The following is a 112,151-nucleotide window of genomic DNA, read 5'->3' as shown; positions in this document are numbered from 1 at the left end:
GTGACGCCGCCCGTCACCAGTCCGATGACTGCTACTGCCAGTCCACCGCAGGCCGCGAAACGCACCGGAAAACGTGAACGCCAGCGGTTGAGGCGCCCCGGCGCACCGGTGAGCGAGGCGGTCAGCAGCCGCGCGAACAGCCCGCCGGCCGCGCCGCTCAGCAGGGTGACCAGCAGGCCCGGCCCGAGTGCGTCCCAGCCCAGCCGGGGCACGCGGATCACGCCGAAGTAACTGGTATTGCCGAAGGCCGACACCGCCACCAGGCCCGCCAGCACGATGGCCGTGATGATCAGGCCGCTGGAGCGCGCCTCGAGCCGGCCCGACAGCTCCTCGATGGCGAACACCACGCCCGCCAGCGGCGCATTGAAGGCCGCCGCGATGCCGGCCGCGCCCCCTGCCACCAGCAGCGCGCGTCCGTCGATGGCCGTGTTGGGCGACAGCCAGCGGCGCGCATGCTGCATCACCCCGGCCGCCACCTGCACGGAAGGCCCCTCGCGCCCGATCGACAGCCCGGCCGCGAAGCCTGCCGCGCCCAGCCCGATCTTGGCGAGCGTGAGCCGCAGCGAGGCGAAGGCGAAGCGCCGCTCTTCGGGCAGGGCCGGATGCAGCGCCGCCTTGATCTGCGGAATGCCCGAGCCACCCGCGCCGGGGAAGAAGCGCAACGTGAACCAGACGATGCCGGCCGTGAGCAGCGGCGTCGTCAGCAGCACCGCCCAGGGCCAGCCGCGGTAGAAGCGGTGGAATTGGCCGAAGACCCAGTCGCTCGCCATGGTGAAGCCCACCACGAAGAGACCGGCCGCAATGGCGTAGCCGAGCACGATCGCCCGGTCGAGCCAGATACGGCCACCGCGCAATTCGGCGCGCAGATGCTCGAAAAAGTCAGGTTCTCTGTTCATGGGGAAGGCCCATTCTGGCATCCGCCGGGCATGCTGCCGACAGCCTTGGGGCACAATCGAGGGTTCCTCTCAACCTCCTCCTCCATCTACTTATCAGGGGCAGTGCATATGGCATCGGTCAATAAAGTCATCGTCGTCGGCAACCTGGGGCGCGACCCCGAAATGCGTACCTTCCCGAGCGGCGACCAGGTCGCGAACGTCACCGTGGCCACCACCGATCGCTGGAAAGACAAGCAAAGCGGCGAAATGCGCGAAGCCACCGAGTGGCACCGCATCGTCTTCAACGGACGCCTGGCCGAAATCGCCGGCCAGTACCTGCGCAAGGGCTCGCAGGTGTACGTCGAAGGCAGCCTGCGCACGCGCAAGTGGACCGACAAGGACGGCATCGAGAAGTACACCACCGAAATCCGCGCTGACCAGATGCAGATGCTCGGCAGCCGCCAGGGCCAGGGCGGCCCGTCGGGTGGTCCCGGCGATGACGACGGCGGCTACTCGCAAGGCGGAGGCGGCGGTGGTTATTCGCAGGGCGGTGGTGGCGGCGGCGGGTACGCCCCGCGTGCGCCTGCGGCGGCACCGCGCGCTCCGGCGCCGGCGCCGCGCCAGGCACCGGCCAAGTCGTCTTCGGGCTTCGACGACATGGATGACGACATTCCGTTCTAGGACCGGACTTTTTTACTTTGTGAACAAGAGCCAGGCGTTGCGAGACGCCTGGCTCTTTTTAATTATGGGGATTAGTGCTTTGGAATTAATACTTTAGTGTTCAAAACACAGCACAAATCATCCGTAGCACTCTCGCATCCCCCATATATTGTTCCAAGATGCAACCGCTGCGTTCTCTGTCGTGCCACACTTGTGTCCACGGAGCTACCCGGCTTGTACAAGCGACAGGATCTAACCCATGTCTTTGTCCGTCTGGGCCAGGATTCGCCTGCCGTTGGTAATTTTCATCCTCGGCACGGCGCTATCGATCGCCCTCAGCATCTCGGCCCGCCAGGAAATCGGGCGCAGCGCTCAGGCGCGCTTCGACGCAACCGCGCTCGATCTGGCACGCAAGGTCGAGGCTCGCTTCGACGACTACATTGCCGTCCTGATCGGCCTGCGCGCGCGATTCAACACCTCCGAGACCGTGACGCGAAGCGATTTCAGGGACTACGTCGCGGGGCTGAACCTGGCGACCGCGTACCCCGGCTTCCAGGCCGTCACCTATGCGCCCCGCGTTGCGGCTGGCGACAAGCAGTTCTTCGAGGCACAGGTCCGCGGCGATGCCAGCCTCGACGCCGGCGTCGCCTCCAGCTTCGCCATCAAGCCGCCCGGTGAGCGCGACACCTACTACCCGCTGATCTTCGTCGAGCCGCAGGCCGGCAACGAGAGGCTGCTCGGCAACGACCTGGGCGCGATGCCCGACAGGGGGAACGCGCTTGAGCAGGGGCGCGACACCGGCGGGCTCGTCACGTCCGGGCGCAAGGTCCGCATCCCGGGCCGCGAGGCCGACATCGGATTGGCGATGCGGCTGCCGGTCTATCGCCCGCAGCAACTGCTCGAGACGCTTGAGCAGCGGCGCAGCGCCTATATGGGGTCGGTCGGCGCCGGCTTCAGCATCGCAGGCATGTTGCGCGACATGGTGGGCGACGATGTCGCGAGGACGCTCCGGCTGCGCCTGATCGATGCCGGACCGGGCCAGGGTGCGATCGGCACGCGCGTCGAGACCAGGTTCGTGGCGCCGACTCCCTTCGGCGAGCGGCAACTGCTGTTCGACAGCGCGGCCTTGGCGAAGTCGGCCGCCGCACCGGCGCGCAGCCTCGAGCGCGTGCTCGGCTTCGAGCTGGGCGGCCACTCCTGGCTGGTCGAGGTCGGCCAGGACGAGAGCCAGGTCTTCGGTCCGCTCGACAAGGCCATTCCCTGGTTCATCGTCCTCGGCGGCCTGGCCACCAGCATGCTGCTTGCCGGCATCGTCTTTTCGCTGACCACCGCACGCAGCCGAGCCCAGGTCCTGGCGACCGCGATGACCAGCCACCTGCGCACCAGCGAACGCCAGTTGGAAGATGCCCAGCACCTGGCGAGCCTGGGCAGCTGGATCCTCGATCCCGAAACCGGAACCCTGCAGTGCTCCGAGGAAGCCCGGCGCATCCTGGGCTTCGAGGCTGGGCCCTTGCAGCCAGACCTGCCGGCGCTGCTTTCGCGAGTTCCGGACGCAGAACGCTCCGAGGTCGAACGACAGATCGCGCAGGCCTCCCGGTCCATGGAGCGCAGCGAATTCGAGCACCGCCTGTGCCTGCCCGATGGCACCGAACGCTGGCTCCACGTCATCGCGCAGTCGGCCGAGGAAGACGGAAAGACGCTGGTGCGTGGCACCGTGCGCGACGCCACGCGGCGCCGCAAGGATGCGTTGCGCCAGAAGCTCGAGTACGAGATCGCCCGGCTGCTTGCTGGCGACGGCGCGGCCGAGACGGTGATCACGCAGGCGCTGGAGGCGGTATGCACCGAGTTGCGCTGGGACTGCGGCATGTTGTGGCGCGTCGGCGACGACGGCCTTGTTCGCTGCGCCGCCGCCTGGCATGCCGACAGCGGCCCGGCGGTGCGGCAATTCGTCAGCGACAGCCGCTCGCTCGAATACCGGCCTGGCGAAGGCTCGCTGGGCCGCGCCTGGGGGACCGGTGGCGTCGTGCAAATCGACACGCTGGCAGCCCCGGGCGACTTTGCGCGCGATGCGATGGCGGGGCGGGCCGGCCTGGCTGGCGGCCTCGTCGTGCCGATGGTCACCACCGGTGTGACCACCGCGCTGGAGCTTTTTGCCTGCAATCCGTACGTGGACGACGCCGAGACGCTGGAGTCGCTGCGAGTGATCGCCTTGCAGATTGCCCAGTACGAGCAACGCAAGCTGGCCGAGCGAAATCTTCGTTTCATGGCCAGTCACGACGAACTGACCGGGTTGTTCAACCGCGCCGCGCTGCAACACGAGCTTGCTCGGGCCATCAAGCGCAGCAACCGCCATCAGAAGCAGTTCGCGGTGATGTTCGTCGACCTCGATCGCTTCAAGCACATCAACGACACGCTCGGCCACGGCGTGGGCGACGAGATGATCAAGATCTGCGGCGAGCGCCTCACGGCGCTGCTGCGCGAGGATGACGTCGTGGCGCGTTTCGGTGGCGATGAGTTCGTGCTGCTGCTGGAGAACCTGTCCAGCGCGAACGATGCCGCGGTGCTCGCCGAAAAGGTGCTGGCCTGCTGCGCCGAGCCTTTCGTCATCGAGGGGCGCGAACTGCATGTCAGCGCCAGCGTCGGCGTGAGCGTGTACCCGGACAACGGCGGCGACGCCGAAGCGCTCCTGAAGAACGCCGACACCGCGATGTACCGGGCCAAGGAAAGAGGCCGCAACACCTTCCGGTTCTACGCGGCGAAGATGAATGCACAGAGTACCGAGCGGCTGATCCTGGAGAGCGCACTGCGCCACGCCGTGGAACGCGGCGAACTGGAGATGCACTATCAGCCGAAGATGAATCTGAAGACCCAGCGCATCGTCGGTGTCGAAGCACTGATGCGCTGGCACCACCCGGTTCTGGGCATGATCCCGCCCGTGCAGTTCATTCCGATCGCCGAAGAGATCGGCTTGATCGTGTCCATGGGCCGGTGGGCGCTGGAAAGGGCCTGCGCCGATGCGCGCTCGTGGCGGAACTACGGTCTGCCCGACGTGTTGATGAGCGTCAACCTGTCGCCGCGCCAGTTCGAAAGCCAGACGCTTGTCGCCGACATACGGGCCATCCTGGAAGCCTCGGGCCTGGAGCCGGCGCTGCTCGAGCTGGAAATTACCGAAGGTGCGGTGATGGAGAACCCTGAATATGCGGCCAATTTGCTCCGGACGATTCGAGACATGGGCGTCGGCCTCGCCATCGACGATTTCGGAACGGGCTATTCCTCGCTCTCCTATTTGAAGCATTTCCCGCTGTCGACGGTCAAGATCGATCGTTCCTTCATCAACGATCTCTCGCAGGACGCCGACGCTCGGGCGCTCATCGACGGCATCATCACTCTGGCCCACGGGCTGCGAATGAAGGTGGTGGCCGAGGGCGTGGAGACCGAGGCACAACTCGACTACCTGCGCATCCGCGGATGCGACGAGGTTCAAGGCTATTGGCTGTGCAAGCCCGTGCCCGCCGACGAGGCACGCAATTTCATGGCGCGTCACCTGCGCAACCAGTTTGCTCCGTCGGTAGCGGCCTGACGGCCGGACCTTCGGGCAATCGTCACCGGGCACGTTGCTCGGACCTACTTGCAAACCTCACAGGAGCATTCATGATCGATTCCACCCAAGGCAAAACACTCGAGCAGACGATCGCCGCCATCCAGGCGCTCGACCTCACCCTGATCAAGTTCAAGGCCAGCCGCAAAGAGGACGGCTACGGCTGGTCGGCCGGCTACGCGGACCAGATGGAGGTGGCCTACAAGCGCTACCTGATACTGCACGCCAAGCACCCCGACCTGACGCTCGCTCCCGAGCAGGACGTCGACCGCTTCTGGCACATGCACATCCTCGACACGAGAAAGTACGCAGCCGATTGCGACGCCACCTTCGGCCATTTCCTGCACCACTTCCCGTACCTCGGCCTGCGCGGCGAGGATGACGCCAAGGCGCTGCAGGAAGCCTTCCTGGAGATGCAGCGCTTGTCTGCCGAGGAGTTCGGCGAGCCGGCGCCTCGTCGCGAGCCGGGCAAGGATTCAGCCGCATGGTGTTCGCTCGAAGCGGGCAAGCCTTCGGCGGCATGGTGTTCGCTGGAGGCGGGCAAGCCTTCGGCCGCATGGTGTTCGCTGGAGGCTGGCAAGCCTTCGGCCGCGTGGTGTTCGCTCGAGGCGGGCAAGCCTTCGGCCGCGTGGTGTTCGCTCGAGGCGGGCAAACCTTCGGCCGCGTGGTGTTCGCTCGAGGCGGGCAAGCCTTCGGCCGCATGGTGTTCGCTCGAGGCAGGCAAGCCTTCAGCCGCATGGTGCTCACTCGAGGCGGGCGCCACGGCAGGAGCTTCGGTGACGGCCGCTGCGTATGAGTCGGCAGCTTCGCGTGCGGGTTCGAATCTGCGCGAATAAATGAAGGAATAGCGGCGCCACCGCGGAGGCGGTGCTGGCGCCGCGCCCCCGGCTTGCTGACATTCCTGGCCTCGCCGCCGGCCTCGCGTGACAACGAATGTCATCCGGAACGCGCACATCGCCGATGCAGCGGCGCCCATGTACCCATCGGTGCTACCGGTGGCGCCGGTTCGCCCCGGAGCATCGAGTGGCACGCATGTTGCTGAATCATTTTTTTACAAAATATTTGGCAATGACGCATTCGTTGGATGACGGGAACTGCGCTTCCTTGGATCGCCGTGTCTTCTTTCTCGGCGCGGCAAGCGCTCTCGCGCTGGGAACGACGGCCTGCGGGGGGGGTGGTGGAGGCGGTGGCGCGGGGTGGCTCGCCGGCGCTTCGGGTGCCGTGCCGCAACAGGCTGCTGCCGCTTCGGGCGATGCAGTGGTTGCCGACACCGACGCGGTCGTCCCCGGGGCGACTGACCCGGTGCCCGCGTCGCAAGCGCGCAAGTTCGTCCACCCCGGCCTGCTGCACACCGAGGCCGATTTCGAACGCATGCGCCAGAAGGTCGAGGCCCGGGCGCAGCCCTGGCTCGACGGCTGGAACGCGTTGACTTCCAACGGCCGGGCCCAGTTGGGCGCCGCGCCCAGGCCATTGGCCACGGTGATCCGCGGCGGAGACGGCCAGAACTTCGCACAGATGTACATCGACATCGCACGCGCCTATCAGCTGGCGCTGCGCTGGAAGGTCTCGCAGGACAAACGCTACGCCGATCTGGCAGTGGTCTTCCTGAATGAATGGTCGTCCACGCTGACCACGCTCACCGGCAACGCCGACCGCTTCCTGGCGGCAGGCATCTATGGCTACCAGTTCGCCAACGCGGCCGAGATTATGCGCACCTACGAGGGCTGGGCGGCGAGCGACTTCGCGCGTTTCCAGAACATGATGCTCACCGTGTTCTATCCGCTCAACCACAGCTTCCTGATCAACCACAACGGCTCCGAGATCACCAACTACTGGGCCAACTGGGACCAGTGCACGCTGGCCGCGATGCTGGCCATCGGCGTGCTGTGCGACCGGCAGGACATCTACGACGAGGCCATGAGCTACTACAAGACCGGCCAGGGCAACGGCGCGGGCCTGCAGGCGGTCTATCACGTGCATCCCGGCTACCTCGGCCAGTGGCAGGAAAGCGGCCGCGATCAGGGCCACAGCACGCTGGGCATCGGCCTGGCGGGCGCGTTCCACGAGATGGCGTGGAACCAGGGCGACGACACGTACAGCTACGAGAACAACCGCTTTCTCGCGGGCGCCGAGTACGTCGCCAAGTCCAACCTGATCGACAGCAGCACCGGCACCTTCTACACCGTGCCCTTCTTCACCAACATCAACAGGCAGGGCACGCAGTCGGTGCTTTCGTCGGGAAGCCAGGGGAGTCGGCGCGTCGTCTGGGAAAGCGTCTACAACCACTACGCGCATCGCCTCGGCATCGCCACGCCCTGGACCTCGCTGCAGGCGACACAGATGCGGCCGGAGTTCGACGGCGGCAACGGCGACCAGCTGGGCTTCGGCACGCTGACCTTCACGCGCGATCCGCTCGCGGCGCAGGGCAGGCCGAGCGGGCTCACGGCGCGGGTGCGCGCCACGCAGGTGGTGCTGTCGTGGTGGGGCTGTCCCGACGCGCAGAGCTACACCGTCAAGCGCGCGAGCACCGCGGGCGGGCCCTACACCGACATCGCCTCGGGCATCACCGACGTGCTCACCTTCACCGACAGCGGCGTCGCGGCCGGCGATGTCTGGTACTACGTGGTCGTCGCCGTGAGCGCATCGGGCGAGAGTGCTGCCTCCAACGAGGAAAGGGCAGCACTCGAGGCCGAGCTGCTGCTGCAGCTCAAGTTCGACGAATCCACCGGCACCCAGGCCGCCGACGCCACCGGCCGGTTCGCGGCCAGCGAACTGCAGGGCGCCGCGACCTGGACGGCCGGACGCGAGGGCAACGCCGTCGCCCTCGCGGGCACGAACGGCCATGTCGCGCTGCCGGCGGGCGTGGCGAAGACCCTCGCCGACTTCAGCATCACCGCCTGGCTGTACATCGACACCCTCGCGACATGGTCGCGGGTCTTCGACTTCGGTTCCGGCACGCGCCGCTACATGATGCTGGCGGCCCGCAACAGCAGCGGCGTGCCGCGCTTCTCTATCAGCACCGAGCACGGCTACAACGAGCAGGTGATCGACGGTTCGGTGGCGCTGCCTACCGGCCGCTGGGTGCACGTCGCGGTGACCGTGTCCGGCGCGCTCGGCGCCCTGTATGTGGACGGCATCGAAGCCGGCTCCAACACGCAGATGAGCCTTGCGCCCATCGACCTCGGCACGACGACGCAGAACTGGCTGGGCCGCTCGCAGTATTCCAGCGACCCGTACCTGAAGGGCCGCATCGACGACTTCCGGATCTACGGCGGCGCGCTGGGCAGCGCGGAGGTGGCGGCACTGGCTGCAGCGTAGCGGGTTTCTTCTAGACCGGCCCCGCCAGCTGGCCCTGGCAGACGTACTTGGTGTGCATGTAGTCGTCCAGGCCATGCACCGAGCCTTCGCGGCCATAGCCCGATTCCTTCACGCCGCCGAAGGGCGCCGCTTCGGCCGCCAGCGCGCCTTCGTTGATGCCGACGATGCCCGACTCCAGCGCGTCGGCCACGCGCCAGATGCGCCGCACGTCGCTCGAGTAGAAGTACGCCGCGAGCCCGAAGGGCGTGTCGTTGGCGGCGGCGATCACCTCGGCCTCGCTCTCGAAGCGCGTGACCGGCACCACGGGCCCGAAGGTTTCCTCGCAGCTGCATTCCATGGTCGCATCGGCATTCACCAGCACGGTGGGCGCGTAGTAGTTGGGGCCGTCGCAGCGCGCGGAGCGCAGCCGTTCGCCGCCGACGACGATGCGCGCGCCCCGGGTGACGGCGTCGCGCACGTGGCGCTCGATCTTCTCGACAGCGCGTGCGTTGATCATCGGGCCGATCTGCGAGCCGGGCTCGGTGGCGGGGCCGACTTCGAGTGCACCGACCCGCGCAGCCAGCTTGTCGACGAATGCATCGTGCACGCGGGCCTGCACGAAGACCCGGTTCGGGCACACGCAGGTCTGGCCGCCATTGCGGAACTTGGCGGCCATCAGGCCCTCCACCGCGGCATCGATGTCGGCGTCGTCGAACACGATGAAGGGCGCATTGCCGCCGAGCTCCAGCGACAGCTTCTTCAGCGTGTCGGCCGAACGGCGCGCGAGGTGCTTGCCCACGGGCGTCGAGCCGGTGAAGGTGATCTTGCGTACGCGCGCGTCGTCGAGCCAGGCGTCGACCACCTCGGGCGTGCGCTCGCGCGAGGCCGTGACGATGTTGAGCACGCCCGGCGGCACGCCGGCTTCCTCGGCCAGCGCCACCAGGGCCAGCGAGGTCAGCGGCGTGTCCTCGGCGGGCTTGCACACCACCGTGCAGCCTGCGGCGAGGGCCGGCGCGATCTTGCGCGCGATCATGGCCGCCGGAAAATTCCACGGCGTGATCGCCGCGACCACACCCACGGGTTCCTTCAGTGCGAACATGCGCCGGCCTGGCACGGGCGCCGGGATGACGTCGCCATTGGCGCGCGTGGCTTCCTCTGCAAACCACTCGATGTAGCTGGCCGCATAGGCGACTTCGCCGCGGCCCTCGGCCAGCGGCTTGCCCTGTTCGCGCGAGATGAGGCAGCCCAGGTCTTCCTGGTGCGCGATCACGAGGTCGTTCCAACGCTTGAGGATCTGTGCGCGCTGCTTGGCGGGCACCGCGCGCCAGGCGGGAAACGCGGCGTGCGCGGCATCGACGGCGGTGCGCGCGTCGGCGGCCGTGCCGTCGGGCACGCTCGCGAAGACGGCGTCGGTGGCGGGGTCGGTCACGTCGAGGCGGCGCGAATCGCTCGCGTCGCGCCATTCGCCGCCGATGAGATGCCGGCCCGGCATCAGGTTCTTGTTTTCGAGTTCCAGTGTCATGGGATAAAAGTCTTTCTTCAGGATGCCGTCACGCGCTCGGCGATCGCGATGCCTATTTCGGTGGTGCTGGCCGAGCCGCCGAGGTCGCGCGTGCGCGGACCGTCGCGCAGCACTGCCTCGATGGCGGCCAGGATCGCGTCGTGCGCTGCACGGCCCGCGCCCTGGCCCTGCGTGAGGAAGTCCAGCATCAGCGCGCCGGACCAGATCATGGCGATGGGGTTGGCGATGTTCTGGCCGTAGATGTCGGGCGCCGAGCCGTGCACCGGCTCAAACAGCGACGGGAACTTGCGCTCGGGGTTGAGGTTGGCCGACGGCGCGAGGCCGATGGTGCCGGTGGTCGCTGGCCCGAGGTCGGAGAGGATGTCGCCGAACAGGTTGCTCGCCACCACCACGTCGAAGCGCGTGGGCTGCAGCACGAAGCGCGCCGACAGGATGTCGATGTGCTGCTTGTCGACCGTCACCTCGGGGAAGTCGCGGCCGACCGCGTCGGCGCGGCCGTCCCACCAGGGCATGCTGATCGCGATGCCGTTGCTCTTGGTGGCCACCGTCAGGTGCTTGCGCTTGCGTGCACGCGCGGTCTCGTAGGCGTAGCGCAGCACGCGGTCGGCGCCATGGCGCGAGAAGACCGATTCCTGGATCACGATCTCGCGCTCCGTGCCCTCGTACATCACGCCGCCGAGCGAGGTGTACTCGCCCTCGGTGTTCTCGCGCACCACGAGGTAGTCGATGTCGCCGGGCTTGCGGCCGGCCAGCGGGCAGGGCACGCCCTCGAACAGGCGCACCGGGCGCAGGTTGATGTACTGGTCGAACTCGCGGCGGAACTTCAGCAGCGAACCCCAGAGCGACACGTGGTCGGGCACGGTCGCGGGCCAGCCGACGGCGCCGAAGTACAGCGCGTCGACGCCCTTGAGCTGCTCCTTCCAGTCGTCCGGCATCATCTGGCCGTGCTGCGCGTAGTAGTCGCAGCTGGCCCAGTCGATGGTGCGGCAGTCGAGCTCGAAGCCGAAGCGCGCCGCGGCGGCCTGCACCACGCGCAGGCCCTCGGGCATCACTTCCTTGCCGATGCCGTCGCCGGCGATCAGCGCGATGCGGAAGGTGGGTGTCATTTCGGTCTTTCTCATGATGCGTGGACGGCCGCGCGGTCCATCTCGTCGAGCCAGCCGCGGCGCAGCTCGGGCACCGAGCGCGCCAGCAGTTCGTAGTAGGGGTGGTGCGGGCCGCGGTCGTAGTCGACGCGCGCCACCTGCGCGAGCTTGCGGCCGTGCTGCATGACGACGATCTCGTCGCACACGGCGCGCACCGTGTGCAGGTCGTGGCTGATGAAGAGATACGACACGCCCAGTTCGCGCCGCAGCTCCGCGATCAGGTCGAGCACCGCCGCGCCGACCACGGTGTCCAGCGCCGACGTGACTTCGTCGCACAGGATCAGGTCCGGGTCGGCCGCCAGCGCGCGCGCCAGGTTGACGCGCTGCTTCTGCCCGCCCGAGAGGCCACCCGGCAGGCGCCCGGCCACGGTCTGCGGCAGCTTCACCAGGTCGAGCAGCTCGCGGATGCGCCGCTGCAGCGGCTCGCCGCGCAGGCCCTTGTAGAACTGCAGCGGCCGCGCCAGGATGCGCTCGATGGTCTGCGACGGGTTCAGCGCCGTGTCGGCCATCTGGAACACGATCTGGATCTGGCGCAGCTCTTCCCGCTCGCGCTGCGCCAGCGTCGGCTTCAACGCGCGGCCGTTGAACAGCACGCTGCCTTGGCAGGGCTTCAGCAGGCCGGCGACGGCGCGTGCCAGCGTGGTCTTGCCCGAACCCGACTCGCCGATCACGCCGATCGCCTGGCCCCGGTAGAGCTTGAGATCGATGTTCTCGAGGATCAGCTTGGCCGGCCGGCCCTGCGCGTCGACAGGGCCATAGCCGGCAGAAAGCTCGCGCACCTCGAGCAGCAGTTCGGCACCGCCCGCTGTCGTGCCGGATTCGCGCGGCGCCGGGCGGGCAGCCGCCAACAGGCACTTCGTGTACTCATGGGCCGGCGTCGCAAGGATCCGCTCGGTCGCATTCACCTCCTGCATCTGGCCGTTGCGCAGCACCAGGATGTGGTCGGCCATCTGCGCCACCACCGCGAGGTCGTGGCTCACGTACACCGCCGTGGCGCGGCGCTCGCGCACCACGCGACGGAAGGCGCGCAGCACCTCGATCTGCGTCGTCACGTCGAGCGCGGTGGTCGGCTCGTCGAGGATCACGAGGTCGGGGTCGGCGATCAGCGCCATGGCCGCCATCAGCCGCTGCAGCTGGCCGCCCGACACCTGGTGCGGGTAGCGCGCGCCGATGGTCTCCGGCTCGGGCAGCGCGAGCTCGCGGAACAGCTGGATCGCCTTCGCCTCGGCCTCGGCGCGCGTGCACAGACCGTGGATGCGGCACGGCTCGACCACCTGGTCCATGATCGTGCGCGATGGATTGAAGGAAGCCGCCGCGCTCTGCGCGATGTAGGTGACCGTGCGTCCGCGCAGCGCGCGCTGCCGCGATGCATCGAGCGCCAGCACGTCGATGTCGCCGACATGCACGCTGCCCGCCGAGATGCGGCAGCCCTGGCGCGCGAAGCCCATCAGCGCGAGCGCGGTGGTGGTCTTGCCGGAGCCCGATTCGCCGATCAGCGCCAGCACCTCGCCGGGCTGCACGGAGAAGCTCAGCTTGTCGACCAGCGTGCTCGCGCCGGCCGTGATGCAGAGGTCCTGGACCTTGAGTGGGGCGCCCATCAGCGTGTTCCTCGTTCCCGGGCGGCGCGGCCCGGCAGGTTGTCGATGACGAGGTTGACCGAGATGGTCAGGCTCGCGATGGCCAGCGCCGGCACGATCACCGAGGCGCCGCCCATGGCCAGTGCGCCGATGTTCTCTCGCACCAGTGAGCCCCAGTCGGCCGCCGGCGGCTGGATGCCGAGGCCGAGGAAGCTCAGGCTCGCCAGCAGCAGCACGGTGTAGACGAAGCGCAGGCCGAGGTCGGCCAGCATCGGCCCGAGGATGTTGGGCAGGATCTCGCGCAGCATGACGTAGAGCGTGCCCTCGCCGCGCGTGCGCGCCACGGTCACGTAGTCGAGCGCGTTGATGTTGACGGCCAGCGAGCGTGCGATGCGATAGGCGCCCGGCACGTAGATGATGGCCGCCGTCACGACCAGCATCGGCACCGAGGAGCCGAAGCCCGCCACCATGATGAGCGCGAACATCTTGCTCGGTATCGCGGTCAGCGTGTCGAGGCAGCGGCTCAGCAGCGTGTCGGTCCAGCGCCCGCTGGCCGCGGCCAGCAGCGCCAGCGTGGTGCCGGTGCCGCTGGCCAGCAGCGTGGCGAGCAGCGCGACGCCGACCGTGTAGCGTGCGCCTTCGACGATCAGCGCCAGCATGTCGCGCCCGAGGTAGTCGGTGCCCAGCCAGTGCGCCGCGCTCATGGGCGCGAAGACGCTGTTGCCGCCCATGGCGCCCGAGGAGTGCGACAGCAGCCAGGGCCCGAGCGCGGCCGCGACCAGCCAGAACAGCAGCACCGCGAGGCCCAGCAGGCCGGAGACGCCGAAGCCGCGAAGCCAGCGCAGCGGATGCCGACCGCGTTGCTCGCTCGGCGCTGCGACGGCAGCGGCCGTGGCGCCGAGGGCCGATGAGGAGGTGGATGTTTCCATAGGGCTCGCCTCAGCGGTGGCGCAGTCGGGGGTTGGCGACGATGCCGCAGATGTCGGCTGCCGTCACGAGGATCAGGTAGCCGGCGCAGAAGATCATGGCGCAGGTCTGCACCAGCGGCATGTCGCGCTGCGAGACGCCGTCGACCATCAGCTTGGCGATGCCGGGATAGTTGAAGATCGTCTCGACGATGATCACGCCGCCCAGGAGGTACGACAGGCTCAGCGCCACCGCATTCGCGATCGGGCCGACCGCGTTGGGCAGCGCATGCGCCAGCACCATGCGCATCGGCGATGCACCCTTGAGCCGCACCATCTCGATGTAGGGCGCCTCGAGCTGGTCGATCACCGCGGCGCGCGTCATGCGCATCATCTGCGCGACGATCACGCAGCACAGCACCAGCACCGGCATCGCGAAGGCGCGCAGCAGCTGGCCGACCGACTCGATCTCGTTCACGAAGGAGAGCGCCGGCAGCCAGCGCAGCTTGACCGCGAACACCAGCACCGCGAGCGTCGCGACCAGGAACTCCGGCACCGACACCACCGCCACCGCCGACGTGGACGCCGCGCGGTCGAACCAGGAGCCGCGCCACACGGCCGAGGCGATGCCCAGCGCCAGCGCGATCGGCACCGAGAACAGGGCCGTCACGGCGGCAAGCAGCAGCGAGTTGGGCAGGCGGCTTGCCACCAGTTCCGACACCGGCATCTGCGTGGTGGCCGAGCGGCCGAGGTCGCCCTTGGCCATGCCGAGCAGCCATTGCGCGTAGCGCCGCGGCGCCGGCACGTCCAGCCCCATCTGCGTGCGCAGCGCGGCCAGCGCCTCGGGCGTGGCTTCCTGGCCGAGCTGCTCCTGGGCTGCATCGCCCGGCAGCACGGCGGTGATCGAGAACACGATCACCGACACCGCCAGCAGCGACAGCAGCGCCAGCGCGATGCGCTGGACGAGGAGCTTGAGGATCACGTGGTTCATGAAGAATGTTCCGGCGCGCGGATCAGGCTTCCAGCCACACGTTCTCGGCGAAGTTGTAGCCCATCAGGCCGCCGAGCGGAATCGGCGACAGGCCCTTGAGCTTGGCGCTGTGGCCGTCGATGCTGGCAAGGAACAGCGGGATGCCGATGCCGGCGTCCTGGTGGATCATGGTCTGCATGTCGGCGTACATCTGCTTGCGCTTGGCCAGGTCGGTCTCGGCGCGCGAGGCCAGCAGCAGCTGGTCGAACTTCTCGCTCTTCCAGCGCGACTCGTTCCACGCCGCACCCGACTGGAAGAACTGCGTCAGCAGCACGTCGGCGCTCGGGCGCGGGTTGACGTTGCCGAAGCCCACCGGGCTGTTGAGCCAGTGGTTCGACCAGTAGCCGTCGGCCGGCATGCGCTTGATGTCGATCTCCAGGCCCGCGCGCTGCGCGGTCTGCTGCAGCATCAGCGCCATCTCCACCGAGTAGAGCGCCGCCGGCGAAGCCACCATCGGCACCTTGCCGGTGACGCCGGACTTCTGCAGGTGGAACTTGGCCTTGTCGAGGTCGAACGGGCGCTGCGGCAGGCCCGCGAAGTGGAAGCGGTTGGTCGGGTCGATCGGCTGGTCGTTGCCGATCACCGCGTAGTCGAGCGCGATGGTCTTCTTCATCTGCTCGCGGTCGAACATGTGCTTCATCGCGAGCACGAAATCCGGGTTGGCGCCGGGGCCCGTGTCCTTGCGCATGATGAGGTCGGAGTACTGGCCCGACTGGGTGAGGAAGATGCCGTACCCGGGCGTGCCCTTCACGCGCTCCACCGAGCGGGGGTTGACCGAGCCCACGAGGTCCATGCCGCCGGACAGCAGCGCGTTGACGCGCGCGCTCTCGTCGCCGATGCCCACGAACTCGATCTCGTCGAGGTAGGGCTTGCCGGGCTTCCAGTAGGCGTCGTTGCGCACCATCAGCGAGCGCACGCCGGGCTTGAATTCCTTGAGCTTGTACGGGCCGGTGCCGATGCCGGCGTTGAAGTCGGTGGTGCCTTCCTTGACGATCTGGAAGTGGAAGGTGCCCAGGATCACCGGCAGGTCGGCGTTCGGCGCGCTGAGCACCATCGTCACCTCGTTCGGGCCGCTGGCCTTGACGCTCTCGATCTGGTCGGCGAGCACCTTGGCCTTGGAGGCGGTGGCGGGGTCCTTGTGGCGCATGACCGAGAACACGACGTCGGCGGGCGAAAGGGCCTTGCCGTCGTGGAAGCTCACGCCCTTGCGCAGCGTGAAGACCCAGGTCTTCGCGTCCTTGGTGGTGAACGATTCGGCCAGCGCGGGCTGCGGCGCGAGGCTGCCGTCGAGCGAGGTGAGGCCGTTGTAGACCATGTTGCAGCGCGAGTAGTCGGTCTGGTTCGACTGCTTGGCCGGGTCGAGCGTGTCGGTCGCCGCGGCGGTGGCGCCGGCCACCCGGAGGCGGCCGCCCTTCCTGGGCGTCTGCGCATGGGCGGACATCGCCGCGCCCGCGATGCCGCCGGCCAGCGTGGCCTGCATGCCGCCGGCCATCAGCATCGAAAGGATGTCGCGCCGCGTGGCGCCGCGCTTGAGCGACTCCATCATGCGCAGGCTTTCGCCGGGACCGACGAGTCTGTCGAAACGCTTGTTGCTGCTGTCGCTCATGATGAAATGCTCCTGGGGCCGTGGGTTGGAAAAAAATCGAACGCGTGTCGCGGGACTGCGGGCCCTCAGGCCAGCCTGTCCTTGAGCCGGTAATAAAAGCCCACCGCCGGCAAGAACCACGGCGGGCCGAAGTGGCCGGGAATGGCGGGCCAGTCGCGGCCCTGCCAGGGGTTGGCGGCCGCGTCGCCGTTCATCACGGCGGCCATGCGTTCGCCCATGTGGACCGACATCTGCGTGCCGTGTCCGCTGTAGCCCATCGCGTAGTAGAGGCCGTCGCGCTCGCCGGCGTGCGGCAGTCGGTCCTGCGTCATGTCGACCAGTCCGCCCCAGCAATAGTCGAGCCGCACCGCGCCGAGCTGCGGAAAGGTCTCGGCCAGCCCCGCGCGCAGGATGTCGCCGCTCGCCGCATCCGACTGCGGGCTGGAAATCGCGAAGCGCGCGCGTCCGCCGAACACCAGCCGGTGGTCGGCCGTGAGCCTGAAGTAGTGATGGATGTTCGCGATGGTCGTATAGGTGCGCCGGGCCGCGAGCAGCGCCTGCGCGCGCTCCGCGCCGAGCGGTTCGGTGACCACGATGAAGCTGCCGATCGGCACGATGCGCCGGCGCAGCCAGCCGAAGCTGCCGTAGCCGCCATGGCGCGTCGCGCCCGTGGCCAGCAGCACCTGCTGCGCCGTGACCACGCCGCGCGCGGTGTGCAGCCGATGCGCATGGCCCTGGCCCAGGCGTTCGATGCGCCGCACTTCCGTGCCGGTGTGGATCGCGGCGCCGTTGCGCTGCGCGGCCGCCGCCAGCCCGTGCGCGAAGCGGCCCATGTGCATCTGGGCGCTGCGCTTGTAGAGCAGGCCGCCGTGGAAGCGCTCGCTCTGCACCTCGGCGCGCACGCGCGATGCATCGAGGATCTCGACGTCGCTGTCCACGCCGTCGTCGACCAGGCGTTGCGCGCTGCGTTCGAGCGCGGCCATCTGGTTGGCCCGCGTGGCGAGCTTGAGCTTGCCGTGGCGCATGAAGTCGCAGTCGATGGCCTCGTCGCGCACCAGCCGCGCCACCGTGTCGACCGCGTCGTCGTAGGCGTTGTACCAGCCGCGTGCCCGCTCGACGCCGACCTTGGCCGCCACATCGGCATAGTCGACGGCCAGCCCGTTGTTGACGTGCCCGCCGTTGCGCCCCGAGGCTTCGGCCGCCACGCGCGGGCCGGCTTCCAGCACCGCGACCCGGGCACCGCGTTTGGCCATCGTCAGCGCGGCCGAAAGGCCGGTGAAGCCGCCGCCCACGATCGCGACGTCGACCTGCGCTGGCAGCTCCTGCGGCGCGGCCAGAAACGCGGGGGCCGAATCGGTCCAGTAGGAGTCGAGCTTCATGGCATCCGGCCCACGCAGGAGCGAGCCGGCATGCCGTGGCGATCGGGGGCGATTTGCCTGGGGCGGGGGCTCATGGTTTCAAGTTCCTTGGACGACAAATGCGACAAGCTCATGACGAAGTGATTGCAGCACGCAGCCGTGCCGCAGGTATTGGGAAATACGGCATCTGGCGCATGAAAGCTGCGGTTTGGAGGGGGTGTGGCGGCATGCCATGCGGTCTGCCCCTGGCGCGTGCGGCCATGCACCTCGGTGCGTCGCGGCGAAGTCGATCGGCACGCTTTTGAAGCGCAGGCCTGCATCGGGGACGAGGCGTCCGCCGATGAACTGCCCCGAGGGCACCTGGATCTTGAGCGGGTCGAAGACTTGCATGCGAGGAATGGAGAGAGGCCGCGATGGCACCGGAGGAAGGACGGACGATGCTAGGCAGGTTGGCACGGCATTTGTGTGCGTAAGCGAACCCGTGGCGGCAGCGAATTGCAAAACCCGGGCCCCTGGCAGGCGAAGCTTGCGAGTTGCGCCGGCACGCGATTTCGGTCTGGCATCGGGTGCCGATGTCGTCCAAGATGCAAGGGACATCCCCTTCGCCACAGAGACTTTCCAATGCCCGATCAGACCCCGAATGCACCCGACGACGGCGTGGTGCTCCGACCGATGACGTCCGCCGACCTGCCGTCCACGCATGCGCTGTCGGCCCAGTTGCGCTGGCCGCACCGGCTGGCCGACTGGGCGCAGGTGTTCGCGCATGCCGAGGGCGTCGTGGCCGAGCGCGACGGCGAGATCGTCGCCACTGCCCAGCGCTGGCACTGGGGCGAGCGCCACGCCACCATCGGCCTCGTGATCGTGACGCCGGCCTGCCAGGGCCGGCGCATCGGGCACAGGCTGATGAGCGCGATGCTCGAAGGCCTGGAGGAGCACACGGTGCTGCTCCAGGCCACCGCCGAAGGGCGCGGCCTGTACGAGCGGCTGGGTTTCGTGCGCACGGGCGAACTGAGGCAGCACCAGGGCATCGCGCAGCCGGCGCCGCTGGTTGCGCTGCAGCCGGGCTGGCGCCTGCGGCCCGCCGGCCAGAACGAGGCGGCCACCCTGCAGGCGCTCGACGCTGCGGCGCGCGGCATGCCGCGCGATGCGCTGATCGCCGATCTGCTGGCCAACGCCGATGCCTGCGTGGTGCTCGACCACGACAACGAAGCGCGCGGCTTCGCGATGCTGCGGCGCTTCGGGCGCGGGCATGTCATCGGGCCTGTGGTTGCGCCCGACCTCGACGGCGCGAAGGCGCTGATCGCACATCTCGCCAGCGTCAACGCGGGGCACTTCACGCGCATCGACATCGACTTCGACAGTGGGCTGGCCGAATGTCTGGAGAGCATCGGGCTGCTGCGCGTTGATGCGCCTACGACGATGGTGCGTGGTGTGCCGCTGGTTACGCCGGCTGGCGGGCCTTCGCTCTTTGCTGTTGTTACCCAGGCTGTTGGGTGAAGGCTTGCTTGTTGGCGGGGCGATCACGCCGACGGGGTACCTTGCTCCGCGAATGTCCCCCGGCCTGCGGCCTCCTCCTTTATTTCGCTGCGCAAGGCACCCCATCACAGGGCGTCGGGTGCTCCCCGCAGCGAAATAAAGGAGGAGCGAAGCGGGGGACATTCGCGGAGGGGAGTACCCGGCGGCCTGTGCACGCACCCCGAACAACAGCGCCCCAGAACGCACCCACAAACAAAACCCATGACCACCACCACCTTCCTCTACAAATCCGACCCCGTGCGAGGCCGCCTGTGGGCCGAAGTGTTCCGCCGCCGCGCACCCGACATCGACTTCCGCATCTGGCCCGACATCGGCGATCCCGCGCAGGTACGCTTTCTCGCCGCCTGGGAGCCGCCGGACGATCTGGCGGCGCGCTTTCCGAATCTCGAAGTGCTGTTCTCCTCGGGCGCGGGCGTCGACCAGTTCGACTTCGCCGCGCTGCCGCCCGCGCTGCCCGTGGTGCGCATGGTGGAGCCCGGCATCGTGGGCGGCATGGTCGAGTACGTGACGCATGCGGTGCTCGGCCTGCATCGCGACATGCCGCAATACAGGCGCCAGCAGCAGGAGGGACAGTGGAAGCCGCTGCCGGTGCGGCCCGCGGGTGAACGGCGCGTCGGCGTGCTCGGGCTCGGCTCGCTCGGGCAGGCCGTGCTGGCGCAACTCGTCGGCATGGGTTTCGATTGCGCGGGATGGAGCCGCTCGCGGCACACGGTCGACGGCGTGCAATGCCATGCCGGTGCCGACGAGCTGCCGGCCTTTCTTGCACGCACCGACATCCTCGTGTGCCTGCTGCCGCTGACCGATTCGACGCGCGGCTTCCTCGACGCGCGGCTGTTCTCGATGTTGCCCGTGGGTGCTGGGCTGGTGCACGTGGGCCGCGGCCCGCAGCTCGTCGATACCGACCTGCTCGCCGCGCTCGCCAGCGGCCAGGTCGGCGATGCCGTGCTCGACGTGACCGACCCCGAACCGCTGCCGCCGGCGCATGCGTTCTGGCGCCATCCGCATGTGCAGCTCACACCGCACATCGCGAGCATGACGCAGCCGCTCAGTGCCGCCGAAGCGGTGCTCGACAACGTGCAGCGCTTCGCCGCGGGCGAGCCCATGGTCGGCCTCGTCGATCGCCTGAAGGGGTACTGAGCGCGAGTTGCCGGAGGCAGGCCGCATGACCCGCCGCACGATCTGCTGTCGCGGCACCCACAACGGCAGCGTGCTTCGTGCAGAGGCCTCAAAGCAGCACCAAGCCGAGGGTTGCGCATCCTAAGCTGAGGCCATCGAAAGCTTCCTTCGCCACCAGCTTCCTCCGGACACAGCCCATGACGCATCCCACCGCATTGCCTCACCAAGCCGCGCTCGACGCGATCGACCGCGCGCACTTGATCCACCCCGTCTCGCCCTGGCGCGTGCACGAGCAGCGCGGCCCCACCGTGCTGGCCTCGGGCCGCGGCGCCTGGCTGACCGACAGCAACGGCCACGAGCTGCTCGACGCCTTCGCCGGCCTGTGGTGCGTGAACGTGGGCTACGGGCAGGAGAGCGTGGTGCAGGCCGCGGCCGAACAGATGCGCCGGCTGCCCTACGCGACCGGCTATTTCCACTTCAGCAGCGAGCCGGCCATCCGCCTTGCCGAAAAGCTGGTGCAGATCACGCCCGCATCGCTGACCCGCGTGTACCTCACGCTGGGTGGCTCGGAGGCGGTCGATGCCGCCGTGCGCTTCATCGTGCAGCACTACAACGCGACCGGCCGGCCGTCGAAGAAGCACTTCATCGCGCTGGAGCGCGGCTACCACGGCTCGTCGTCCACCGGCGCGGGCCTGACCGCGCTGCCGGCCTTCCACCGCGGCTTCGACCTGCCGCTGCCAACGCAGCACTACATTCCTTCGCCGAATCCGTACCGCCAGCCGGACGGGACCGACGCGCAAACACTGATCGCCGCATCGGTCGCGTCGCTGCGCGCCAAGGTGGCCGAGCTGGGCGCGGACAACGTGGCCGCATTCTTCTGCGAGCCGATCCAGGGCTCGGGCGGCGTCATCGTGCCGCCCAAGGGCTGGCTCAAGGCCATGCGCGAGGCTGCGCGCGAGCTCGACATCCTCTTCGTGGTGGACGAGGTCATCACCGGCTTCGGCCGCACCGGCCCGATGTTCGCCTGCGAGGCCGAAGGCGTGGAACCCGACCTCATGACCATGGCCAAGGGCCTGACCGCCGGCTACGTGCCGATGGGCGCCACGATGATGTCGGAGAAGGTCTATGCCGGCATCGCCGACGGCGTGCCCGAAGGCGCCCTCGTCGGACACGGCGCGACGTATTCGGCGCACCCGGTCAGTGCGGCGGTCGCGCTCGAGGTGCTGCGGCTCTACGAAGAGGGCGGCGTGCTCGCCAACGGCCAGCGCGGTGCGGCGCACTTTGCGGCCGGGCTCGACGCGCTGCGTGCCCATCCGCTGGTGGGCGACGCCCGCCACCGCGGCCTGCTGGGCGCGCTGGATCTGGTGAGCGACAAGGCGAGCAAGCGCGGCTTCGACGCATCGCTTGGACTGCCCGAGCGCATCTTCGCCGCCGCCTACCGCAACGGCCTGGTATTCCGCGCCTTCGGCGACCACGTCCTCGGCTTTGCGCCCGCGCTCACCTTCACCGAGGACGAGTTCGCGCAGCTGTTCGCACGGCTGAAGAAGACGCTCGACGAAGTGCTCGACGCGCCCGACGTTCGCGCCGCGCTGGCGGCCTGAACAAGCCGGCGCACAAAAGCTCCGCAAGACCCGGCGGCGACGCAGAATCGGACCTTCCTTCTCTCCAGGCACCGCGATGTCAGAAGCTTTCAAGATCGACCGACTCGACCTGCGCATCCTCGCCCAACTGCAGAAGAACGGGCGCATGACCAACGTCGACCTGGCGGATGCGGTCGGGTTGTCGCCCAGCCCCTGCCTGATCCGCGTGAAGCGGCTGGAGCAGGCCGGCTATATCGCGGGCTATGGCGCGCACCTGCGGCTCGAAAAGCTCGGCGACACGCTGACCGTGTTCACCGAGGTCACGCTGTCGGACCACCACCGCGAGGACTTCGTGCGCTTCGAGGCCGCGATCCGCGAGGTCGACGAGGTGCTCGAATGCCACCTCGTCAGCGGCGGCTACGACTACCTGCTGCGCTTCCTCACGCGCGGCGTGAACCACTACCAGGAAGTGATCGAGGGGCTGCTCGAACGCAACATCGGCATCGCGAAGTACTTCAGCTACATCGTCATCAAGTCGCCGTTCATCAAGACGCACTGTCCGATCGAACGGCTTTTTCCTCACGAGCGCTGACCGGCGCCTTCATCCGTCCATGCCCGAAACCCGCCCTCCCTCTCCTTTGCCCACCCGCTTCGTGCGGCTCGCGGAGACCGACCGGCCCGCGTTGACCCTGTACATCGACGGCGAAGCCCGCACCGCGCTGGCCGGCGACACCCTGCTGGTGGCGCTGCTGAGCAGCGGACGGCGCGTGCGCGACAGCGAGTTCGGCGACGGGCCGCGCGCCGGCTTCTGCCTGATGGGCGCCTGCCAGGATTGCTGGGTGTGGACGCCGGCGGGCGAGCGGCTGCGCGCCTGCTCGACGCCCGTCGAGGCGGGGATGTCGGTGCTCACGCGGCCGCCCGCGGCCCATTGGGCCGCCACGCCCGACCTGCAGCAGCTGCTGGCGCGCGGCGCCGCGGCGGCCGTGCGGTGAGCGCGATGCCTCCGACTTCGCCTTCGCCGCGCATCGTCGTGGTCGGCACCGGCCCCGCGGGCGTGCGCGCCGCGCAGGCGCTGGTGCGCGCCGGCGTGCGGCCCGTGGTGGTGGACGAAGGCCGGCGCGACGGCGGACAGATCTACCGCCGCCAGCCCGAAGGCTTCAAGCGGCCCTATGCCAAGCTCTACGGCACCGAAGCCGCGAAGGCACAGGCGCTGCACCACGACTTCGACGCGCTGCGCGCCCACATCGACTACCGCGGCGAGACGCTGGCCTGGAATGTGAGCGAGGGCGCGCTGCACGTCGTGCATGCCGGCGAGCCGCACGAACTGCCATTCGATGCCTTGCTGGTCTGCAGCGGCGCGACCGACCGCCTGATGCCAGTGGCGGGCTGGCACCGCGCCGGCTGCTACAGCCTGGGCGCCTCGCAGATCGCGCTGAAGGCGCAGGCCTGCGCCATCGGTTCGCGCGTGGTCTTCATGGGCAGCGGTCCGCTGCTGTATCTCGTGGCCTCGCAGTACGTGCAGGCCGGCGCGCAGGTGGCGGCGGTGCTCGACACCGCGCCGGCCACCAAGTCCTGGAGTGCCGTGCGCGGGCTGCTCGCGCGGCCACGGCTGGCGCTGCGCGGACTCGCGCTGATCCGCGGGCTGCGCAGTGCGGGCGTGCCGGTGCTGCAAGGCGTGGTGCCGCTCGCCATCGATGGCGACGACAGCCTCGGCGTGCAGGCCGTCGCCGTGCGCGATGCCCAGGGGCGCGAGCAGCGCTTCGCGTGCGATGCCGTCGGCCTTGGCTGGCACCTGCGCGCCGAGACGCAGTTGGCCGATCTCGCGCGCTGCGAGTTCGACTTCGAACCCGTGAGCCGACAGTGGCTGCCGCGCATCGATGCCGACGGCCGCAGCAGCACGCGCGACGTGTACCTGGCCGGCGATGGCGTCCGCATCCTCGGTGCCGACGGCGCCGAGGCCGCCGGCCGGCTGGCCGCGCTCGCGGCGCTGGCCGACCTCGGCCATGCGCAGGGCCGCGCGCTCTACGACGCGGAGTCCGCCGCGCTGCGCCGCACGCTGGCGCAGATGAACCGCTTCCGCGAAGGCCTCGCGCGCGCCTTTCCGTGGCCGTATGCACAGGCCGCGGCACTGCCCGACGAGGCGGTCGTGTGCCGCTGCGAAGCCGTGACGGCGGGCGAACTGCGCCGCTGCGTCAACGAGATGGACAGCCACGAAGTCAATCGCGCCAAGGCCTTCAGCCGCGTCGGCATGGGGCGCTGCCAGGGCCGTTTCTGCGGCCATGCGTCGGCGGAGATCGTGGCGCAGGCCAGCGGCGTGCCGGTGCAACTGGTGGGGCGCCTGCGTTCGCAGGCGCCGGTCAAGCCACTGATGATGAATACGCGTGAGGTGAGTCCATGAGCGAAACCACCGACACCGACGTGCTGGTGCTCGGCGGGGGCCTGATGGGCACCACCGCCGCCTTCTTCCTGCGCCGCCAGCACGGCCTGTCGGTCACGCTGCTCGAGCGCGAACTGGTGGGCCGCCAGGCCAGCGGCACCAACTTCGGCAACGTGCGCCGCCAGGGCCGGGTGCTCGCGCAGATGCCGCTGGCCAACCGCGCGCGCGCCGTCTGGGGCCGCGTGAACGAACTGCTCGGCGAAGACCTGGAGTTCGTGCCCTATGGCCACCTGCGCGTCTGCTACACCGAGCAGCAGGCCGCGGTGCTCGAGCAGCACGCGAGAGACGTGAAGCCGCTCGGCCTCGACCTGGAGCTCTTCAGCGCCGCGCAGCTGCGCGAGCGCTGGGGCATCTTCGCGCCCGAGGTGGTGAGCGGTTCGCTGTCGCCGAACGACGGCCATGCCAACCCGCGCCTGGCCGGACCAGCCTTCGCACGGGCGGCGCGGCGCGCGGGCGCGAACATCGTCGAGCATGCCGAGGTGATGAAGGTGGAGCGTGACGGCGGGGGCTTCGCGGCGCACACCGCGGACGGCCGGCGCTTTCGCGCGCCGCAGCTGCTGGTGGCCTGCGGCGCCTGGTCGAATCGCATGGCCGAGCAGTTCGGCGAGCCCGTGCCGATGGAGGCGCGCGGACCGCAGATGGGCGTGACCGAACCTCTGCCCTATGCGATAGGTCCGTCGATCGGTGTCTCCTCGCCGATCGAGCAGGAGGGGCTGTACTTCCGCCAGATCTCGCGCGGCAACATCGTCTTCGGCGGCGGCTTCAAGGGGCCGGCGCACGCGGACCGTATCCGCGCCTACGTCAAGCCCGACAACGTGCTGCGCCAGATGCGCGAGCTGCGCCGCGTGGTGCCGGCGTTCGAACACGTGCAGCTGATCCGCGTGTGGAGCGGCATCGAAGGCTACATCGCCGACTGGCAGCCGGTGATGGGACCCAGCGCCCGTGTGCCCGGCCTGCACTACGCCTTCGGCTTCTGCGGCGAGGGCTTCGCGATCAGCCCCGGCGTGGGCGAGACCATGGCCGAGCTGATTGCCACCGGCCGCACGTCGACGCCGATCGAGAGCTTCTCCATCGGGCGCTTCGCGGCGGCTTCGCAGAAGCGGGCAGCTTGAAAGAAGCGATCGCCGGCATGACCGGCGATCGCGCCCGACTCAGAGGCCGACCAGCGCCGGCAGGCCGCCGATGTCGGAGATCTCGGTCGTGCCGTAGTCTGGAACGCCGGGCTCGTGCTTGCGATTGACGAAGGCCTTGTCCTTGATGCCCACGTCGCGCGCCGACATGTGGTCATAGCGCATCGACGAGGACACATGCAGGAAGTCTTCCGGCTTCGCGTTCAAGGAATCGATCATGTATTCGAAGGCGCGCAGGCGGGGCTTGTAGGCCTTGGCCTGCTGCGCCGTATAGACCCGGTGGAAGGGCACGCCGAGCAGCTTCACGTTGTGCACCAGCTGCGCGTCCATGGCGTTCGAGATGATGACCAGTGGGATCTTGCCGGCGATCTTGGCCAGGCCCGCCGTCACGTCGGGGTGCGGGCCCCAGGTGGGCACGGCGTTGTAGATTTCCGAGACGTCGGCCTCGCGGAACGGCACGCCCCAGCGGTTGCAGGTGCGCAGGACCGAGTTGTAGACGACGTCGTAGTAGGGCTGCCAGTCGCCCAGCACTTCGTCGAGCCGGTAAGCGGCGAAGTCCTGGCAGAACTGCTCGATGTTTTCCGGGCTGACGCGGTCGGCGAAGAGCCTGCGCGCCATCGGTGCCATCTGGAAGTTGGTGAGAGTGCCGTAGCAATCGAAGCTGATGTACTTGGGCCGGAAGACAGTGGTCATGGAAGCTCCTTGTGAATATTCGAATCGCGATATGGGAATGGATCGATGGCAGGCAGGGCGCCCCTGGGCGGCCATCGCGACGAAGGCGTTGCGATGGCGATGCCCGCCGTGCTCAGCGCCCCGCCTCTACGGCGTCGGCCAGTTCGGCCAGCGTATGGAAGTGATGGTCGGGCACGGTGTGCTTCGACTCGATGGTGCCGCCGGAGCCCTTCTGCGCATGGCGGCGCTCGATCCAGCACGTGGCGATGCCGAGCTGCTTCGCGATGCCGATGTCGTGGTACTGGCTTTGCGCCACGTGCAGGTTGTCGGCCTGCTTGAACCCCCACGCGCCTTCGAAGCGGCCGCGGGCGTAGGCGAAGTAGCGCGCGTCGGGCTTCTCGCACAGTGCGTCGTCGCAGCTCAGCAGCATGTCGAAGGGCGAGCCCAGGGTCTTGTCGAAATGCGCCAGCGCCCAGGCCTGCGCGTTGGTCATCGTCACCAGCTTGAAGTGCTTGCCGAGCCGCTTCAGCGCTTCCACCGAATCGGGGAACGCCGGCCATTGCGTCACCGAGTCGCGCAGGCCTTGAGCGATGGCCTCCGTGTCGGGCAGGCCCAGCGCGGGGGCGACGGCGTGCCAGCAGCGCTCGAGGTCGTCGGGGTACCAGCCCGCGTTGCCGTCGGCGCGGGCTCGCCGGTAGGCGGCGAGGAAGTCGTCATCGCTCACGTCGGCATCGGGCGCCGCGCTGCGCAGGTAGGCGAGCATGCCGCCCTCGAAGTCGATCAGCGTGCCGACGACATCGAAGGTGAGGACCTTGAAATCTTGCAGGGACATGGAAAAGCTCCGGGGATGAAGGGGGTTCATCGAGCATAGGAGCGCTCCCTGCTTGCGCAGGCCCGAACTGGGGCTGCGCTACGGCACAGGATGTCGTTGTCGGCGCCGGGCCGGCATCTTCTTGCGCGGAGCGCCTCGGTTCTCGCCGGCGCGCTCCTCGCGATTCAGCTGAAGAAGCTGCCTCAACCCGCCAAGCCCACGAACACGTTCTGCACGTCGTCGTTCGCATCGATGGCCGCCAGGAAGGTTTCGACTTCTTCCAGGTCTTCCGCGCTCAGGCTCGCCGGATCGACCGGGTTCTTCGGCTTGTAGCCCAGCTTGGCCGACAGCACGGTGAAGCCCTGGGCTGGCAATGCGCGGCTCACGAGGTCGAGGTCGGTGGGGTCGGTCAGGAAGACCGCCGCATGGCCTTCGCCGGCCGGCTCGAAGTCTTGTGCGCCGGCTTCGATGGCGGCCACTTCGGGGTCGGCGTCGGGCTTGGCGGGTTCGGCTTCGATCATGCCGACGTGGTCGAAGTCCCACGAAACGGAGCCCGAGGTGCCCAGCTGGCCCTTGCGGAACAGCACGCGCATTTCAGGCGCGGTGCGGTTCACGTTGTCGGTCAGGCACTCGACCATCACCGGCACGCGGTGCGGCGCAAAGCCTTCGTAGATCACGTGCTCGAAATGCACCGCCTCGCCCGTGAGCCCCGCGCCTTTCTTGATGGCGCGGTCGAGCGTTTCCTTGGGCATCGAGACCTTGCGGGCCTGCTCCACCACCAGCCGCAGGCGCGCGTTGGAGGTCGGGTCGGCGCCGCTGCGCGCGGCCACCAAGATTTCCTTGACGAGCTTGCTGAACAGCCGGCCCTTGGCATTGGCCGCCAGGTCCTTGTGTTTTGCTTTCCATTGGGCGCCCATGTCTGATTCCTCGAATGTGTGTTGCGGCCTTGTCTGGCTCTTTCGTAGAAAGAAGGGCTGGACGACCGGATTGGGGCGACTACTGTAGCCTTCTTCCCATGACCGCTCCACGAGCCACACCGTACTCCACGCCGTTCGAGTCAGGCAACGGCAACCAGACCACCACCTGGGCCGAATGCACCGCCTTCTACCAGCGGCTGGCCGAACACTTTCCGGGCGTTCTGCACTGGGGCGAGATCGGCGTGTCGGACACCGGCGTTCCCCTTCACGCCGGCGTGGTCACTGCGGACGGCGTGTTCGACCGCGAGACGCTCAAGCAGCAGCGCCGCCCGGTGTTCTTCAACAACAATGGCATCCACCCCGGCGAGCCCGAGGGCATCGACGCCTGCATGGCGCTGGTGCGCGATTTCTGCACGCAGCCGGCCCGGCTGGCGGCACTGGGCGATACGGTGTTCCTGTTCATCCCGGTCTACAACGTGGACGGCTGCATCGACCGCCAGGACACCTCGCGCGTGAACCAGCTCGGCCCCGAGTCGTTCGGTTTCCGTGGCAACGGCCGGCACCTCGACCTGAACCGCGACTTCATCAAGTGCGACAGCCTCGCCGCGCAGGTGTTCAACAAGTTCTTCACCGCGTGGGACCCGTACGTGATGGTCGACACCCACACTTCCAACGGCGCGGACTACAGCTACACCATGACGCTGATCCCGACCCAGCCCGACAAGCTGGGCGGTGGGCTGGGAGAGTTCCTGCGCGAGAGCATGCTGCCGGCGATCTACGGCGGCATGGACCGGCGCGGCTGGCCCACCTGCCCGTACGTGAACCTGCTGGCCGAGACGCCGGACGAGGGCATCGAAGATTTCCTCGACCTGCCGCGCTTTTCCACCGGCTATGCCGCGCTGCACCACTCCATCGGCTTCATGCCCGAGACCCACATGCTCAAGCCCTTTGCCGACCGCGTGGCTGCCATGCGGACGCTGGTCGAGGTGGTGCTGGAGTTCACCGTGGCGCATGCGGCGCGCATCCAGGAACTGCGCAGCGAAGCCAGGGCCGCTGCCGCGCGGCAGGCACGCTGGCCGCTGACATGGCGCAACGACCGCAACCGGCCGGCGAGCCTGCGCTTCAAGGGCTACCGCGCGGTTCGCACGCCCAGCCGGCTGGGTACTTATGAGCGCCTGGCCTACGACCGCGGCCAGCCTTGGGAGAAGGATATCGTGCACTTCGACCGCTGCGTCGAAGCCGCGTCCGTCGCCGCGCCCAAGGCCTATCTCGTGCCCCAGGCTTGGCGCGAAGTGATCGAGCGGTTGGCGTGGAATGGCGTCGAACTGCAGCGTCTCGAGGCGGACCGGCTGTTCGATGCGGCGCGCGTGTATCGCATCCGGAGCGTCGCCTCCCGCGCGAACGCCTACGAAGGGCACATGTTCCATGACGAGGTGGTGCTCGCCGTGCACACCGAGCCCTTTCAGGCGCGCGCGGGCGACGTGTGGGTGCCGCTGGACCAGGCCAATGCCCGCTACATGGTCGAGACACTGGAGCCCGAAGCCCACGACAGCTTCTTCCGCTGGGGCTTCTTCAACAGCGTGCTGGAGAAGAGGGAGGCGTTCTCGGCCTACGTCTTCGAGGACACCGCGCTTCGGATGCTGGAGGACGAACCCGAGTTGAAGCGCCAGTTCGAGCAATGGAAGGCGGACAACCCCGAACGGCTGTCCGATCCGCAGGCGGTGCTCGGCTTCATCTACGCCCACGGCCAGCGTCATGCCGAGCCGCAGTGGCGGCGCTATCCGGTGGTTGCGCTGATGTAGCTCGCGACGCGAACGGCAGTTTTTCTCGAGCGTTCGGGTACCGTGGGCGCCCCTTGCCGCAGCCGACCCCGCCCGAGCCCGATTCCCCGCACGGCATCCGCCTCGAAGCGGTGACGCTGGTGCGCGGCAGCCAGCATGTCTTCGAGGGGCTGACGCTTCACCTGCAGGAAACGCGCATCGGCCTGGTCGGCGACAACGGGGCGGGCAAGAGCAGCCTGTTCCGCCTGATCAGCGGGCTCGACCAGCCGCAGCAGGGCCGCGTGGTCGTGCATGGCTGCGACACCCAGGCCGAGCGCAGGCAGCTGTCGAAGCATGTGGCTGATGTTCCAGAACCCCGACGACCAGATCATCTTTCCGACCGTGGCCGAGGAGCTGGCCTTCAGCCTCACCGCGCGCGGTGAAACGCGGCAGGCCGCGCGGCAGCAGGCGCGCGACCTTCTCGCGCAGCGCGGGCCCTTCGCCAGCCTCGACCTGCTGAGCCAGGCGCGGCTGGCCGCGCAGCTCGACGCCACCGATCAAGCTCGCGCTGCTGTCGGTGTGCGGCACGCTGCTGGTGCTGGTCGAACAGCCGGTGCACCTGGCCGTCGCCTGTGCGGTGGTGCTGCTGATCTTCGCCTCGCTCGGGCCCCCGGCGTGGCGCCGCGTGCGCATGCTGCTCGGCGTGGCGATCGCCGGCGGGTTGATCGTCGGCTTCCACTGGGCGATGGGCACGACCCCGCTCGGCGTGGCCAGCGCGCTGCGCCTTGCCAGTGCGGCCACGCTCGCGCTGACCACGCGCTTCGAAGACCTGCTCGCGGTGCTCGAAGCGGTGCTGCATCCGTTGCAGCGCCTCGACGACGCCTACCGCGCGTCTGCGGCAAGCCGCGATCTCCTCCCGAAACGGGAGATTGTTTCCAACGTGTGAACACCGTGGTTCCGTTTGCTAAGGGTTTTTACTTAGATGACGGCGCACAATTCATCTCACAGACCGGCCCCCAAGCCGATCTGGGTGAACAGGGCCCCGAGCGAGGTGGCCGCCCCCCGACGGGACGGTGACCCACCCAAGACCGGTTCGAAATCATCCAAGTGCAAAAGAACTGAAACGAATTGAAGGACATCCAAATGACCGCCTCGAAGCTCCTCTCCGCTATCTCCATCGCCCTGCTGGCCGCTGCCGGCGCCGCCCACGCTGAAACATACGAAGGCGTGCACCAGCTGACCTCGGCCGCCAGCCGCGCCGACGTCGCCGGCCAGGCCGTGGTTGCTGCCCACAGCGCCAACCCTTACGCCACCGGCGCCGATGCCGGCCCGGCCCGCGTGATCGTCTCGACCGTCAGCCGCGCCGCCGTCCGCGCCGATGCCGTGGCCGCTGCGCACAGTGCCGATCCGTATGCCGAAGGCGCTTCCGCCGTTGCGGCACCGGTCTTGGCCAGCACGGTGGATCGCGCCGCGGTGCGTGCCGCCGCCCGCGCTGCAGCCCGCGGCGACAGCCTGCCGCTGTAATCCGCCGCGACAGCCTTCCGCCAGGTAAAAGACAGAAAACGGGCCATGCGTTTGCATGGCCCGTTTTTTTTGGCCGGCTCAGCCCGAAGGCAGTTCCCGCAGCGCCGCCACAAGAAAGGGCGGGCCGCCGGGCAGCGCCGCGTCGTGCAGCGTGATGAACCATTGCGTCGCGCCTTCGTGCGCCGGGCCCGCGCGCAGCGTCCACGCATAGACCCGCCGGCTGCCGTGCGCATCGTCGGTGGCTTCGCAATGCGCCACCGTTTCGTCGCGGCATTCGTCCACCAGCACGGCGTGGCCGTCGGGGTCGTGGCGGATCGCGCGCTGCATCAGGCGCACGCCGATGCGCTCCGGCGCCGCGGTGCGTTCGCCGTCCCGCGCGGGCGGCACCGTCGCGCGCAGGCGCTGGTCCAGCGGCATGTCCGCGCGGAAGCCTTCGCCGCGTTCAAGCGACATGTTTTCGAGTGCCACGCGCACGCGGCGGCGCTCGCGCAGGGTGGTCACGAGGAACATCACCGTCGACACCGAGAAGATGCCGAAGAACGGCAGTCCCACCAGCAGCCAGAGCCATTGCCAGCCGCCGCGCAGGGACCACGTGATGGCCTGGAAGCCGAACGCCGCCATGAAGGCCAGCACCGCCAGCGCGACCAGCCATGCGATCCAGTCGGAGAACGGCTTCTGCATGCGCTCGGTGGCCTGCGGCGCGTCGGAGCACCATTCGGTGGGCACGTGCTCGTCGAAAGGCGGCAGTCCGGCCACGCGAGGGTGGGCGATCGGGTCGATGGAAGGATGGCGCTGCGGCATGAAGAGCCGCCGAGCATAGCCAGCCGCAGGGGGCCGCGTTGCATTGCCTTGTCCTGGCGCATCCTTCATGATGGCGCGGCGCGGAAGGGGTGGCCGCAGGGGCTCATGCTTTCGCATTACTGCGCCGTCCTGGTGCGGTGGGCGAAAATAAACCGGCTCCCGCCAGCAGACAAACAAGAAAGCACGATTCGTCGCCGCCGATGCGGCAACCCAACACGCATGGCCCTCACTCTCGATCCTGAAGACACACGCGGACGCATCCACGATCTCGTGTGGAGCGGCTTCCATCCCGATGCCGACGTCGAATGGATGATCACCGACGAGTACCTCGATCCGGACGAGCTCTCCGCCGAGGACCGTGCCTGGGTGAAGGCCGAGGCCGCACGCGCCTGCGCCGCCAAGCGCGCGGCCGAATCCGGGTGGCCCGCGCAGACCGAATACGACTGGCTCGAAGCGGTTTTCGCGCAGCTGCGCGGCGAGAAGATCATTGCGCTGCATCGCGCGGGCAACACGCTGGCCGACGGCCACGACGACGTGCGCGAGCAGTGGCGCGCCGCGGGGCGGCTGGCCTCGGGCATTCGCGGCTGCTGCTTCTATCACTCGCAGGACCTCGACACCGCGGTGCGCACCGGCCGCCTGCGCCTGGCCTTCAGCGGCGGCATGATCCCCGAGATCGAACAGCGCGAAGCCAACACCGTGGTGGTGGGCCACCGCATCGTGGAGCTGCTGCGCGCGGCCGGCTTTGGCGCGCATTGGAGCGGCAACGTCGACGAGCGCATCGAAGCCGACCTCGGCCAATGGCGCAAGCGGAGCCCCCGCGCGTGAGCGTGATGACGCCATACCCAACCGAATAGCCCCTCGCGCGACGGCTTTGGCGGTTCGCGCCATGATCGCGCCATGATTCCGTTATCGATCCTCGACCTTTCCCCGATCACCGAAGGCAGCGACGCCGCGCAGTCGTTCCGCAACTCGCTCTCGCTGGCGCAGCATGGCGAGAAGCTGGGCTACACGCGCTACTGGCTGGCCGAGCACCACGGCATGCCGGGCATCGCGAGTGCGGCCACGGCGGTGCTGCTGTCGTACGTGGGGGCGGGCACGTCGACCATCCGCATCGGCGCCGGCGGCGTGATGCTGCCGAACCATTCGCCGCTCGTGATCGCCGAGCAGTTCGGCACGCTGGAGTCGCTGTACCCGGGGCGCATCGACCTCGGCCTCGGGCGCGCACCGGGCTCCGACCAGCGCACCGCGCGGGCCTTGCGCCGCAACCTCGAATCGGACGCGGACCAGTTTCCGCAGGACGTGATGGAACTGATGGACTTCATGTCGAAGGCGCCGCAGCAGCCGGTGCGTGCGGTGCCCGGCGCGGGGCTCGAAGTGCCGGTGTGGATCCTCGGTTCGAGCACCTTCGGCGCGCAGCTCGCGGCGCACCTGGGCCTGCCCTATGCCTTTGCCTCGCACTTCGCGCCGCAGCAGATCATGCAGGCCATCCAGATCTACCGCGAGACCTTCAAGCCGTCGGCGCAGCTGCAGAAGCCGTACGTGATGCTGGGCTTCAACGTGTTCGCGGCGGACACCGATGCCGAAGCCGAGTTCCGCGCCACCTCGTGGCAGCAGGCTTTCGTGAACCTGCGCAGCGGCCGGCCGGGGCGCCTGCCGCCGCCGGTGGAAAACTACCGCCAGAAGGTCGGGCCGGCGGAGAACGCGCTGCTCGACTCCGTGCTGTCGTGCTCCGCGGTGGGTTCGGTCGAGACGGTGAAGAAGGGCGTCGAGGCATTCGTGGCGCGCACCGGTGCCGACGAACTCATGATCACCTCGCAGGTGTTCGACCACGCAGCCCGGCTGCGCTCCTACGAGCTGCTGGCCGAAGCCTTCAGGCAGAAGAAGCGGTAAGCGGCCGCGGCTGCTAGACCGCCCGCTTGCGGGCTTCCTCGTCGACGAGGTCCTTCTTCGAGAGCTTGCCCACGGGCGTCTTGGGCAACTCGGCGCGGATCTCCAGCGCGCCGATCATCTCGTGCTTGCCGAGGCGGTCCTTCAGGAATGCCTTGAGCGCATCGAGCGTCAGTTCGGGCGCGCCTTCCTTCAGCTTCACGAAGGCCTTGGGCGACTGGCCGCGGTACTCGTCGGGGATGCCGATCACGCAGACCTCGGCCACCGAGGGGTGCTCGTACACCGCCTCTTCCAGCACGCGCGGATAGACGTTGTAGCCGCCGCACAGCAGCATGTCCTTGGTGCGGTCGACGATGTAGAGGTAGCCGTCGGAGTCCATCTTCGCCACATCGCCGCTGCGGAAGTAGCCGTCGGCCGTCATCGACTCGGCCGTGGCCTTGGGGTTGTTCCAATAGCCCTTCATCACGTTCGGGCCCTTGATGCAGAGCTCGCCCGCCTCACCGAAGGCGCTGATGTCCTTCGAGGGATCGTCCAGGCTCACGAGCTTGATGCGCACCCGCGGCAGCGGCATGCCGCACGAGCCCGCCTTGCGCAGGCCGCGCGCGGGCGTGAAGGTGCCCACGGGCGAGGTCTCGGTCATGCCCCAGCCCTCGTTGAGGTGGCAGCCGGTGAGCTCGAAGAAGCGCTGCTCCACTTCCACCGGCAGGGGCGCGCCGCCGGAGCCGCAGAACTTGAGCGAGCGCAGGTCCATCTCCTTCGCCTTGGGGTGCGAGAGGATGGCGGTGTACATCGTCGGCACGCCGGGGAACACGCTGATGCGGCTGGCGGCGAGCTCGTTCATCACCGCGTCCACGTCGAAGCGCGTGTGCAGCACCAGCGCCGCGCCCAGGCGCACGCCGAGCAGCATCGCGGCGCTGAGCGCGAAGATATGGAAGAGCGGCAGCACCACCAGGAAGCGCTCGGTGCCCTCGGCCAGGATGGGCGGATCACCCTTGGTCGACTCGTAGTACTGCGCCGAGGCCGACGTGAGGTTGGCGTGCGTGAGCATCGCCCCTTTGGGCAGGCCGGTGGTGCCGCCGGTGTACTGGAGCACCACGATTTCTTCCGCGAGGTCGCCCAGCGGATAGGTCTTGTGCGCGCCCTCGCTTTTCAGCAGCTCGGTGAAGCGCACGTGGCGGTCGTCCGCGGGCACGGGGGCGATCTGGCCGGCGCCCTGCAGCTGGGCCTGCACCCTGTCGCCCATGGCGCCGTAGTCGCCGAGGCTCCCGACCACCAGCGTCTTCAGGCGCGAGTTGTCGAGCAGGCGCGCCATCTGCGGGTAGAGGTTGACGAGGTCGAGCGTGACGAGGATGTCGGTGCGGCTGTCCTCGATCTTGTGGGCCAGCACGCGCTCGGCGTCGAGCGGTGAATAGTTCACCACCGTGCCGCCGGCTTTCAGCACGGCGAAGAAGGCGATCGGGTAGTGCGGCGTGTTCGGCAGGTAGAGGCCGACGTGCATGCCGGGCTTCACGCCCAGGTCCTGCAGGCCCTTGGCCGCGCGCTCGACGGCGGCGCCGAGTTCGCGGTAGGTAATGACCTGACCCATGAACTCGACGGCGGAGCGCTCGGGCCAGCGCTCGACGGCCTCGTCGAGCATCTGCTGCACCGGCTTCACGGGCAGTTCGGCGTCCCAGCGCATGCCCTCGGGGTAGGCGCGTGTCCACGGGGTGTTGTCGCCGGAAATCGCGGCGGTGGAAGGTGTGGCCATGCGTCTTGTCTCCGCTTGCTGTTGTCGTGAATGGCGTGGCGGGTCTTGCTGCCGCCTTCGTCCGGAATCACTTTAGCGCCGGCCCTCCCGTCGATGGCCCGCGGGCTGACAAACCGGCGACACGGGTTTTCCCGATTTCCCACACGCCGGAAGCCCCTTCGACGGGGCTGGGACAATAGGGAGCTTATGGCAAAGCATCGGATCGTTGTGGGACTGAGCGGCGGAGTGGACTCCGCGGTGACGGCGCACCTGCTCAAGCAGCAGGGGCACGAGGTGGTCGGCATCTTCATGAAGAACTGGGAAGACGACGACGACAGCGAATACTGCTCGTCGAACATCGATTTCGTGGACGCCGCCAGCGTGGCCGACGTGCTGGGCATCGAGATCGAGCACGTCAACTTCGCAGCCGACTACAAGGACCGCGTGTTCGCCGAGTTCCTGCGCGAATACAAGGCCGGCCGCACGCCGAACCCCGACGTGCTGTGCAACGCCGAGATCAAGTTCAAGGCCTTCCTCGACCATGCCATGCGGCTCGGCGCCGGGAAGATCGCGACCGGGCACTATGCGCGCGTGCGCCTGAACGAGGGCACCGGCAAGCACGAACTGCTCAAGGGGCTCGATCCGTCGAAGGACCAGAGCTACTTCCTGCACCGCCTGAACCAGGCGCAGCTGTCGAAGACGCTGTTCCCGGTCGGCGAACTGCACAAGACCGAGGTGCGCCGCATCGCGGAAGAGATCGGCCTGCCCAACGCGAAGAAGAAGGACTCGACCGGCATCTGCTTCATCGGCGAGCGGCCGTTCCGCGAGTTCCTCAACCGCTACATCTCCAAGGAGCCCGGCCCGATCAAGGACGACCGCGGCCGCAAGCTGGGCGAGCACCAGGGGCTGAGCTTCTACACGCTGGGGCAGCGGCAGGGGCTTGGCATCGGTGGCGTGAAGGAGAGGGGCGCACAGCGCGGCTCGGGCGACCATTCGCCGTGGTTCGTGGCGCGCAAGGATGTCGAGAAGAACACGCTATGGGTGGTGCAGGGGCACGACCATCCGTGGCTGCTGTCGTCGGCGCTGAAGGCGGACGATGCAAGCTGGGTCTCCGGCGAGGCGCCGGCGCCGGGCGGCTACGGCTCGAAGGCGCGCTACCGGCAGGCCGATGCGGCCTGCGAGATGGATGCCGGGGAAGATTCCGGCGCCGCGTTCGCCTTGCGCTTCGGTGAGCCGCAATGGGCCGTCACGCCGGGGCAGTCGGCCGTGCTCTACGACGGCGAACGCTGCCTTGGCGGCGGCGTCATCGTCTGACTCAGGGCGCCGAGCGCACCGATTCGTCGACGTGGACCAAGTCCAGCGGGTGGCGCTGGCCCGCCAGATGGTCTTCGATGCACTGCAGCAGCAGCGGGCTGCGGTGCCGTGCCGCGCTGGCGCGGATTTCGTTCGCCGTCATCCAGACGGTGCGCACGATGCCTTCGTCGAGCGGGCGGCCTTCTTCGAACGCGCCCAGGGTGCCTGCGAAGGCGAAGCGCATGTAGGTGGTGTCTTCGCCGCGCTCGGCTGCCGGCCGGGAGCGCGCCATATAGATGCCGATGAGTGCCGTCGGCGTGAAATGATGGGCGGTTTCTTCGAGGGTCTCGCGCGCGCAGCCCTCGGCCGGGGATTCGCCGGGGTCGAGGTGCCCCGCGGGCGTGTTGAGCCGCAGGCCATCGGCAGTCTGCTCCTCGACCAGCAGGAAGCGCCCGTCGCGCTCGATCACCGCGGCCACGGTGACGTTGGGTTTCCAGCGCGGGCCTGCTGCCATGTTTTCGGCCTTCTTATTTCAGCGCATAGCCGCTGAAGCGCCAGACACGATCGCTGTCGAGGTGAAAGCTCACGAGTTCGCGCAAGGTGCCGTCGGGCTTGTTCGCGAAGCGGGTCTCGTATTCGACGCTGACGTACTGGCCGGCCGTATCACCGTCGGCGTCGGCCACGATCTGGCGGTTGACCGACACCCAGATGCGCATCTGCGGTGCGCCGATCGGGGCGCGGCTCCTGGCGATCTGGGTGGTGAAGTCGGTGCGCGTCACGCGCTTGCGGGCGGCGGGGGTGGCGCCGTCCCACAGTTCGCCGGCCTTGCCCTGGTCGATCATCTGGATCACCTGCATGCCGCCTCGCACCATGTCGCTGGCTTCGACCTCCTGTGCGGCGGCCGGACCGAACCCGCTCCAGAGCAAGGTGGCTGCGAGCAGCAATCGGATCATCGGGTTCATTCGTCTCAATCCTTCGGGTGGGGCGCACAGCCAGTCCTGCAAGGCTGGGTCCGCAACGGTGGAAACCGTTCGAGACTGTAGCGCGCCGGAGATTCCCGGTTCAGCGCACGCCGATCCCGGGCAGCGCGTCGGCCTCGATCGTTTCCAGCCTGTACCCCAGGCCGTAGATGGCCAGCAGCAGGAAGCCGTTTGCGGGGCGCAGGTCGAGCTTGGTCCGCAGGCGCGAGATGTGGGTGTCGAGCGATCGCGACAGCGCTTCTGCGCCAAGGCCCCAGACGGCCTCGTGCAGGTGCTCGCGCGAGAGCAGCCGCCCAAGGTTCTGGAACAGGAACAGCGCGAGTTCGTACTCCCGGTTCTTCAACTCGACCTGCACCCCGCGAACCTTCAGGAGGCGCGAGGGCGGATAGAAGTGGTAGGGGCCGAAAACCAGTTCGGCCTCGTGCTGGGCCGGGTAAGAGCGGCGCAGCAGCGCGTTCACGCGGGCTTCGAGCTCACCGGCTCGGGCGGGTTTGACCATGAAGTCGTCCGCGCCCGCATTGAGCCCCTCGACCAGGTCGCCCTCGTCATGCCTGTCGGTCACGAAAAGAATGGGAAGCCGGTTGTGGAGCTCGCGACGGATGGACTTCACGACGTCGGGGCCCTTCATGTCGGGCAGGTTCCAGTCGAGTATCAGCAGGTCGAAGGTCTGCCGGCGCATCGCCTGCAGCAGCGCTTTTCCTTCCGTGTAGGAATGGCACTCGTGCTCGAGTGCCGTCATGGTTTGATTGATCCGCTTGGGTTGATCTATACCGTCGTCGAGTACTGCAATTCGCATTCCATCCCCTTCTTCCTCCCTTCGCCAGTCTCGTTGAGCTGATGATTTGAGTCGAAGTGTATCTATCTGCGACTAACGTAAAGTTTAAAAGTTGCAACTAATGCACGCAAATCGCATTTTCTAAGGAATTTCTTAATAAATTTGGCGACAATTGGATGCAAATAACGGATTTGATTGTGAATTTCATTAAGGGTTGTTAACAATTTTTTTCTGGACAAGCAATCTGAAGTTTGTTCGTCGGGCGACGGAAAGGCGCGTGTCGCTCCTTCCAGGGCGCTATCGAATACCCGAATTTGCTATTGAATAAATAGCAGCAACGGCAACATTCATCGGCACTTTGGGGCGAAAACCACAGAGTGTTTTTGCGGCAGCGAACGCTTGTAATCTTGCTGTAAGCTCTGCCCGCGTTCCGTGTGCCCCTTGCTTTGAGGAGATCTCTATGCTGATAGGCGTGCCTGCCGAGACACTGGCTGGCGAAACCCGCGTGGCTGTTACACCCGAGACGGTGAAGAAACTGGTGGCCTCAGGGCATACCGTACGGGTGCAGTCGGGGGCTGGCGTTGCGGCCAGCGTCACCGATGCCGCCTACCAGGCCTCAGGCGCCGAGATCGTCAACATGAACGCCGCGTTCGCCGCCGACATGGTGCTCAAGGTGCGCACCCCCACCGATGCCGAGACCGCGCTGCTGAAGTCCGGCGCCGTCGTCATCGGCATGCTCAACCCCTTCGACGCGCCCGGTTTGCAACGCCTGGCGGGCGCCGGCGTCACCGCCTTCGCGCTCGAAGCCGCGCCGCGCACCACCCGCGCCCAGAGCATGGACGTGCTCTCGTCGCAGGCCAACATCGCCGGCTACAAGGCCGTGATGATCGCGGCCGACAAATACCAGCGCTTCTTCCCGATGCTCATGACAGCGGCCGGCACCGTGAAGGCCGCGCGCGTCGTCATCCTGGGCGTCGGCGTGGCCGGCCTGCAGGCCATCGCCACCGCCAAGCGCCTGGGCGCCGTCATCGAAGCCTCCGACGTGCGTCCCAGCGTCAAGGAGCAGATCGAGTCGCTGGGCGGCAAGTTCATCGAAGTCTCCTACGACACCGATGAAGAAAAGGAAGCCGCCGTCGGCGTCGGCGGCTACGCCAAGCCCATGCCCGCGAGCTGGCTTGCGCGCCAGCAGGTCGAAGTCGCCAAGCGCGTGGCGCTGGCCGACATCGTCATCAGCACCGCACTCATTCCCGGGCGTGCCGCGCCCACGCTCATCACCGAGGACATGGTCAAGGCCATGAAGCCCGGTTCGGTGATCGTCGACATCGCCGCCGGCAAGGGCCCTGTCAATCCCGATGGTGGCGTGGGCGGCAACTGCCCACTGTCGGAGGCCGACAAGACCGTGGTCAAGCATGGCGTGACCCTCGTCGGCGAAACCAACCTCGCGGCGCTGGTGGCGGCCGATGCCTCGGCGCTCTACGCGCGCAACGTGCTCGACTTCCTCAAGCTCATCGTCACCAAGGAGGGCGCGCTGAAGATCGACCTCGAGGACGACATCGTCGCCGCCTGCCGCGTCACGCAGGACGGCCAGGTCACGAAGAAGTAAGCGAACACGCGAGGAGAAGAACCCATGGATCCCGTTTCCCATACCGTCATCAACCTGATCATCTTCGTGCTGGCCATCTACGTGGGCTACCACGTCGTGTGGACCGTCACGCCCGCGCTGCACACGCCGCTGATGGCCGTGACCAACGCCATCTCGGCCATCGTGATCGTGGGCGCCATGCTGGCGGCCGCGCTCACCGAAACCACGCTCGGCAAGACCATGGGCGTGCTCGCGGTCGCCTTGGCGGCAGTGAACATCTTCGGCGGCTTCCTCGTCACGCGGCGCATGCTCGAGATGTTCAAGAAGAAGGAAAAGAAGGCGCCCGCGCCCAAGGCAGAGGGAGCCGCCCAATGAGCATGAACCTCGTCACGCTGCTGTACCTCGTTGCCAGCGTCTGCTTCATCCAGGCCCTGAAGGGCCTGAGCCATCCCACCACCTCGATCCGCGGCAACCTCTTCGGCATGGCCGGCATGGCCATCGCCGTGCTCACCACCGGCGCGCTGATCTACAACATCGCCGGCGGCCACCTCATGGGCCTGGCCTGGGTGCTGCTGGGGCTGGTGGTCGGCGGCGGCTACGGCGCCTGGCGGGCCAAGACGGTCGAGATGACCAAGATGCCCGAGCTGGTGGCCTTCTTCCACAGCATGATCGGCCTGGCGGCGGTGTTCATCGCGGTCGCGGCCGTGGTCGAACCCGCGGCCATGCTCGAAGGCATCGCCAAGGGCGCGCCCATTCCCACCGGCAACCGGCTGGAGCTGTTCCTGGGTGCGGCCATCGGCGCCATCACCTTCAGCGGCTCGGTCATCGCCTTCGGCAAGCTCTCGGGCACCTACAAGTTCCGCCTGTTCCAGGGCGCGCCGGTGCAGTTCGCGGGCCAGCACATGCTGAACCTCGTGCTCGGGCTGGCCATGATCGGGCTGGGGCTGGTGTTCATGGCCACCGAAAGCTGGCCGGCCTTCTTCGCGATGCTGGCGCTGGCCTTCGTGATGGGCGTGCTCATCATCATCCCGATCGGCGGGGCCGACATGCCGGTGGTGGTGTCGATGCTCAACAGCTACTCGGGCTGGGCGGCCGCGGGCATCGGCTTCAGCCTGAACAACGCGATGCTGATCGTGGCGGGCAGCCTCGTGGGCTCTTCGGGTGCGATCCTGAGCTACATCATGTGCAAGGCGATGAACCGCTCGTTCTTCAACGTGATCCTGGGCGGCTTCGGCGGCGAGGCGGTCAGCGCGGGCGGCGGTGCCAAGGAGCAGCGTCCGGTCAAGAGCGGCAGCGCCGACGACGCGGCCTACATGCTGTCCAACGCCGAGACCGTGATCATCGTGCCGGGCTACGGCCTGGCGGTGGCACGCGCCCAGCATGCGGTCAACGAGCTGGCGGAGAAGCTCACGCACAAGGGTGTGACGGTGAAGTACGCGATCCACCCGGTGGCCGGGCGCATGCCGGGGCACATGAACGTGCTGCTGGCCGAGGCCGAGGTGCCGTACGACCAGGTGTTCGAGATGGAGGACATCAACGGCGAGTTCGCGCAGGCCGACGTGGCGATCATCCTGGGCGCCAACGACGTGGTGAACCCGGCCGCGCTCACCAAGGGCACGCCGATCTACGGCATGCCGATCCTGGAAGCCTACAAGGCCAAGACCGTCATCGTGAACAAGCGCTCCATGGCCGCGGGCTATGCGGGCCTGGACAACGAGCTGTTCTACATGGACAAGACGATGATGGTCTTTGGGGATGCAAAAAAAGTAGTGGAAGATATGGGCAAGGCCATCGAATAGGCCGAAGGTCCACGCCCGCGCAGCGGGCGAGCTCTTCGCGGCGCCATCTCGTGCGCCGTTTTCGTTTTCAACAGTCCGACTCCCGGAGGAGACAAATCCAATGACCGATCGTCCCTGGCTCAGCAGCTATCCGCAGGGTGTGCCCGCCGATATCGATGCCTCGCAGTACACCTCGCTGGTCGCACTCATGGAAGAGAGCTTCGCGAAGTACGCCGACCGCACGGCCTACAGCTTCATGGGCAGGGACATCAGCTACGGCGAGACCGACAGGCAGAGCAAGGCCTTCGCGGGCTACCTGCAGGGCCTGGGCCTCGCCAAGGGCGACCGCGTGGCGGTCATGATGCCCAACTGCCCGCAGTACCCGATCGCGGTGGCGGGCATCCTGCGCGCCGGCCTGATCCTGGTCAACGTGAACCCGCTGTACACGCCGCGCGAACTCGAGCACCAGCTCAAGGACTCGGGCGCGAAGGCGATCGTCATCATGGAGAACTTCGGCACCACGCTGCAGCAATGCATCGCGGCCACGCCGATCAGGCACATGGTGCTGGCCTCCATGGGCGACCGCCTCGGCTTCCTGAAAGGCGCGCTCGTCAACTACATGGTGCGCAACGTCAAGAAGCTGGTGCCCCCGTACAGCTTGCCGGGTGCGGTGCGCTTCAACGAAGCGCTCGACAAGGGCGCGAGCGCTTCGGTGAAGCCCGTGGCCATCGGCCCGGACGACGTGGCCGTGCTGCAGTACACCGGCGGCACCACCGGCGTGTCGAAGGGCGCGGTGCTGCTGCATCGCAACGTGATCGCGAACGTGCTGCAGTCCGAAGCCTGGAACGGCCCGGCCATGGACAAGGTGCCCGCCAACGAGCAGCCCACCAGCGTATGCGCGCTGCCGCTGTATCACATCTTCGCGTTCACGGTCGGCATGATGCTGAACATGCGCACGGGCGGCAAGCTGATCCTGATCCCGAATCCGCGCGACATCGCCGGCGTGCTCAAGGAGCTGTCGAAGCACACCATCCACAGCCTGCCGGCCGTCAACACGCTGTTCAACGGGCTGGCGAACCACCCCGACTTCAACACCGTCAACTGGAAGAACCTGAAGATCTCGGTCGGCGGCGGCATGGCCGTGCAGGCCGCGGTGGCCAAGCTCTGGCTCGAGAAGACCGGCTGCCCGATCTGCGAAGGCTACGGCCTGTCGGAGACCTCGCCGTCGACCACCTGCAACCCGACCAACAGCACCGCCTACACCGGCACCATCGGCCTGCCGCTGCCGAGCACCTGGCTCAAGCTGCTCGACGACGACGGCAACGAAGTGCCGACCGGCGAGCGCGGCGAGATCGCCATCAAGGGCCCGCAGGTGATGGCCGGCTACTGGCAGCGCCCCGACGAGACCGCCAAGGTCATGACGCCCGACGGCTACTTCAAGAGTGGCGACATCGGCGTGGTCGACGAACGCGGCTACTTCAAGGTGGTCGACCGCAAGAAGGACATGATTCTGGTGTCGGGCTTCAACGTGTATCCGAACGAGGTCGAGGACGTGGTTGCGCTGGTTCCGGGCGTGCTCGAATGCGCGGCGGTCGGCGTGCCCGACGAGAAGACCGGCGAAGCGGTGAAGCTCGTGATCGTCAAGAAAGATCCTTCGCTCACCGAAGCACAGGTGCGCGAATACTGCCGGGCAAACCTTACGGGTTACAAGCAGCCGCGAATCGTGGAGTTTCGTAGCGACATGCCGAAAACGCCGGTCGGAAAGATCCTTCGCCGCGAGTTGCGCGACGCCAAGAAGTAAGGGTTCGGCCCGGTGAGGGCCGCGGCATCGATCTTGCATATTCGCGGTCGATGTTTCGATTCCTCCTGACCCGCGTGAGCCTGCTGGTGCCGACCTTCATCGGCATGACGCTGCTCGCCTTCTTCCTCATCCGGCTGGTGCCGGGTGACCCCATCGAAACGATGGCGGGCGAGCGCGGGATCGATCCCGTGCGGCACGCCCAGCTGCGCACCGCCTACGGCTTCGACAAGCCGGTGATCGTGCAGTACGGTATCTACATCGGCCGCGTGCTGCACGGCGACCTCGGCAAGTCGCTGATCACGCAGGACACGGTGATGAGCGAGTTCCTCGCGCTCTTCCCGGCCACCGTCGAGCTCGCGGCCTGCGCCATTCTTTTCGCGCTGCTGCTCGGGCTGCCGGCCGGCATCCTCGCGGCGGTGCGGCGCAATTCCATCTTCGACCACGGCGTGATGGCCACCTCGCTCACCGGCTACTCGATGCCGATCTTCTGGTGGGGGCTGCTGCTGATCCTGTTCTTCTCGGTGCAGCTCGGGTGGACGCCCGTGTCGGGGCGCATCGCGGTGCAGTACTACATCGAGCCCGAAACCGGCTTCCTACTGATCGACTCCCTGCGCGCCGGTGACATCGGCGCCTTCTGGTCGGCATTGCATCACTTGATCCTGCCGGCCATCGTGCTCGGCACGGTGCCGCTTGCGGTCATCGCGCGCATGACGCGCTCGGCCATGCTCGAGGTGCTGGGCGAGGACTACATCCGCACCGCGCGCGCAAAGGGGCTGTCGCGCTTTCGCGTGGTGGGTCTGCATGCGTTGCGCAATGCGCTGATCCCGGTCGTCACCGTCATCGGGCTGCAGGTGGGCGTGCTCTTCACGGGCGCCATCCTTACCGAGACCATCTTCTCGTGGCCCGGCGTGGGCAAGTGGCTCATCGAGGCCATCGGCCGGCGCGACTATCCGGTGCTGCAGGGCGGCATGCTACTGCTTGGAGGAATCGTGATGCTGGTCAACCTGCTGGTCGATGTGGCTTATGGCGTCATCAACCCGCGCATCAGGCACTGAAGCCATGGCGACGACACAACAAGCAGTACCGGCCGGCGCAAGAAGCGCGGCGCCCCCTGGGCCCTGGCGCGAGTTCTGGGCGGCCTTCTCTGCCAACCGCGGCGCGGTCATCGGGCTCGCCACCATCGTCGTGCTGCTGCTGGTCGCGTTGTTCGCGCCGTGGATCGCACCGCACGCGCCCAACGAGACCAACAGCGCCGTCTTTCTGCTGCCGCCGGCGTGGCAGCAAGGCGGCTCCGCGAGCTACCTGCTCGGCACCGACGCGATCGGGCGCGACATTCTTTCGCGCCTGATGCACGGCGCACGGCTGTCGCTGTCGATCGGCGTCGCGGTGGTGGCGATCTCGGTGGCCGTGGGCGTGGTGCTCGGGCTGATCGCGGGCTTCTTCCGCGGCGTGCTCGAGATCGCGATCATGCGGCTGATGGACATCGTCCTCACGATGCCGAGCCTGCTGATGGCGATCGTGATCGTCGCGATCCTCGGGCCGGGGCTGATCAACGCGATGATCGCCGTGGCCATCGTCGTGCTGCCGCACTATGTGCGCATCACGCGCGCGGCCGTCATCACCGAAATTTCGCGCGACTACGTGACCGCCGCGCGCGTGAGCGGCGCCGGCACGCTGCGGCTGATGTTCCGCGAGGTGCTGCCCAATTGCGCCGCACCGCTGATCGTGCAGGCCTCGCTCGGCATCTCGACCGCCATCCTCGATGCGGCCGCGCTCGGCTTCATCGGCCTGGGGGCGCAGCCGCCATCGCCCGAATGGGGGACCATGCTGGCCGACGCGCGCGAGTTCGTGCTGCGCGCCTGGTGGGTCGTGACCTTCCCGGGCCTGGCGATCCTTGCGGCCGTGCTGGCCTTCAACCTGCTGGGCGACGGGCTGCGCGATGCACTCGACCCGAAGCTCAAGCGCTGAAGCAAAGGAGAAATAGAAATGCCTTTGCTCGAAGTAAAAGATCTGCACGTTGAATTTCCCACGCAAGGCGGCGTGCTGCATGCGGTCGACGGCGTAAGCCTCACGCTCGAGGAGGGCGAGGTGCTCGGCATCGTCGGAGAATCGGGCTCGGGCAAGAGCGTCACGATGATGGCGCTCATGGGCCTCGTCGGCTTTCCGGGCCGGGTGCGCGCGGACCACATGCGCTTCGCGGGCAAGGAGCTGCTCGGCATCTCCGACAAGGCGCGCCGCGCGCTGGTCGGCAAGGAGGTCGCGATGATCTTCCAGGAGCCGACCACCAGCCTCAACCCCTGTTTCACCATCGGCTTCCAGCTGATGGAAACATTGCGGCTGCACCTGAAGCTCGACAAGCGTGATGCGAAGCGGCGCGCGACCGAGTTGCTCGAGCAGGTGGGCATTCCCGCCGCATCGTCGCGTCTGGGCAGCTATCCGCATCAGCTCTCGGGTGGCATGAACCAGCGCGTGATGATCGCCATGGCCATCGCCTGCAACCCGCGCCTCTTGATCGCCGACGAGCCGACCACCGCGCTCGACGTGACCATCCAGGCGCAGATCCTCGATCTGCTGCGCGACCTGCAGAAGGAGCGCGGCATGGCGCTGGTGCTCATCACGCACAACATGGGTGTGGTCAGCGAGATGGCGCAGCGCATCGCCGTGATGTACGCGGGGCAGGTGATGGAGCACCAGCGCGTCGACCGGCTCTTCGCGTCGCCGCAGCATCCGTACACCGAAGCCCTGCTGGCGGCGCTGCCCGAGCGCGCCGCGCCAGAGGGGCGGCTCGCCACCATCGCGGGCGTGGTGCCGGGCGTGCACGACCGGCCCGCGGGTTGCCTGTTCGCGCCGCGCTGCGGCTACGTCACCGAGCGCGCCTGCCAGGTGCGCCCGGCGCTGCGCGAATCGCACGGCGCCGAGGTGCGCTGCCACTTTCCGCTCGACGAGCCGGGGCGCATGGCGGCCATCGCGCAAGACCCACCGCGGCAACAAGCGATCGAGGTGCTGCCATGAGCGAGGCATCGAACGGCGCTTCGAGCGAAGTGGTGGTGGAGGCGAATAATCTCCAGCGCACCTACGACATCCGCCGCGGGCTGTTCCGCGCGGCCGCGCACCTGCGGGCTGTGGGCGGCATTTCCTTTCGCATCGAGCGCGGGCGCACGCTGGCCGTGGTCGGCGAGTCGGGCTGCGGCAAGTCGACGCTGGCGCGTATGGTCGCGCTGATCGAGAAGCCGACCGCGGGCCAGCTCACGCTGGTCGGCGCCGACGCGGTGAACCCGCCATCCGAGCGCAAGCGCGAGTTGCGCCAGGCCGTGCAGCTGGTGTTCCAGAACCCGTACGGTTCGCTCAATCCGCGCAAGAAGATCTCGACGGTGCTCGAGGATCCGCTCGCCATCAACACCACCATGGGCAAGTCGGAGCGTGCCGCCCACGCGCGCGACATGCTCGCGCGCGTGGGCTTGCGGCCCGAGTACGCCAACCGCTATCCGCACATGTTCTCGGGCGGCCAGCGCCAGCGCATCGCCATCGCGCGCGCGCTGATGCTGAACCCGCGGCTGCTGGTGGCCGACGAGCCGGTGTCGGCGCTCGACGTGTCGATCCAGGCGCAGGTGCTCAATTTGCTGGCCGACCTGCAGGCCGAGCTGGGCCTGGCGTACCTCTTCATCTCGCACGACCTCGGCGTGGTGCGCCACATCGCGCACGACGTCCTCGTGATGTATCTGGGCCATGCGGTGGAGCAGGGCCCCAAGTCGCGCATCTTCGCGCGGCCGCTGCACCCGTACACGCAGGCGCTGCTGGCCTCGACGCCGGGCCTGAGCAGCCAGCGCATCGTGCTCAAGGGCGAGCTGCCGTCGCCGCTGAACCCGCCCACAGGCTGCGTCTTCAGCACGCGATGCTCGCACGTGCAGCCGCGCTGCCGCGAGGAGCGGCCGCTGCTGCGCGCGTTGGACGAGCGGCTGGTGGCCTGCCACTATGCCGAGCAGTTTCTCGATGGCGCGGCCCCCGTGCGCGCCGATGGTCCCGTGCTCGCCGCGCCGTAGGCGGCGACTTTTCTCAACCCTGTCTCGAGGAGTCCCCATGAAGACCCAGCCCACCGTTTCGCGCCGCTCACGAAGCCTGGCGCTCCTGGCACCGACAGCGCTTGCAGCCCTTACCCTGGCTTGCGGCACGGTGTCTGCCAAGACGCTGGTGTATTGCTCCGAAGGAAGCCCGGAGAACTTCTACCCCGGGATGAACACCACCGGCACCTCGTTCGATGTGACCACGCAGGTCTACAACACCATCGTCGAATTCGAGCGCGGCGGCACCAAGGTCGTGCCGGGCCTGGCCGAAAAGTGGGACATCTCCGCCGACGGCACGCAGTACACCTTCCACCTGCGCAAGGGCGTGAAGTGGCACAACACCAGCAAGAGCTTCAAGCCCACGCGCGACTTCAACGCCGACGACTTCATCTTCATGCTCGAGCGCCAGTGGAAGGAGAGCGACCCCTTCTTCAAGGTCACCAGCCAGAACCACTCGTACTTCAACGACATGGGCATGCCAAAGCTCCTGAAGACGGTGGACCGCATCGACGACTACACGGTGAAGATCGTGCTCAACCAGCCCGAGGCGCCGTTCCTGGCCAACCTGGCGATGCAGTACGCGGGCATCCAGTCGAAGGAATACGCGATTGCCATGCTGAAGGCCGGCACGCCCGAGAAGGTCGACCAGGACCCGATCGGCACCGGGCCGTTCTACCTCGTGCAGTACCAGAAGGACGCGATCATCCGCTTCAAGGCCTTCCCGCAGTACTGGGCCGGCAAGGCGAAGATCGACGACCTCGTGTTCGCGATCACGCCCGATGCGTCGGTGCGCTGGGCCAAGCTGCAGAAGGGCGAATGCCACGTGATGCCGTACCCGAACCCGGCCGACCTCGACGCGATACGTAAAGACCCGAACGTGCAGGTGCTGGAGCAGCCTGGCCTGAATGTCGGCTACCTCTCGTACAACACCACGAAGAAGCCCTTCGACGACGTGCGCGTGCGCAAGGCCATCAACATGGCGATCAACAAGAAGGCCATCATCGACGGCGTGTACCTCACGACCGGCGTGGCCGCGAAGAACCCGATTCCGCCGACCATGTGGTCCTACAACGATGCGGTGAAGGACGATCCGTATGACCCCGATGCCGCGAAGAAACTGCTGGCGCAGGCCGGCTTCCCCGATGGCTTCAGCACCGACCTGTGGGCCATGCCGGTGCAGCGTCCGTACAACCCGAATGCCAAGCGCATCGCCGAGCTGATGCAGGCCGACCTCGCCAAGATCAACGTCAAGGCCGAGATCAAGAGCTTCGAATGGGGCGAGTACCGCAAGCGCCTGCAGGCCGGCGAGCACCAGATGGGCATGCTGGGCTGGACCGGCGACAACGGCGACCCCGACAACTTCCTCTACACGCTGCTGGGCTGCGCCTCGGCCAAGTCGGCCAGCGGCAGCAACATCTCGAAGTTCTGCTACCAGCCCTATGAAGACCTCGTGGTGAAGGCCAAGAGCACGACGAAGCAGGCCGACCGAGATGCGCTCTACAAGAAGGCGCAGGTGATCTTCAAGGAGCAGGCGCCGTGGTTCACGATTGCACATGCGGTGCAGCTGAAGCCCGTGCGCAAGGAAGTCGTCGATTTCAAATTGAGCCCATTCGGTCGCCATACCTTCTACGGCGTGGATATCAAGTAAGCCGTGGCTGCACCCATCGCCATCGTGGCGGCCATGCACGAGGAGTTGAGTGCGCTGCTCGCGCAGATGCCCGACGAACAGCGCGTGCGCGTCGCCGGCCGCGACTTCTGGGTCGGGCATCTGCAGGGTCAGCCCGTGGTCGCGGTGCTGTCGCGCATCGGCAAGGTCGCGGCGGCGGTAACGGCCACGGTGCTGCTGGAGCGCTTCGGCGTTCGGGCCATCGTCTTCGCCGGTGTCGCGGGCGGGCTCGCGCCGGGCGTGAACATGGGCGACGTGGTGGTGGCGACTGACCTGCTGCAGCACGACATGGACGCTTCGCCGATCTTTCCGAAGTACGAGGTGCCGTTGATGGGCCTGTCGCGCTTCGCGGCAGATGCGGCGATCGGCGATGCGCTGGCGGCAGTGGCCGAAGGGACGCTGCGCGATCCGGCGGCCCTGGTGGGGCCGCAGGCTGTCGACGAGTTCGGCCTTCGCGCGCCGAAGGTGCATCGCGGCCTGCTGATCAGCGGCGACAGGTTCGTCTCGACCACCGCTGAGAGCATGGCGCTGCAGCGGGCACTGCCCGATGCGCTCGCGGTCGAGATGGAAGGCGCGTCGATGGCGCAGGTGTGCCACGACTACGGCGTGCCGTTCGCGGCCATGCGGACGATCTCCGATCGCGCCGACGATGCCGCGCATGGCGACTTCTCGCGCTTCGTCATTGCGGTGGCGAGCCGCTACAGTCTCGCGCTGATCGGCGCGTGGCTGTCTACCTTGCCGGCGGAACTCGGCTGAGCGAGGCCGTACGGCGGCGCGGAATGTCGCGCAGCAGCGGCGGGACCGAGAGCGCCAGCAGCAGCGCCGCCAATGGCACCACACAGACGAAGCCGACGTACTTGAAGCCCAGGGCGCCCATCGCGCCGCCCAGCACGAACATGCCGACCAACCCGCCGGCGCGGCGCATGCGGCTGCGGTCGTGCCGCACAACCAGCGCTGGTGCCGACTTGGAGCGGCGATTCCAGTAGAGCATCTTGCCGATCTCGATGCCCATGTCGGTGATGTTGCCGGTCATGTGAGTGGTGCGGATGCTGCCGCCCGAAGTCTTGGACGCCACCGCGTTCTGCAGGCCCATGATGAAGGACAGCAGCAGCACGGTGAGGGGCACCGCGAACGGCGTCGCCCAGGTCAGCGTGATGGCGCCCATGAGCCCGAACGGAAACATCAGCGCCGCCTCGAGCATCAGCGGAAGGGCGTAGACGCCGTGCATCCGGTGCTGCCGGCCCCAGTTCACGAGCATGGCGCAGACGGCGGCCCCGGTCAGGAAAGCCAGCATCGCGCCGAGCGCGTTCAGCAGCAGCTTGAGGTTGCCCAGCACCATGCCGTCGGCCAGTTGCGAGGCGAAGCCGGTCATGTGCGAGGTGTACATGTGCAGCACGAGGAAGCCGCCCGCGTTGACGGCGCCGGCATTGAAGGCCAGCAGCAGGCCCAGCGCGGTGTTGGTCGAGGGCGCGCGGTGGCGGTTGGTGAGGAAGCGGATTCTGCGCACTGTGGCTCTCCGGGTCAGCGCTTGCTGCCAGCCACTCTAGCACCCGCCGTGCGGCGTCTACTTGAGCCAGCCGCGCCGGCGGAAGTACCACATCGGCACCAGCGCGCTCGCCGCCATCAGCACGATGGCATACGGATAGCCCAGTGACCAGTCGAGCTCGGGCATGAACTTGAAGTTCATGCCGTAGATGCTCGCGATCAGCGTAGGCGGCAGTAGCGCCACGCTGGCCACCGAGAAGATCTTGATGGTCTTGTTCTGGTTGATGTTGATGAAACCGACGGTCGCATCCATCAGGAAGTTGATCTTGTCGAACAGGAAGGCCGTGTGGTTGTCCAGCGATTCGATGTCGCGCAGGATCTGGCGCGCTTCCTCGAACTGCTCGGCGTTGAGCATGCGGCTGCGCATCATGAAGCTGACCGCGCGGCGCGTGTCCATCACGTTGCGGCGGATGCGGCCGTTCAAGTCTTCCTGGCGCGCGATGGCACCCAGCACCTCGCCGGCCAACTCGTCGCTGACGTTGCCCTCGAGCACTTTCTTGCCCGCGATCTCGAGTTCGTCGTAGATGTTCTCGAGCGTGTCGGCCGAGTACTCGGCGTCGGCGTCGAAGAGCTTGAGCAGCACTTCCTTCGCGTCCTCGATGAGCCCCGGCGCGCGGCGCGCGCGCATGCGCAGCAGCCGGAACACGGGCACGTCCTCGTCATGGATCGAGAACAGCACGCCGCGGCTGCGAAGCTCGGTGTTGTGCTGGTTCAGGATGAACGCCACGCGCACCGACCGCGGGTCTTCGTCGTCGTCGATCAGGAAGTCGGAGCGGATGTGCAACTCGCCGTTGTCTTCCTCGTAGAAGCGGGCCGACTCCTCGATGTCCTCGTCCATCGCGTCTTCGGGAATCGAGAGGCCGTAGTACTGCTTGATCCAGCGCTTCTCTTCGAGCGTGGGCGACTCGAGGTCTACCCAGATCGGCTGGAACTTGGAGAGCTCCTCGAGCGACTCGATCTCTTCCTGGACGAGGCGGCCGTTGGCAAGCGTGAAGATGTTGAGCATGGGCTCACTCCCGTATATGACTGAAACGTTGGGCGAGGGAGGGGCGCTTTCAATTCCCGGGCCCGACGTGCGCGAAAAACGTGTCAGTGAAAGGGAGTTGAAAGCTGCCGAGACGGGGCGGTTTCCATGGGAAGAATCTCCGGTTGCAGCGAGGCGCGATTATGTCACCGGCCACATGACTGCCCAATGGATGGACTGGACGGGCATACAGTAAAGTCGCTCTCCATGCAGACCGCTGCGCTTCCTGTTTTTCCCGTCACGCCGAAGACCCAGGCCGAGCGCCTGGCTGCTGCGCTTGCGACGCTCAACGACGCGCAGCGCGCTGCGGTCGAGCATGGCGTGGGGGCGGCGATTGCCGAGCGCGACGAGCGGCCGCTGCTCGTCATTGCCGGCGCCGGTTCGGGCAAGACCAGCACGCTGGCGCACCGCGTGGCCCACCTGATCGCAGGCGGTGTCGATCCGCAGCGGCTGCTGCTTCTGACCTTTTCGCGCCGTGCCGCGCAGGAGATGGAGCGCCGCGCCGGACAGGTGCTGGCGCGGGTGCTCGGCCTGAAATCGGAGGCGCCACCTGCGCTGCCGTGGGCCGGCACCTTCCACGGCATCGGCGCGCGGCTGCTGCGCGAGTACGCGCCGCAGATTGGGCTCGGCGAGAACTTCACGATCCACGATCGCGGCGATGCCGAGGACCTGATGGGGCTGGTGCGCCATGAGCAGGGCCTGTCTTCCACCGTGAACCGTTTTCCGCGCAAAGGCACCTGCCTGTCGATCTACTCGCGCTGCGTCAACACGCGCGCGCCGCTGGCCGAGGTACTGAAGGAAGCCTTTCCCTGGTGCGGAGAATGGGAGGCCGAGCTCAAGAAGCTGTTCGGTGCCTACGTCGAGGCCAAGCAGCAGCAGAACGTGCTCGACTACGACGACCTGCTGCTCTACTGGGCCGAGATGGCCGCCGAGCCCGCGCTGGCCGCGCACATCGGCGCGCGCTTCGACCATGTGCTGGTCGACGAGTACCAGGACACCAACCTGTTGCAGGCCTCGATCCTGCTGGCGCTCAAGCCCGATGGACGAGGCGTGACGGTGGTGGGAGACGACGCGCAGTCGATCTATTCGTTTCGCGGCGCGACGGTGCGCAACATCCTCGACTTTCCGTCGCAGTTCACGCAGCAGGCCCGGGTGGTCACGCTGGAGCGCAACTACCGCTCGACGCAGCCGATCCTCGACGTGTCGAACCGCGTGATCGCGCAGGCGCCCGAGCGGCACGCCAAGACGCTGTGGACCGACAAGCCCTCGGCCGGCAAGCCGCTGCTGGTGCTGGTGCCCGACGAGGCCGGGCAGGCGCGCTGGGTGGCCGACAAGGTGCTGGCGCACCGCGAAGGCGGGCTGGCGCTGAAGTCGCAGGCGGTGCTGTTCCGCACCTCGACGCACAGTGCGGCGCTCGAGCTCGAACTGGCGCGGCGCAACATTCCGTTCGTAAAGTTCGGCGGGCTCAAATTTCTCGAGGCCTCGCATGTGAAGGACCTGCTCGCGGTGCTGCGTTTCGCCCAGAACCCGCGCGGGCGCATGGCGGGGTTTCGCGTGACGCAGCTGATACCGGGCATAGGCCCCGTCACCGGCACCCGGCTGCTCGATGCGATGGACCAGGCGGCCGATCCGGCCGCGGCAGTGCGCGACTTCGTGCCGCCGGCCGCTGCTCGCGCGCAATGGGCCGACTTCGCCGCAGCCTATGCCGCCTTGCGCGCGCCGGCGCTGAAGTGGCCGGCCGATGTCGAACTGGCGATGGCCTGGTACCTGCCGCACCTGGAGCGCCTGTACGAAGACACCTCCGGCGTGCGGCGCGCCGACGTCGAGCAATTGGCCCGCCTTGCCGCCGGGTATGCCTCGCGCGAACGCTTCCTCGCCGAACTCACGCTCGACCCGCCCGAGGCCACCAGCGATCGCCCGGGCCCGCCGCTGCTCGACGAGGACTACCTGATCCTCTCGACCATCCACTCGGCCAAGGGGCAGGAATGGAACTCCGTGCACGTGCTCAACGTGGTCGACGGCTGCCTGCCGGCCGACGTGGCGCAGGGCGCGCACGAGCTGGAAGAAGAGCGCCGGCTGCTCTACGTGGCGATGACCCGGGCGCGCGACCACCTGCACCTGCTGGTGCCGCAGCGCTTCTACATCACGCAGCAGGCGGCGCGCGGCGACCGGCACCTGTATGCCAACCGCACGCGCTTCATTGCCGAAGCCGATCTGGCCGGCTTCGAGCAGCAGACCTGGCCTCCTCCACCGGAGCGGCCGCCGGCCGTGCCGCCGCCGAGCGCGGTGATCGACCTGCGCAACCGGATGCGCGCGGCCTGGCGCTGACCGGATCGCTGCCGGCCCTTCCGGCGGCAGGGTCACGCGCTGGCAGAAGATGGAACACTTGTTCCGGATAAATCGCCGCATCGCCTGCCCTGCGCGTGGCAGATGCTATCGATTCGCTAGCGTGTGAAATGCCGCACACAAAGCGCAGAAACCCCGGGCAACTCAGGTATTGCAATACCGTGACAGCTTGGGCATAGTGAATCGAACTTGCCCTCTGTCTTCTTCTTTTTCTTCCCCGTCCCTCTCACAACTCCCGTTTCTCGCCGGCCAAGCTGCATTCCGCAGTGCGGTCATTTCCCCAACCGTCAATTCCAGGAGGTCATTCATGAATTTGACGATCAGCGGTCATCACCTCGACGTCACACCTGCCTTGCGCACCTACGTCACGAGCAAGCTGGACCGGATCACCCGACATTTCGACCAGGTCGTCGATGTGAAGGTGATCCTCACGGTGGAAAAGCAAAAGGAAAAGGAACGCCGCCAAAGGGCGGAATGCAACATCCACGTCAAGGGCAATGACATGTTCGCGGAATCGAGCCACGCTGATCTCTACGCTGCGGTCGATGAACTGGTCGACAAGCTCGACCGCCAGGTGGTGCGCCACAAGGACCGCCTGCAGGACCATCATCACGCGGCGCCCAAGCGCGTGATGTAAGGAGCCCCCGGCTCGGTCACAGGCCGCCTTCGGGCGGCTTTTTGTTTTCCGACTGCCGCGGTAGGGCTTTGGCAAGCCCCCAGAGGGAGCACGAGGCCTCTGGGCAACATGTAGACAGAAAGTAAATAGGGGGACTGGGGGTTTTTACCAAGCGGGTGCATAATCGCCCCCGCTCTGCACCCACCATGAATCGCCTCGCGTCCATCCTGCCGCCCGCCCAAGTGCTTGTGAGCGTTGACGCTACCAGCAAGAAACGTGCTTTCGAAGAAGCCGGCCTGCTGTTCGAAAGCCTTCACGGTCTGGGCCGTGCCCTCATCACCGACAGCCTGTTTGCGCGCGAGCGCCTCGGTTCCACCGGCCTGGGCCATGGCGTGGCCATTCCGCATGGCCGCATCAAGGGGCTCAAGGCGCCGATGGCCGCCGTGTTCCAGCTGGCCAATCCCATCGGCTTCGATGCACCCGACGAGCAGCCGGTCGCGCTGCTGATCTTCCTGCTGGTGCCCGAAGCGGCCACGCAGAAGCACCTCGAAATCCTCTCTGAAATCGCCGAGCTGCTGAGCGACGCCAGCCTGCGCGAACAGATCAAGTCCAGCACCGACGCGTCTGAATTGCACGGCCTTATCGCCGGCTGGCAGTCCACGCAAGTCGCTTGACCTTGGCTCGCCCCCAGGCTGCGCGCACTTCGTGTCGCTTCGCCTCCCCCCTGCCGGGGGCAATACCGGCGGCCCGGCAAAGCCGGTTCCACGGTATTCTGCGCAACACAAAAACTCGGGCGCCATGCGCCTGCCACTGAACGCATGAAGCCGACCGTCATCAGCGCCGACGCCATGTTCGAGGAGTTCCGCGGGTCGCTCCGCTGGGAATGGCTCGCAGGGCTCGGCGCTTCAGAACGCCAGTTCGACTCCGAAGTCATCAGCCGGGCCCAATCGGCGGCCGACCTCGTCGGCTACCTCAACTACATCCACCCGTACCGCGTGCAGATCCTCGGCGCCCGCGAGGTGGCCTACCTGACGCGCGGCAGCGAGGAAGACTGCGCCCGGCGCATCGCCCGCATCGTCACGCTGGAGCCCCCGATGCTGGTGCTGGCCGACGGCCAGGCCGCGCCGGACGAACTGCTGTCGATCTGCGAACGCGCCCAGCTGCCGCTGTTCGCCACGCGCGAGTCGTCGGCCTTCGTGATCGACCTGCTGCGCGCCTACCTGTCCAAGCACTTCGCCGAGCGCACCTCGATGCACGGCGTGTTCATGGACATCCTGGGCATGGGCGTGATGATCACGGGCGAGTCGGGCCTGGGCAAGAGCGAGCTCGGGCTGGAGCTGATCTCGCGCGGCAACGGCCTCGTGGCCGACGATGCGGTCGACCTCTTCCGCATCAACCAGAACACCATCGAAGGGCGCTGCCCCGACCTGCTGCTGAACCTGCTGGAAGTGCGCGGCATCGGCCTGCTGGACATCCGTGCGATCTTCGGCGAGACGGCGGTGCGCCGGAAAATGCGGCTGAAGCTCATCGTGCACCTCGTGCGGCGCGACAGCTTCGAGCGCGACTACGAGCGCATGCCCTCGGCGCCGCTCACGCAGGACGTGCTGGGCATCCCGGTGCGCAAGGTCATCATCCAGGTGGTGGCGGGGCGCAACATCGCGGTGCTGGTGGAGGCCGCGGTGCGCAATTCGATCCTGCAGCTGCGCGGCATCGACACCTATGCCGACTTCGTGGCGCGCCACCACAAGGCGATGGAAAACGGCCGCGACGGGGACTGACGGATCGGCGGGATGCGGCCGCCGCCGGTCCGCCCCAAGGCGGGCCGCGCCTCCCCCTCGGGGGGTGGAGTTACACGAAGTGAAGCGAAGTGAAAAGCCGGGGGGTCAACGCTTCTTTGCGCAGTCTCCGCACAAGCCGTACAGCGACATGGCATGGTCCTGCAGGATCCAGTCCTTGTCCTTGGCGATCATCTGCTGGCGGCGTTCGATCTCGGCGTCGTAGAACTCCTCGACCTTGCCGCACGAGGTGCAGATCAGGTGGTCGTGGTGCGTGCCCTCGTTCAGTTCGTAGACCGCCTTGCCGCTTTCGAAATGGCTGCGCTCGAGGATGCCGGCCTGCTCGAACTGGGTGAGCACGCGGTAGACGGTGGCCAGGCCGATGTCGGAGTGTTCGTTGAGCAGCACGCGGAACACGTCTTCCGCCGTCATGTGCCGTTGGCTGCCGGTCTGGAAGATCTCGAGGATCTTCAGGCGTGGCAAAGTGGCCTTGAGGCCGGTATTCTTGAGTTCGTCGATGTTGGCCATGTGATTCCTGCGCCCTGGGCTGCGGCAAAGGCCCTGAAAAGGGCCAGCCGCTACAATGGGCGATCATATCGCTACCCCCTTTTTCCTCCCATGCCTGCCATTCTCCAACGCCGTCCCTGGCTGCTGGTTGCTGCCGTTGCCGCAACGCTCTGCCTTGGTGCCTGCAGCGGTTTCAGCGATCGCACGCGTGGCGCGCTGGCCGCTGTCACTCCGTACAAAGTCGAAGTGGTGCAGGGCAATTTCGTGTCGAAGGAACAGGTCGCGGCGCTCAAGCCGGGCATGTCGCGCCAGCAGGTGCGTGAAATCCTCGGCACCTCGCTGCTGAACGACGTGTTCCACGCCAATCGCTGGGACTACGTGTTCACCATCCGCCGCCAGGGCGTAGACCCGCAGGAGCGCCACCTGACCGTGTTCTTCAACGGCGAGTTGATGGACCGCTTCGAAGGCGACGAAATGCCCAGCGAGGAAGAGTTCGTCGCCACGCTCGACACCCGCAAGAAATCCGGCAAGGTGCCCACGCTCGAGGCCTCGGAAGACGAGCTCAAGAAATTCGCACCCTCCAAGGACGAGAAGAAAGCCGACTCCGCCGCGGGCGCATCGGCTTCGCTGCCGCCGCTGCCGGCTGCCTATCCTCCGCTCGAAGCCGCGCGCTGAGCGCGGCACGAGCAGCATCAGCAGCGGGCGGCGCCCGCCGAGCCAGGCGGCGTCCGTCCCGTGTGCATGCATGCCATTGGCCGTTTCGAAATCCTCGAAGATTGAATCCGCGTGACTGAATCCACCTCCACTCCTGCCAATTCCACCCCGGCGCCACGCCGCATCGCCGTCGCGGGGGCTTCCGGCCGCATGGGCCACATGCTGATCGAGGCGGTGCGCAATGCGCCCGACCTGCGCCTGGCCGGCGCGCTCGACATCGCCGGCAGCCCGGCACTCGGCACCGATGCCGGCGCCTTCCTGGGCTTCGAGAGCGGCGTGTCCATCGTGTCCGACCTGCGCGCAGGCCTGAAGGACGCGCAGGTGCTCATCGACTTCACCCGCCCCGAAGGCACGCTCGCGCACCTCGCGGCATGCCGCGAGCTCGGCGTGCAGGCAGTCATCGGCACCACCGGCTTCAGCGACGCGCAGAAGGCCGAGATCGCCGAGATCGCGAAAGACATCGCGATCATGATGGCGCCCAACATGAGCGTGGGCGTCAACGTCACCTTCAAGCTGCTCGAAATGGCGGCCAAGGCCATGTCGACCGGCTACGACATCGAGATCATCGAGGCGCACCACCGCCACAAGGTCGATGCGCCCTCGGGCACCGCGCTCAAGATGGGCGAAGTCATCGCCGATGCACTGGGCCGCGACCTCAAGGACTGCGCCGTGTACGCCCGCGAGGGCATCACCGGCGAGCGCGACCCCTCCACCATCGGCTTCTCTGCCATCCGCGGCGGCGACATCGTGGGCGACCACACCGTGCTGTTCGCGGGCACCGGCGAGCGCATCGAGATCACCCACAAGTCGTCGAGCCGCGTCACCTACGCGCAGGGCAGCCTGCGCGCGGTGCGCTTCCTGGCCGGTCAGCGCGCCGGCCTGTTCGACATGTACGACGTGCTGGGCCTGCGCTAACTCAAGGGACCATCGATGAGCGTGCTCGAACTGCTGACCCATGGCGACGGCGTCAGCCGTTCGGTGGCGGCGCTGCTGCTGGCGATGTCGGTCGCGAGCTGGGTCATCATCCTCTGGAAGGCATGGCTGCTGCGCGGCGGCACGCGCGACGTGCTGCGCAGCATCGCGGCGTTCTGGCAGTCGTCCACGCTGGCCGACGCCGAACAGAAGCTCCGGGCGTTCGACCGCGCGACGCTCGTGTCGCCCGCGGTGTCGGCCATCAAGAGCATCGCAGCCGGCGCGCCGGCCGGCACGCTGGGTGCCTCGGTCGACCGCAACCAGCGGCTCACGCGCGTGCTGCGCGGCGCCTTGCACGGTGCGCTGCGCCGGCTGCAGGCGGGGCAGATCCTGCTCGCCACGGTGGGCGCCACGGCGCCTTTCGTCGGATTGCTGGGCACGGTCTGGGGCATCTACGGCGCGCTGTCGGGCATTGCCGGCCAGACCGGCGGCTTCACCATCGACAAGGTCGCCGGCCCGGTCGGCGAGGCGCTCATCATGACGGCCTTCGGCCTCGCCGTGGCCATTCCGGCCGTGCTGGCCTACAACGTCTTCGGCCGCGTCATCGGCCGCATCGAAGCGGAGCTCGAAGGCTTCGCGCACGACCTGCTGGGCAGCTTCGGCGAGGCGCCGGCACCCGCAGCACCGCCGCCGGCGCGGCCGATGCCGGTCTAGGGAGCGCACCCCGCCATGGCCTTCGGTCGCACTTCACTGGGCAGCAGCGCCGCAGGCGGTGGGCGTGCCATGGGCGCCGGTGCGCAGCGGCCGCTGTCCGACATCAACGTGACGCCGCTGGTCGACGTGATGCTGGTGCTGCTGGTGATCTTCATCATCACCGCGCCGCTGATGGCCAGCTCGATCAAGCTCGACCTGCCGCAGACCGACGCCGGCCAGCCCAACGACACGCCCAAGTTCGTGAGCCTCTCGGTCGATGCCTCGGGCAAGGTCTTCTTCAACGACCAGGCCGTGACCAACGAGGAACTGGCCGCGCGCCTTGAAAAGGCCGCTGCCGACAGCAAGGACACCGAGGTGCAGCTGCGCGCCGACCAGGCCGTGCCTTACGGCAAGGTGGTGGGGCTGATGGGCATCGCGAACAAGGCGGGGCTGAGCCGCATCGGGTTCGTGACCGAGGCGGAGGCGGCAGGCGAAAAGAAGTCGCGCTGACTTTGCCTTGTCTTGCTCCTTCCCCTTCCGGGGGAAGGTTGGGATGGGGGCACGGCGGCATCGGAGGCTGCGCGGCGGTGGAGGCCGTCAGCCCCCACCCCAACCCTCCCCCAGCGGGGGAGGGCGCGAATACCGGATGCTCAGCTCAACACCACAGGCTTGGTGCGCCAGATCTCGTGCGCGTACTGCGCAATGGTGCGGTCCGACGAGAACGCCCCCATCCCCGCCACATTGAGAATCGCCATCCGCGTCCACGCATCCGAATCGCGGTACAGCGCATCGACCTCGGCCTGCTTGGCCACGTAGCTCGCGTAGTCGGCCAGCAGCAGGTAGTGGTCGCCCCAGTTCACCAGCGCGTCGTAGATGCCCTGGTAGCGCGCGGGTTCGCCGGGTGAGAACGCGCCGTCGCGGATCGCGTCGAGCACGCGCTTGAGTTCGCCGTTCCCTTCGTAGATTTCGCGCGGCTGGTAGCCCCGCGCGCGGATGTCGGCCACTTCGGGCGTGGTATTGCCGAAGATGAAGATGTTCTCCGGCCCCACGTTCTCGCGCATTTCCACGTTGGCGCCGTCCAGCGTGCCGATGGTCAGCGCACCGTTGAGCGCGAACTTCATGTTGCCGGTGCCCGAGGCCTCGGTGCCGGCCGTCGAGATCTGCTCCGACAGGTCGGCCGCCGGCATGATGACTTCGGCCAGGCTCACGCTGTAGTTCGGCAAAAACACCACCTTCAGCAGCTTGCCTACGCGCGCGTCGGCGTTGATGGTGCCCGCCACGTCGTTGATGAGCCGGATGACGAGCTTGGCCATCGCGTAGGCCGAGGCCGCCTTGCCCGCGAACACCACCACGCGCGGCACGATGTCCAGCGGCGTGCCGGCCGCCTGCGCGTCGAGGATGCGGTGATAGCGCGCCACCACGTGCAGCACGTTGAGCAGCTGCCGCTTGTATTCGTGGATGCGCTTGACCTGCACGTCGAACAGCGCGTCCGTGTCGATGTCGATCTTCAGGTGCTGCTCGACCCAGTTGGCCAGCCGCAGCTTGTTCTCGCGCTTGGCATGTCGGAAGGCGCGCGCGAAGGCCGGTTGCTCAGCCATGGGCTTGAGCGCCTCGAGTTGCGACAGGTCGCGTCGCCAGCCCTTGCCGATGCGCTGGTCGAGCAGCGCCGCCAGCGGCGGGTTGGCCTGCGCCAGCCAGCGGCGCGGCGTGACGCCGTTGGTCTTGTTGTTGAAGCGCTCGGGAAAGATCTTCGCGAAGTCCGAGAAGATCGACTGCTTCATCAGCTCCGAGTGCAGCCCCGACACGCCGTTGATCGAGTGGCTGGCCAGCACCGCGACGTAGGCCATTCGCACGCGCCGCTCGCCGGCCTCGTCGACCAGCGACAGCCGGCGCATCAACTCCACGTCGTTGCCGACTTTCTGCGTCACGGCGGCCAGTAACTTGGCGTTGATGTCGTAGATGATCTGCAGATGCCGCGGCAGGATGCGGCCCAGCATCTCGACCGGCCAGGTCTCCAGCGCTTCGTGCATCAGCGTGTGGTTGGTGTAGCTGAACACCTTCTGCGTGTGCGCCCAGGCCACGTCCCACGCGAGGCCGTACTCGTCGAGCAGCAGGCGCATCAGCTCCGGCACGGCGAGCACGGGGTGCGTGTCGTTCAGGTGGATGCTGACCTTCTCCGAGAGCTGGTCGAAGGTCTTGTGGTTGCGCAGGTAGCGCCGCAGCAGGTCCTGCACGCTCGCGCTGCAGAAAAAATACTCCTGGTGCAGCCGCAGCTCGCGGCCCGAGGGCGTGGAGTCGTCGGGGTAGAGCACGCGCGAGACGTTCTCCGAGTGGTTCTTGCTTTCCACCGCCTGCATGTAGTTGCCGCGGTTGAAGGCCGAGAGGTCGATCTCCTCGGTGGCGCGCGCCGACCACAGCCGCAATGTGTTGGTGGCCTGCGTGCCGTAGCCCGGGATGATGGTGTCGTAGGCCACGGCGAGCACGTCGTGCGTGTCGACCCAGTCGGCCGCGCCGTAAGGGGCGTTGGTGCCTTCCCGCTTCTGCACGTGGCCGCCGAAGCGCACGCGGTAGTTCACCTCGGGCCGCTGGAACTCCCACGGGTTGCCGCGCGTGAGCCAGTAGTCGGGCGTCTCGACCTGCTGGCCGTCGACGATGCGCTGGCGGAACATGCCGTATTCGTAGCGGATGCCGTAGCCCATGCCCGGCACACCGAGCGTGGCCATCGAGTCGAGAAAGCAGGCCGCGAGCCGGCCCAGGCCGCCGTTGCCCAGGGCCGCATCGGGCTCGCGTTCGGCCAGTGCGTCCATGTCGACGCCGAAGTCGGCCAGCGCCTCGCGCACGGTGTCGTAGAGGTCGACCGCCAGCAGCGCATTGGTGAAGGTGCGCCCGATCAGGAACTCCATCGACAGGTAATAGACGCGCTTGAGGTCCTGCGCGTAGTTGGCGCGCGTGGTCATCATCCAGCGCTCGACCAGCTGGTCGCGCACGGCCTGCGAGGTGGCGTTGAGCCAGTCGTCCTGGCTGGCGGCGACCGGGTCCTTGCCGACCGCGTAGATCAGCTTGTTGGCCACCGCGCGCTTGAAGGCCGCGACGTCGCGATCGGGGTGGTCGTAGGCGAAGTCCTTGATCGTCATGAGCGTTCTCGGGTGGGTTTTGGTTTGCTGTCAGGGGCGTTCGGGTGCGTTCGGGACGCGTGCACAGGCCACCGGGTGCTCCCCTCCGCGAATGTCCCCCGCTTCGCTCCTCCTTTATTTCGCTGCGGGGAGCACCCGGTGCCCTGCGCACGATTGGCGCTGCGGTTGTTCCGCTCGATCAATGACTGCTCTGAACGATCACGTCGGCGGTGGGCTTCTTTTCGCGAAATAAAGGAGGAGCCCGAAGGGCGGGGGACATTCGAGAAAAGAAGCACGCCGTCGGCGTGATCGCGCCCCGAACAGCACGCGACGAGGCAAGGGGCAAAGCAGGCACTCATCCCAGTGCCTGCCGGTAAACGTCGATGTACTGCGCGGCCGCAGTGGCCCAGTCGGCGGGCCGGCGCATCGCATGGCCGCGCACGCGGCGCCAGTCAGGCGCGCGTTGGTACAAGGCAAAGGCGCGGCGCAACGCGCGCTCGTAGTCGGCCACCTCGAAGCCGTCGAACACGAAACCCGTGGCCTCGCCGCTGGCCATGTCTTCGAGCGAGCTGTCGACCACCGTGTCGGCCAGCCCGCCGACGCGGCGCACCAGCGGCAGGCTGCCGTACTTGAGGCCGTACATCTGCGTGAGGCCGCAGGGCTCGAAGAGCGAGGGCACCAGCGTCACGTCGCCCGCGCCGAACAGCTGATGGGCCAGCGTCTCGTTGTAGCCGATGGTGGCGCTCACCGACTGCGGCGCGGCCGCCGCACGCTGGCGGAAAGCTTCTTCGAGCCAGGTCTCGCCGCTGCCCAGCAGCGCGAGCTGGCCGCCCTGGGCGAGCAGCGCATCGAGCCCGCCGAGCACGAGATGCAGCCCCTTCTGCTCGGTGAGCCGGCTCACGAGGATGAAGAGCGGCGCGTCCGGGCGCTCGGCCAGTCCCAACTGGTGCTGCAGCACCGACTTGCAGCGCGCCTTGCCGGCCATGTGGCGGCCTTCGGGCGTGTGGTAGCCCTGCACCAGCGCGGCGTCGGTCGCCGGGTTCCAGACCTGGTCGTCGACCGCGTTGAGGATGCCGCTGAGCGCGCTGCTGCGCAGCCGCAGCAGGCCATCGAGCCCGCAGCCCTGCTCGGGCGTCTGGATCTCGAGCGCATAGGTCGGGCTGACCGTGGTGAGCCGGTCGGCGAAATACAGGCCGCCCTTCATGAACGAGACCTGGCCGTGGTATTCGAGGCCGTTCATCTGGAACGCGGGGCCGGGCAGGCCGAGTTCCGCGAAGTTCGATGGTGCAAAGAGGCCCTGGTAGGCGAGGTTGTGCACCGTGAAGACGCTGCCCACGCGCGGGCCGCCGGCCTGTTGCCGCGCGAAGTGCAGGTAGGCCGGCGCGAGCGCGGCATGCCAGTCGTGCGCATGCACGACTTCGGGCTGCCACAGCGGATCGAGCCCTTGCGCCAATTGCGCCGCGGCCCAGCCGAGCAGGGCGAACCGGCGGTGGTTGTCGCCGTAGGGCTGGCGCGAGGTGTCCTCGTAGGGATTGCCGGGCCGGTCGTAGAGCGCCGGCGCATCGATCACGTAGGCGGGGATGCCGGGCGCCCCGTCGATGTCGACGTGCCCGAGGCGCAGCCCGAAGCGTTCGCCCCACGGCGCGTCGAAACCGGCCACGGGCACCAGGTCGCGCACGCCCGCCACGATGGCCGGAAAGCCCGGCAGCAGCACGCGCGCGTCCTGCCCTTCGGCCATGAGCGCCAGGGGCAGGGCACCGGCGACGTCCGCCAGGCCGCCGGTCTTGAGGAGGGGGAAGAGTTCGGCGCTGACCTGAAGGATTCGCATCGTCAGTGCTGCCTCCATGCAAGATGGGATGGCACAAAGACCTGGTTTCTTCCAGGAATACCGCGGAACCGGCTTTGCCGGGCCGCTGGTATTGCCCCCGGCGAGGGGGTTGGCGAAGCGACACGAAGTGCGCGAAGACTGGGGGCGAATCTCATGCAGCCAGTCGTTTGAGCATCTCGCGCGTGACCAGCACCACGCCGTTCTCGGTGCGCTCGAAGCGCGCGGCGTCGACTTCGGCGTCCTCGCCGATCACCATGTCGTCGGGGATCACGCAGCCACGGTCGATCACCACGCGGTTGAGCCGGGCACCGCGTCCGACTTCCACGTCGGGCAGCAGCACCGCCTCGTTGATCTCGCAGAAGGAGTGGATGCGCACGCCCGAGAACAGCACCGAGCTGCTGACCTTGGAGCCCGAGACGATGCAGCCGCCCGACACGATGGTGTTGACCGTCATGCCGTGCTTGCCCTCGCGGTCGAGCACGAACTTGGCCGGCGGCAACTGCCGCTGGTAGGTCCAGATGGGCCAGTCGGTGTCATAGATGTCCAGCTCGGGGGTGATGGAGGCCAGGTCGAGGTTGGCCGCCCAGAATGCATCAATCGTGCCCACGTCGCGCCAGTAGGCCTTGGCGTCCGGCCCGCGCGAGGCCCGCGTGACGCACGACAGGCCGAAAGGATGGGCCAGCGCGCGGCCCTGGGCCACGGCGCGGGGAATGATGTCCTTGCCGAAATCGTGGCTCGAATCGGGGTTGACGCTGTCTTCTTCCAGCAGTTGGTAAAGGTACTCGGAATCGAACACGTAGATGCCCATGCTCGCCAGCGCCACGTCGGGGTGGCCGGGCATGGCGGGCGGGTCGGCGGGCTTTTCGAGGAAGTCGGTGATCCGGCGGCTCTCGTCGATGGCCATCACGCCGAAGGCCGTGGCTTCCATGCGCGGCACCTCGATGCAGCCGACCGTGCAGCCCAGGCCGTGCTCGGCGTGGTCCTTCACCATGATCGAGTAGTCCATCTTGTAGATGTGGTCGCCGGCCAGCACCACCACGTAGTCGTGCTTGGTGGAGCGGGTCTGGATGATGTCGAGGTTCTGGAACACCGCGTCGGCCGTGCCGCGGTACCAGTGCTCGTCGCCCACGCGTTGCTGTGCGGGCAGCACGTCGACCATTTCGTTGAGCTCGGCGCGCAGGAAGCTCCAGCCGCGCTGCAGGTGGCGCATGAGCGAGTGCGACTTGTACTGCGTGACCACCGCCATGCGCCGGATGCCGGAGTTCAGGCAGTTGGACAGCGCGAAGTCGATGATGCGGAACTTGCCGCCGAAGTACACGGCCGGCTTGGCGCGCCGGTCGGTCAGCTGCTTGAGGCGGGAGCCGCGTCCGCCGGCCAGCACCAGGGCGATGGTGCGGCGGACCAGTTGATGGGCCTGCAGCTCCTGCGAGGGCTGCGCTTTCGGTGTGAGGTTGTCCATCCTGAGTCTCCGTTCGTTCGCTTGTTGGAATTCATTCGCCGTCAGGGTCTCTGCGTCGAGACTAGCACCGCGCCGTGCGCCTGGCTCCTACGTTCTTGCGATCCCGATGCTTGAAAAAGGCACTTGCGCCGTGCCGCCGAGCGCCCGGCCCATCTCACCCGGATCGTCCTCGGGATCGGTGGACAGGCGCAGGCGCCATGCGCCCGCGGGCAGCGTGAAGGACACGGCCTGCGGGCCTGCGTTCACCAGCACCAGCCAGCCATCGCCAAAAAGGATTGCAAGTGCCGTGCCCGTGCGCCAGTCGTCGGCCGTCATCGGTTCGCCGTCGGGGCGCAGCCAGCGGATGCCCGCTGTCGCGCCCTGCGGCGCCTCGGCCGGCCACCAGCGGGTGCTGCGCAGGGCCGGGGCTTCGCGGCGCAGGGCGGCGAGGCGCGCCACGAAGGCGCTCGTGCGGGCCGCGTCGCTGTCGGGGGCGCCGATCCACGCGAGCCAGGTGGTCTCGTTGTCCTGGCAGTAGGCGTTGTTGTTGCCCTGCTGGCTGTGGCCGAGCTCGTCGCCGGCCAGCAGCATGGGCGTGCCCTGGGACAGCATCAGCGCGGCGAGCAGCGCGCGCTGCAGGCGGCTGCGCAGGGCCAGCACGGCGGGGTCGCCGCTCGGGCCCTCGACGCCGCAGTTGTTGCTCATGTTGTGGCCATGGCCGTCGCGGTTGTCCTCGCCGTTGGCGAGGTTGTGGCGCTCGTTGTAGCTCACGAGGTCGCGCAGCGTGAAGCCGTCGTGCGCGGTGACGAAGTTGACGCTCGCGGCCGGCGAGCGGCCGTGATGGGCGAACTGCGTGCTGGAAGCGGTGAAGCGATGGGCGAAGTCGCCGAGGCTGGCCCTGTCGTCGTGCGCCTGCCGCAGCCAGAAGCCACGCTGCGTGTCGCGGTAGCGGTCGTTCCATTCGAGCCAGCCCGGCGGGAACTCGCCAAGGCGGTAGCCGCCGGGGCCGAGGTCCCAGGGCTCGGCGATGAGCAGGGTGCGCGAGAGCACCGGGTCTTGCGCGATGGCGGAGAAGAAGGGCGCGCGTGGGTCGAAGCCTCGTTGCGCGTCGCGCCCGAGCACCGGGGCGAGGTCGAAGCGGAAGCCGTCGACGCCCATCTCGCAGGCCCAGAAGCGCAGGCTGTCCATCACCAGCTGCAGCACACGCGGCTCGCCGAGGTTCAGGCAATTGCCCGTGCCGGCCCAGTTCTCGTAGAGGGCGCGGTCGTCGGCGCGCAGGTGGTAGTACAGCGCGTTGTCGATGCCGCGCAGCGAGAGCGTGGGACCGAGCTCGTCGGTCTCGGCGCTATGGTTGTAGACCACGTCGATCACCAGCTCCATGCCTCGTGCGTGTATGGCGTCGGCCATCGCGCGGAACTCGCTGGCGGGCGTGGTGCCGGGGCGGCCGCTCCAGTAGCGGGTCTCGGGAGCGAACCAGCCGATGGTGGTGTAGCCCCAGTAGTTGCTCAGGCCCATGCGCAGCAGGCGTTGCTCGTCGGCGCGGTGCTGGACGGGCATGAGGCTCAGCGTGGTGACACCCAGGCGCTGGAGGTGGTCGAGCACGGCGGGCTCCGCGAGGCCGGCGTAGGTGCCCCGGAGCGCCGCGGGGACCGCGGGGTGGAGCTTGGTCTGGCCCTTGACGTGCAGTTCGCAGAGCACGCGCTCGCCGGCGGGGATGCGGGCGTGGCCGGATGCTGCTGCCGGACCGGTGTGTAGTGCGACACGGGCCTTGAGCGCGACGGATGCGTTGTCGCGGGTGTCTCTCTTGTCTGGATTCGCGGGGTCGTGGCCGAGGAAGATGTCGCTGCCGTCGTAGGTGCCGACGATCTCGCGGGCGTAGGGGTCGAGCAGAAGCTTGGCTGGGTTGAAGCGCTGGCCCTCATGCGGGGACCAGGGGCCGTGGACTCTGTAGCCGTAGATCAAGCCGGGCTTGCCGCTGGGCAGGTGGCCGTGCCAGATGCCGTTTGTGCATACCGGTAGGTTGAGGCGCTGCTGCTCGCTCTTGCCGGTGCTGTCGAAGATGCAGAGCTGTACTGCTTCTGCTGTTGGCGCTGCTATTGCGAAGTTGACTCCCTGTTGCGATGGTGTTGCGCCCAAGGGGAAGGGGGTGCCTGGGCTCAGCATGTTGCTGCCTTCGGTAGGTGTTTGCTTTCCGGGGTCGGGTCTCGCCCCGACAGGCGACCTACTTTTCTTTGCTTCGCCAAAGAAACGTAGGCAAAAGAAAGGCGACCCCACTGTCTGCGACCCCTTCGCTTCGCTACGGGGCAACCTGCGGTGCTCGCGTTTCGCGGGGTCTCGCCCAAACTCGCTTCGCTCAAACAAGGGCGAGCCCTGATCCGCGAAACACTCCGCTCCTCGGCGCAGCCAGAGGGGAGGGGAGTCTTTCGGGCCTTTGCTTCGCTCGGCCACCATGCCACCGCAGGCGCGAAGCGCCTGCGGTGGTTGGTATTGGCTGTTCCGGGGCCGAGCGCAGCGATGGCGCGTTCGGTTTCCAAGCCCTTCTGGCTGCGCCGAGGAGCGCAGACGTAGGAGGGATCAGGGCCGCAGCTGTTTGAGCGAAGCGAGTTCTGCGGACCCCCTCCGTAGTCGAGCACCGCAGGTTGCCCGAAGCGAAGCGCAGGGGCAGGGACGCAGACAGCAGGGTCGCCTTTCTTTTGCCTACGTTTCTTTGGCGAAGCAAAGAAAAGTAGGTCGGCCGCCGGGCCGAGACCCGGCCCCGGAAAGCAAACCAAATCAAGCAACGTCAAACCAACACCCACATCACAGTAGCCAGCGGCGGCACGCTGATCGAAACAGAGTCCGCCTTCCCATGCCACGGCACAGGAGAACTCTCGACAACCCCGTTCCCCAAACCACTGCCCCCATAAATCGAGCCATCCGTATTGACGATCTCCCGGTAGGAGCCAGCACAAGGAACCCCCAGCCGATACCCATGCCGAGGCAAAGGCGTGAAGTTGCAGACCGCCACAACAAACGCACCATCCCGCGCCCGCCGCACAAACGCAAACACCGACTGATCCGCATCGTCATGCACGATCCACTCGAACCCCGCGCCGTCGTGGTCGAGCTCATGCAACGCAGGAAAGTGCCGATACACGTTGTTCAGGTCGCGCACCAGCCGCCGTACCCCCTGATGCGCCGCGTGCTCCAGCAGATGCCAGTCGAGGCTGCGGTCGGCATTCCATTCCGCGTACTGCGCGAACTCGCCTCCCATGAACAGCAGCTTCTTCCCCGGATACGCCCAGAGGTAGCCATACAGGTTGCGCAGGCCCGCGAACTTCTGCCACTCGTCGCCAGGCATCCGACCGATCATCGAGCCCTTGCCGTGCACCACCTCGTCGTGCGACAGCGGCAGCACGAAGTTCTCGCTGTGCGCGTACATCAGCCCGAAGGTGATCTGCTGGTGGTGATGCTTGCGGTAGACCGGATCGGTGCCTGCATACGCCAGCGTGTCGTTCATCCACCCCATGTTCCACTTGTAGTGAAAACCCAGCCCGCCATCTTCCGGCGGCCGGGTCACGCCGGGGAAGCTCGTCGATTCCTCGGCCACCGTCATGGCCCCGGGCCGCTCGATGCCCACGACGCGGTTCATGCGCCGCAGGAAGTCGATGGCCTCCAGGTTCTCGCGCCCGCCGAGCACGTTCGGCACCCACTCGCCGGCCTTGCGGCTGTAGTCGCGGTACAGCATCGAGGCCACCGCATCCACGCGCAGGCCGTCCACGCCATAGCGCTCCAGCCAGTACAGCGCATTGCCGACGAGGTAGTTGCGCACCTCCGTGCGCGCGTAATTGAAGATCAGCGTCTGCCAGTCGTTGTGGAAGCCTTCGCGCGGATCGGCGTACTCGTAGAGCGCGGTGCCGTCGAAGCGGCCGAGGCCGTGCGAATCGGTCGGGAAGTGCGCGGGCACCCAGTCGAGGATCACGCCCAGTCCCGCGGCATGCGCCGCCTCCACGAAGTGCCGGAAATCGCCCGGCGTGCCGAAGCGCGAGGTGGGCGCGTAGAGCCCGATCGGCTGGTAGCCCCATGAGCCGTCGAAGGGGTGTTCGCTGATCGGCAGCAGCTCGATGTGCGTGAAGCCCATGTCGCGCGCATAGGGCACCAGCGTGTCGGCCAGCTCGCGGTAGTCCAGCCATTCGTGGCCGTTGTTCTTGCGGCGCCACGAGCCCAGGTGCACTTCGTAGATGCTGATCGGCGCATGGCGCCCGTTCGCGGCGGCGCGGTCTTCGGGCAGCTTCACCGGAGCGGGCAGGGGCTGCACCACGCAGGCGGTGTCGGGCCGCAGCTGCGACGAGAACGCGAAGGGATCGGCCTTGCGCAGCACCTCGCCCTGCGCCGACAGGATCTCGAACTCGTAGCTGTCGCCCACTGTCACATGCGGCGCGAAGATCTCCCACACGCCGCACTCGCGGCGCAGCCGCATCATGTGGCGCCGGCCGTCCCAGTTGTTGAAGCTGCCCACCACCGACACGCGCCTTGCATTCGGCGCCCAGACGGCAAAGGCCACGCCCTTCACGCCGTCCATCTCGCGCAGATGTGCGCCCAGCCGTTCCCAGGGGCGCAGGTGCGTGCCCTCGGCCAGCAGCCACACGTCGGTTTCGCCGAGCACGAACGGAAAGCGGTAGGGGTCTTCGAGCCGCGAGGTGTGCGCATCCCAGTCGACCTGGAACGAGTAGCCCATGCGGGCCTCCGCCGCCGGGACCAGCCCGCAGAACAGGTCCGACTCCGGATGCCGCGCGAGGATGGCCAGCGGCCAGCCGGTACGCGAATGCACCACGGCCACGCGCTGCGCGCCGGGGAGGAGCGCGCGCACTTCCATGCCCTCGGGCGTCTCGTGGGGGCCCAGCACGGCGAACGGATCGCCGTGCTCCGCGCGCATCAGCGCATGGATTTCGGATTCGGGCAGCGGCTTCGAGGAAGGCATGGTACTTAGCTTCGTCCTTCACCGGCGGGTGTGCCGAAGAAGACGCCATAGGGCGCGAGCATCAGCATGCGCTTTTCGCCCGAGGCCTGCACGACGGCGGTCGGCGCGAGGGGCTGTCCGGCGAGAGGCACCAGTCCGTCGGGCAGCGGCATCGATACCGGCTCGCTGCCGAAGTTGAAGACGGCCTGCAGCGACGATGTTTCGTCGTGCCGCTCGAAGTGCAGCAGAGGGTCGGGCGCATCGATGAAGCGGATGCCGCCGGTGCGCAGCAGGGGCTGCGTGCGGCGCCATTGCAGCAGCGAGCGGCTGAAGGCGAGCATTGAATCGGGCTGCGCGGCCTGCCGTTCGACGGCCAGCGGAAGGTGGGGGCCGTACACCGGCAGCCAGGGCGTGCCGGTGGTGAAGCCGCCGTTCGGCGCTTCGGCGGTCCACGGCATCGGCGTACGGCAGCCGTCGCGGCCCTTGAACTCGGGCCAGAACGCGCGGCCGTACGGGTCCTGCAGCAGCTCGAACGGCACCTCGGCCTCGGGCAGGCCCAGTTCCTCGCCCTGGTAGATGCTGGCGCTGCCGCGCAGTGCGAGCAGAAGCGCCAGCCAGAGCCGGGCGCGCCGGGTGTCGGCCGGGCCGCCGTCGCTCCATCGCGTGGCGACGCGCGGCACATCGTGGTTCGATACCGCCCAGCAGCCCCAACCGCCGGTGGGCGCCAGCGCGTCGTCGAGCGCCTCGACCTGGTGGCGCAGGTGGGCGGGGCGGTGGTCTGCCGTCAGCAGGCTGAAGCTGTAGGCCAGGTGCAGGCGCTTGCCGAGTTCGGTGTACTGCGCCATGACGGGCGGCGCGTTCTCGTCGCCGACCTCGCCCAGCGCCACCGCGCCGTAATCGTCGAGCAGGCGGCGCAGGCTTTCGAGGAAGGCCAGGTTCTCCATCTGGCTCTTGTCGTACAGGTGCTGCTGCATCGCATAGGGGTTGTCGGCGCGCACCGTGCTGACTTCGTCGATCGACGCCAGCGAGGCCGGCGGGTTGTCGCGCAGCAGCGCGTCGTGAAACTGGTGGTTGCAGGCATCGAAGCGAAAGCCGTCTACGCCGCGCTCGCACCAGAAGCGCACCTCGCCCAGCAGGGCCTCCTGCACGGCGTCGCAATGGAAGTTGAGGTCGGGCTGCTCGGTGAGGAAGCTGTGCAGGTAGTACTGCCGCCGGCGCGAATCCCACTGCCAGGCCGAGCCGCCGAACACCGACAGCCAGTTGGTCGGCGGCGTGCCGTCGGCCTTGGGGTCGGCCCAGACGTACCAGTCGGCCTTGGGGTTGTCGCGGCTGCTGCGGCTTTCGGCGAACCAGGCGTGCTGGTCGGAGGTGTGCGAGAGCACCTGGTCGATGACGAGCTTCAGGCCCAGTGCGTGCATGCGCGCCAGCATGGCGTCGAAGTCGGCCAGCGTGCCGAACAGCGGGTCGACTGCGCGGTAGTCGGCCACGTCGTAGCCGAAGTCCTTCATCGGCGAACGGAAAAAAGGGGAAACCCAGACGGCATCGACGCCGAGGCTGGCCACGTGTTCGAGCCGGGACGTGATGCCCGGCAGGTCGCCGATGCCGTCGCCATTGCTGTCCATGAAGCTGCGCGGGTAGATCTGGTAGATCACCGCGCCGCGCCACCATTCGCTGTCGCTCTTGCTGCCCATGCCGGCCCCTGTGGTCTGAAAATCATTGTGGCACGCGAAATCCGGGCCACCCGCGAAGCTTTCTACACTGGGCGCCGTTCCCCGCTCTTCAAGATGACACCAGATTCCGCTTCCTCCCTCGCCGCGCTCGAGGCACGGCTCGCCCAGGACCTCGAATACCTCGGCTGGCCCGGCCGCAACTGGATGCCCGCCCGACAGGGGGGCGATGAGTCCATGCTCGACGTGGCCATCATCGGCGGCGGCCAGGCCGGCCTGGCTGCCTCGGTCGCGCTGGCGCAGCTGGGCATTCGCGCCGTGGTGTTCGACCGCTCGCCCGCGGGCAAGGAAGGACCCTGGGCGACCACGGCGCGCATGGAGACGCTGCGCTCGCCCAAGGAGCTCACCGGTCCCGCGCTCGGCCTGCCATCGCTCACCTTCCGCGCCTGGTTCGAGGCTCAGTTCGGGCTGGAGGCATGGACGGCGATGGACAAGATCCCGCGCCTGCAGTGGATGGACTACCTGGTCTGGTACCGCCGCGTGATGGACGTGGACGTGCGCAACGACACCACGGTGACCGGCATCCACCCGCTGCCCGATGCGTCCGGCGTGCGGCTGGCCCTGCGCACGCCGCAGGGCGAACGCAGCGTGCTGGCGCGCCGCGTCGTCCTTGCGACCGGGCGCGACGGCCTAGGCGGGCCGGCCGTTCCGGCTTTCGTCGATGCACTGCCGCGCTCGAAGTGGGCGCACTCCTCCGACGACATGGACTACGGCCGGCTCGAAGGCCTGCGCGTGGGCGTGGTCGGCGCGGGCTCCTCGGCCATGGACAGTGCGGCCACCGCGCTGGAGGCCGGCGCGCGCAGCGTCGAGCTGCTGATCCGCCGCAGCGACCTGCCGCGCGTCAACAAGGGCAAGGGTGCGGGTGTGCCGGGGCTCACGCAGGGGCACTACGATTTGCCCGACGAGCTCAAGTGGCGCATCCGCCACTACATCAACGTGGCGAACGTGCCGCCGCCGCACGGCAGCACGCTGCGGGTGTCGGGGCATACCAATGCCTTCTTCAACTTCGGCTGCCCCATCCTCGCCATCGAGCCGCGGGGCGAGGCCATGCGTGTGTCGACGCCGAAGGGGGTTTTCGAATTCGACTTCCTGATCGTCTCGACCGGCTTCAAGGTCGACTGGCCGAACCGCCCGGAATTCGCCGCCGTCTCGGCCCACATCCGGACATGGAAAGACCGCTTCGAGCCCGCGCCCGGCGACGAAGACCAGGAACTGGCCGACTCGCCCGACCTTGGGCCCGCCTTCGAATTCCAGCAGCGCCTGCCGGGCGAGTGCGCGGGGCTCGGGCGCATCCACTGCTTCTGCTACCCGGCGGCGCTGTCGCACGGCACGGTGTCGGGCGACATTCCGGCCATCAGCGACGGCGCGAAGCGACTGGCGAGCGGCATCGCCAGCCTGTTCTACCGCGAGGACTTCGACCACCACTACGCCAACCTCGAGGCCTATGCCGAGCCGGAACTGTTCGGCGACGAATGGACGCCCGCGCTGCCGCCCCAAGAAAGAAACCGACCATGACAAGCACTCCCCACGATGTGATCGATGCCGCCGTCCCGCTGGCGCCGGACCACCCCCTCTGGGCGCTGCGGCGCCAGCGCGACAAGGTCGTCGCAGCCACGCAGGGCAGCTACGACGCGATGTTCTCGCCGGCCGTCGAAGGCCTGTCGGTGAACGAGCGGCTGGTGGTGGCGCTGCATGCCTGCCGCGTGTCGAAGGCGGACGGCCTGGCCGCGCACTACCGCGACCGGCTGGTGGCCGAAGGCGCGGACGGCGACGTGATCGCTGCCGTGGATGCCGGCCGGCCGGTGGCCGATGCGCGCCTGCAGGCCGTGCTGGCCTTCACCGGCAAGCTGATCGAACGCCCCATCGAGGGCGACAAGGCCGCCGTTCAGTCGCTGGCCGCGAGCGGCCTCTCGACACCCGCCATCGTGGCGATGAGCCAGTTGATCGCTTTCCTCTCGTACCAGATTCGCGTTGCCGTCGGCCTGAAGGCGCTGGTCGCCGCGGAGGCCGCGGCATGACGGCCCCGATCCGCATCAAGGGCTTCACCACCGAGGTGCTCAAGTGGAAGCCGTGGCTCGACACGGTGAACGTCGACACCGCCACGCCGGCCCAACTGGCCGCGCTCGACGAGATGAGCCCGCAGGCGCGCAGCTCGCCGTACTTCCTGGTGCTGGCGCATCAGCCCGAGATACTGCTGCAGCGCTCCATCGCCTTCAACGCGATCATGTTCGCGCCGGGCGGCATGCCGCGCGCCGAGCGCGAGCTGGGCGCCACGGTGGAATCGCGCGTCAACGGCTGCGTGTACTGCGCCTCGGTGCATGCACAGCGCTTCGAGCAGCTGGCCAAGCGCAACGACGTGATCTCGCAGGTGTTCGAGGAGCCGGAAGGCGCCGGCACCACGGCGCGCGAGAAGGCCATCGTCGCGTTCTCGATCCGTCTCGGTGCCGAGCCGGACAAGGTCTCGGCCGACGATGTGCGCGGGTTGAAGGAGGCCGGGCTGACAGAGCAGGAGATTCTCGACCTGATCCATTCGGTCGCCCTGTTCGCCTGGGCCAATCGGCTGATGCTCAACCTCGGGGAGCCGGTCTTCCCCGAAGCCGACGCGTCATAGCCGCTCGAGCAGCCCGGCGACGGTTTCGTTCGCCAAGCCCAGCGGTTCGAGCAGGTCGTTCTCGCGGCGGAAGTCGATGCCGTTGACCAGCGAGGCCGCGTCCACGATGGTGCGGGTCGCGGGCGTCGGCACGCCGGCGATAGCGCCCAGCGCCTCGACGAACGCCAGGCCGTAGGGCATGTCTTCGGTCACGTAGCGGGTGTCGACCTGCGTGGGGCCGGGCGGACCGCCGCGCTTGGCGTGCAGTTCGGCGGCGATGTCCTCGAGCTTTTCCGACGCGGTGCCGAAAGAGCGTGCGAAATGCGCTTCGATGGGGTCGAGCTCGATGCCGAAAGCGGTGGCCACGGCGCGCCGCTCCCGGTCCAGCGCCTCGATCACGCGCGACACGCCGGGCGTCATGCAGTGGTACTGCGGCCAGTTCTCGGCGCGCTCGATGCGCGTCCAGTTGAACACCGCGAGCGGGCCGTGGGACTGCGGATTGACGTTGGCCAGGGCGCTCGCGAGGGCGCTGCCGTCGGGGAAGAAGCCGGCGCCGAAGAGGGTGGTGCACAGCGCGACGGCCTCTTCCACCCGCGAGCCGGGCAGGGCGGAGACGCCGACCGACTTGCGCCGCGTCATTACCCTGACCTGCGTGCCGGACTCGCGGCGCGCGGTCAGCACGGTCGTGCCGAAGCTGGCGACGGTGATCTGCCGGCCTGCGCGCGCAGCTGCCTCGTGCAGATAGAGCGAGGACAGCGAGGCCATCGAGCTGACGATCACGGTCTGGCCGTCGCGCAGGAAGGGGAGCAGCGCGTCCATCACGCGCCTGTGGCCGTTGACGGGGAGGGCGAGCAGGAGCACGTCCGAAGCGGCGCAGAGCCCGGCCGCGTCGTCGGCGACCTCGACCTTCACCGAGAACGACTGGATGCCGCCGGCTTCCAGCGGCCGAGTGCGCAGCCCGTCCGCGCCCCGGCCGCCCGGCGACCACACCGTGGCGCCATGGCCCGCCTGCCGCAGCCACGCCGCGCTGGCCAGCGCGATCGCCCCGGCGCCCGCAATGCCGACGCGGTACTTCGTGCCCGGCGAAACCTCAGTCAATCTTGATTCCGCCTTGCTTGATCACTTTCGCCCAGCGCTGGCTGTCTTCCGTCACCACCTTGCCCAGCGCGGCCGGGCCGCCGCAGGTATTGACCGCGCCCAGCTGCGCAAAGCGCTGCTTCGTCTCCGGCAGGTTGCACACCTCGACCAGCGCCGCGGACAGCTTCTCGACGCTCGCCGCGGGCATGCGCGCCGGCGCCATCACGCCGACCCAGACCGGCACTTCCATGCCCGGCAGGCCGGTGGCCTCGCCGATGGTCGGGGCCGTGCCCATGCCGGGCAGCGCCGCGTGGGAGAAGGTGCCGAGCACGCGCGCCTTGCCGCTGGCGACCATCGGCTCGATCGAGGCCACGCTGGTCACGATGGCCGCCACCTGCCCGCCCAGCAGGTCCGTCATGGCGGGCGCGGCGCCCCGGTAGGGCACGTGCAGCAGGTTCACGCCGCTCGCCTGCGCCAGCAGCGCCCCGGTCAGGTGCGACACGGTGCCATTGCCCGTCGAGGCGTAGGTAACCTGGCCCGGCCTGGCCTTGGCGTCGCGCAGCACGTCGGCCACGGTCTTGTAGGGGCTTTCGGTGCGCACGGACAGCGTCATCGGCGTGTCCGCCACCAGGGCCACCGGCACCAGCTCGTGCACCGGGTCGTACGGGAGCTTGACCTGCAGGTGGGGCGCGATGGTGATGGCGCCGCCCGTTGCGAGCAGCACCGTGGCCCCGTCCGTCGCCTTGGCCACCGCGTCGGCGGCCACGATGCCGCCGGCGCCGGCCTTGTTGTCGACGATGACGCTCTGGCCAAGCCTGTCGGCGAGCTTGGCGCCCAGGTAGCGGGCGATAACGTCCTGGGCGCCGCCAGTGGCGAAGGGCACGACGAGGCGCAGGGGCTTGTCGTTCTGCTGGGCCCGCAGCGGCGTGGCAGCAAGGCTGGCGGCGGCCGCGAAGGACAGGGCGAGATGTTTCCAGAGCAGTTTCATTGTGTCTTTCCGTCCGCGTGAGGCGGCAAGCTGGGGAGCGAGTCTAGTCCGGCGCGATAATCCGTCCTCCCCGGCCACCCCGCGCCGGGTCTTGCCGAACCCGTCATGAATCCCAGCTACAAACCCAGCGACGTCGAGTCCGCTGCCCAGGCGCAATGGAGCGCCGCCGATGCCTATCGCGTCACCGAGGACGCGAGCCGCAAGAAGTACTACGCCTGCTCCATGCTGCCGTACCCCAGCGGCAAGCTGCACATGGGCCACGTGCGCAACTACACGATCAACGACATGCTCACGCGCTACCTGCGCATGAGCGGCTACAACGTGCTGATGCCCATGGGCTGGGACGCCTTCGGCCTGCCGGCCGAGAACGCGGCGCTGAAGAACGGGGTGCCGCCGGCCAAGTGGACCTACGAGAACATCGACTACATGCGCGGCCAGCTCCAGGCCATGGGCCTGGCGATCGACTGGAGCCGCGAGATCGCCACCTGCGATCCGAGCTACTACAAGTGGAACCAGTGGCTGTTCCTGAAGATGCTGGAGAAGGGCATTGCCTACCGCAAGACCCAGGTCGTCAACTGGGACCCGGTCGACCAGACCGTGCTGGCCAACGAGCAGGTGATCGACGGCAAGGGCTGGCGCACGGGCGCCACGGTCGAGCGCCGCGAGATCCCGGGCTACTACCTGAAGATCAGCGACTACGCCGAAGAGCTGCTCGAACACACCCAGCACAAGCTGCCGGGCTGGCCCGAGCGCGTCAAGCTGATGCAGGAGAACTGGATCGGCAAGAGCGAGGGTTTGCGCTTCGCCTTCACGCATGACATCCATGGCGCGGACGGCAAGCTCATCCAGGACGGCCGCATGTACGTGTTCACCACGCGCGCCGACACCATCATGGGCGTCACCTTCTGCGCCGTCGCGCCCGAGCATCCGCTGGCCGCGCACGCCGCCACGCTCGATCCGAAGGTCGCGGCCTTCATCGAGGAATGCAAGGCCGGCGGCACCACCGAGGCCGAGCTCGCCACGCAGGAAAAGAAGGGTGTGCCCACCGGCCTCACGGTGATGCATCCGATCACCGAGGAGCAGGTGCCGGTGTGGGTCGGCAACTACGTGCTCATGGGCTATGGCGACGGCGCCGTGATGGGCGTGCCCGCGCACGACGAGCGCGACTTCGCCTTCGCCAACAAGTACGGCCTCGAGATCATCCAGGTCGTGCTGGTCGACGACGAGCCGCACTTCGACTACCACAAGTGGCAGGACTGGTACGGCGACAAGCAGCGCGGCGTGACCATCAACTCCGACAACTTCAGCGGCATGACCTACAAGGAGGCCGTGGCCGCCGTGGCGCACGCGCTGGGCCAGAAGGACCTGGGCGAGCTGCAGACCACCTGGCGCCTGCGCGACTGGGGTGTGAGCCGCCAGCGCTACTGGGGCACGCCGATCCCGATCATCCATTGCGAAGAGCACGGCGCGGTGCCGGTCCCGGAGAAGGACCTGCCCGTGGTGCTGCCGACCGACTGCGTGCCCGACGGCTCGGGCAACCCGCTGAACAAGCACGAAGGCTTCCATGCCGGCGTGACCTGCCCCGTGTGCGGCAAGGCCGCGCGGCGCGAGACCGACACGATGGACACCTTCGTGGACTCGTCGTGGTACTTCATGCGCTACTGCGACCCGAAGAACGACGACGCCATGGTGGGCGGCGGCGCCGACTACTGGATGCCGATGGACCAGTACATCGGCGGCATCGAGCACGCGATCCTGCATTTGCTGTACGCGCGCTTCTGGACCAAGGTGATGCGCGACCTGGGCCTGGTGAAGGCCGACGAGCCCTTCAGCAAGCTGCTCACGCAGGGCATGGTGCTCAACCACATCTTCTACAAGCGCAACGAGAAGGGCGGCAAGGACTACTTCCCGCCCCTCGAAGTCACGGCGGTGCTCGACGCGCAGGGCCGCATCACCGGCGGCACGCTGGCCGACGGCACGAAGGTCGAGTACGGCGGCGTCGGCAAGATGGGCAAGAGCGAACGCAACGGCGTCGACCCGCAGGACCTGATCGAGAAGTACGGCGCCGACACCGCGCGTCTGTACACCATGTTCACCGCACCGCCCGAAGCCACGCTCGAGTGGAACGACGCGGCCGTCGAAGGCAGCTACCGCTTCCTGCGCCGGGTGTGGAACTTCGGCGTGGCGCAGGCGGACGTGGCGCCGGTCGCGATCGGGGGCCAGGGCTTCGGCAAGTCCGCCCAGGCGCTGCGCCGCGAGGTGCACACCGTGCTGCGCCAGGTCGACTACGACTACCAGCGCATGCAATACAACACCGTGGTGTCGGGCGCGATGAAGCTGCTCAATGCGCTGGAAGGCTTCAAGCCCGACGGCAGCAACGGCGACGCGGCCGCGCTGCGCGAAGGCTTCGGCATCCTGCTGCGCTGCCTCTACCCGGCCACGCCGCACATCGCGCAGCAGCTCTGGAGCGAACTCGGCTACGACAAGGACCTGGGCGGCCTGCTCGATGCGGCCTGGCCCGCGGTCGACGTCGATGCGCTGGTGCAGGACGAGATCGAACTGATGCTGCAGGTCAACGGCAAGCTGCGCGGCAAGCTCAGCGTGCCGGCCGGCGCGTCGAAGGACGAGATCGAGAAGCTCGCGATCGCCTGCGACGACTTCGTCAACTTCGCCGAAGGCGCGCTGCCCAAGCGCGTGATCGTGGTTCCCGGCCGCCTGGTCAACGTGGTCCTTTGAACGACTCAAGCATGAACATTCGCAATGTCTCGCTGCCGCGCCGCGGCTTTCTTCTCGGGCTGACGGCGGCGGGCGCTTCGCTCGGCCTGGCCGGCTGCGGCTTCGAGCTGCGCAAGGCGCCGGTCTTTGCGTTCAAGACGCTGTCGGTGTCGGGCAACTCGGCCTTGATCAACCAGATCCGGCGCGAGCTGCGGGCCACCGGCTCGGTGACATTGCTGCCGGCCGACCAGTCTTCCACCGCCGACGTGGTGCTCGAAATCCTCGGCGAGGACCGCAACCGCTTCGTGATCTCGACCAATTCGGCCGGCCTCGTGCGCGAACTGCAGCTTCAGCTGCGCGTGCGCTTCCGCTTGCGCACGCCGGGTGGCAAGGACCTGCTGCCGGCCACCGAGGTTTCGCAGACGCGCGACCTGAGCTTCAATGAAACCAACGCGCTGGCCAAGGAAGGCGAGGCTGAACTGCTGTTCCGCGACATGCAGGCGGACATCGCGCAGCAGCTGATGCGCCGCCTGGCCGCCGTCAAGGAACTCTGAGGCCGCGCGCCCCGGCCTTCATTCGATTGCCATGCAACTAGCCAGCGCCCAGCTCGGGGCCCACCTGCAGAAGGGCCTGAAGCCGCTCTACACGATCCACGGCGACGAGCCGCTGCTCGCTCAGGAGGCGGCCGACGCCGTCCGCACCGCCGCGCGCGCGCAGGGCTACACCGAGCGCAGCTCGTACACCGTGGCCGGCGCGCACTTCGACTGGAGCGCGGTGCTCGCGGCGGGCGGCTCGCTCTCGCTGTTCGCCGACAAGCAGATCGTCGAGATCCGCATTCCCTCGGGCAAGCCCGGCAAGGACGGCAGCGCCGCGCTGCAGCAGCTGGCCGAGGCGGCGCCCGGCAACGACAGCACGCTCACGCTTGTGATGCTGCCGCGGCTGGACAAGGCCACGCGCACCGGCGCCTGGTTCTCGGCGCTGGAGAACAACGGCGCGAGCATCCAGGTCGAACCGATCGAGCGCAACGCGCTGCCGCAATGGATCGCGCAGCGCCTGGGCCAGCAGGGCCAGCGCGTAATGCCCGGCGATGAGGGCCAGCGCACGCTGCAGTTCTTCGCCGACCGTGTGGAGGGCAACCTGCTGGCGGCGCACCAGGAAATCCAGAAGCTCGCGCTGCTGCACCCGGCCGGCGAATTGAGCTGGGAGCAGGTCGAGGGCGCGGTCAACAACGTGGCGCGCTACGACGTGTTCAAGCTCTCCGAGGCCGTGCTGGCCGGCAACCCGCAGCGCGTGGCGCGCATGCTCGACGGCCTGCAGGCCGAGGGCGAAGCCGAGGTGCTGGTGCACTACACGATCGCCGAGGACATCCGTGCGCTCAAGCGCGTGAAGGACGCCATGGCCTCGGGCCGACCGCTGCCGATGGCGCTGCGCGAGAACCGCATCTGGGGCCCGCGCGAGCGCGCTTTCGAGCGCGTGCTGCCGCGCCTGGACGACCGCATGCTGGCCCGGCTGCTGCGCGCGGCGCACGTGGTGGACGGCATCGTGAAGGGCCTGAAGCAGCCCGACTGGCCCGCCAGTGGCTGGCAGGCCCTGCAGCGGCTCGCGCTGATGCTGTGCCGCGCGTGCAGCAGCGCTCTTGCCCCCTCTCCCTCCGGGAGAGGGTTGGGATAAGGGCCGGCGGCCTTTATCGCATCGCACGCTTCCAGGCGCCGCGGCCCTCACCCTAGCCCTCTCCCGGAGGGAGAGGGAACAATGCGCGAAATCTGGGGTTGATCCAAATGCAGGAAAATGCCGGCATGAACGCGTTCAACGTCAGCGAGCACATGCAGAGCCTCGGCCTGCAAGCCAAAACCGCCGCATTCCTCATGGCCCGTGCGGATTCAGCCACCAAAAACAAGGCATTGAAGGCGCTGGCCCGGCGCCTGCGCGAAGCCGGTCCGGTGCTGGCCGTGGCCAACCAGAAGGACCTGGAGCGCGCCACGGCCGCCGGCCTCTCGGCGCCGATGGTCGACCGCCTCAAGCTCACGCCCAAGGTCATCGAGACCGTGGCGCTCGGCTGCGAGCAGCTCGCCGGCATGGCCGACGTGATCGGCGAGATCATCGGCATGAAGCAGCAGCCCAGCGGCATCCGCGTGGGCCAGATGCGCGTGCCGATCGGCGTGTTCGGCATGATCTACGAGAGCCGCCCCAACGTGACCATCGAGGCCGCGAGCCTGGCCATCAAGAGCGGCAACGCGGCCATCCTGCGCGGCGGCTCGGAAGCCATCGAGTCGAACAAGGCGCTGGCGCTGCTGGTGTCCGAGGCGCTGGCCGAAGCCGGCCTGCCGGTGGAAGCGGTGCAGCTGGTGCAGACCACCGACCGCGAAGCCGTCGGCCAGCTGATCGCCATGCCGGAGTTCGTCGACGTGATCATCCCGCGCGGCGGCAAGGGCCTGATCGAGCGCATCAGCCGCGACGCCAAGGTGCCCGTCATCAAGCACCTGGACGGCAACTGCCACGTCTACGTGGACGACACGGCCGAGTTCGACATGGCGCTGCGCATCGTCGACAACGCCAAGACCCAGAAGTACAGCCCCTGCAACGCCGCCGAAGGCCTGCTGGTGTCGGCCGCGGTGGCCGACGACTTCCTGCCCGAGATCGCCGCCATCTTCGCGGCCAAGGGCGTGGAAATGCGCTGCGACCCGGCCGCCGCCGCCATCCTGCGCGCCGACGGTGCGATCGATCCGAAAGCCAGGGTGGTCGATGCGGTCGAATCCGACTGGTCCGAGGAATACCTCGCTGCCGTCATCAGCATCAAGGTGGTGGCCGGCGTGGACGAGGCCATTGCGCACATCAACCGTTATTCGAGCCACCACACCGACGCCATCGTCACGCGCGACCACGTGCATGCCCAGCGCTTCCTGCGCGAGGTCGACTCGGCCAGCGTGATGGTCAATGCGAGCACGCGCTTCGCGGATGGCTTCGAGTTCGGGCTGGGCGCCGAAATTGGCATCAGCACCGACAAGTTCCATGCGCGCGGACCGGTGGGGATCGAAGGGCTGACTTCGCTCAAGTACGTGGTGCTGGGCCAAGGCGAAGTGCGGACCTGATGCGCGCCGCTCTCGTGGTCTTGTCTTCGGGATGGGCACCCCCAATTCCTACAATTCCGCTCTACCTTTAAGCACAAAACCAACAAGGCCGCCCGCATGGTTCCGCATCTCGTCACCGCCCTGACCGGCCCGATCAACGAACTGGAGCAGCGGGTGCTCGACTCGATGCCTGCCATCGAGCGCTGGTTCCGGCTCGAGTGGATGGAGCACACGCCGCCGTTCTACAGCGCCGTCGACATCCGCAACGCCGGCTTCAAGCTGGCCCCGGTCGACACCAACCTGTTCCCGGGCGGCTGGAACAACCTCACCAAGGAAATGCTGCCGCTGGCGGTGCAGGCCGCGCAGGCGGCCATCGAGAAGATCTGTCCGGAAGCGCGCAACCTGCTTGTCATTCCGGAAAATCACTCCAAGAACACCTTTTATCTCGCCAACGTCGCGCAACTGGTGCGCATCTTCCACATGGCGGGGCTCAACGTGCGCATCGGGTCCATCGACCCCGCCATCAAGACTTCCAAGAAGATCGAACTGCCCAACGGCGACACCGTGACGCTCGAACCGGTGGTGCGCAGCAAGCGCAGGCTGGGGCTGAAGAATTTCGATCCCTGCACAATTCTGCTCAACAACGAGCTTTCTGCTGGAACGCCCGGCATCCTCGAGGACTTGCACGAGCAGTACCTGCTGCCGCCGCTGCATGCGGGCTGGTCGGTGCGCCGCAAGAGCAACCACCTGCACAGCTACGAGGAGCTGTCCAAGCGCTTCGGCAAGCTGCTGGGCATCGACCCCTGGCTCATCAACCCGATCTATGCGCGTGCCGAAGGCGTGGACGTGGCCGAGGGCCGCGGCATCGACGTGCTGACCAGCCATGTCGACGCGGTGCTGACCAAGGTGCGTCGCAAGTACAAGGAATACGGCATCAACGAGAAGCCGTTCGTGGTCGTCAAGGGCGGCCACAGCGGCAGCGGCAGTCCGGGCGTGGTGACGGTGCGCGATGCCAAGGACGTGGAGGCGCTGATCGGCAAGCCCCGCGGCGGCGCCGGCCTTCCCGCCGCCAAGGCAGGCGCCAGCCGCGAACTGCGCGAACCCACCGAGCTGATCGTGCAGGAAGGCGTGCTGACCAACGAGCGCGTGCACAACGGCGTGGCCGAGCCGGTGGTCTACATGATGGACCGCTACGTGGTCGGCGGCTTCTACCGCGTGCATGCCGAGCGCGCCGCCGACGAGAACCTGAAGCTGCCGGGCGCGAGCTACGTGCCGCTGGCATTTTCTGAAAGTGCGCACTTGCCTCAGCCCGGCGCCAAGCCTGGCGCCAGCGCCCCGAACCGCTTCTACATGTACGGTGTGGTCGGCCGGCTGGCCATGGTGGCCGCCAGCTACGAGATGGAAGCAACCGATCCGGACGCTGAAATCTACGAATGATTCCCGTGGCGGCTCGCGGCGGCTTGCACCGGTCGCAAGCAGCGGCAAAATAGCGGCCCCACAGCAACGGAAACAAAAGGGCGGGAGGGGTGACAATGGTGAACTAAAGTTCTCTCGTGTCGCACCCCGGCGTGTCTGACGCGTCGATTCCAGCAGCCTGTCCTTTTCCCATCGACTTCGTGTCAGCCCCCAAAAATCTCTCAGCCGGCCTGATCGTCGGCGCCATCGGCGTCGTCTATGGCGACATCGGCACCAGCGTGCTGTATGCCGTCAAGGAAGTGTTCGGCCACGGCCACGTGCCGTTCACCGTCGGGAACGTCTACGGCATCCTCTCGATGTTCTTCTGGACGCTCACCGTCATCGTCTCCATCAAGTACGTCGTGCTCGTGCTGCGGGCCGACAACGAAGGCGAGGGCGGCCTCGTGGCCATGCTGGCGCTGGCCTCCCGCGCGGTGGCCGACAAGCCCAGGCTGCGCCACGTGCTGCTGGTGGTCGGCATCTTCGGCACCTCGCTGTTCTATGGCGACGGGGTCATCACTCCGGCCATCTCGGTGCTCTCGGCGGTCGAGGGCCTGGAGGTGGTGTCGCCGCACTTCACGCACTACGTCATTCCGCTCACGCTGGTCGTGCTGTTCTGCCTGTTCGTGGTGCAGAAGCGCGGCACGGCGGGCATCGGCAAGTTCTTCGGGCCGATCACGCTGGTGTGGTTCCTGGCGATTGCCGTGCTCGGCGTGTCGCAGATCCTGCACCACCCCGAGATCCTGAAGGCGCTGAATCCGTTCTACGCGCTGAAGTTCATGTGGGACAACCCCGGCACCAGCTTCATCCTGCTGGGCGCCACCGTGCTGTGCGTGACCGGCGCCGAGGCGCTGTACGCCGACCTCGGCCACTTCGGCAAGAGCCCGATCCGCATCGCGTGGTTCTCGGTCGTGATGCCGGCGCTGACGCTCAACTACTTCGGCCAGGGCGCGCTGCTGCTGGAGAACCCCGAGGCGGTGAAGAACCCGTTCTTCATGATGGCGCCCGAGTGGGCGCTCATCCCGCTGGTGCTGCTGGCCACCGCGGCCACGGTGATCGCGTCGCAGGCCCTCATCACGGGCGCCTTCAGCGTCACGCGCCAGGTCATCCAGCTGGGCTACCTGCCGCGCCTGAACATCGAGCACACCAGCGTGCGCACGGCCGGCCAGATCTACATCCCGCTGGTCAACTGGGGCCTGTTCGTGGCCATCGTGCTGGCGGTGGTGATGTTCCGCTCGTCGAGCAGCCTGGCCGCGGCCTACGGCATCGCCGTGACGACCGACATGCTGATCACCACGGTGCTGACCTTCTTCGTGATCCGCTACGCGTGGAAGCTGCCGCTGGCGCTGTGCATCGCGTCGACCGCGGTCTTCTTCATCGTCGACTTCCTGTTCTTCGCGTCGAACCTGCTCAAGCTGTTCGAAGGCGGCTGGTTCCCGCTGCTGATCGGCGGCTTCGTCTTCACGCTGATGATGACGTGGAAGGAAGGGCGCCGCCTCATGGGCGAGGCGCAGCATGCCGACGCGATCGACCTGAAGTCCTTTCTCGGCTCGGTGTTCGTGAGCCCGCCGGCGCGCGTGGACGGCACGGCGGTGTTCCTCACGGCCGAGCCGGGCACCGTGCCCAATGCGCTGCTGCACAACCTGAAGCACAACAAGGTGCTGCACGAGCAGAACATGTTCGTGACCGTGCGCAACCACGAGGTGCCATGGATCCCGATGGACAAGCGCATCGAGATCGAGGCGCTGGGCCACCACTGCTGGCAGATCATGGTGCACTACGGCTTCAAGAACGACATCGACCTGCCGCGCGCGCTCGACAACGCGCGCATGCGCGGCTGCCAGCTCGAACCGATGACGACCAGCTACTTCCTGTCGCGCGACGTGGTGATCCCCACGCTGGGCAGCGGCATGGCGCCATGGCGCGAGAAGCTGTTCGCGCAGATGCACCACAACGCGAGCGGGGCGGCGGCGTTCCTGGGGCTGCCGAACAACGCGGTGGTGGAGCTGGGGTCGAAGATCGAGATCTAGCGGGAGCTGGCTGCGGGCAAGGAGAGAAAAAGGCCCCGGCCGGCAAGGACATCGCCGCTTCCGGCAACATCGCGCCCGATACCCATGCAGCCGCCGCCCCTGGCACCGCAAGAAAGAACGCCTGATGAAAAACATCCTCTTCGTCGCCGATCCGCTCGATCATTTCAAGATCTACAAGGACACGACCTTCTCGATGATGCGCGAGGCGCAGCGCCGCGGTTATCGCATCGCCGCCTGCCTGCCGCAGGACATCCAGTGGAAATCGGGCGGCGTGGTCACGGCCACGGTGCAGCAGATCACGCTGACTGGCGACGCCAGGGCCTGGTACCGCGTCGACATCACGGAGTCGAAGGCGCTGAAGAATTTCGACGCCGTGCTGATGCGCAAGGACCCGCCCTTCGACGCCGAGTACATCTACGCCACCCACCTGCTGGAGCAGGCCGAGCGCGAGGGCGCGCAGGTGGTCAACAAGCCGCGTGCGCTGCGCGACCACCCCGAGAAGCTCGCGATCATGGAGTTTCCGCAGTTCGTCACGCCCACGCTGGTCACGCGCAGCGCGCAGGCCGTGCGCGACTTCCACGCGGAGCACGGCGATATCATCCTGAAGCCGCTCGACGGCATGGGCGGCATGGGCATCTTCCGCGTGCGGCAGGATGCGCTGAACCTCGGCTCCATCGTCGAGACGCTCAACAAGAGCGGCGCCGAGACCATCATGGTGCAGCGCTTCGTGCCTGAGATCGTGCAGGGCGACAAGCGCATCCTGATCATTGCGGGCGAGCCGGCGCCCTTCGTGCTCGCGCGCATTCCGCAGGGCACCGAGGTGCGCGGCAACCTCGCGGCCGGCGGCAAGGGCGTGGCCCAGCCGCTCACGGCGCGCAATCGCGAGATCGCCGAGACCGTGGGGCGCACGCTCGCGCCGCGCGGTCTGTTGCTGATCGGGCTCGACGTGATCGGCGACTCGGTGACCGAGATCAACGTGACCAGCCCGACCTGCTTCCAGGAGATCACCGAGCAGACCGGCTTCGACGTGCCGGCGATGTTCATCGATGCGCTCGAGGCACACTTGGCCCGGGCTTCAGCGCACTGATCGCTGCCCGTCCACGAACACATGCAGTTCGCCCGGCGCGAACTGCGTCCATGTCTCGTTGGTGGTGAGCGGCGCGGTCACGACCACGGCCACGCGGTCGTTGGGCGTGGTGTGCCGCGCGAAGTCGATTTCCAGGTCCTCGTCCGACAACTGCGCCGTCACGAAGGGATGGCGGCGCTCCACGTACCAGAGGTTGGTCGAGGCATGCGCCCACAGCGCCTGCCCGTTGGACAGCATGAAGTTGAAGGTGCCGTGCGCCGCGAGCTGCGGAGCCAGTTCGCGCAGCGTGAGCGTCAGCTCCTCGATGCTCGGCACGCCCGCATGCGACTTGGCCAGCTCCTGCATGATCCAGCAGAAGGCGTGCTCGCTGTCGGTGTTGCCCACGGGATGGAAGTTGCCGTGCAGGCGCGGGCGGAATTCCTTCAGGTCGCCGTTGTGTGCGAACACCCAGTAGCGTCCCCACAGCTCGCGCACGAAGGGGTGGCAGTTCTGCAGGTTGACTTCGCCCTGCGTCGCCTTGCGGATGTGCGCGATGACGTTGCGGCTCTGTATGGGGTAGCGCCGGATCAGCTCCGCCACCGGCGATTCGCACGCCGGCTGGTGATCGACGAAGTGGCGCAGCCCGCGGTCCTCGAAGAACGCGATGCCCCAGCCATCGGCATGATGGTCGGTGCGGCCGCCGCGTTGCGCGAAGCCGGTGAAGCTGAAGGTCACGTCCGTGGGCGTGTTGCAATTCATTCCAAGCAATTGGCACATGGCGCCATTAAAGCGCGAGCGCCAGCCGCTTGGCGAATCTGCTCGCCCTTTCAGCGCACGAAGCGGCCTTCGGGCGTGACGCGCACCATCTCGATGAAGCGCGAGCCGGTGGTGTTGCCGGTCGAGAAATCGATGTCCATGCCGGCCAGGCGCAGCTTGAATGCGCGCAGCGTCGCATGCAGGCGCGCGCGCGTCAGGTCGCGGCCGGTGCGCTTGAGCGCCTCGATCATCACCAGTGCGTTCAGGTAGCCCTCGAAGCTGCCGTAGCCCACGGGCACCTGTGCCCGCTCGGCCAGCCGGCGGTAGTCGCGCGTCACGGTTTCCACCTCGCCCCAGGGATAGGGCATGACCTGCGAGATCGCCAGGCCGCCCGCCTGCAGGGTGACCACCTTGGCCGTGACCTCGCCCGGAACGATCGACATGCCGTAGAACATCGGCTTGCTGCCGGCGGCGTAGGTGGCCTTGATCACCTCGCCGGCCACGGTGCCGGCCAGGTACATCAGGATGGCCTGGGACTGGCTGTCGGCCAGCGCCTTGCCGGCGGCTGCGGCGTTCGAGCCGTCGCCCTTGGCCATGACCGTGGCCGTCGGCGCGAGCTTGTGGGTGGCCATGGCGGCCTCGATCAGCTTGATCGCCTCGGCACCGCCGGGATTGTCGAGATGGGCGATGGCGATCTTGTTCACGCCGATGGTGACAAGGTGCTCGACCAGGGCCTGCGCCTCGCGTGCGTTGCTGGCGCGCACGAAGTAGGCCGAGCCCGCGACGCTTTGGCGCGCGCTGTCGCCCACCCCGTAGCCGCCCACGCTGGGCGCGCCGCTCTGCTGCAGCAGCTTGGCCGCGGCGGCCGTCGTGCCCGAGCCCACGCAGCCGAAGAAGGCGAACACGCGGTGGTCGTTCAGCAGCTTGCCGTAGTTTTCCAGCGCCTTGTCGGGCTTCAGCTCGTCGTCGAGCGCCACCATCTTGATCTTGCGCCCGCCCACGCCGCCTTGTTCATTGGCCGAATCGAACGCCAGCGCGGCGCCGTTGTGCACGACCTTGATCTGCGAGCCGAGCGGACCGCTCAGCACGGCCGAACTGCCGAGCACGATTTCACCGTCGGTCACCCCCGGCTCGGCCGCTTGCACCGACGAGAGCCGCGTGAGGCCGCCGGCGAGAACCGCCGTCGAGGCGATAAAACTTCTGCGTTGCATGTAAGAACCCACCCTAACTGTGTTTAACAACTGTTAACAATTAGAAACGATGGGTTCTTAGGTACTACCGGGTGCTTACCCTTGTTGTGGCGGACGGCGCAATTGCCAGGCCGCGCAGATGGCAATCGCGCAAAGCCCTGCCAGCATTGCGAATACCTCGTTGAAGGCGGCCAGCCGCGCCGGGCTGCTCATCGGGTTGGCGAGCGAATCGCCATGCGCCGCCAGCCGCCACTCGAGCACGATGGCGCACAGGCTCACGCCCGCCGCGCCGCCCAGCATGCGCACGAAATTGATGGCGCTCGCCCCCTGCGGGATCAGCGGCTTGGCCAGCGGCCGCATCGAACCCAGGTTGAGCGAAGGCAGGATGAAGCCCAGCCCGATGCGCCCGATGATCGCGAAGGCCACCAGCAGCCATAGCGCGCTGTCGAGCCGCAGCACCATCATCAGCGCGAACGACGCCGCCAGCAGCGCGAGGCCGATCGTCACCAGCACCCAGGTCGGGTGCCTGTCGGCCAGCCGGCCCACGCCTGCGATGGTCAGCGCCAGCACGATGCCCGCCGGCAGCAGGATGGTGCCCACGTGCGATGCGGAGAGATGCAGCCCCACCTGCATGTACACCGGCAGCAGGTAGGTCGAGCCGAACAGCGCCGTGCCGTAGATGAAGGCGACCACGCTGCCCATTGCGAACTGCCGGTACTGGAACAGCGCGAGGTTCATCAGCGGCGTGCCGCCCGAGGCCGCGAGCCGCCGCTGCCACCACACGAAGGCGGCGAACGCCACCAGCGCGCCTGCCAGCAGCAAACCGGCCTGCAGCGGCGAATCGCCGCGCAGCGCGACCAGTCCGTTCAGCAGGCACAGCGTGCCGACCGTGCCCAGCGCCAGCCCGCGCGCGTCGAGTCCGCCGCCGCGCACAGCGGCCACGCCGCCGGGCGCGGTGGTCGGCACGAACTTGTAGGCCAGCCAGAGAGAGGCCAGGCAGAACGGCACCACCATGAAGAAGATCGAGCGCCAGCCGAACAGGTCGACCAGCACCCCGCCGATGCTCGGCCCCACCGCTGGCGCCAGCACCACGCCCATGCCGAAGATGCCGCTCGCGCGTCCCTGCTCGTGCGGCTCGAAGGCGCGCAGGATGATGATCGCCGGAATGGGCTGCACCACGCCCGCCGCCAGCCCCTCGGCCACGCGCGCGAACAGCACCAGGGAGAAGTCGTTGGCCACCCCGCCCACGATGCCGCCCGCGAGCAGCAGCAGCATCGTGCCCACGTAGGTGCGCCGGTAGCCGTAGCGCGACAGCAGCCACGGCGTAGTGAGCATCGAGACCGTCATCGCCACCATGAAGCCCGAGCTCACCCACTGCGCGCGCTCCTGGCCGAGCGAGAAGTGGTGGCTCATGCCCGGGATCGCGACGTTGACGATGGTCGAGGACATGATCGACGCCATCGTGCCCACCATGACCGACAGCAGCAGGTACCAGCGATAGCGCTCGCCATAGCGCTCGCGCAGCGTGCCGATGGAGGGCGGGGCCGGCGTGGTCGCGGCTTCGGAGGTCTGTGGGGAGGTCATGGGGCGGCGGAATGTCTCGGGTCCGTCGTCCTACAAGCATATCGGTCTTTGCGCGGGCGGGCGCGCGGCGGGCGGCCCGCACAATGCGTCGGCTGTCCCCTCAGCGTCAGGAAGAAGATCAACACAACACATGGACTCCACGCCCGACAAACAACAAGCCAACGCCCAACCGGCCCCCGCCGAGCCGGAAGGTGCTTCCACGCTCGCGACCGAGCTGGCCGCGCCGACCGTGAGCCGCGCCTACCGCTGCCAGTGCGGCCGCCCGATATTCCTGCGCAACAGCGAGTGCCTGGCCTGCCACACGCCGCTCGGCTACGTGATCGACCGGCTCGGCGTGATGCCGCTCGCGCCGGCGGTGGGCGAGGGCGCGCAGCCCGACACCTTCACCGTGTTCGGCGATCCGCACGGCAAGACCTATCGCCGCTGCACGAACCTCATGACCCCGGCCGCCTGCAGCTGGATGGTGCCTGCCGCACGCGAAGGCGAGACCCTGCCCGACGACACCCAGGGCCTCGCACCGGGCTACTGCCTGGCCTGCAGCGTCACCCGCACCATTCCCGATCTTTCGGTGGAGAACAACGGCGAACTCTGGCGCAAGCTCGAAACCGCCAAGCGCCGGCTCGTCTCGCAACTGCTCGCGCTCGGCCTGCCGGTCGTGAGCCGCCACGCCGACCCGGTGCACGGCCTGACCTTCGACTTCCTCAGCAACATGCCGGGCGGCCCGCACGTGATGACCGGCCACCAGCACGGCGTGATCACCCTCAACGCCGAGGAAGCCGAGGACGCCGTGCGCGAGCGCATCCGCGCGGAGATGCGCGAGCCCTACCGCACGCTGCTGGGCCACTTCCGCCACGAGATCGGCCATTACTACTGGGACCTGCTGGTTCTGCCCACGCCGTGGCTCGACGACTTCCGCGCGCTCTTCGGCGACGAGCGCGCCGACTACGCCGCCGCGCTGCAGCACCACTACGAACAGGGCCCGCCGCCCGACTGGGCCGACCGCTTCGTGAGCAGCTACGCGAGCACGCATCCCTGGGAAGACTGGGCCGAGACCTGGGCCCACTACCTGCACATGGCCGACACGGCGGACACCGCGATGAGCTTCGGTGTCGATGCAACCAACGTCGAACTGGCCAGCGACCTCTTCACCGCCGACGACCTCTGGCAGCCGGACGATCCCGATGCCGGCAAGTTCCTCGATTTCATCAACGGCTGGGTGCTGCTCACCAACGTGCTCAACGAGCTGTCGCGCAGCATGGGGCAGCCCGACTACTACCCCTTCGTGCTGCCGCGCACGGCGGTGGGCAAGCTGCAGTTCATCCACCGCGTGATCACGCAGCAGCGGCCGGGCAGTGCACCGACGATGGTGATGGCCGGCGACGTGGCCGATTCCGCACCCGACGAGCAGGAGCAGTCACAGGGGCAATCGCAGAACCCTGCTCAGTCCTGAGCCGGCGATGCGCCGGTCGCGCAGCGCATGCAGATGCACGCCAGCCCGCGCATGTCTTCCGGCAGGTTCGTGAGCGGCGCCTTGCCGAAGTCGGCCTGCATGCACCAGCAGGGCGGCTGCGCCTCGCCCGTCTCGCGTTCGATTTCCATAGCGCAGCGGTTCGCCTCGCCGCACAGCGGACAGCGTGTGGCGTCGATCAGGCCGGTGGCTGCCGCCGAAGTCGTCATGCGATCTCGAAAGCCGGCAGCTTCTTCGCCACCGCCACGTTCTGCAGCGTCACGTAGACCGGCAACCCGCCGCTGTAGGCCGGGTAGTCCTCGCCCTCGATCAGCGGCAGCAGGTAGCGCCGGCACTTCTCGGTGATGCCGTAGCCATCGTCCGAGATGAAGTCGCGCGGCATCGGCTTCTCGACGTTGGCGACGGATTCGAGCGGCGCACAGCCCAGGCGGTAGGCATAGGGCACATCGGACGTGCGCTCGATGGTGGGCATGACGGCGTTGCGGCCTTCGAGTGCCAGTTCCACCGCGCGCTGTCCCAGTTCGTAGGCCTGCTTCACGTCGGTGGCCGAGGCGATGTGGCGCGCCGCACGCTGCAGGTAGTCGGCCACGGCCCAGTGGAACTTGTGGCCCAGCGCTTCCTTGACCATCTGCGCCACCACCGGCGCCGCGCCGCCGAGCTGCGCATGGCCGAAGGCGTCGCGCGTGCCCTGCTCGGCAAGGAAGGTGCCGTCGGGGTGGTGGCAGCCTTCGGACACCACCACCGAGCAGTAGCCGTGCTGCTTCACCAACTCATCGACGCGCGCGAGAAAGCGCGCCTTGTCGAACTCGATCTCCGGGAACAGCACCACCACCGGAATGCCCTGGTCCGCCGCCAGGGCGCCAGCCGCGGCGATCCAGCCCGCATGCCGGCCCATCACTTCGAGCACGAACACCTTGGTCGATGTTGCCGCCATCGAACGCACGTCGAACGAGGCCTCGATGGTCGACACCGCCACGTACTTCGCGACCGAGCCGAAGCCCGGGCAGCAGTCGGTCAGCGGCAGGTCGTTGTCGATGGTCTTGGGCACGTGGATGGCCTGCAGCGCATAGCCCATCGACTGCGACAGTTGGCTCACCTTGAAGCAGGTGTCGGCCGAATCGCCGCCGCCGTTGTAGAAGAAGTAGCCGATGCCGTGCGCCTTGAACACTTCGATCAGCCGCTCGTACTCGCGACGGTTCTTCTCGAGCGACTTGAGCTTGTAGCGGCACGAGCCGAAAGCGCCCGAGGGCGTGCTGCGCAGCGCCGCGATCGCCTCGGCCGATTCGGCGCCGGTGTCGATCAGTTCCTCGGTCAGCGCGCCGATGATGCCGTTGCGCCCGGCATAGAGCTTGCCGATGCGGTCGGGATGTTTTCGCGCCGTCTCGATCACGCCGCAGGCCGACGCGTTGATGACCGAGGTGACGCCGCCCGACTGGGCGTAGAAGGCGTTGAGGATGGGCATGCGCGGCATTCTCCCGCAGCCCTCCGGCAGGCGCCAGTGTCAGGGTGACAGGATGTCAGCGGCTCTCGAAGACCGGCGGGCGCTTCTGCAGGAAGGCGCTCACGCCTTCGCGGAAGCTCGGGCGGTCGATCAGATCGCGCTGGCGCTCGCTCTCGTAGTGCAGCTGCTCCTTCAGCGTGTGGCGCTCAGAGGCCTCGAAGGCCTCGCGTGCTTCGAGCACGGCATGCGCCGGTAGGCGAGCGAGGCGCTGCGCGATGCCCTTGGCCTCCTCCATCAATTGCTCGTCGTCCACGCAGCCCCAGATCAGGCCCCATTGCACGGCACGCCCCGCGCCCACGCGCTCGTCGAGCAGCGCCATGCCCATCGCGCGCGCCCGGCCGGCGCGGCGCGGAATGGCCCAGGTGCAGCCCAGGTCCGGCACGATGCCGAGCTTGGGCAGGAAGGGCAGGTAGAAATACGCACTGCGCGCGGCAATGGTCACGTCGGCTGCCAGCGCAAGGCCTACGCCGGCGCCGGCCGCGGGGCCATTGACGGCGGCGACCACCGGAACAGGCAGCGTGCGCAGCGTCTCGATCAGCGGATTGCTGAGTTGCTGCATCCACTCGGCCGTCTGCGTGCCGAGCGACTTGCCTTCGTCGCCCGGCGCCATTGCGCTCAGGTCGGCGCCCACGCAGAAGGCCTTGCCGGCGCCCGTGAGGATCACTGCGCGCACCGCGCGGTCGTCGCGTATGCGTTCCAGCGCATCGCGCAGTTCGACCTGCAATTCGCGCGCGATCGGGTTGAGCTTGGCGGGAAGATTCAGCGTGAGCGTGGCGATGCCGTCGGCCAGCTCCTGGAGGATGTAGGGCTGGTCGTTCATCGGGCGGTGGAAGTGGGTGCGTCGGGGCTCATGGGCATCGATGGTTCGATGCACGCGAGCCCGGGTCAAGCCGGGGACAACCCGTGTGACGGAAGTCGCCAAGGCGACCGTGTGCCCATGCCCTTCGGGAGAGGCATGGCGGCCGGCTGCGCATCCGACACGGTGATGCACGACGGTTCCAGCGCCGACACCAGTACCCGCCGGTGCTCGGTGCCTTCGAAGCGATCGCCGGGCGCCAGCACGATGTCGCGCGGATCGCGGTCGAGTGTGACCCAGACCGAGCCGCTGCGGCATTCGATACCCACGCCCGCGCCATCGGTTACGGCGAAGACGGAACGCTTCGGCAGGCTGACGTCGAAGCGGGAAGAAGTGTTGGAAGAGGTGCGCATGGCAAGCTCCATTGCATTCGTGATACGAATGAATATAGTGAGCTGATCTCTCCTTTGCACGCGGTAATTCGGAACTCTTTGCATGCACACAGAGAATGCAAAAGCCCCCGGGGCCGCCAATGGCGAGCTGCCGCCGCTCGAACTGCTGCGCAGTTTCGAGGCGGCCGCGCGGCGGCTGAGCTTCACGCTCGCGGCGGGCGAGCTGCACCTGACGCAGTCGGCCGTGAGCCGGCAGATCCAGCAGCTCGAAGCCAGCCTGGGCGTGCTGCTGTTCGAGCGCCGCCACCGCGCGCTGTCGCTCACCGAGGCCGGCGGCGTGCTGCAGCGCGCCGTCACCGACAGCCTGGAGCGCCTGCGCGACGCCACCGCGCGCGTGCGCGCCAGCGCCGCGCCGCGCCAGGTGGCGATCACCACCACGCCGGGATTCGCATCGCTGTGGCTCATTCCGCGGCTCGCGCGCTTCACCGGCAGCCATCCGCAGGTCGATGTGCGCATGTCGGCCACGCTCGACGTGCTCGACCTGGAGCGCAGCCGCATCGACGTGGCGGTGCGCTTCGTGCCGATCGATCGCGGCGTCGGTGCGGCGCTGTTCGAGGAGTCGGTGGTGCCGCTGTGCGCCCCGCAGCTCGCGGCGGCCTTGCACGCGCCCTCGGATCTTTCGGGGCTCACACTGCTCACGATCGAGTACCCGGACCACAGCGAAGCACCGACGACCGACTGGGAGCCCTGGCTCAAGGTCATGGGGCTCGCCGACCTGCGCATGAAGAGCACGCTGCGCTTCACGCAATACGCCGACGCGGTGGCCGCGGCCGTGGCGGGCCAGGGCGTGGTGATCGGCCGCCTGCCGCTGCTGCAGGACCTGGTGAAAGACGGCCGCCTGGTCGCACCGCTGGGCGAAGGCGCCGCGTCGCGCCGCGGCTACTTCGTCGAGATGTCGAAGCGCGCCGGGAGCAACCGCGACGCGCAGGATTTCGCGCAGTGGCTGCGCGACGAAGCGGACGCGGCGCGGCGGACCTGAAGGCCCGCCGTGCCGGCGCTGTGCAGCAAGGTCGCGATCAACCCGGCAGCAGCACCTTGTTCACGACGTGGATCACGCCGTTCGACTGGTAGACGTTGGCGATCGTCACCATCGCCGTGCCGCCCTTGGCGTCGGTCACCATCACGTTGCCGCCGCTCATCGTCGCGGTCAGCGTGCCGCCGCTCGCGGTCTTCAGCGTGGCCTTGCCGCCACCTGCATTGATGGCGCTCATCAGCGCCGGGCCGTCCATCCGGCCGGGCACTACGTGGTAGGTCAGCACCTTGCTCAGGGTGGGCTTGTTCTCGGGCTTGAGCAGCGTGTCGACCGTGCCGGCCGGCAGTGCGGCGAAGGCCGCGTTGGTCGGTGCGAACACGGTGAACGGGCCGGGGCTCTTGAGCGTGCCCACGAGGTCCGCGGCCTTCACGGCCGCGACCAGCGTGGTGTGGTCCTTCGAATTCACGGCGTTGTCGACGATGTCCTTCGTCGGGTACATCGCCGCACCGCCGACCATCGGGTTCGACGACATGCCGCCGCTGCTGCCGCCCATGGCCGTGCCGCCCGCGCAAGCGCCGAGCAGGACCGAAACGCCGACTGCAATCATGAGTTTTTTCATTGAAGGCTCCTGGAAAGAATGGTTCTTGGTGGAAGGTGACTGTGGAAACCGCCAGCAGCTCGGAGGCGCGATGCGCTTGAGTTGGATACGGCGCGGCCGCGCAACTGGATTCACGCGTCGGCACCGCGTCGGCTTTGCGCCACAACCGCACGTGCGGCGCTTGCGCGTCGCATGCGGGCTCGCCAAAATCCGCCCTTCGTTTTTCAGCGACAGTTTCTTTCCGCCGCGCCTGGCGACGACCAACCTCCCGGGCGACAAACCAATCCAATGAACCGTTTCCTGAACACCTGATCCGCACACCGACCGCCCCGGCCGGATGTGCATCCATGCACCCGCCGAGGCCTGTCGACAAAGGCCCCGCGCAGCCATTCGCCGGGGCCTTTCTGTTTTTCGGAGTGTGCGCACATGAGTGCTCAACGAAAGGCCCGCGACGACGACAAGCGTCTGGGCCGGTTTTACTTTTCGGTGCCCGGCGTGGCACCTCGCAATCCTGTAGTGGCCGCGATGGCGCGCGGCGAATCGAACCAGAAAGCAGGGCGCCACCTGCGCACGCACCGCGCCGAGCGGCGTGCGCAGAAGGTGGCGCTGCAGAAGGCCGGGTACCGCTTCACGGAGGACTGACGGGCATGCGTGAAGACATGGGCAAGGCCGTCGTCGCGATCGCGCATGATGGGAAGTGCGCCACTGCCATCCACGAAAGAAGCACCATGGGCATCACCGCCTCCAACTGGTTTTTCTGGGCCGCCCTGTCGGCCGTCTTCGCCGCACTGACGGCCATCCTCGCCAAGCTCGGCCTTGCGGGCGTCGACTCCGACATGGCCACGCTGGTGCGCACCGTGGTGATCCTCGTGGTGCTCGCGGCCTTCGTGCACGCCACCGGCAAATGGACGAACCCGCTGCAGCTCTCGCCCCGCACCTGGCTGTTCCTCGTGCTCTCCGGGCTCGCGACGGGCGCGTCGTGGGTCTGCTACTTCCGCGCGCTCAAGATGGGCAATGCCTCGCAGGTCGCGCCGGTCGACAAGCTCAGCGTGGTGCTGGTGGTGCTGTTCGCCGTGATGTTCCTCGGCGAGCGCCCCTCCGGCCGCGAATGGGCGGGCGTGGCGATGATCGCGGGCGGGGTGCTGATGCTGGCGATCAAGCGCTGAGCCGCACCGGCGCAGGCGCGCGCGGCAGCACGAGGAACGCGAGCGTGCCCGCGGCCAGCATGGCCGCGACCGTGAGAAACACCGCTCGGAACGGCTCGACGCCATTCGCCACGGCCCACGACGCGGCCACGCCGGTGGTCCACTGCATCAGCGAGACGCCGAGGAACATCGCCATGTTGAGCAGCGCCATCGCGCGTCCCGTCATCGCAGCGGGGTAGGCGTTCCTGGTGTAGGCGTACTGCAGCACGCTGTAGCCCGAAAGCAGGCCGTAGAAGACCGGCAGGCCGATGTCCACCGCGCGCGATTGCGTCAGCGCCATGGCGCCGAACATCAGCGCGCCGGCGAACGAGCATCCCATCATCCAGTGCGCGCGGCGTGCGCCGCCCGGGTCCATCCGACCGAACAGCGCCGGGCTGAGCATGCCGGCGACCGTCATGACCAATGCGACATTGCCGCTGGCCACCAGCGACAGGCCGTGCCGGTCGTGCAACACCGGCCCGAGCCACAGGCCGCGCAGCGTGATGAAGGCTGCGTACGACACGCAGGCGAAGCACAGCAGGCCCAGGGTGTGCGGCATCGCGAACAGCGGCAGCAGTTCGCGCACGGCCTTGCGCAGCGACTGACGCTCGGCCAGTGCAGCCTGCGGGCTCGCTTGATCCGCCGCACGAGCGGGTTCGCGCACACGCCAGAAAATGACCAGCCACGAAAGCACAGCGAACGCGGCCAGCACCGCATAGCCCGCGCGCCACGACGCAGCCTCGATCAGCAGGGCCAGGGGCGTGCCGGTGAACAGAATGCCCAGCCCCGCCAGGCTCATCACCAGCCCCGACATGGCGGTGAAGCGCGAGGCGTCGAAGTGCCGCGCGATGAACACCGTGCAGGCCAGGAAGGCCGGCGCGCAGCCGACGCCAATCAGCGCCTGCCCCAGCAGCAGGGCGCCGAAGCTCGACGCCATTGCGCACAACGCCGCGCCCGCGATGGCCAGTGGAAAGGCGACCAGCACCGTACGGCGCACGCCGAACATGTCGATCGACACGCCCATCGCGAGCTGCATGATGCCGAACATGAAGTGGAAGGTGCCGGCCCAGGTGCCCAGCTGTTGCGGCGTCAGGCCGAAGTGGCCGGCGAGCGGCGTGGCCATCATGGCGCCGACGGTGCGGAAGGCCTGACTCAGGGCGAAGGCGCTGGCCAGTGCGACCAGCATCGCGGCGGCCGAGGTTGACCAGCGCGGCGGAGGCGGCAATGCCGCATTCGTGTTCATCGAGGGGGGAATTCGAAAGAAGAGAGCGGCATGAATGCTAATGGCACGTCGCTTCTCACGCAGAACGGCGCCCTCGGGCGCCGTTCGTTCGCTTGAACCCCGGCAGGGTGCCGGGGATGCAGATCAGGCCTCGCCCTTCACCTTCAACCGCCACGCATGCAGCAACGGCTCGGTGTACCCGCTCGGCTGCTCGATGCCCTTGAACACCAGTTCCTGCGCCGCCTTGTAGGCCGCCGAGGTCTCGAAGTGGCCGGCCATCGGCTGGTACAGCGGGTCGCCCGCGTTCTGCTCGTCGACCACCTTGGCCATGCGCTGGAAGGTCTCGTCGACCTGCGCCTTGGTCACCACGCCGTGCAGCAGCCAGTTGGCGATGTGCTGGCTCGAGATGCGCAGCGTGGCGCGGTCTTCCATCAGGCCGACGTTGTGGATGTCGGGCACCTTGGAGCAGCCCACGCCCTGGTCGATCCAGCGCACCACGTAGCCGAGGATGCCCTGCACGTTGTTGTCGATTTCCTGCTGGCGCTCTTCAGGCGTCCACTTGGCCTCGGGCGCGATCGGCACCTGCAGCAGCGCGTTGAGGATGTTGTCGCGCTCCGCGTCGGCGTCGATCTTCTCGAGTTCCTGCTGCACCGCGGTCACGCTGACCTGGTGGTAGTGCAGCGCGTGCAGCGTGGCGGCGGTGGGCGAGGGCACCCAGGCGGTGTTGGCGCCGGCCTTGGGGTGGCCGATCTTCTGCTCGAGCATCGCGGCCATCAGGTCGGGCATGGCCCACATGCCCTTGCCGATCTGCGCCTTGCCGCGCAGGCCGCACGAGAGGCCGACCAGCACGTTGTTCTTTTCGTAGGCGCCGATCCACGCGCTCGACTTCATGTCGCCCTTGCGGATCATCGGGCCGCCCTGCATGGCGGTGTGCATCTCGTCGCCGGTGCGGTCGAGGAAGCCGGTGTTGATGAAGGCCACGCGCGCGGCGGCTTCGGCGATGCAGGCCTTCAGGTTCACGCTGGTGCGGCGCTCCTCGTCCATGATGCCGAGCTTCACCGTGTTGGCGGGCAGGCCGAGCAGTTGCTCGACGCGGCCGAACAACTCGCTCGCGAAGGCCACTTCGGCCGGGCCGTGCATCTTCGGCTTGACGATGTAGATGCTGCCGGTGCGCGAGTTGCCCTTGCGCTTCAGGTCGATGGTGGCGATGGTGGTGGTGACCACGGCGTCGAGGATGCCCTCGGGGATTTCCTTGCCGCCGGCATACAGCACGGCCGGGTTGGTCATCAGGTGGCCCACGTTGCGCAGGAACATGAGCGAGCGGCCGTGCAGCTTCACGGGTTGGCCGTTGGCGCCGGTGTACTCGCGGTCGGCGTTGAGGCCGCGCGTGAAGGTCTTGCCGCCCTTGGCGACTTCTTCCGTCAGCGTGCCTTCGACGATGCCGAGCCAGTTCGTGTACGCGACCACCTTGTCGGCCGCGTCGACCACGGCCACCGAGTCCTCGAGGTCGAGGATGGTCGAGAGCGCGGCTTCGAGCACGAGGTCGCTCACGCCGGCCGCATCGGTCTTGCCGATGGCGGTGCTGCGGTCGATGCGGATGTCCAGGTGAATGCCGTTGTGCTTGAGCAGCACCGACGACGGCGCGGCGGCATCGCCCTGGTAGCCGATGAACTGCGAGGCATCGGCCAGGCCGGTGCTGCTGCTCTGCAGCGCGACGACGAGCTTGCCGTCCTTCACGCTGTAGCCGGTGGCCATCTTGTGCGAGCCGTTTTCCAGCGGCGCGGCCTGGTCGAGCACGTTGCGCGCGAACTCGATGACCTTGGCACCGCGCACGGGGTTGTAGCCCTTGCCTTTCTCGGCGTCACCGGCTTCGGAGATGGCGTCGGTGCCGTACAGCGCGTCGTACAGCGAGCCCCAGCGCGCGTTGGCGGCGTTGAGTGCGTAGCGCGCATTCAGGATCGGCACCACCAGCTGCGGGCCGGCCTGCAGCGCGAGTTCGGAGTCGACGTTGGCGGTGGTGGCCTTCGCGCCCTTGGGCTGCGGCAGCAGGTAGCCGATCTTTTCCAGGAAGGCGCGGTAGGCCGGCATGTCGGCGATCGGGCCGGGGTTCTTTTTGTGCCACGCGTCGAGCTCGCTCTGCAGGCGATCGCGTTCGGCGAGCAGCGCGATGTTCTTCGGTGCAAGGTCATGGACGATGGCGTCGAATCCCTTCCAGAAGACATCGCTGGCCACGCCGCTGGCGGGCAGGACCTTGTCCTCGATGAAGCGGTGGAGCTCGGTCGCGACCTGGAGTCCGTGGGCGGTGGTGCGAGTGGTCATGGGGTTTCTCCTTGAGAAAGATGCAATCCTGGACCGAACTTTATTCGATACTTTGCTGGCCAGTAAGGGCCGAGGGCGGGATTTATCTGTGACAAAAATAAAGGTAATCGAGATTCTTCCGCGAGGGCATCAGACCTGCCCGCTGAGCTCGCGCGCGGCCGCGCGCACCGGCTCGATATAGCGCTCGTCATACCGGTGCGTGGGCATCGTCAGCGTGACGGCCGCAGCGAGGCTGCCATCGGCATGGAACACCGGCGCCGAGATCCCCGCCAGTTCAGCCGTGCGGTCGCCCACCAGCGCGCAATAACCCTGCGCGCGGATGGCGTCGTACAGCTTGCGTTCCTTGGTGCCGCGCGGCCGCTCGGCCTCGGGTCCGAAGGCGATCAGCACGCGCGCGCCCGCGCCGCGGTCGTTGGGCAGCAGGTCGCCAGCGCGCACGTGGTCGCGCACCACATGCGATGAGTCGACCCGGAACTGGCACAGCCGCACCCAGCTGTCGCCTTGGTCCTGCCGCACGTGGTACGCCGCGCTTTCGCCCGTTGTTGCGGCGAGCGCGCGCAGCACCGGCGGCACGATGCGATCGAGCGACAGCGACGCCGCGTACAGCCCGTGCAGCCGCGCGATCTCCATGCCCAGCGCGTAGCGGCCGTCGTCCTGCCGGCGGATGAGCCGCGCATGTTCGAGCGAGGCCAAAAGTCGCAGCACCGTGCTCTTGTAGAGCTGCGTGCGCTCGGCGAACTCAGCGAGCGACAGCGCCTCGTCGCCCGGCTGGAAGGCGCAGAGCAGGCTCAGCGCGCGGTCGACCGCGGCGGCGCCGCCGGGGGCGGCATTGAGGTCGGACACCGATTCGGTCTGGGCTTTGCGGGGCATGGCGTGGCTTGACAGTCGACTGGATCGACGGTCTAATTCTGTTTAACGGAATATAGTTCTATAAGATAGAACAGTCAAGACCAAGGAGACGAAACCGATGACCCCCCCCGACGTCCTCATCAGCGAGGTCGGCCCGCGCGACGGCCTGCAATCGGTCAAGGTCACTATGCCCACGGACTACAAGCTGCGCTGGATCGACGCGCTCCATGCCGCCGGCGTGCGCGAGATCGAGGTCGCCTCCTTCGTGCCCGCGAAGCTGCTGCCGCAGATGGCCGACGCCGCCGAGGTGGTGCGCCACGCCATCACGCTGCCCGGCCTCACGGTGATGGCGCTGGTGCCCAACCGCAAGGGCGCGCAGGCCGCGCTCGAAGCCGGCGTGCACAAGCTCACGATGCCGGTGTCGGCCAGCGTCGCGCATTCGCTGGCCAACGTGCGCAAGACGCCGACGGAGATGGTCGAGGAAGTGCGTGCCATCGCCGAGCTGCGCAACGCCATCGCGCCGCAGGTGAAGCTGGAGGCCGGCATCTCCACCGCCTTCGGCTGCACGCTGCAGGGGCTGGTGCCGGAAGACGACGTGATCCGCCTTGCCGCGCAGTGCATCGAGGCCGGTGCCGACGAGTCGGGCCTGTCCGACACCGTTGGCTATGCCAACCCGGCGCAGGTGCGCCGCCTGTTCAAGCGGCTGCGCGCCGAACTCGGCCAGCACGCCGGCGCGGCCCACATGCACAACACGCGCGGCCTCGGCATCGCGAACTGCCTCGCCGCGTGGGACGAGGGCGTGCGCACCTTCGATGCCTCGCTCGGCGGGCTAGGCGGCTGCCCTTATGCGCCGGGTGCGTCGGGCAATGCCGTCACTGAAGACCTCGTCTTCATGTTCGAGGCCATGGGAGTGCGCACCGGCATCGACATCGAAAAACTCATCGCGGCGCGCGCGCCGCTCATGGCCGGCCTGCCCGGCGAACCGGTCTATGGCATGACGCCCGAGGCTGGCCTGCCCAAGGGCTTTGTCCAGGGAATCAATGCACATGTCTGAAGCCAACCCACTTCCCTACGCCGGCGTTCGCGTCGTCGAGTTCACCCACATGGTCATGGGCCCGACCTGCGGCCTGCTGCTGGCCGACCTCGGCGCCGAGGTCATCAAGGTCGAGCCCATCGAGGGCGACAGCACGCGCCGCCTGCTCGGCTCGGGCTCGGGCTTCTTCCCAACCTTCAACCGCAACAAGAAGAGCATCGCGCTCGACCTGAAGAAGCCCGAAGGCGTGGAGGCCGCGCTGCGCCTGATCGCCACGGCCGACATCGTGAGCGAGAACTTCAAGCCCGGCACGATGAAGAAGCTGGGGCTCGATTACGACACGCTCAGCAAGCTCAACCCGCGCCTCATCTACGTGAGCCACAAGGGCTTCCTGCCCGGCCCCTACGACCACCGCACCGCGCTCGACGAGGTGGTGCAGATGATGGGCGGCCTCGCCTACATGACCGGCCGCGCGGGCGACCCGCTGCGCGCGGGCACCAGCGTGAACGACATCATGGGCGGCATGTTCGGCGCCATCGGCGCCATGGCCGCCCTGCGCCAGCGCGATCTCACCGGCAAGGGCTGCGAGGTGCAGTCGGCGCTGTTCGAGAACAACGTGTTCCTGGTCGCGCAGCACATGATGCAGTTCGCCGCCACCGGCAAGGCCGCCGACCCGATGCCCAGCCGCATCTCGGCCTGGGCCGTGTACGACGTGTTCACGGTGAAGGACGGCGAGCAGATCTTCCTGGCGGCCGTGAGCGACAAGCAATGGACCATCTTCTGCAAGGCCTTCGGCCTCGACGAGATGCTGGCCGACCCGCGCCTGAAGACCAACAACGACCGCGTGCTGGCGCGCGAATGGATGATGCCGATCCTGCGCTCGCATCTGGCCGGCCACAGCGCCGCCGAACTGAGCGCGGTGTTCGAGCGCAACGAATTGCCCTTCGCGCCCATCACCAAGCCGCAGGAGCTGTTCGACGATCCGCACCTCAACGCCACGGGCGGCCTCGCGCCGGTGCGCATGAACGACGGCAGCACCGCTAAGGTGCCGCTGATGCCGTTCACGCTGGGCGGCGAGCGGCCCGGCATCCGCCTTCAGCCGCCGCACATCGGCGAACACAGCCGCGAACTGCTGAAAGAAGTGGGCTACAGCCACCCGGAGATTGCCGCGCTCGAGGCGCGTGGCGCGACGCTCGGCGACTGACCCCAGGCTGCGGGCGATATAGTTTCCGCCCCATGGACCGCCTCAAGCAGCTCGAATCCTTCGTCTCGGTCGCGACCCGAGGCGGTCTCACGGCCGCGGCCAAGGCGGAGGGCGTGGCGCCGGCCATCATGGGGCGCCGGCTCGATGCGCTCGAGGAGCGGCTGGGCGTCAAGCTGCTGGTGCGCACCACGCGGCGCATCACGCTCACGCACGAGGGCAGTGCCTTTCTCGAAGATTGCCAGCGCCTGCTGACAGAGTTCGCGAACGCCGAGGCCAGCGTGAGCGCCGGCGGCGTCAAGGCCAGCGGCCATTTGCGCGTGACCGCGCCGGCGGGCTTCGGCCGCCGCCATGTCGCACCGCTGGTGCCGCGCTTTCATGCGCTGCATCCGGAAGTGACGATCTCGCTGAACCTCAGCGACCGCGTGGTCGATGTCACCGGCGAGAGCTTCGACTGTGCCGTGCGCGTGGGCGACCTGCCTGATTCTTCGCTGGTGAGCGTACGGCTCGCCGACAACCGCCGCCGCTGCGTCGCCACGCCCGAGTTCGTGCGCCGCCACGGCATGCCGAAGCACCCGGGCGAACTCTCGCGCTTTGCCTGCCTCGCGCTGTCGAGCGACGCCTCGCAGACGCGCGGCTGGGCCTTTCGCATTCCCACCGAGAGCGGCGCGCAGGAATTGATCCACCTGCGCCCCAGCGGCCCGCTCGATTGCTCCGACGGCCAGGTGCTGCACGATTGGTGCCTGGCCGGCCACGGCATCGCCTGGCGCAGCACCTGGGAGGTGGAGGCCGAGATCGACGCCGGCCTGCTGGTGCCGCTGCTCGACGAATTCGCCGCGCCGCCGAACGGCATCTACGCGGTGTTCGCAGGCGCCAAGCACCTGCCGTTGCGGGTGCGGCTGTGGCTTGATTTCCTCAAGGAGCAGTACGGGAGGCCGGAATTCTGGGGTGGACGGGCGTAGAGCGCTTTCGTCGCGTCACAATCTGTTTACATTCCCGTTCCATTGACGCTCCGCGAAGCCTGGGGGCGAGTCACAGCCTTGAAAGCCATCGATGACGCTCGAAGCCATCCTCGCGTACATGCACTTGCTCGCCATCCTGACGATGGTCGTTTTCATTTCCAGCGAGGCGGCGCTGTGCCGGATTCAGTGGCTCAACGCGGCCGTGGTGGAGCGGCTGGCCAAGGTCGACATGGTCTACGGCATGGCCGCCATCGCGGTACTTGCCACGGGCATCGCGCGCACGTGGTGGGGGATGAAGGGCACGGCCTGGTACTGGACCAACCCGCTGCTGCATGTGAAGCTGGGGCTCTTCATCATCGTCGGCGTGATCTCGATCTTCCCGACGCTGACCTACTTCCGCTGGCGCAAGACGCTGCGCGCCACCGGCAAGCTGCCGGCCGAGGCCGATGTGAAAAAGACGCGCCGGCTGGTGATGATCCAGGCGCACCTGATCGCGCTGATTCCGCTGGTGGCGGTGTTCCTGGCGCGCGGCTTCGGCAAATAGGCCGGACGAAAAAAGGCCCGCACGCGGCGGGCCGTTCCTTCTTTTTGTGCGCTGGCTTTTCTTCAGCGCCGCGGTGCGTCAGCCCTTGGCGGCGTCCGCTTCGCACTTCTTCATGAAGCTGTTCTTGGCGGCGCCGGCCAGTGCCTTGCCGTTCTTGTCGACAGCCTTGGTTGCGCAGGCGGGAGCCGCTGCGGCCTTGGCTTCCTTCTCGCACTTCTTGATGGAGCTGTTCTTGGCCGCGCCTGACAAGGCCTTGCCATTCTTGTCGACAGCCTTGGTCGCGCAGGTCGCGCCGGCGGCGGGTGCGGCCGCAACAGCGGGGGCTGCTGCCGGCGCGGCGGCCTTGTCTTGAGCCTGTGCGGCACCGAAGGAAAGGCAGGCGCCGAGTGCGATCAGGGAAAGGAGCTTCTTCATGGTGATATGTCCTTGCAAGATGGAGTTGTGACAGGTGCCCCGCCCTGGGGCCGACCATCCTAACGGGCGACGACAACGATCGGATGACGATCGTTAACTGGGCCCGGGTTTGCCCCCGGTAAAATTCCCGGATGCTATTGGTCAAACAGGAGCTGCTCGCGGCGCTCGCGAACACGCTCGAATCCTTCTCGCCCGGCGCCGGCTCCAAAGCCGCGTTCGAGTCGCCCAAAGTCGCCGCGCATGGCGATTTCGCCAGCACGGCCGCGATGCAGCTCGCCAAACCGCTGGGGCGCAAGCCTCGCGAGCTGGCCGAGCAACTGAGCGCTGCGCTGCTCGCCACCCCCGCTTTCGGCCAGTGGGTCGAGGCGATCGAGATCGCCGGCCCCGGCTTTCTCAACATCCGCCTGAAGACGGCGGCCAAGCAGCAGATCGTGCGCGAGGTGCTGTCCGCCGCGAATGCTTTCGGGCAGCAGCCGGCCACCGGCGAGAAGGTGCTGGTCGAGTTCGTCTCGGCCAACCCGACCGGCCCGCTGCACGTTGGCCACGGCCGCCAGGCCGCGCTGGGCGACGCCATCTGCAACCTGCGCGCCTCGCAGGGCGAGAGCGTCTGGCGCGAGTACTACTACAACGACGCCGGCGTGCAGATCCAGACGCTGGCCAACAGCACGCAGCTGCGCGCCCGCGGCTTCAAGCCCGGCGACGCCGAATGGCCCAGCGGCGACAAGGCACCGGCCTACAACGGCGACTACATCGCCGACATCGCGGAAGACTTCAAGGCGAAGAAGACCGTCAAGTCGGAAGACCGCGAAGTCACAGCCAGCGGCGACATCGAGGACATCGACGCGATCCGCGAATTCGCCGTGGCCTACCTGCGCCGCGAGCAGGACCTGGACCTGCAGGCCTTCCGCGTGCGTTTCGACCAGTACTACCTCGAGTCCAGCCTCTACACCAGTGGGCGGGTCGAGGCTGCGGTGCAGAAGCTCGTGGCCGCCGGCAAGACCTTCGAGGAGGACGGCGCGCTGTGGCTCAGGTCGACCGACTACGGCGACGACAAGGACCGCGTGATGAAGAAGCGGGACGGCACGTACACGTATTTCGTGCCCGACGTCGCGTACCACATCGCCAAATGGGAGCGCGGCTTCCACAAGGTCATCAACATCCAGGGCACCGACCACCACGGCACCATCGCGCGCGTGCGTGCCGGCCTGCAGGCGGCGGGCGAAGGCATTCCCGAGGGCTACCCCGACTACGTGCTGCACACCATGGTGCGCGTGATGAAGGGTGGAGAAGAGGTCAAGATCAGCAAGCGCGCCGGCAGCTACGTCACGCTGCGCGACCTGATCGAGTGGACCAGCACCGACGCCATCCGCTTCTTCCTGCTGAGCCGCAAGCCCGACACGGAATACACCTTCGACATCGACCTCGCGGTGACGAAAAACAACGACAACCCGGTTTATTACGTGCAGTACGCCCATGCGCGCATCTGCTCGGTGCTGGCCGGCTGGGGCGGCGACGCCGCCACGCTCAAGGACGTCGACCTGTCGCCGCTGGAGAGCCCGGCGGCCCAGGCGCTGATGCTGCTGCTGGCCAAGTACCCGGCCATGCTCACGGCTGCGGCCAAGGATTTCGCCCCGCACGACGTCACCTTCTACCTGCGCGAACTGGCCGCCAGCTACCACAGCTATTACGACGCCGAGCGCATCCTGGTCGACGACGAAAAGGTCAAGCTGGCCCGCCTCGCGCTGGTCGCCGCGACCGCGCAGGTGCTGCACAATGGCCTCGCGATTCTCGGCGTCAGTGCGCCGAGCAAGATGTGAACTCCCTCACCATGAAGAAGACAACCAGACAACGCGGCAACATCGTCATCGGCCTGATCATCGGGCTGGTGCTCGGCCTCGGCGTCGCGCTGGGCATCGCGGTCTACGTGACCAAGGTGCCGATCCCGTTCGTGACCAAGACGCAGCGCGGCGGCGCCGAGCAGGACGAGGCCGAAGCCCGCAAGAACCGAGACTGGGACCCGAACGCACCGCTGGCCGGCAAGGCCGGCGCCGCCAGGCCGGCGGCCCCGGCCGCCCCGGTCAACCCCGTCACCGGCGAGCCGGCAACCACCGCCGTGGCCCCCGCCACCGCCCCGCCGACGACCGCACCCCCCGTGCCCGTGGTGGTGGCGCCCAAGCCGCCCCGCCCGGCGCCGGTGCCAGCCGAAGCCAACTCCCTGCCGGCATCGAACGATCCGCTGGGCGACCTCGCCCGCGCGCGTTCGGGCTCCGGCACGACCACCGCCTCGGCCGCGCCGAGCAGCAGCAACAACAGCAACGCCAGCAGCAGTTCAGGCGCCGATCCGTTCATGTACTTCGTGCAGGCCGGCGCCTTCCGCACCACCGACGACGCCGAGGCGCAGCGCGCCAAGCTGTCGCTGATGGGCGTCGAGGCCAAGGTCACCGAGCGCGAGCAGGCGGGCCGCACCGTCTACCGCGTGCGCGCCGGCCCCTTCAACAAGAAGGACGACGCCGATCGCCTCAAGGAGCGGCTCGACGGCGGCGGCATGGATTCGGCGCTGGTCCGCGTGCAGCGCTGACCCGGCGGCCGCCACGAATAGCCCTTAAGCTTCGCGCCGCGGCATTTGCCGCCACCATTCATCGTCGCCCTGGGCGCGCCGGGTGCGGGGGAACTCCCCGCCGTGCGCCGGCTCAGTCAGCCGTACAACTGGAGAACTCTTTCAATGAAACGTCGTGACTTTTCGCTGGCCGCCACTTCGCTGGGCCTGCTTTCGCTGGCTGGCAACACCGCACACGCCCAGGCGCGTGCGCCCAAGGCCGGCACCGAGTACCTGGTGCTCGACAAGCGCGTGCCGGTCGACGCGCCCGCCGGCAAGATAGAAGTGGTCGAGTTCTTCTCGTACAACTGCCCGCACTGCAACGACTTCGAGCCGGCGCTGGAAGCCTGGGTCAAGACCGTGCCAAAGGAAGTGGCATTCCGCCGCATCCCCGTGCCCTTCGTGGGCAACGACGTCGAGGCCAAGCAGCGCCTGTACTACGCGCTCGAGGCCATGGGCAAGGTCGACGAATTCCAGCCGAAGGTCTTCAACGCGATCCACGCACAGCGCCAGAACGTGAACGGAGACGCCAACATCATTGCCTGGGCTGCGGCCAATGGCCTGGACGGCGCCAAGTTCAAGGAAGTCTTCACCTCGTTCGGCGTGGCCAGCAAGGCCAAGCGCGCCTCGCAGATGACCGACGCCTACAAGGTCGCCGGCGTGCCGGCGATGGCCGTGGCCGGGCGCTGGTATGTGGATGGGGAAACCGCCGGCAACATGACCAAAGTGCTTCAGGTCGTGAACTATCTGGTCGGCGAAGCAAGGAAGGGCTGACCCCCAGAGCCAGAAGGAACGTCAAGCCCGCTTCGGCGGGCTTTTTCATCTGTGCGTGCGGGGCTGACGCAATCAGCCGCATACAATGCCGAGCAAGTTTCGTGCCTCTATGACATTGCACTCTCACCCCACCACTTCCTTCCTTCGTCGCATCGGCCGCCTGGCCGCTGGCGCGCTGTTGCTGGCCGGCTTTGCCTCGGGCGCCGTGGCCGAGACCGCCGACCGCGCCAAGCCGATGAACATCGAGTCCGACTCGATGCGCTACGACGACCTGAAGCAGACCAGCGTGTTCACTGGTAACGTTCTGGTAACAAAGGGCACGATCATCATCCGCGGCGCGCGGCTGGACGTGCGCCAGGACGCCGAGGGCTACCAGTACGGCGTGGTCACCGCGGCGCCCGGCAAGCGGGCCTACTACAAGCAGAAGCGCAATGCGCCCGACGAGTGGATCGAGGGCGAATCCGACGTCATCGAGTACGACAGCCGCGCCGACAACGTCAAGTTCATCCGCAACGCCACGATGCGCCGCCTGATCGGCGCCACGCCGAACGACGAAAGCCAGGGCGCGCTGATCGTCTACGACCAGAGCAACGACACCTACACGGTCAACGGTTCCACCGTGCCGCCGAACACCGCCGTCAACGCGTCGTCCCAGGGCGGCCGCGTGAAGACCATCCTGACCCCCAAGGCCGCGACCGCGCCGGGTGCACCCGCTGCGGGCGCCTCGGCTCCGGCCGGTGCCAAGGCGCCGCCGCCGGCTCCCACCCCCGCGCCCGGCAAGGGCCTGCGCCCGAGCACCACGCTCGGTGACGAGGGAGAAACCCGCAAGTGATCGAATCCGTTGTATCGCAGGACGCCAACAGCACGCCGGGCAGCCGCCTGGTCGCGCGCGGCCTGAAGAAGAGCTATGGCAGCCGCACGGTCGTGAAGGACGTCTCGCTCGACGTGCAGAAGGGCGAAGTCGTCGGGCTGCTCGGGCCGAACGGCGCGGGCAAGACCACCTCGTTCTACATGATCGTGGGGCTGGTGCGCGCCGATGCGGGCGACATCACCATCGACGGCGAGCCCATCGCGCACATGCCGATCCACCGCCGCGCCCGCATGGGCCTGAGCTATCTGCCGCAGGAAGCCTCGATCTTCCGCAAGCTCACGGTCGAGGAAAACGTGCGCGCCGTGCTCGAGCTCCAGAGCGAGCCCGATGCCAACGGCAAGATGGCGCCGCTGTCGAAGCAGCACATTGAAGAGCGCCTGTCCGAGCTGCTGGCCGACCTGCGGGTGGACCACCTGCGCGATTCGCCTGCGCTCGCACTGTCGGGCGGCGAGCGCCGCCGCGTCGAGATCGCGCGCGCGCTGGCCACCCAGCCGCGCTTCATCCTGCTGGACGAGCCCTTCGCCGGCATCGACCCGATCGCGGTGATCGAAATCCAGCGGATCATCAGCTTCCTGAAGGAGCGCGGCATCGGCGTGCTCATCACCGACCACAACGTGCGTGAAACGCTGGGCATCTGCGATCACGCGTTCATCATCAGCGACGGGCATGTGCTGGCACAAGGCACACCCTCGGAGATCGTCGACAACGCCGAAGTACGCAGGGTGTACCTGGGCGAACACTTCCGGATGTGATCGTGCGGCGAGGGTCAAGGATCATCGTGGCCACCGTCCGCGCGGAGCTTCCTCGCGGGGGCCGCCGCGCACGGCCGCCCGAAGCGGCCGGCCCGCCCCCGGTAGGGGGTTGGCGTAGCGCGAAGCGCGCAGCCTGGGGGGGAGCCATTTCCTCATGAAGCAAGGGCTGTCCCTTCGCGTCTCGCAGCATCTGGCGTTGACGCCACAGCTGCAGCAGTCCATTCGGCTGCTCCAGCTTTCCACGCTCGAACTGAGCCAGGAAGTGGAGCAGATGCTCGACGAGAACCCGTTCCTCGAACGCACCGCGGAAGAAGCGGCGCGCGAGGAATTCGGGCTCGACACGGCCGATGCGCCGGTGCCGCGCGATGAGGGCGAGAGCGACTTCGCGCCTCCGGCCGCCAGCGCGCCCGCCGAGACCACCAGCACGACCACGGCAGATACCGACGGGCCGGCCGCCGAGATCACCGAGCGCGAGCCCGACTGGGAAGGCGACGGCACCGTCGACATGGCGGCGCCCGATGACAGCGAGTGGGGCAGCGACGCGCCCGCGCGCCAGAACAA

101 protein-coding genes (2 of these 101 cut by a window edge) are annotated in these 112,151 nt (G+C 67.8%); 61 read left to right on the top strand and 40 right to left on the bottom strand.

Annotation, left to right across the window (positions count from 1 at the left end):
- Positions 1–896 carry the 5' portion of a chloride channel protein gene (locus ASC92_RS12015; protein ID WP_056515255.1) on the bottom strand. Its footprint begins 463 nt before the window's first position, so only the first 896 of its 1,359 coding nucleotides appear in the window; the start codon lies at positions 894–896; its stop codon lies beyond the left edge, outside the window.
- 108 nt (positions 897–1,004) lie between these two features.
- On the opposite strand from ASC92_RS12015, the gene ssb reads away from it, so the two are divergent.
- From ssb to ASC92_RS11995, 4 genes are all read left to right on the top strand, one after another.
- A complete protein-coding gene (gene ssb, locus ASC92_RS12010) occupies positions 1,005–1,556 on the top strand; it encodes a single-stranded DNA-binding protein (RefSeq protein ID WP_056515253.1) in 552 nt (183 codons plus the stop codon).
- Positions 1,557–1,794: 238 nt separating this feature from the next.
- Complete coding sequence (locus ASC92_RS12005; protein WP_056515250.1) at positions 1,795–5,115, top strand: EAL domain-containing protein; 3,321 nt, start codon at positions 1,795–1,797, stop codon at positions 5,113–5,115.
- A gap of 71 nt (positions 5,116–5,186) precedes the next feature.
- On the top strand, positions 5,187–5,969 hold the full coding sequence (locus ASC92_RS12000) for a glycine-rich domain-containing protein (RefSeq protein ID WP_235505799.1): 783 nt from the start codon (positions 5,187–5,189) through the stop codon (positions 5,967–5,969).
- Between the two features lie 232 nt (positions 5,970–6,201).
- Positions 6,202–8,451, top strand: coding sequence for a LamG-like jellyroll fold domain-containing protein (locus ASC92_RS11995; protein ID WP_056515247.1), 2,250 nt, complete (start codon positions 6,202–6,204; stop codon positions 8,449–8,451).
- A gap of 10 nt (positions 8,452–8,461) precedes the next feature.
- Here the strand turns inward: ASC92_RS11995 and ASC92_RS11990 are convergent, their stop codons facing one another.
- From ASC92_RS11990 to ASC92_RS28600, 8 genes are all read right to left on the bottom strand, one after another.
- Complete coding sequence (locus ASC92_RS11990; protein ID WP_056515244.1) at positions 8,462–9,952, bottom strand: NAD-dependent succinate-semialdehyde dehydrogenase; 1,491 nt, start codon at positions 9,950–9,952, stop codon at positions 8,462–8,464.
- A gap of 17 nt (positions 9,953–9,969) precedes the next feature.
- Complete coding sequence (locus ASC92_RS11985) at positions 9,970–11,058, bottom strand: tartrate dehydrogenase (protein WP_056515240.1); 1,089 nt, start codon at positions 11,056–11,058, stop codon at positions 9,970–9,972.
- An 11-nt stretch (positions 11,059–11,069) separates the two neighbouring features.
- Positions 11,070–12,695, bottom strand: coding sequence for an ABC transporter ATP-binding protein (locus ASC92_RS11980; protein ID WP_056515238.1), 1,626 nt, complete (start codon positions 12,693–12,695; stop codon positions 11,070–11,072).
- Entirely contained in the window at positions 12,695–13,603 is a 909-nt protein-coding gene (locus ASC92_RS11975) for an ABC transporter permease (protein WP_056515235.1), read from the bottom strand. The genes ASC92_RS11980 and ASC92_RS11975 overlap by 1 nt, the downstream gene beginning before the upstream one ends.
- A 10-nt stretch (positions 13,604–13,613) precedes the next feature.
- Positions 13,614–14,570 (bottom strand): ABC transporter permease, encoded by a 957-nt coding sequence (locus tag ASC92_RS11970; RefSeq protein ID WP_056515231.1) that lies wholly within the window; start codon positions 14,568–14,570, stop codon positions 13,614–13,616.
- Positions 14,571–14,592: 22 nt separating this feature from the next.
- A complete protein-coding gene (locus ASC92_RS11965; RefSeq protein ID WP_056515228.1) occupies positions 14,593–16,215 on the bottom strand; it encodes an ABC transporter substrate-binding protein in 1,623 nt (540 codons plus the stop codon).
- A 65-nt stretch (positions 16,216–16,280) separates the two neighbouring features.
- On the bottom strand, positions 16,281–17,573 hold the full coding sequence (locus ASC92_RS11960; protein ID WP_056515225.1) for an NAD(P)/FAD-dependent oxidoreductase: 1,293 nt from the start codon (positions 17,571–17,573) through the stop codon (positions 16,281–16,283).
- Positions 17,574–17,651: 78 nt separating this feature from the next.
- Positions 17,652–17,942 (bottom strand): hypothetical protein, encoded by a 291-nt coding sequence (locus ASC92_RS28600; RefSeq protein WP_157609050.1) that lies wholly within the window; start codon positions 17,940–17,942, stop codon positions 17,652–17,654.
- Between the two features lie 231 nt (positions 17,943–18,173).
- Here ASC92_RS28600 and ASC92_RS11955 point away from each other — a divergent pair, with 231 nt between their 5' ends.
- From ASC92_RS11955 to ASC92_RS11925, 7 genes are all read left to right on the top strand, one after another.
- The gene (locus tag ASC92_RS11955) at positions 18,174–19,049 is read left to right on the top strand and encodes a GNAT family N-acetyltransferase (protein ID WP_056515220.1); all 876 of its coding nucleotides are present in this window, start codon (positions 18,174–18,176) and stop codon (positions 19,047–19,049) included.
- A 240-nt stretch (positions 19,050–19,289) separates the two neighbouring features.
- Positions 19,290–20,225 carry a 2-hydroxyacid dehydrogenase gene (locus tag ASC92_RS11950; RefSeq protein WP_056515218.1) on the top strand — a complete coding sequence of 312 codons (936 nt, stop codon included), beginning with the start codon at positions 19,290–19,292 and terminating at the stop codon, positions 20,223–20,225.
- A 176-nt stretch (positions 20,226–20,401) separates the two neighbouring features.
- Entirely contained in the window at positions 20,402–21,805 is a 1,404-nt protein-coding gene (locus tag ASC92_RS11945; protein WP_056515215.1) for an aspartate aminotransferase family protein, read from the top strand.
- A 76-nt stretch (positions 21,806–21,881) separates the two neighbouring features.
- Positions 21,882–22,376, top strand: a complete 495-nt coding sequence (locus tag ASC92_RS11940) for an Lrp/AsnC family transcriptional regulator (RefSeq protein WP_007828485.1) — start codon at positions 21,882–21,884, stop codon at positions 22,374–22,376.
- Positions 22,377–22,395: 19 nt separating this feature from the next.
- Positions 22,396–22,776, top strand: a complete 381-nt coding sequence (locus tag ASC92_RS11935; RefSeq protein ID WP_056515212.1) for a (2Fe-2S)-binding protein — start codon at positions 22,396–22,398, stop codon at positions 22,774–22,776.
- 5 nt (positions 22,777–22,781) lie between these two features.
- Complete coding sequence (locus ASC92_RS11930) at positions 22,782–24,182, top strand: NAD(P)/FAD-dependent oxidoreductase (RefSeq protein WP_056515208.1); 1,401 nt, start codon at positions 22,782–22,784, stop codon at positions 24,180–24,182.
- On the top strand, positions 24,179–25,333 hold the full coding sequence (locus ASC92_RS11925) for an NAD(P)/FAD-dependent oxidoreductase (protein ID WP_056515206.1): 1,155 nt from the start codon (positions 24,179–24,181) through the stop codon (positions 25,331–25,333). The genes ASC92_RS11930 and ASC92_RS11925 overlap by 4 nt, the downstream gene beginning before the upstream one ends.
- Before the next feature lie 39 nt (positions 25,334–25,372).
- On the opposite strand, the gene ASC92_RS11920 is transcribed toward ASC92_RS11925, so the two are convergent.
- The 3 genes from ASC92_RS11920 to ASC92_RS11910 form a co-directional block, all read right to left on the bottom strand.
- Positions 25,373–26,044 (bottom strand): haloacid dehalogenase type II, encoded by a 672-nt coding sequence (locus ASC92_RS11920; RefSeq protein ID WP_056515204.1) that lies wholly within the window; start codon positions 26,042–26,044, stop codon positions 25,373–25,375.
- Between the two features lie 112 nt (positions 26,045–26,156).
- Positions 26,157–26,855, bottom strand: a complete 699-nt coding sequence (locus ASC92_RS11915; protein WP_056515200.1) for an HAD-IA family hydrolase — start codon at positions 26,853–26,855, stop codon at positions 26,157–26,159.
- Positions 26,856–27,037: 182 nt separating this feature from the next.
- A complete protein-coding gene (locus ASC92_RS11910) occupies positions 27,038–27,751 on the bottom strand; it encodes a YebC/PmpR family DNA-binding transcriptional regulator (RefSeq protein ID WP_056515199.1) in 714 nt (237 codons plus the stop codon).
- A gap of 98 nt (positions 27,752–27,849) precedes the next feature.
- Between ASC92_RS11910 and ASC92_RS11905 the strand changes: the two genes are divergently transcribed.
- The 4 genes from ASC92_RS11905 to ASC92_RS11890 all read left to right on the top strand — a co-directional run bounded on the left by ASC92_RS11905 (position 27,850) and on the right by ASC92_RS11890 (position 31,035).
- Positions 27,850–29,553 (top strand): M14 family zinc carboxypeptidase, encoded by a 1,704-nt coding sequence (locus ASC92_RS11905; RefSeq protein WP_056515196.1) that lies wholly within the window; start codon positions 27,850–27,852, stop codon positions 29,551–29,553.
- A 53-nt stretch (positions 29,554–29,606) separates the two neighbouring features.
- A complete protein-coding gene (locus tag ASC92_RS29290; RefSeq protein WP_056515191.1) occupies positions 29,607–29,954 on the top strand; it encodes an ATP-binding cassette domain-containing protein in 348 nt (115 codons plus the stop codon).
- A gap of 152 nt (positions 29,955–30,106) precedes the next feature.
- Positions 30,107–30,457, top strand: a complete 351-nt coding sequence (locus ASC92_RS11895) for a hypothetical protein (RefSeq protein ID WP_235505796.1) — start codon at positions 30,107–30,109, stop codon at positions 30,455–30,457.
- A gap of 197 nt (positions 30,458–30,654) precedes the next feature.
- Positions 30,655–31,035 (top strand): hypothetical protein, encoded by a 381-nt coding sequence (locus tag ASC92_RS11890; protein WP_056515187.1) that lies wholly within the window; start codon positions 30,655–30,657, stop codon positions 31,033–31,035.
- A gap of 78 nt (positions 31,036–31,113) precedes the next feature.
- Here ASC92_RS11890 and ASC92_RS11885 read toward each other — a convergent pair whose 3' ends face one another.
- Positions 31,114–31,836, bottom strand: a complete 723-nt coding sequence (locus ASC92_RS11885) for a hypothetical protein (protein ID WP_056515184.1) — start codon at positions 31,834–31,836, stop codon at positions 31,114–31,116.
- Positions 31,837–32,055: 219 nt separating this feature from the next.
- Between ASC92_RS11885 and ASC92_RS11880 the strand changes: the two genes are divergently transcribed.
- Both ASC92_RS11880 and ASC92_RS11875 read left to right on the top strand, forming a co-directional pair.
- On the top strand, positions 32,056–32,661 hold the full coding sequence (locus ASC92_RS11880) for a DUF6891 domain-containing protein (RefSeq protein ID WP_056515181.1): 606 nt from the start codon (positions 32,056–32,058) through the stop codon (positions 32,659–32,661).
- A gap of 72 nt (positions 32,662–32,733) precedes the next feature.
- The gene (locus ASC92_RS11875; protein WP_056515176.1) at positions 32,734–33,726 is read left to right on the top strand and encodes an LLM class flavin-dependent oxidoreductase; all 993 of its coding nucleotides are present in this window, start codon (positions 32,734–32,736) and stop codon (positions 33,724–33,726) included.
- 13 nt (positions 33,727–33,739) lie between these two features.
- Here ASC92_RS11875 and ASC92_RS11870 read toward each other — a convergent pair whose 3' ends face one another.
- A complete protein-coding gene (locus ASC92_RS11870) occupies positions 33,740–35,470 on the bottom strand; it encodes a long-chain-fatty-acid--CoA ligase (protein WP_056515174.1) in 1,731 nt (576 codons plus the stop codon).
- 186 nt (positions 35,471–35,656) lie between these two features.
- Here ASC92_RS11870 and mnmA point away from each other — a divergent pair, with 186 nt between their 5' ends.
- Positions 35,657–36,763 carry a tRNA 2-thiouridine(34) synthase MnmA gene (gene mnmA / locus ASC92_RS11865; RefSeq protein ID WP_056515171.1) on the top strand — a complete coding sequence of 369 codons (1,107 nt, stop codon included), beginning with the start codon at positions 35,657–35,659 and terminating at the stop codon, positions 36,761–36,763.
- Position 36,764: 1 nt separating this feature from the next.
- Here mnmA and ASC92_RS11860 read toward each other — a convergent pair whose 3' ends face one another.
- The 3 genes from ASC92_RS11860 to ASC92_RS11850 form a co-directional block, all read right to left on the bottom strand.
- Positions 36,765–37,256, bottom strand: coding sequence for an NUDIX hydrolase (locus ASC92_RS11860; RefSeq protein ID WP_056515168.1), 492 nt, complete (start codon positions 37,254–37,256; stop codon positions 36,765–36,767).
- Between the two features lie 13 nt (positions 37,257–37,269).
- Complete coding sequence (locus ASC92_RS11855) at positions 37,270–37,704, bottom strand: DUF4019 domain-containing protein (RefSeq protein ID WP_056515167.1); 435 nt, start codon at positions 37,702–37,704, stop codon at positions 37,270–37,272.
- A gap of 100 nt (positions 37,705–37,804) precedes the next feature.
- Positions 37,805–38,518 (bottom strand): response regulator transcription factor, encoded by a 714-nt coding sequence (locus ASC92_RS11850; RefSeq protein ID WP_056515164.1) that lies wholly within the window; start codon positions 38,516–38,518, stop codon positions 37,805–37,807.
- A 439-nt stretch (positions 38,519–38,957) separates the two neighbouring features.
- On the opposite strand from ASC92_RS11850, the gene ASC92_RS11845 reads away from it, so the two are divergent.
- The 10 genes from ASC92_RS11845 (at position 38,958) to ASC92_RS11800 (ending at position 50,141) form a co-directional block, all read left to right on the top strand.
- Positions 38,958–40,100 carry a Re/Si-specific NAD(P)(+) transhydrogenase subunit alpha gene (locus ASC92_RS11845; protein WP_056515161.1) on the top strand — a complete coding sequence of 381 codons (1,143 nt, stop codon included), beginning with the start codon at positions 38,958–38,960 and terminating at the stop codon, positions 40,098–40,100.
- A gap of 24 nt (positions 40,101–40,124) precedes the next feature.
- Positions 40,125–40,454 (top strand): NAD(P) transhydrogenase subunit alpha, encoded by a 330-nt coding sequence (locus tag ASC92_RS11840; protein WP_056515158.1) that lies wholly within the window; start codon positions 40,125–40,127, stop codon positions 40,452–40,454.
- A complete protein-coding gene (locus ASC92_RS11835) occupies positions 40,451–41,878 on the top strand; it encodes an NAD(P)(+) transhydrogenase (Re/Si-specific) subunit beta (RefSeq protein ID WP_056515156.1) in 1,428 nt (475 codons plus the stop codon). Before ASC92_RS11840 ends, ASC92_RS11835 begins: the two co-directional genes overlap by 4 nt.
- A 100-nt stretch (positions 41,879–41,978) precedes the next feature.
- Positions 41,979–43,658 (top strand): long-chain-fatty-acid--CoA ligase, encoded by a 1,680-nt coding sequence (locus tag ASC92_RS11830; protein ID WP_056515153.1) that lies wholly within the window; start codon positions 41,979–41,981, stop codon positions 43,656–43,658.
- A gap of 50 nt (positions 43,659–43,708) precedes the next feature.
- Positions 43,709–44,713: an ABC transporter permease subunit gene (locus ASC92_RS11825; protein WP_056515149.1), complete on the top strand. Its 1,005-nt coding sequence runs from the start codon at positions 43,709–43,711 to the stop codon at positions 44,711–44,713.
- Between the two features lie 4 nt (positions 44,714–44,717).
- Entirely contained in the window at positions 44,718–45,626 is a 909-nt protein-coding gene (locus ASC92_RS11820; RefSeq protein ID WP_056515146.1) for an ABC transporter permease subunit, read from the top strand.
- An 18-nt stretch (positions 45,627–45,644) separates the two neighbouring features.
- The gene (locus ASC92_RS11815) at positions 45,645–46,670 is read left to right on the top strand and encodes an ABC transporter ATP-binding protein (protein ID WP_056515143.1); all 1,026 of its coding nucleotides are present in this window, start codon (positions 45,645–45,647) and stop codon (positions 46,668–46,670) included.
- A complete protein-coding gene (locus ASC92_RS11810) occupies positions 46,667–47,698 on the top strand; it encodes a dipeptide ABC transporter ATP-binding protein (protein WP_056515139.1) in 1,032 nt (343 codons plus the stop codon). Before ASC92_RS11815 ends, ASC92_RS11810 begins: the two co-directional genes overlap by 4 nt.
- Positions 47,699–47,735: 37 nt before the next feature.
- The gene (locus tag ASC92_RS11805) at positions 47,736–49,367 is read left to right on the top strand and encodes an ABC transporter substrate-binding protein (RefSeq protein WP_056515136.1); all 1,632 of its coding nucleotides are present in this window, start codon (positions 47,736–47,738) and stop codon (positions 49,365–49,367) included.
- Between the two features lie 3 nt (positions 49,368–49,370).
- Positions 49,371–50,141, top strand: a complete 771-nt coding sequence (locus ASC92_RS11800; RefSeq protein WP_056515133.1) for a 5'-methylthioadenosine/adenosylhomocysteine nucleosidase — start codon at positions 49,371–49,373, stop codon at positions 50,139–50,141.
- Here ASC92_RS11800 and ASC92_RS11795 read toward each other — a convergent pair.
- Positions 50,116–50,892 (bottom strand): YoaK family protein, encoded by a 777-nt coding sequence (locus ASC92_RS11795; RefSeq protein WP_056515130.1) that lies wholly within the window; start codon positions 50,890–50,892, stop codon positions 50,116–50,118. The genes ASC92_RS11800 and ASC92_RS11795 overlap by 26 nt on opposite strands.
- A gap of 57 nt (positions 50,893–50,949) precedes the next feature.
- Positions 50,950–51,936 (bottom strand): magnesium/cobalt transporter CorA, encoded by a 987-nt coding sequence (gene corA / locus ASC92_RS11790; protein ID WP_056515127.1) that lies wholly within the window; start codon positions 51,934–51,936, stop codon positions 50,950–50,952.
- Positions 51,937–52,161: 225 nt separating this feature from the next.
- On the opposite strand from corA, the gene ASC92_RS11785 reads away from it, so the two are divergent.
- The 4 genes from ASC92_RS11785 (at position 52,162) to hprK (ending at position 56,694) form a co-directional block, all read left to right on the top strand.
- Entirely contained in the window at positions 52,162–54,282 is a 2,121-nt protein-coding gene (locus ASC92_RS11785) for an ATP-dependent helicase (protein ID WP_056515122.1), read from the top strand.
- 325 nt (positions 54,283–54,607) lie between these two features.
- The gene (gene hpf / locus ASC92_RS11780) at positions 54,608–54,937 is read left to right on the top strand and encodes a ribosome hibernation-promoting factor, HPF/YfiA family (protein WP_056515121.1); all 330 of its coding nucleotides are present in this window, start codon (positions 54,608–54,610) and stop codon (positions 54,935–54,937) included.
- Between the two features lie 185 nt (positions 54,938–55,122).
- Positions 55,123–55,590, top strand: coding sequence for a PTS sugar transporter subunit IIA (locus tag ASC92_RS11775; protein ID WP_056515118.1), 468 nt, complete (start codon positions 55,123–55,125; stop codon positions 55,588–55,590).
- 144 nt (positions 55,591–55,734) lie between these two features.
- The gene (hprK, locus tag ASC92_RS11770; RefSeq protein WP_056515117.1) at positions 55,735–56,694 is read left to right on the top strand and encodes an HPr(Ser) kinase/phosphatase; all 960 of its coding nucleotides are present in this window, start codon (positions 55,735–55,737) and stop codon (positions 56,692–56,694) included.
- Positions 56,695–56,799: 105 nt separating this feature from the next.
- Here hprK and fur read toward each other — a convergent pair whose 3' ends face one another.
- Positions 56,800–57,219, bottom strand: coding sequence for a ferric iron uptake transcriptional regulator (gene fur / locus ASC92_RS11765; protein ID WP_007832691.1), 420 nt, complete (start codon positions 57,217–57,219; stop codon positions 56,800–56,802).
- Positions 57,220–57,309: 90 nt separating this feature from the next.
- Between fur and ASC92_RS11760 the strand changes: the two genes are divergently transcribed.
- From ASC92_RS11760 to ASC92_RS11745, 4 genes are all read left to right on the top strand, one after another.
- On the top strand, positions 57,310–57,873 hold the full coding sequence (locus tag ASC92_RS11760) for an outer membrane protein assembly factor BamE (protein ID WP_056515114.1): 564 nt from the start codon (positions 57,310–57,312) through the stop codon (positions 57,871–57,873).
- Positions 57,874–57,984: 111 nt separating this feature from the next.
- Positions 57,985–58,827, top strand: a complete 843-nt coding sequence (dapB, locus tag ASC92_RS11755) for a 4-hydroxy-tetrahydrodipicolinate reductase (RefSeq protein WP_082519579.1) — start codon at positions 57,985–57,987, stop codon at positions 58,825–58,827.
- A 15-nt stretch (positions 58,828–58,842) separates the two neighbouring features.
- Positions 58,843–59,538, top strand: coding sequence for a MotA/TolQ/ExbB proton channel family protein (locus ASC92_RS11750; RefSeq protein WP_056515106.1), 696 nt, complete (start codon positions 58,843–58,845; stop codon positions 59,536–59,538).
- A 15-nt stretch (positions 59,539–59,553) separates the two neighbouring features.
- Complete coding sequence (locus ASC92_RS11745; RefSeq protein ID WP_056515103.1) at positions 59,554–60,027, top strand: ExbD/TolR family protein; 474 nt, start codon at positions 59,554–59,556, stop codon at positions 60,025–60,027.
- A 140-nt stretch (positions 60,028–60,167) separates the two neighbouring features.
- Here ASC92_RS11745 and ASC92_RS11740 read toward each other — a convergent pair whose 3' ends face one another.
- The 6 genes from ASC92_RS11740 to ASC92_RS11715 form a co-directional block, all read right to left on the bottom strand.
- A complete protein-coding gene (locus tag ASC92_RS11740) occupies positions 60,168–62,651 on the bottom strand; it encodes a glycogen/starch/alpha-glucan phosphorylase (protein ID WP_056515100.1) in 2,484 nt (827 codons plus the stop codon).
- A gap of 334 nt (positions 62,652–62,985) precedes the next feature.
- Positions 62,986–64,458: a glycogen synthase GlgA gene (glgA, locus tag ASC92_RS11735; protein ID WP_056516349.1), complete on the bottom strand. Its 1,473-nt coding sequence runs from the start codon at positions 64,456–64,458 to the stop codon at positions 62,986–62,988.
- 151 nt (positions 64,459–64,609) lie between these two features.
- Positions 64,610–65,917 carry a glucose-1-phosphate adenylyltransferase gene (glgC, locus tag ASC92_RS11730; protein WP_056515097.1) on the bottom strand — a complete coding sequence of 436 codons (1,308 nt, stop codon included), beginning with the start codon at positions 65,915–65,917 and terminating at the stop codon, positions 64,610–64,612.
- 87 nt (positions 65,918–66,004) lie between these two features.
- Entirely contained in the window at positions 66,005–68,059 is a 2,055-nt protein-coding gene (gene glgX / locus ASC92_RS11725) for a glycogen debranching protein GlgX (protein ID WP_056515095.1), read from the bottom strand.
- Positions 68,060–68,678: 619 nt separating this feature from the next.
- Positions 68,679–70,856 (bottom strand): 1,4-alpha-glucan branching protein GlgB, encoded by a 2,178-nt coding sequence (gene glgB, locus ASC92_RS11720; protein ID WP_056515092.1) that lies wholly within the window; start codon positions 70,854–70,856, stop codon positions 68,679–68,681.
- Between the two features lie 5 nt (positions 70,857–70,861).
- Complete coding sequence (locus ASC92_RS11715) at positions 70,862–72,526, bottom strand: alpha-glucosidase (RefSeq protein WP_056515089.1); 1,665 nt, start codon at positions 72,524–72,526, stop codon at positions 70,862–70,864.
- A 93-nt stretch (positions 72,527–72,619) separates the two neighbouring features.
- Between ASC92_RS11715 and ASC92_RS11710 the strand changes: the two genes are divergently transcribed.
- Genes ASC92_RS11710 through ASC92_RS28590 form a run of 3 tightly spaced genes read left to right on the top strand, consistent with a single transcriptional unit; the run spans position 72,620 to position 75,173 of the window.
- Positions 72,620–74,077: an NAD(P)-binding domain-containing protein gene (locus tag ASC92_RS11710; RefSeq protein WP_056516346.1), complete on the top strand. Its 1,458-nt coding sequence runs from the start codon at positions 72,620–72,622 to the stop codon at positions 74,075–74,077.
- Positions 74,074–74,580, top strand: a complete 507-nt coding sequence (locus tag ASC92_RS28595; protein ID WP_056515085.1) for a CMD domain-containing protein — start codon at positions 74,074–74,076, stop codon at positions 74,578–74,580. The genes ASC92_RS11710 and ASC92_RS28595 overlap by 4 nt, the downstream gene beginning before the upstream one ends.
- Positions 74,577–75,173: a peroxidase-related enzyme gene (locus ASC92_RS28590; RefSeq protein ID WP_056515083.1), complete on the top strand. Its 597-nt coding sequence runs from the start codon at positions 74,577–74,579 to the stop codon at positions 75,171–75,173. Before ASC92_RS28595 ends, ASC92_RS28590 begins: the two co-directional genes overlap by 4 nt.
- Here ASC92_RS28590 and ASC92_RS11695 read toward each other — a convergent pair.
- Together ASC92_RS11695 and ASC92_RS11690 are read right to left on the bottom strand one after the other, a co-directional pair.
- A complete protein-coding gene (locus ASC92_RS11695; RefSeq protein WP_056515080.1) occupies positions 75,168–76,250 on the bottom strand; it encodes an NAD/NADP octopine/nopaline dehydrogenase family protein in 1,083 nt (360 codons plus the stop codon). The two genes, ASC92_RS28590 and ASC92_RS11695, sit on opposite strands and share 6 nt — an antisense overlap.
- Positions 76,243–77,217 (bottom strand): Bug family tripartite tricarboxylate transporter substrate binding protein, encoded by a 975-nt coding sequence (locus tag ASC92_RS11690; protein WP_056515076.1) that lies wholly within the window; start codon positions 77,215–77,217, stop codon positions 76,243–76,245. Before ASC92_RS11690 ends, ASC92_RS11695 begins: the two co-directional genes overlap by 8 nt.
- Before the next feature lie 105 nt (positions 77,218–77,322).
- Here ASC92_RS11690 and leuS point away from each other — a divergent pair, with 105 nt between their 5' ends.
- From leuS to gshB, 7 genes are all read left to right on the top strand, one after another.
- Entirely contained in the window at positions 77,323–79,953 is a 2,631-nt protein-coding gene (gene leuS / locus ASC92_RS11685; RefSeq protein ID WP_056515073.1) for a leucine--tRNA ligase, read from the top strand.
- An 11-nt stretch (positions 79,954–79,964) separates the two neighbouring features.
- Positions 79,965–80,486, top strand: a complete 522-nt coding sequence (gene lptE, locus ASC92_RS11680; protein WP_056515070.1) for an LPS assembly lipoprotein LptE — start codon at positions 79,965–79,967, stop codon at positions 80,484–80,486.
- Positions 80,487–80,517: 31 nt separating this feature from the next.
- Positions 80,518–81,603 carry a DNA polymerase III subunit delta gene (holA, locus tag ASC92_RS11675; RefSeq protein WP_056515067.1) on the top strand — a complete coding sequence of 362 codons (1,086 nt, stop codon included), beginning with the start codon at positions 80,518–80,520 and terminating at the stop codon, positions 81,601–81,603.
- 125 nt (positions 81,604–81,728) lie between these two features.
- A complete protein-coding gene (locus tag ASC92_RS11670; RefSeq protein WP_200935975.1) occupies positions 81,729–83,021 on the top strand; it encodes a glutamate-5-semialdehyde dehydrogenase in 1,293 nt (430 codons plus the stop codon).
- Between the two features lie 96 nt (positions 83,022–83,117).
- The gene (gshA, locus tag ASC92_RS11665) at positions 83,118–84,437 is read left to right on the top strand and encodes a glutamate--cysteine ligase (RefSeq protein WP_056515061.1); all 1,320 of its coding nucleotides are present in this window, start codon (positions 83,118–83,120) and stop codon (positions 84,435–84,437) included.
- A gap of 179 nt (positions 84,438–84,616) precedes the next feature.
- The gene (locus tag ASC92_RS11660; protein WP_056516344.1) at positions 84,617–86,485 is read left to right on the top strand and encodes a potassium transporter Kup; all 1,869 of its coding nucleotides are present in this window, start codon (positions 84,617–84,619) and stop codon (positions 86,483–86,485) included.
- A 124-nt stretch (positions 86,486–86,609) separates the two neighbouring features.
- Positions 86,610–87,572 carry a glutathione synthase gene (gene gshB, locus ASC92_RS11655; RefSeq protein ID WP_056515060.1) on the top strand — a complete coding sequence of 321 codons (963 nt, stop codon included), beginning with the start codon at positions 86,610–86,612 and terminating at the stop codon, positions 87,570–87,572.
- Here gshB and ASC92_RS11650 read toward each other — a convergent pair.
- The 3 genes from ASC92_RS11650 to ASC92_RS11640 all read right to left on the bottom strand — a co-directional run bounded on the left by ASC92_RS11650 (position 87,561) and on the right by ASC92_RS11640 (position 91,081).
- On the bottom strand, positions 87,561–88,328 hold the full coding sequence (locus tag ASC92_RS11650) for a class II glutamine amidotransferase (RefSeq protein WP_056515057.1): 768 nt from the start codon (positions 88,326–88,328) through the stop codon (positions 87,561–87,563). The two genes, gshB and ASC92_RS11650, sit on opposite strands and share 12 nt — an antisense overlap.
- A gap of 50 nt (positions 88,329–88,378) precedes the next feature.
- Complete coding sequence (locus ASC92_RS11645) at positions 88,379–89,518, bottom strand: ABC transporter substrate-binding protein (protein WP_056515054.1); 1,140 nt, start codon at positions 89,516–89,518, stop codon at positions 88,379–88,381.
- A 75-nt stretch (positions 89,519–89,593) separates the two neighbouring features.
- The gene (locus ASC92_RS11640; RefSeq protein WP_056515051.1) at positions 89,594–91,081 is read right to left on the bottom strand and encodes a DHA2 family efflux MFS transporter permease subunit; all 1,488 of its coding nucleotides are present in this window, start codon (positions 91,079–91,081) and stop codon (positions 89,594–89,596) included.
- A gap of 130 nt (positions 91,082–91,211) precedes the next feature.
- Between ASC92_RS11640 and ASC92_RS11635 the strand changes: the two genes are divergently transcribed.
- Entirely contained in the window at positions 91,212–92,531 is a 1,320-nt protein-coding gene (locus ASC92_RS11635) for a putative zinc-binding metallopeptidase (protein WP_056515048.1), read from the top strand.
- Here the strand turns inward: ASC92_RS11635 and ASC92_RS11630 are convergent.
- From ASC92_RS11630 to ASC92_RS11615, 4 genes are all read right to left on the bottom strand, one after another.
- Positions 92,522–92,758: a cysteine-rich CWC family protein gene (locus ASC92_RS11630; protein ID WP_056515044.1), complete on the bottom strand. Its 237-nt coding sequence runs from the start codon at positions 92,756–92,758 to the stop codon at positions 92,522–92,524. The two genes, ASC92_RS11635 and ASC92_RS11630, sit on opposite strands and share 10 nt — an antisense overlap.
- Positions 92,755–94,011, bottom strand: coding sequence for a 6-phosphofructokinase (locus ASC92_RS11625; RefSeq protein ID WP_056516339.1), 1,257 nt, complete (start codon positions 94,009–94,011; stop codon positions 92,755–92,757). Before ASC92_RS11625 ends, ASC92_RS11630 begins: the two co-directional genes overlap by 4 nt.
- A 55-nt stretch (positions 94,012–94,066) precedes the next feature.
- Positions 94,067–94,870: an enoyl-CoA hydratase-related protein gene (locus ASC92_RS11620; RefSeq protein ID WP_056515041.1), complete on the bottom strand. Its 804-nt coding sequence runs from the start codon at positions 94,868–94,870 to the stop codon at positions 94,067–94,069.
- 65 nt (positions 94,871–94,935) lie between these two features.
- Complete coding sequence (locus ASC92_RS11615; RefSeq protein WP_056516336.1) at positions 94,936–95,259, bottom strand: DUF2917 domain-containing protein; 324 nt, start codon at positions 95,257–95,259, stop codon at positions 94,936–94,938.
- 82 nt (positions 95,260–95,341) lie between these two features.
- Between ASC92_RS11615 and ASC92_RS11610 the strand changes: the two genes are divergently transcribed.
- On the top strand, positions 95,342–96,277 hold the full coding sequence (locus ASC92_RS11610; RefSeq protein WP_056515036.1) for a LysR substrate-binding domain-containing protein: 936 nt from the start codon (positions 95,342–95,344) through the stop codon (positions 96,275–96,277).
- Between the two features lie 37 nt (positions 96,278–96,314).
- On the opposite strand, the gene ASC92_RS11605 is transcribed toward ASC92_RS11610, so the two are convergent.
- Positions 96,315–96,890: a fasciclin domain-containing protein gene (locus ASC92_RS11605; RefSeq protein WP_157609049.1), complete on the bottom strand. Its 576-nt coding sequence runs from the start codon at positions 96,888–96,890 to the stop codon at positions 96,315–96,317.
- On the opposite strand from ASC92_RS11605, the gene ASC92_RS28585 reads away from it, so the two are divergent.
- From ASC92_RS28585 to ASC92_RS11595, 3 genes are all read left to right on the top strand, one after another.
- A complete protein-coding gene (locus tag ASC92_RS28585) occupies positions 96,877–97,161 on the top strand; it encodes a hypothetical protein (RefSeq protein WP_157609048.1) in 285 nt (94 codons plus the stop codon). The two genes, ASC92_RS11605 and ASC92_RS28585, sit on opposite strands and share 14 nt — an antisense overlap.
- A gap of 134 nt (positions 97,162–97,295) precedes the next feature.
- Entirely contained in the window at positions 97,296–97,511 is a 216-nt protein-coding gene (locus ASC92_RS11600) for a hypothetical protein (RefSeq protein ID WP_056515032.1), read from the top strand.
- A gap of 92 nt (positions 97,512–97,603) precedes the next feature.
- The gene (locus ASC92_RS11595; RefSeq protein WP_321164584.1) at positions 97,604–98,035 is read left to right on the top strand and encodes an EamA family transporter; all 432 of its coding nucleotides are present in this window, start codon (positions 97,604–97,606) and stop codon (positions 98,033–98,035) included.
- On the opposite strand, the gene ASC92_RS11590 is transcribed toward ASC92_RS11595, so the two are convergent.
- The 3 genes from ASC92_RS11590 to ASC92_RS11580 all read right to left on the bottom strand — a co-directional run bounded on the left by ASC92_RS11590 (position 98,025) and on the right by ASC92_RS11580 (position 102,464).
- The gene (locus tag ASC92_RS11590; RefSeq protein ID WP_056515029.1) at positions 98,025–99,296 is read right to left on the bottom strand and encodes an MFS transporter; all 1,272 of its coding nucleotides are present in this window, start codon (positions 99,294–99,296) and stop codon (positions 98,025–98,027) included. The genes ASC92_RS11595 and ASC92_RS11590 overlap by 11 nt on opposite strands.
- A gap of 123 nt (positions 99,297–99,419) precedes the next feature.
- On the bottom strand, positions 99,420–101,594 hold the full coding sequence (locus tag ASC92_RS11585; protein ID WP_056515026.1) for a malate synthase G: 2,175 nt from the start codon (positions 101,592–101,594) through the stop codon (positions 99,420–99,422).
- Positions 101,595–101,723: 129 nt separating this feature from the next.
- Positions 101,724–102,464, bottom strand: coding sequence for an IclR family transcriptional regulator (locus ASC92_RS11580; RefSeq protein WP_056515024.1), 741 nt, complete (start codon positions 102,462–102,464; stop codon positions 101,724–101,726).
- 97 nt (positions 102,465–102,561) lie between these two features.
- Between ASC92_RS11580 and ASC92_RS11575 the strand changes: the two genes are divergently transcribed.
- The 4 genes from ASC92_RS11575 to ASC92_RS11560 all read left to right on the top strand — a co-directional run bounded on the left by ASC92_RS11575 (position 102,562) and on the right by ASC92_RS11560 (position 106,183).
- Positions 102,562–103,497 (top strand): hydroxymethylglutaryl-CoA lyase, encoded by a 936-nt coding sequence (locus ASC92_RS11575; protein WP_056515019.1) that lies wholly within the window; start codon positions 102,562–102,564, stop codon positions 103,495–103,497.
- The gene (locus ASC92_RS11570; RefSeq protein ID WP_056515015.1) at positions 103,490–104,680 is read left to right on the top strand and encodes a CaiB/BaiF CoA transferase family protein; all 1,191 of its coding nucleotides are present in this window, start codon (positions 103,490–103,492) and stop codon (positions 104,678–104,680) included. Before ASC92_RS11575 ends, ASC92_RS11570 begins: the two co-directional genes overlap by 8 nt.
- 32 nt (positions 104,681–104,712) lie before the next feature.
- Positions 104,713–105,639, top strand: a complete 927-nt coding sequence (locus tag ASC92_RS11565; protein ID WP_056515012.1) for a LysR family transcriptional regulator — start codon at positions 104,713–104,715, stop codon at positions 105,637–105,639.
- Between the two features lie 91 nt (positions 105,640–105,730).
- Positions 105,731–106,183: a DUF2214 family protein gene (locus ASC92_RS11560; protein WP_056515010.1), complete on the top strand. Its 453-nt coding sequence runs from the start codon at positions 105,731–105,733 to the stop codon at positions 106,181–106,183.
- Positions 106,184–106,261: 78 nt separating this feature from the next.
- Here the strand turns inward: ASC92_RS11560 and ASC92_RS11555 are convergent, their stop codons facing one another.
- Positions 106,262–106,597 carry a hypothetical protein gene (locus tag ASC92_RS11555; RefSeq protein ID WP_056515007.1) on the bottom strand — a complete coding sequence of 112 codons (336 nt, stop codon included), beginning with the start codon at positions 106,595–106,597 and terminating at the stop codon, positions 106,262–106,264.
- 131 nt (positions 106,598–106,728) lie between these two features.
- Between ASC92_RS11555 and argS the strand changes: the two genes are divergently transcribed.
- From argS to rpoN, 6 genes are all read left to right on the top strand, one after another.
- A complete protein-coding gene (gene argS / locus ASC92_RS11550; RefSeq protein ID WP_056515004.1) occupies positions 106,729–108,414 on the top strand; it encodes an arginine--tRNA ligase in 1,686 nt (561 codons plus the stop codon).
- Positions 108,415–108,425: 11 nt separating this feature from the next.
- Positions 108,426–109,175, top strand: a complete 750-nt coding sequence (locus ASC92_RS11545; RefSeq protein WP_056515000.1) for an SPOR domain-containing protein — start codon at positions 108,426–108,428, stop codon at positions 109,173–109,175.
- A 144-nt stretch (positions 109,176–109,319) separates the two neighbouring features.
- A complete protein-coding gene (locus ASC92_RS11540) occupies positions 109,320–109,967 on the top strand; it encodes a thiol:disulfide interchange protein DsbA/DsbL (RefSeq protein ID WP_056514996.1) in 648 nt (215 codons plus the stop codon).
- 109 nt (positions 109,968–110,076) lie between these two features.
- The gene (lptA, locus tag ASC92_RS11535) at positions 110,077–110,799 is read left to right on the top strand and encodes a lipopolysaccharide transport periplasmic protein LptA (protein ID WP_056514992.1); all 723 of its coding nucleotides are present in this window, start codon (positions 110,077–110,079) and stop codon (positions 110,797–110,799) included.
- A complete protein-coding gene (gene lptB, locus ASC92_RS11530; protein WP_007829871.1) occupies positions 110,796–111,590 on the top strand; it encodes an LPS export ABC transporter ATP-binding protein in 795 nt (264 codons plus the stop codon). Before lptA ends, lptB begins: the two co-directional genes overlap by 4 nt.
- A gap of 154 nt (positions 111,591–111,744) precedes the next feature.
- Positions 111,745–112,151 carry the 5' portion of an RNA polymerase factor sigma-54 gene (gene rpoN / locus ASC92_RS11525; protein ID WP_056514988.1) on the top strand. The gene runs 1,171 nt beyond the window's last position, so 407 of the gene's 1,578 nt are visible here — the first part of the coding sequence; it begins with the start codon at positions 111,745–111,747; its stop codon lies beyond the right edge, outside the window.

Origin of the sequence: Variovorax sp. Root411 (assembly GCF_001425205.1) — a bacterium.
GTDB lineage: Bacteria > Pseudomonadota > Gammaproteobacteria > Burkholderiales > Burkholderiaceae_C > Variovorax.
The sequence above is the reverse complement of the archived record's forward strand: the minus strand, read 5'-3'. Positions and strand labels throughout refer to the sequence as shown.

What these genes read in the sequence shown, in the direction of transcription:
- ASC92_RS11890 (WP_056515187.1), top strand. Translation starts at nt 30,655, where the DNA reads ATGACCGCCTCGAAGCTCCTCTCCGCTATCTCCATCGCCCTGCTGGCC.
- ASC92_RS11635 (WP_056515048.1), top strand. Translation starts at nt 91,212, where the DNA reads ATGGACTCCACGCCCGACAAACAACAAGCCAACGCCCAACCGGCCCCC.
- ASC92_RS11645 (WP_056515054.1), bottom strand. Translation starts at nt 89,518, where the DNA reads ATGCAACGCAGAAGTTTTATCGCCTCGACGGCGGTTCTCGCCGGCGGC.
- ASC92_RS11560 (WP_056515010.1), top strand. Translation starts at nt 105,731, where the DNA reads ATGACGCTCGAAGCCATCCTCGCGTACATGCACTTGCTCGCCATCCTG.
- ASC92_RS11815 (WP_056515143.1), top strand. Translation starts at nt 45,645, where the DNA reads ATGCCTTTGCTCGAAGTAAAAGATCTGCACGTTGAATTTCCCACGCAA.
- corA (WP_056515127.1), bottom strand. Translation starts at nt 51,936, where the DNA reads ATGCTCAACATCTTCACGCTTGCCAACGGCCGCCTCGTCCAGGAAGAG.
- ASC92_RS11850 (WP_056515164.1), bottom strand. Translation starts at nt 38,518, where the DNA reads ATGCGAATTGCAGTACTCGACGACGGTATAGATCAACCCAAGCGGATC.
- ASC92_RS11760 (WP_056515114.1), top strand. Translation starts at nt 57,310, where the DNA reads ATGCCTGCCATTCTCCAACGCCGTCCCTGGCTGCTGGTTGCTGCCGTT.
- lptA (WP_056514992.1), top strand. Translation starts at nt 110,077, where the DNA reads ATGACATTGCACTCTCACCCCACCACTTCCTTCCTTCGTCGCATCGGC.
- ASC92_RS11970 (WP_056515231.1), bottom strand. Translation starts at nt 14,570, where the DNA reads ATGAACCACGTGATCCTCAAGCTCCTCGTCCAGCGCATCGCGCTGGCG.
- ASC92_RS11945 (WP_056515215.1), top strand. Translation starts at nt 20,402, where the DNA reads ATGACGCATCCCACCGCATTGCCTCACCAAGCCGCGCTCGACGCGATC.
- ASC92_RS11615 (WP_056516336.1), bottom strand. Translation starts at nt 95,259, where the DNA reads ATGCGCACCTCTTCCAACACTTCTTCCCGCTTCGACGTCAGCCTGCCG.
- ASC92_RS11940 (WP_007828485.1), top strand. Translation starts at nt 21,882, where the DNA reads ATGTCAGAAGCTTTCAAGATCGACCGACTCGACCTGCGCATCCTCGCC.
- lptE (WP_056515070.1), top strand. Translation starts at nt 79,965, where the DNA reads ATGAACATTCGCAATGTCTCGCTGCCGCGCCGCGGCTTTCTTCTCGGG.
- ASC92_RS11715 (WP_056515089.1), bottom strand. Translation starts at nt 72,526, where the DNA reads ATGGGCAGCAAGAGCGACAGCGAATGGTGGCGCGGCGCGGTGATCTAC.
- ASC92_RS11925 (WP_056515206.1), top strand. Translation starts at nt 24,179, where the DNA reads ATGAGCGAAACCACCGACACCGACGTGCTGGTGCTCGGCGGGGGCCTG.
- ASC92_RS11835 (WP_056515156.1), top strand. Translation starts at nt 40,451, where the DNA reads ATGAGCATGAACCTCGTCACGCTGCTGTACCTCGTTGCCAGCGTCTGC.
- ASC92_RS12000 (WP_235505799.1), top strand. Translation starts at nt 5,187, where the DNA reads ATGATCGATTCCACCCAAGGCAAAACACTCGAGCAGACGATCGCCGCC.
- ASC92_RS11590 (WP_056515029.1), bottom strand. Translation starts at nt 99,296, where the DNA reads ATGAACACGAATGCGGCATTGCCGCCTCCGCCGCGCTGGTCAACCTCG.
- ASC92_RS11775 (WP_056515118.1), top strand. Translation starts at nt 55,123, where the DNA reads ATGAATCGCCTCGCGTCCATCCTGCCGCCCGCCCAAGTGCTTGTGAGC.
- ASC92_RS28585 (WP_157609048.1), top strand. Translation starts at nt 96,877, where the DNA reads ATGAGTTTTTTCATTGAAGGCTCCTGGAAAGAATGGTTCTTGGTGGAA.
- ASC92_RS11820 (WP_056515146.1), top strand. Translation starts at nt 44,718, where the DNA reads ATGGCGACGACACAACAAGCAGTACCGGCCGGCGCAAGAAGCGCGGCG.
- ASC92_RS11570 (WP_056515015.1), top strand. Translation starts at nt 103,490, where the DNA reads ATGTCTGAAGCCAACCCACTTCCCTACGCCGGCGTTCGCGTCGTCGAG.
- gshA (WP_056515061.1), top strand. Translation starts at nt 83,118, where the DNA reads ATGGTTCCGCATCTCGTCACCGCCCTGACCGGCCCGATCAACGAACTG.
- ASC92_RS11965 (WP_056515228.1), bottom strand. Translation starts at nt 16,215, where the DNA reads ATGAGCGACAGCAGCAACAAGCGTTTCGACAGACTCGTCGGTCCCGGC.
- ASC92_RS11985 (WP_056515240.1), bottom strand. Translation starts at nt 11,058, where the DNA reads ATGACACCCACCTTCCGCATCGCGCTGATCGCCGGCGACGGCATCGGC.
- holA (WP_056515067.1), top strand. Translation starts at nt 80,518, where the DNA reads ATGCAACTAGCCAGCGCCCAGCTCGGGGCCCACCTGCAGAAGGGCCTG.
- fur (WP_007832691.1), bottom strand. Translation starts at nt 57,219, where the DNA reads ATGGCCAACATCGACGAACTCAAGAATACCGGCCTCAAGGCCACTTTG.
- ASC92_RS11825 (WP_056515149.1), top strand. Translation starts at nt 43,709, where the DNA reads ATGTTTCGATTCCTCCTGACCCGCGTGAGCCTGCTGGTGCCGACCTTC.
- argS (WP_056515004.1), top strand. Translation starts at nt 106,729, where the DNA reads ATGCTATTGGTCAAACAGGAGCTGCTCGCGGCGCTCGCGAACACGCTC.
- ASC92_RS11745 (WP_056515103.1), top strand. Translation starts at nt 59,554, where the DNA reads ATGGCCTTCGGTCGCACTTCACTGGGCAGCAGCGCCGCAGGCGGTGGG.
- ASC92_RS11600 (WP_056515032.1), top strand. Translation starts at nt 97,296, where the DNA reads ATGAGTGCTCAACGAAAGGCCCGCGACGACGACAAGCGTCTGGGCCGG.
- ASC92_RS11990 (WP_056515244.1), bottom strand. Translation starts at nt 9,952, where the DNA reads ATGACACTGGAACTCGAAAACAAGAACCTGATGCCGGGCCGGCATCTC.
- ASC92_RS11605 (WP_157609049.1), bottom strand. Translation starts at nt 96,890, where the DNA reads ATGAAAAAACTCATGATTGCAGTCGGCGTTTCGGTCCTGCTCGGCGCT.
- glgX (WP_056515095.1), bottom strand. Translation starts at nt 68,059, where the DNA reads ATGCTGAGCCCAGGCACCCCCTTCCCCTTGGGCGCAACACCATCGCAA.
- ASC92_RS11830 (WP_056515153.1), top strand. Translation starts at nt 41,979, where the DNA reads ATGACCGATCGTCCCTGGCTCAGCAGCTATCCGCAGGGTGTGCCCGCC.
- ASC92_RS11880 (WP_056515181.1), top strand. Translation starts at nt 32,056, where the DNA reads ATGGCCCTCACTCTCGATCCTGAAGACACACGCGGACGCATCCACGAT.
- hprK (WP_056515117.1), top strand. Translation starts at nt 55,735, where the DNA reads ATGAAGCCGACCGTCATCAGCGCCGACGCCATGTTCGAGGAGTTCCGC.
- ASC92_RS11625 (WP_056516339.1), bottom strand. Translation starts at nt 94,011, where the DNA reads ATGCCCATCCTCAACGCCTTCTACGCCCAGTCGGGCGGCGTCACCTCG.
- ASC92_RS11950 (WP_056515218.1), top strand. Translation starts at nt 19,290, where the DNA reads ATGACCACCACCACCTTCCTCTACAAATCCGACCCCGTGCGAGGCCGC.
- ASC92_RS28590 (WP_056515083.1), top strand. Translation starts at nt 74,577, where the DNA reads ATGACGGCCCCGATCCGCATCAAGGGCTTCACCACCGAGGTGCTCAAG.
- ASC92_RS11930 (WP_056515208.1), top strand. Translation starts at nt 22,782, where the DNA reads ATGCCTCCGACTTCGCCTTCGCCGCGCATCGTCGTGGTCGGCACCGGC.
- glgB (WP_056515092.1), bottom strand. Translation starts at nt 70,856, where the DNA reads ATGCCTTCCTCGAAGCCGCTGCCCGAATCCGAAATCCATGCGCTGATG.
- ASC92_RS11960 (WP_056515225.1), bottom strand. Translation starts at nt 17,573, where the DNA reads ATGAAGCTCGACTCCTACTGGACCGATTCGGCCCCCGCGTTTCTGGCC.
- ASC92_RS11845 (WP_056515161.1), top strand. Translation starts at nt 38,958, where the DNA reads ATGCTGATAGGCGTGCCTGCCGAGACACTGGCTGGCGAAACCCGCGTG.
- ASC92_RS11545 (WP_056515000.1), top strand. Translation starts at nt 108,426, where the DNA reads ATGAAGAAGACAACCAGACAACGCGGCAACATCGTCATCGGCCTGATC.
- ASC92_RS11855 (WP_056515167.1), bottom strand. Translation starts at nt 37,704, where the DNA reads ATGAACCCGATGATCCGATTGCTGCTCGCAGCCACCTTGCTCTGGAGC.
- ASC92_RS11875 (WP_056515176.1), top strand. Translation starts at nt 32,734, where the DNA reads ATGATTCCGTTATCGATCCTCGACCTTTCCCCGATCACCGAAGGCAGC.
- ASC92_RS11750 (WP_056515106.1), top strand. Translation starts at nt 58,843, where the DNA reads ATGAGCGTGCTCGAACTGCTGACCCATGGCGACGGCGTCAGCCGTTCG.
- gshB (WP_056515060.1), top strand. Translation starts at nt 86,610, where the DNA reads ATGAAAAACATCCTCTTCGTCGCCGATCCGCTCGATCATTTCAAGATC.
- ASC92_RS11580 (WP_056515024.1), bottom strand. Translation starts at nt 102,464, where the DNA reads ATGCCCCGCAAAGCCCAGACCGAATCGGTGTCCGACCTCAATGCCGCC.
- ASC92_RS11840 (WP_056515158.1), top strand. Translation starts at nt 40,125, where the DNA reads ATGGATCCCGTTTCCCATACCGTCATCAACCTGATCATCTTCGTGCTG.
- ASC92_RS11540 (WP_056514996.1), top strand. Translation starts at nt 109,320, where the DNA reads ATGAAACGTCGTGACTTTTCGCTGGCCGCCACTTCGCTGGGCCTGCTT.
- ASC92_RS28600 (WP_157609050.1), bottom strand. Translation starts at nt 17,942, where the DNA reads ATGCAAGTCTTCGACCCGCTCAAGATCCAGGTGCCCTCGGGGCAGTTC.
- ASC92_RS11670 (WP_200935975.1), top strand. Translation starts at nt 81,729, where the DNA reads ATGAACGCGTTCAACGTCAGCGAGCACATGCAGAGCCTCGGCCTGCAA.
- ASC92_RS11575 (WP_056515019.1), top strand. Translation starts at nt 102,562, where the DNA reads ATGACCCCCCCCGACGTCCTCATCAGCGAGGTCGGCCCGCGCGACGGC.
- hpf (WP_056515121.1), top strand. Translation starts at nt 54,608, where the DNA reads ATGAATTTGACGATCAGCGGTCATCACCTCGACGTCACACCTGCCTTG.
- ASC92_RS11955 (WP_056515220.1), top strand. Translation starts at nt 18,174, where the DNA reads ATGCCCGATCAGACCCCGAATGCACCCGACGACGGCGTGGTGCTCCGA.
- mnmA (WP_056515171.1), top strand. Translation starts at nt 35,657, where the DNA reads ATGGCAAAGCATCGGATCGTTGTGGGACTGAGCGGCGGAGTGGACTCC.
- ASC92_RS11885 (WP_056515184.1), bottom strand. Translation starts at nt 31,836, where the DNA reads ATGCCGCAGCGCCATCCTTCCATCGACCCGATCGCCCACCCTCGCGTG.
- leuS (WP_056515073.1), top strand. Translation starts at nt 77,323, where the DNA reads ATGAATCCCAGCTACAAACCCAGCGACGTCGAGTCCGCTGCCCAGGCG.
- ASC92_RS11555 (WP_056515007.1), bottom strand. Translation starts at nt 106,597, where the DNA reads ATGAAGAAGCTCCTTTCCCTGATCGCACTCGGCGCCTGCCTTTCCTTC.
- ASC92_RS11935 (WP_056515212.1), top strand. Translation starts at nt 22,396, where the DNA reads ATGCCCGAAACCCGCCCTCCCTCTCCTTTGCCCACCCGCTTCGTGCGG.
- ssb (WP_056515253.1), top strand. Translation starts at nt 1,005, where the DNA reads ATGGCATCGGTCAATAAAGTCATCGTCGTCGGCAACCTGGGGCGCGAC.
- ASC92_RS11640 (WP_056515051.1), bottom strand. Translation starts at nt 91,081, where the DNA reads ATGACCTCCCCACAGACCTCCGAAGCCGCGACCACGCCGGCCCCGCCC.
- ASC92_RS11650 (WP_056515057.1), bottom strand. Translation starts at nt 88,328, where the DNA reads ATGTGCCAATTGCTTGGAATGAATTGCAACACGCCCACGGACGTGACC.
- ASC92_RS12005 (WP_056515250.1), top strand. Translation starts at nt 1,795, where the DNA reads ATGTCTTTGTCCGTCTGGGCCAGGATTCGCCTGCCGTTGGTAATTTTC.
- ASC92_RS11585 (WP_056515026.1), bottom strand. Translation starts at nt 101,594, where the DNA reads ATGACCACTCGCACCACCGCCCACGGACTCCAGGTCGCGACCGAGCTC.
- ASC92_RS11740 (WP_056515100.1), bottom strand. Translation starts at nt 62,651, where the DNA reads ATGACGATCAAGGACTTCGCCTACGACCACCCCGATCGCGACGTCGCG.
- ASC92_RS11870 (WP_056515174.1), bottom strand. Translation starts at nt 35,470, where the DNA reads ATGGCCACACCTTCCACCGCCGCGATTTCCGGCGACAACACCCCGTGG.
- ASC92_RS11915 (WP_056515200.1), bottom strand. Translation starts at nt 26,855, where the DNA reads ATGTCCCTGCAAGATTTCAAGGTCCTCACCTTCGATGTCGTCGGCACG.
- ASC92_RS11980 (WP_056515238.1), bottom strand. Translation starts at nt 12,695, where the DNA reads ATGGGCGCCCCACTCAAGGTCCAGGACCTCTGCATCACGGCCGGCGCG.
- ASC92_RS11620 (WP_056515041.1), bottom strand. Translation starts at nt 94,870, where the DNA reads ATGAACGACCAGCCCTACATCCTCCAGGAGCTGGCCGACGGCATCGCC.
- ASC92_RS11710 (WP_056516346.1), top strand. Translation starts at nt 72,620, where the DNA reads ATGACACCAGATTCCGCTTCCTCCCTCGCCGCGCTCGAGGCACGGCTC.
- ASC92_RS11810 (WP_056515139.1), top strand. Translation starts at nt 46,667, where the DNA reads ATGAGCGAGGCATCGAACGGCGCTTCGAGCGAAGTGGTGGTGGAGGCG.
- ASC92_RS11805 (WP_056515136.1), top strand. Translation starts at nt 47,736, where the DNA reads ATGAAGACCCAGCCCACCGTTTCGCGCCGCTCACGAAGCCTGGCGCTC.
- ASC92_RS11690 (WP_056515076.1), bottom strand. Translation starts at nt 77,217, where the DNA reads ATGAAACTGCTCTGGAAACATCTCGCCCTGTCCTTCGCGGCCGCCGCC.
- ASC92_RS11905 (WP_056515196.1), top strand. Translation starts at nt 27,850, where the DNA reads ATGACCGCTCCACGAGCCACACCGTACTCCACGCCGTTCGAGTCAGGC.
- ASC92_RS11785 (WP_056515122.1), top strand. Translation starts at nt 52,162, where the DNA reads ATGCAGACCGCTGCGCTTCCTGTTTTTCCCGTCACGCCGAAGACCCAG.
- ASC92_RS11920 (WP_056515204.1), bottom strand. Translation starts at nt 26,044, where the DNA reads ATGACCACTGTCTTCCGGCCCAAGTACATCAGCTTCGATTGCTACGGC.
- glgA (WP_056516349.1), bottom strand. Translation starts at nt 64,458, where the DNA reads ATGCGAATCCTTCAGGTCAGCGCCGAACTCTTCCCCCTCCTCAAGACC.
- ASC92_RS11910 (WP_056515199.1), bottom strand. Translation starts at nt 27,751, where the DNA reads ATGGGCGCCCAATGGAAAGCAAAACACAAGGACCTGGCGGCCAATGCC.
- glgC (WP_056515097.1), bottom strand. Translation starts at nt 65,917, where the DNA reads ATGGACAACCTCACACCGAAAGCGCAGCCCTCGCAGGAGCTGCAGGCC.
- ASC92_RS11565 (WP_056515012.1), top strand. Translation starts at nt 104,713, where the DNA reads ATGGACCGCCTCAAGCAGCTCGAATCCTTCGTCTCGGTCGCGACCCGA.
- ASC92_RS11630 (WP_056515044.1), bottom strand. Translation starts at nt 92,758, where the DNA reads ATGACGACTTCGGCGGCAGCCACCGGCCTGATCGACGCCACACGCTGT.
- ASC92_RS11610 (WP_056515036.1), top strand. Translation starts at nt 95,342, where the DNA reads ATGCACACAGAGAATGCAAAAGCCCCCGGGGCCGCCAATGGCGAGCTG.
- ASC92_RS11860 (WP_056515168.1), bottom strand. Translation starts at nt 37,256, where the DNA reads ATGGCAGCAGGCCCGCGCTGGAAACCCAACGTCACCGTGGCCGCGGTG.
- ASC92_RS28595 (WP_056515085.1), top strand. Translation starts at nt 74,074, where the DNA reads ATGACAAGCACTCCCCACGATGTGATCGATGCCGCCGTCCCGCTGGCG.
- ASC92_RS11975 (WP_056515235.1), bottom strand. Translation starts at nt 13,603, where the DNA reads ATGGAAACATCCACCTCCTCATCGGCCCTCGGCGCCACGGCCGCTGCC.
- ASC92_RS11995 (WP_056515247.1), top strand. Translation starts at nt 6,202, where the DNA reads ATGACGCATTCGTTGGATGACGGGAACTGCGCTTCCTTGGATCGCCGT.